Consider the following 109,814-nt stretch of genomic DNA (forward strand, 5'->3'; position numbering starts at 1 on the left):
GTCATATTTGCCGGTGACCCAAGTGAAGGCGTCTTCGGAAGCGGCCTGGATCGCGGCCTGATAATGCTTCGGCAGGCTATTCCACTTCTCGAGATTCATGACGTTGTGGCCCTGGCCGGTGCCTTCCCACCAGCCGGGGTAATAATAGAACTTCGCGACCTTCACGAAGCCGAGCTTCTCGTCGTCATAGGGGCCGACCCATTCAGCAGCGTCGATAGTGCCCTTCTCCAGCGCCGGATAGATGTCTCCGCCCGCGATCTGCTGTGGCACGCCGCCGACCTTGGCGATGATCGTGCCGGCAAAGCCGCCGACGCGGAATTTGAGGCCCTGAAGGTCTGCCGTGGACTTGATCTCCTTGCGGAACCAGCCGCCCATCTGCGCGCCTGTCGAGCCGGTCGGGACGCTGGTGCAGCCATATTCCTTGAGCAGATCGTTGAGCAGATCCTGTCCGCCGCCCCATTGCAGCCAGGAGATGTGCTGGCGCGTGTTGAGGCCGAACGGCAGCGACGTGCCGAACGTGAAGGCCGGGTTCTTGCCCCAATAGTAATAGAGCGCGGTGTTGCCCATCTCGACCGTGCCGTTCGACACGGCATCGAGCACCTGCAGGCCGGGCACGATTTCACCGGCCGCGAACGGCTGGATCTGGAATCTGTTGTCGGTGATCTCGGCCACGCGCCTGCAGAAAAATTCGCAGCCGCCATAGAGCGTATCGAGCGCCTTCGGCCAACTCGCCGCGAGGCGCCATTTCACTTCCGGCATCGATTGCGCAACCGCGGGCGCAGCAATGGCGCTCGCGGCGAGCGAGATGCCGCCTGCCTTCAAGAACTCACGACGTTTCATTGCGTTTCCCCTCTGCTGGTGTCGATACCTCGACGAGGGACAACGATCTTGAGTGTCGTTTTGGGCTTCGTCGGTGACCGACGCTGGATTGTGGTGATTGGGTTCGCAGGCCTTCAACAGGCTCTTGTTATCGGAATTCCGAAATTTCCGGTTCCGTCAGCGAGCATGACCGTTCGCCCATCGATAATCAAGCGCAATGCTCTATCGCAGTTGCGAAGCGCGCGCTCAATTGTCAGGCACGCACGCGCTCGGCGTCTGCCTTCGTCCCGCCGAACGCCGCTTCCATCGCCTTGCGCGTCTTGATCGTCTCGTTATTCGCGTCGATCTCGATATCGCTCCAGCGCACCACCGCGCCATGCGCGATATTGTTCTTCAGCTTCACGCGATGGGCGAGCCCGATCGGCAATGCGCCGGCGGCAAAGCTTGCGTGTGCCGGCATCAGCTTGCCCCACACGGTGTAGCCGCCTTCGCCATCGAGCTCTTCGCCTGCACGCAGATCGCGCTTGGCGACTGCGGCGACATCGCCGCGAAAGCCGTGCGGCTGGCCGGTTGGCTCATTGCGTAATGCTGCCGACAGGACCGAGATGTTCAGCTCCAGTCCGATCAGATGATAGGGCTTGTACATCGCCGCATAGCGGCCGGAGGCGTCCGTCTTCAGCCCGTATTGCTTGAAGCAATCGGCGGCATAGTCGTTCGGGGCCTCCAGCACGACATAGACGCCCCAGCGCAGGTCGCGGAAGACCGGACGGCCGTCGCGCTCGATCGACGACACCACTTCCACCACACCCGACTTCTCCAGCACGCCGCCTTTCTCGCGCGGCCGCAAGATATGCGGGAGATCGTCGACGCCGCAGGGCGGAAACAAGAGGCCATCGGAGGGCACGTCGAGGCCGGTTGCGTTGGCAATCGCCGCCATCTCGATCGCGGACTTGGTGCCGTCGAGGAAGGAGTTGAACATCTGCGGATTCATGCCGGCGGATTGCGCCTCGCCGGCGGTGAGGCCGTAGTGGCTCCAAACGCCTTCGGGCGTCACGTCGTGATAAACAGGCAGATACTTCGTGCCCTTGCCGGCGGCAACGACACGAAAACCGGTGCCGCGTGCCCAATCGACCATTTCCGCCGTCAGTGCCGGCTGGTCGCCGTAAGCGAGCGAATAGACCACGCCGGCCTTGCGGGCCTCCTCCGCGAGCAGCGGGCCCGCCAGCACGTCGGCCTCGACGTTGACCATGACGATGTGCTTGCCGGCCGCGATCGCCGCGCGCGCGTGTCTGATGCCGACCGCCGGATTGCCGGTTGCCTCCACCACCACATCCATCGCGCCGCCGGCAATCGCCCGCGCGCCGTCATCGGTGAACGTCGTGGCTTTGATCCGATCCTCGCCCCAGCCGACGGTGCGGCACGCCTCGCGTGCGCGGTCGCGGTCGAGATCGATGATGATGGGCACCTCCAATCCCGGCGTGTGCGGCACCTGCGACAGGAACATCGAGCCGAATTTTCCGGCGCCGATCAGCGCCACGCGAACCGGCTTGCCGGCGGCGGCCCGGGCTTTGAGGAGGTGGTGGAGGTTCATGGCGGGATATCCGAGAGCTGGAATGTCGCGAGGCGCGAGGCTTTCGCCAAGCCGTCATGGCCGGGCTTGACCCGGCCATCCACGTCTTGCTTCCGCGATCGTTGCACTTCGTGGATGCCCGGGACAAGCCCGGGCATGACGAGACCTGAGAAAGTGGCGGCGTTACTCCGCCGCTTGCCGCGGCGCACGCGCCAGCCGGACCAGCGCGTCGTCGGCGACCGTCTGGATCGGCGTGAAATCGCGATGGGCGATGTATTCCGGCCGCGTCGGCGTGCGGATGTAGTTCGAGACCGCGTTCAGTGTCAGGTACACGATCTTGCGCGGATAGGGTGTGATGTTGCCGCTCGATCCATGCACCAGATTGCCGTGGAACATCAGCATGCCGCCGGCCTTGCCGGTCGGCGCGACGATGCCGCCATCCTTCACCAGGCGCGTCACGGTCTCCTCGTCCAGCGTCCACAGCGGATAGGAGGTGGTCTCGAGGTCATGAGCGGCCTTGAGGTCGCCGGCATGGTGGCTCTTCGGCACCAGCATCAAGGGGCCATTGATCGGCATCACCTCGTCGAGGAAGATCGCGATATTCATCGCGCGCGGCTCCAGCATGCCGTCGTCGCGCTTCCAGGTGCCGTAATCCTGGTGCCACTGCCAGACATCGCCGGTGAAGGCCGCCTTCGCGTTGATCTTGAACTGATGCATGTAGACCTTCTCGCCGAAGATCTGCTCGATCGGCTCGATCATGCGCGGATGTGCGCCGAGGGCGCCGAAGGCCTCGTTGTAGAGATGCGCGGCAAAGGCGGTGCGCGGCGCACCGCTCTTCTCGCGCCACACCTCGGGGCGGTTGGCGTCGTAGATACTCACCGCCTCGCGGGCGAGGAAATCCACCTCTTCCTGGCTGAACAATTCGGGCAGGAACAGCCAGCCCTCGCGGTTGAAGAATTCGATCTGCTCTGGCGTCAGTTTCATGGTGTGTCCTCCTTTTGGTTTATCGTTGATCTCTCAGTCGCCATGGCCCGGCTTGACCCGGCCATCCACGCCGTTCTCTCTGCGTCCAAGACGTGGATGCCCGGGTCAAGCCCGGGCATGACGGAGCGTCATGCAGCGATGGTCGCTACCCTCAATCTCTCCTCCGTCATCCGTCCTGCTGTCTGCGCATGCGCTGACGCCGCGGCCTCGGCCGCCGTGCCATTGCCGGCGAAGATATGCGCGGCGATCTGCTCATGCTCGGCCCAGGCGCTTTCGCGATAATCGAGCTCGGCGAGCACGGTCGCCATCGAGCGGCGCATATGCGCCCATTGCGGCGCGATCATCTCCTCGATCGCAGGATTGCCTGACAGCAGATAGATCGCGCTGTGGAAGTCGACATCGCGCGCGATCAGTTCGGCGAGGGGCGTCTTCGCATCGATCGCGCGTCCGGCCGTCAGCGCCGCGTTCAGCCGCTCGCGGCCGGAGGCATCGGTCCTGCTGCGCCCGGCGGCAAGCTGTGCCGCCAGCGCGTCGATCGCGCCGCGGACTTCGTAGAGCTGGCGGATGCGCTGCGGATCAAGCTGGGTCACCTCGAAGCCGCGGCGACCGCTTTCGGCGACCAATCCCTGGCGGTGCAGCAGATGCAGCGCGTGCGACACCGGCTGGCGCGACACGCCAAGCTTCTCGGCAAGCTCGTTCTGGGTGATCCGCTGCCCCGGCGGCAGCGTACGGTCGATGATCGCCTCCAGGATCCGTGCATAGACCTGGTCGATCAGATTGGGTAGCGGCTCGAGCGGGAGCATGCCGGGGTTTCCTTCGGAATACGGAATTCCGTATTCGAAAAGCTAGCCCCGGCTTCAGGTGCCGTCAAGGCGGAACCAGGCTGCCCTTTGCCCTAGTCGCGTGGAAGCATCTCGATGTCGAACGTCGCGATCCGCTCCGCGTCGGCAATAGCCTCGAATGCCGCGATCCTGTCGCCGGCAATGGTGAACTGCAGCACGATCCGCAGTTGCTCGTCGAGAATGACCGCCAGCGCCGGGGTGCCATCGACCAGCGCCGGCTTTGCGGCCTGCGCCCGTCCCTTGAAGGTTTCGGCAACCGCCGGCGCGCCGCGGATTTCCGCCAGCGATCCCAATCGCTGCGCCGCCGCATCGGCGCGGAACACGACATCGGGATCGAGCACTGCGAGCAGGCCCTCGAAATCGCCGTCGCGCGAGGCCGCGAGGAATGCCTCGACGATGCGGCGCTGCCGCAGCGCATCGCTATCGGCCGCCTCGCGGGAGCCCTGCACGCGGCGCCGGGCACGGCTTGCAAGCTGGCGCGCCGCCGCCGGCGTGCGACCGACGATCGGTGCGATCTCCTCGAAGGGAACGGCGAACATGTCGTGCAGCACGAAAGCCAGCCGTTCGGCCGGTGCGAGCGCATCCAGCACCACCAGCAGCGCCGCGCCAACGGAATCGGCCATCTCGGCCTCACGCTCGTGCGTATCGTGCGCGGCCGGCTCGGGCACGTGCGGGCCCATCGGGTCCTCGCGGCGCGCCTTGCGCGTGCGCAGCATGTCGAGGCAGACGCGGGCGATCACCGTGGTCAGCCAGCCTCCCAGATTTTCGACCGTGGAGGCGTCGGTGCGGCTGAGCCGCAGCCAGGTTTCCTGCACGGCGTCGTCGATCTCGCCCGTCGAGCCCAGCGTGCGGTAGGCCACGGCACGCAGATGGGCCCGATTGGTCTCGAATTGGGCGGCCAGAAAATTTTTCTCGTCCATCGGTCACACTCTCCATCTCGCGTCCGTCATGGCCATGACGAAGCAAATCCGGCCGGTGTGACAGCAAATCGGCCGGACCGCGTCAAAGCCAACGATATGGAGAACCAACGATGCAAGCCCGCATGAACCACCCGGTGATGGTCATTCCCGAGGCCATGAAGACAATGCAGGCGCTCAGCAACCTGCCGCACGGCAATCTGTCCGAGAAACTGATCGAACTCGTGCAGTTGCGCGCCAGCCAGATCAACGGCTGCAGCGTCTGCGTCGACATGCATCCGAAACTCGCGAAGAGGGCAGGGGAAACCGACGAGCGCCTGTTCTGCGTCGCCGCCTGGCGCGACGCCCCCTATTTCACCGACGCCGAGCGCGCCGCGCTTGCGCTGACGGAATCACTGACCCGGCTTAGCGACCGCGAGGAGGGGGTGCCGGATGCGATCTGGCGTGAGGCCGACAAACATTTTAACGAAAAGGAGTTGGCGTCCCTGATCCTTGCGATCGCCGTCATCAACGTCTGGAATCGCCTCAACGTTGCCGTCCGCCAGCCGGTCGGTTCGTGGAAGGTGTGATAGCAAAACGCTTGCCCCCTCCTGCCTTTGGGAGGCGGTCGCGACACTGTGGCCGGTGAGGAGCCTCCTCACCCGCCGCCTTGCCTTTTCCTGAATTCATTATTGAGCACTTAAGGTCCGCGCAGAAAAAGCCCGCCGGTCCCCGCGGCGCTGAAAACGACACGCAATCCTGCCTCTGGAACTGTGCTAAGTTCCCGGCCGCTGATCAGTTGGCCAAGTCTCGATCGGCCCCGCTTCCCATTCTCGTGTCGTCCTGTTCCTACTTCGAAGATCCGCGTGTCACACCAGAGCGCCCTTTGATGCTGCAACCGACAATCAGAAACCGAATCCTTGGCATCGCCATGGGCCTCATCGTGCTGATGGCCATCATCTCGGTGTTGTCGACGGTGATGGCAAGGAGGATCGCCCACCAGCTCGATGAGCTGACGACGAAATATGTTGAGGCTTACGGTCATCTGGCGCGGATGAACGTCCGTTCGCTGGAGCAGGCATTGGCGCTCCGCAGGATGGTGATCGCAGGCATGCGATCGCCACCGGACCAGGCTGCCGTGGCCGAGCAGCAGAAAGTTTACGAGGCGAAGGGTCTGCAAGTCGATCAGGAAGCGAAGACCGCGCGTGGCCTCATCAACGCGATCATCGCGGATCTTTCCACCGAATCCGACAACGCGAGGCTGGGCCGGATCGACGATCGAATTGAGACGCTGAATAACGACCTCCGCCGCTATCTGGGTGAGGAGCACAAACGGCTGCTGCCGCTGCTCGAAGCCGGCAATCTTGCCGAAGTCAATGCCAGTCTTGCTCGCACCGAAGCCCTGCGCAATGAACTCAACCAGAGAGTGGACGAGGTCCGCGGGGAGATGCTGGCGCAGGTGCGCGCGGACGCCTCGGCGACGATGAGAGATCAGCAAAGCTCGATCTTGATCTCGGTCATTCTGACAGCACTCGCCGCGATACTGGGCCTGCTGTTTTCGTTTTTCGTAAGCACCGGCATCACGCGGCCTGTCAGGCGCTTGCTGGAGGGCACCCGCGCCGTCGAAGCCGGCCGGCTCGATGGCTCGATCGACGTCACCACGCGAGACGAGATCGGCCAACTGACAACGGCGTTCAACAAGATGGTGGAGCAATTGCGCCACAAGGAGCGGATGCGTGAGACCTTCGGAAGATACATCGATCCGCGAGTCGTGGAAGGGCTGATTGAGAGACAATCATTGACCGCGACCGACGGTCAGCGCCGTATCATGACCGTGCTGTTCTGCGACATGAAGGGCTTTACCAGCCTCAGCGAAGGAATGACACCGCAGGGATTGGTCAAGGTGATGAATCACTACCTCTCGACCATGTCCGGCCCGATCCGCAGCCATCACGGCATCATCGACAAATATATCGGTGATGCGATCATGGCCTATTGGGGCCCGCCATTCAACGAGGATGCCGAACAGGCGCGGCTTGCCTGCCTTGCCGCCGTCGACATGGCCGATCGCGGTACGGCATTGCGGACGGAATTGCCCGAGCTGCTCGGTGTGCGGTCGGTACCGAGCGAGTGCGACGTTCGCATCGGCGTTGCGACCGGCGAGGTGCTGGTGGGAAGCATCGGCTCGGAGTTCATGATGAGCTACACCGTCATGGGCGACGCGGTAAACCTTGCCTCGCGCCTGGAGGGCGTGAACAAGATATACGGCAGCCATGCCCTGGTTTCCGAAGCGACGGTGAAAGCGGCCGCCGATGCGATCGAGTTTCGCGAGGTCGATCGGCTGGTCGTCGTTGGCCAGACGCGGCCGGTCACGGTGTTCGAGATCATCGGGCGCAAGGGCGAGCTCAGCCCGGCACAATCGGCATTGTTGAAGCGATACTCCGAGGGACTGGCCGCTTATCGCGCCCAACGTTGGGACGAGGCGCTTACGGCCTTCAAGGAGGCACTTGAAGCGGTTCCCGCCGACGGACCATCCATGACCTTTGTCAACCGCATCGAAGGCTTCAAGACAAATCCGCCCGCCGATGCCTGGGATGGCTCGTGGTATCTCGATCACAAGTGATGCGGCTCTCTCCACCCGTCATTGCGAGCGCAGCGAAGCAATCCATGCCTCAGTGACCCGAGAAATGGATTGCTTCGCTGCGCTCGCAATGACGTGGCTTTGGCTGACGTGACGGACCGTTACTCAGCCAGAAAATCCAGCACGATCTCGCAGTAGCGTTGCGGGGCCTGCTCGAACATCGGATGCGTCGTGCCCGGGATGATCTCGGTGCGCGAATCCTTCACATGGGCCGCCAGCGTGTGCAGCACCTTCGGCAGTGCGCCTCTGGTGTTGGCGCCGCCGATGAACAGTGTCGGTGTCCTGATCGCTTCGGCGTCCGCCTTCGAGAACGGCGGCCGCTTGTCGCGCGTCTGGCCGATCAGCGTCGTTGCGTTGTCGCGCAACGGCTCTTTCACCGCCGCCGGCAGCCGCTTCCAGGCGCCGGGGCCTTCCAGCGCGTCGATGAAGATCTGCAGCCCGCCATCGATGTCGCCCTTGGCGATGATTTCGGCGGAGGCGGCGATCCGCCCCGCCAGCGGGGAGGGGCCCGGCTTGAAGTCGGGATCGAGCGTCTCATCCAGCTCGCCGCCGGGCTCGGCCAGGATCAATTTGCGCAGCAGATCAGGCCGCCGCTGCGCGACGCGGAAGGAGACGTGTCCGCCGCGCGAGTGGCCCATCAGGCCGACCGGTTTCGGTTCGATCTGCTCGATGAAGGCGATGACGTCTTCGACGTGCTGGGCGATCGAATAGGTGTCGCCGACGCCATTCCAGCGGTCGGGGAAGAAGTGCCGGAGGCTGACCGCGATCACGCGGTGCTTGCGCGACAGAAGTCCCAGCGTCGCCGACCAGATGCGGAAATCGCAGAGCGAGCCGTGCACGCACACCAATGGCGGCCCTTCGCCCACCTCGAGATAGGCCATGTCGTATCCGTTGACGCGAAGGGTTTGCATGGGGATGCTCGCAAGTTCCCGCAGGATTCGGGTGGATAGCAACATTCTCCAAGCCTAGATTCCATTGCAAGGACAAAGCTCGAAATCTCGAGCCTGAGATATGGAGCAAGCCATGACCGGCCAGCATTTTGCGATCTTTGACACCGTGATCGGCGCCTGCGGCGTAATGTGGGGCGAACACGGTATCACCGGCGTGCAATTGCCGATGGAGACCGAGGAAAACACCCGCAAACGCATCCGGCAGCGGGGCGGCGAGGTGACGGAAGCCGCACCGCCAGTGGAAGTGAGACGCGCGATCGAAGCCATGATCGAACTGCTCGAGGGCAAACCGAACGATCTTGCCGAGGTCGTGCTCGACCTCGACGACGTGCCGGCATTCAACCACCGCGTCTATGACATCGCGCGCAGGATCCCGCCGGGCAAGACCATGACCTATGGCGAGATCGCCAAGCAGCTTGGCGGCGTCGAGCTGTCGCGCGACGTCGGCCAGGCGCTCGGCCGCAACCCGTGCCCGATCGTCGTGCCCTGCCATCGCGTGCTCGCAGCCGGCAACAAGCCCGGCGGCTTCTCGGCGAATGGCGGCGTGGTGACGAAGCTGAAGATGCTCGAGATCGAGGGCGCGATCGTCAACCACACGCCCAGCTTGTTCGATTGAGCTCTGACGGTGCCGCGGGCTCGAACACCTCTTCCATCGGGAGAGGCCGGATAGCGTCAGCGATCCGGGTGAGGGGTTCAGGTCTCTCGATAGAGCGTAACCCCTCACCCGGCGCTACGCGCCGACCTCTCCCTTTGGGAGAGGTGAGGAGAACGCGGCCGAGCCGCAGCTCCCCTCCGACAGCTACACCGCCTCGCACGTGAACCCGTCGCCGCTCCGCTTGATCTTGCCGACCGAGGGCGAGGGGAAATGCGCGGTGCAGCAGAGCGTATCGGTATCGCAATAGCGCTCCAGGAAACTGCGCCGCGTCCGCGCCGCCTGCGCCTGGTCGACATCGAATTTCGCCGACAGTTCCGGATAATGCGTCTGCAGCGGCGAGTGCATGAGATCGCCGGAGAACACGGCGTCGTCCTTGCCGCGCCCAAGAGTGAAGGCGACATGGCCCGGTGTGTGCCCGGGCGTCGGCAAAATGCGTGCGTGGTCGCCGATGGCGAAATCATTCGTCACGATCGCCTCGCGCTTTGACTCCACGATCGGCAGCACGCTGTCGACGAAGGGTGGCACCTCGCTCTTTTCGTTCTGCGCGGTCCAGTAGTCGAACTCGCCCTTGGCAAAGACGTAGCGCGCTTTTGGAAACGTAGGCACCCAGCGGCCGTTTTCCAGTCGCGTGTTCCAGCCGACATGGTCGACATGCAGATGCGTGCACATCACATAGTCGATGTCTTCGACCGAGCACCCGGCCGCGGCGAGGCCGCGCATATAGGTGTCGTCGGTCTTCATGTTCCATTTCGGCCGCTGCGGGCGCGGCTTGTCGTTGCCGATACAGCTATCGATCAGGATGGTATGATGCGGCGTCTTCACGACATAGGACTGGAAGCACAAGAGCAGCACGTCGCTATCGTCGAGCGCCTTGGCCTCGCGCATCCAGGCCCGGTTCTCGGCCAGCATGTCCGGCGTCAGGCCGGGCAGCATGTCCAGCGCCGGCAGGAATGCCGTCTCCTGCTCGATGATGCGGTGGATGGTGAGGTCGCCGATCGAGAAGATGAGGCTCATGGCAGACTCCGCTTCAGGCTGGCGGCGGCACCGAGATCTTGACTGATGGCCGTTCCAGCATCTTCTGGTTGAACGTATCAAGCTTCGGATAGGCCTTGCGCCAGCCGCAGTCGGAGAAGCGGAGGTCGGCATAGCCGAGCACGCAAACCAGTCCGATCTGCGCGACGTTGAACGGCCCGGAAAGCACATCCTCCCGCTGCTCGAACCGCGCCATGCCGGCCCAGGCCCGGTTCCAGTGATCGTCGTACCAGGCCTGCCACTGCAAGCCCTGCGGCCGCACCATCTTCTCGTACCGGCACAACAGCATGGAATCGAGCATGCCCTGCAGCAGCGAGTGGTCGGTTTTCGCCTTCCAACGCGCCGGTCCGGAGGCCGGAATCAATTTGCCGCCGCCGGCGAGATCGTCGAGATATTCGACGATGACGTAGGAATCGAGGATGACGTCGCCGTCATCGAGGATCAGGACCGGCAGTTTCTTCAGCGGGTTGATGTCGCGCGTGTAGGCATCGTTTGCGGTGCCTGGCGCGACCGTGGCGGGCACCAGTTCGATCTTGTCGATCAGCCCGGTCTCGATCGCAGCAATGCGCACTTTGCGGGCAAATGGCGAGGCGGGCGAGAAGGTAAGCTTCATCTGGGTGAATTCCCTCGGGAGTTCTGTTTCGCCGTCATGCCCGGGCTTGTCCCGGGCATCCACGTCCTCGAAGCGACAAGCGTGGATGGCCGGGACAAGCCCGGCCATGACGAGCTAGCGCCCACCGGTGAAGCGCCGCATTACGCCGCGACAATCTCCTGGCGCTGCTCGCCCAGGCTCTCGATGCCCAGCGTCACGACGTCGCCGACGTTGAGGTACTGCGGCGGCTTCATGCCGGTGCCGACGCCGGGCGGGGTGCCGGTCGTGACGATGTCGCCGGGCAGCAGCGTCATGAACTGCGAGACGTAGGAGATGCACTTGGCCATCGAGAAGATCATGGTCGAGGTCGAACCGGTCTGGCGGCGTTGGCCGTTGACGTCGAGCCACATCGAGAGGCTCTGCACGTTCGGAACCTCGTCCTTGGTGACGAGCCAGGGGCCGAGCGGGCCGAAGGTGTCGTGCGACTTGCCCTTTGTCCACTGTCCCAGACGCTCGATCTGGAAATTGCGCTCCGACACGTCATTGCAGACGCAATAGCCGGCGACATGGTTGAGCGCGTCGGCCTCGGAGACATATTTGGCGCGGGTGCCGATGATGGCGGCGATCTCCACTTCCCAATCCAGCTTGGTCGAGCCGCGCGGCTTCTCCACGGCGTCGTTCGGGCCGGAGAGGGCGGTGTTGGCTTTCAGGAAGAAGATCGGCTCGGACGGAATGGGATTGCCGGTTTCCTTGGCATGGTCGGTGTAGTTCAGCCCGATGGCGACGAATTTCGAGATTCCGGTGACCGGCGCGCCGAAGCGTGGGTTGCCGGGAACAGCAGGCAGCTTGGACGGATCGAGCGCGGCCAGCTTGGCCAGGGATTCCGGCGAATAAGCCTCGCCGGTGAGGTCCTTCAGATGCGCCGACAGGTCGCGCAACTGGCCGGATTTGTCGATCAGGCCGGGCTTTTCCTCACCCTTCGCGCCGTAACGAACAAGCTTCATTTTTGATCACTCCCTACAGGGGTTTTTGGACTTTGCGGACTTAGGACGCTTCATGGAGCAGCACGGCGCGAAATTCAACTGCCGAAAGCGCGGGGTGGGGTGGGCAAACGCAGGTAGTGTGGGCGCTAGATCCGTTCCAGCGCCATGAACTTGAAGGCCTCCCCCTCGCGCTTGATGTGACCGGCGGTGAAATGGCCGCCGATCACCAGCGTCGGCGTATCGGCAAAGCGGGAGAACAATTCGCGGCGCGTCGCCGCCGATTGCTTGTGGTCCGAATCCGCCGTTGAGGACCAGTCCGGATGGGCCATCTGGCAGGGATGGTGGGCGACGTCGCCGGTGAGCAGCGCTTCCTCGCCGTCGGAGCGGATGTGGATGCTCATATGGCCCGGGCTGTGGCCAGGCGTCGGGATCAGCGTGATCTCCTCCGTCAGGCGGTGGTCGGAGGGCACGAGGTCGGCCCTGTCGGCATCCGCGATCGGCTTCACGGAATCGGTGAATACCGCGATTTGGTCAGGCGATTTGCCGTGGTCCCGCCAATGCTCGAATTCGGTCCGGCCGAACACGTAGCGGGCCTTGGGAAAGGTCGGCACCCATTGGCCGTCAACGAGCTTGGTGTTCCAGCCGACATGGTCGACATGCAGGTGCGTGCACAGCACGGTGTCGATGCTATCGGGGGGAAAGCCCGCCGCGGTCAACGTCTCCAGGAAGGGATGCTTGCGGTTGTTCCAGCTCGGCACGTTGCGACCCTGCTTGTCGTTGCCGAGCCCGGTGTCGACGATGATCCGCCGTGTCGGCGTCTCCACCAGCAGCGAATGGATCGACATTTTCAGCCGGCCTTCGTCGGTGGCGAAATGCGGAATGAGCCAGGGCAGCTTCTGGACTTCCTCGTTGGTCGCGAGCGGCAGGATGAAACGGGTATGCCCGACCGTCTCCAATTCGACGACCTTGGTGATCTTGACCCTGCCTACTTTCCACTCCATCGGCGGCTTCCTTATTGAAACGCTTGTTATCGCGAAGATGCTGGTTTCCGCTTGCTCGCGCAATGGATCATCTCGGATGATCCGGCGTTATCGGATCGCGAGAACAGGAGCGCGCAATGGCCGAACTGTCGATATCGACCGATAAAGTCGGTTTTTTGATCGAGAAAGCGCGGGAATTCGACGTCAAGGAAGCGGCATCCGACCCGGATTCCGGCTCGAATGCTGCCGACGACGAGATGATCGATGTGCTGGAAGATGATGGCCAGGATCCGGTCGAGCTGGAAATCAGAGGCTTCATCCGCGCACTTTCCGAAGACGAGCAGATTGATCTCGTCGCCCTGATGCGGCTTGGGCGCGGCGATCGTCCGATCGAGGAATGGGACGAGCTGCGGCGAGAGGCCGCCGATCAATATAACGGCCGCACCGCGCGCTATCTGCTCGGCGAACCCATGCTGGGCGACCTGTTGGCGGAGGGGCTCGAGGCGTTCGATCGTCCTTGGGCCGACGAGCGCACTTCGGCGGACTCATCCAGCGAGAGTGAGCGGTCGGTCAACGAGCGCAATCAACGATAACGGTGCCGAGCTTGTCGCCTTTCTCAACCGCCAGATGAGCCTGCGCCGTTTCCGACAACGCAAACTGGCCGGCGATGTTGTGCAGGCGCGGTCCGGCCGCGAGCCATTTCGTGATGTCGGCCTGCGCCGCGGCGAGCAAGGGCAGTGGTAACGCAAACAGCACCAGCGCGCGCAAGGCGATGCATTTCTCCATCAATTCGCGCATCGGCACGACGGGGTTGCGATTGCCGTTGGTGGCGTAGACGGCGATCGTGGAATTGACCGCCATCAGCTTCAGCGTACCAGCGAGATTGCCGCCGAAATCGACATCGACCACGCGATCGACGCCGCGTTGATGGGTGAATGCCATGGCCTTCGCAACGACGTCTTCCTCCTTGTAGTTGATCACGAGATCGGCGCCCGCGCGGCGCGCCTGCTCGGCCTTGTGCGGTGAGCTGACGGTTGCGATCACCTCGGCGCCGCCCCATTTCGCCAATTGCACGGCATAGTGGCCAACTGCGCCGGCGCCGCCGGTAACCAGCACGGTTTTGCCCACGATCGGCCCGTCCGCGAACAGGCAGCACCACGCGGTCATGCCGGGGATGCCGAGGGTGGCGCCTTCCGCGAAGGTGAGGTTGTCCGGCAGCGGCGTCACGAGGTGCTCGGCGAGCGTGATATATTCCGCGGCGGTGCCAAAGGCGCGACCGTTGCGCTGGCCGTTGAACAGCCAGACCCGGTCACCGACATTGAACCGCTTCACGCCGTCGCCGACCTGATCGATGATCCCCGCACCATCGCTGTTCGGGATCACGCGCGGATATTCCATCGCTCGATAATTGCCGCCGCGGCGGCCGACATCAGCGGGATTAACGCCGGAAGCTTCCAGGCGGATGCGCACTTCGCCCGCACCCGCCGCCGGCGTCGGTACTTCGCCGAAAGTCAGGACCTCCGCCGCCGGGCCCGTCCGCTCGTACCAGACCGCTCTCACAGCGTGCCCATCCTCACAGCGTGCCCGGGAAGGCGCCGCCGTCGAGCAGGATGTTCTGGCCGGTGATGAAGCCGGCCTTGGCGCCGCACAGGAACGCACAGGCGTAGCCGAACTCTTCGGGATCGCCGAAGCGACCGGCGGGATTGAGTTTGGCGCGCTCGGTCAGCACTTGCTGGGGCGTGATGCCGCGCTTCTCGGCTTCCGGTTTCGCAGTGCCGAGCAGGCGATCGGTCTCGAACGGCCCCGGCAGCAGCGCATTGATGGTAACGTTGTTGATGACGGTCTTGCGCGAGAGGCCCGCGACGAAGCCGGTGAGGCCGGCGCGCGCACCGTTGGAAAGTCCCAAAATCTCGATCGGCGCCTTCACCGCGGCGGAGGTGATGTTGACGATGCGCCCGAATTTCCGTGCCATCATGCCGTCGACGGTGGCCTTGATCAGCTCGATCGGGGTCAGCATGTTGGCGTCGATCGCCTTGATCCAGTCGTCGCGGGTCCAGTTGCGGAAATCGCCGGGCGGCGGACCGCCGGCATTGTTGATCAGGATGTCCGGCTCCGGGCAGGCCTTCAGCACGGCCTCGCGGCCCGCGGGCGTCGTGATGTCACCGACGATCTCGGTGACGGTGACGTCGGGATGCGCTTTGCGGATCTCGTCGGCGGTCTTCTTCAGCGCGTCCGCGCCGCGCGCCGTCAAGGTGACATGGACCCCCTCATTGGCAAGCGCGATGGCGCAGGCGCGGCCCAGACCCTTGCTTGAGGCGCAAACGATGGCACGGCGGCCTTTGATCCCAAGATCCACTGTTTCACTCCCGTGATGTCAGGCGGTTTCTAAAATGTTCGATGCTGGCCACTTTAGCCAACGCCGCGCGGCCTGATAAGTCCCGCGGCGTTGCATGGGCCGAAATCGTAGGTATCAATGCGCGCATATCAGGTTCTAGGAAACGTACCCATGTCCGATCTGTTCGATGTAAGCCAGGAAACCATCTTGATCACCGGCGCGAGCCAGGGGCTGGGCCGGCAATTCGCCCGCGTCCTTTCCGCGCATGGCGCCGCCGTCGTCCTGGCGGCGCGGCAGACCGGCAAGCTGAAGAGCCTGGAGGAGGAGATCAGGGGCAAGGGCGGCCGCGCGAGCGCGGTGCAGATGGACGTCACCGACATCGCCAGCATCGGCAAAGCGCTGGACGCAGCGGAAGCCGCCTTCGGCCCGGTCAGCGTGCTCATCAACAATGCCGGCATCGCCATCGAGAAATTGTCGACCGAGCAGACCGAGGCGGATTGGGACGCCGTGATCAACGCCAATCTCAAGGGCGCCTATTTCCTGGCGACCGAACTGGCGCGGCGCATGATCGCGCGCAAGCAGGGGGGCAACATCGTCAACATCGCTTCCGTGCTCGGCCTTAGCGTGATGAAATTCCTCTCGCCCTACACGGTCTCGAAGGCCGGCATCATCCAGGCCACCAAGGTGATGGCGCTGGAGCTCGCCGGCAACAACATCCGCGTCAACGCGCTGGCGCCCGGCTATATCGACACCGAGATGAACCACGATTTCTGGGCGACGCCCGCCGGCGAGAAGCTGACAAAGCGGATTCCGCAGCGCCGGGTCGGGGCCGAATCCGACCTCGACGGCGCGATCCTGCTGCTGGCCTCAAAAGCCTCACGCTACATGACCGGCACTGTGGTGACGGTCGACGGCGGGTTCTTGCTGAACTGAGCCATCATCCGTAGCCCGGGTGAAGCGCAGCGTAACCCGGGAATCTTCGCGGACAGGCTCCGGGTTTCGCTGCGCTTCACCTGGCCGCCCCCTGTTTCTCTTGGTCCAAGGCTCTGTCCAAGGCTCTGTCCAAGGCTCCACTTTTGCGACCTTTCCGGCAAGGGAGGTTCCAAACGTCCGATTCGCGCACGAATCCCGTCAATCTGGCCGTCACAAAACCTCAAAAAACCTGTGCCTAAGGGCTTTCCAAAGCGGATCAGCATTGATACATACGCCTCGCGCCCGGTTGCCCTCGGCCCCGGGTCGCCTTCTCAGGAAGTTTTCGAACGGATCGAGCGGCGCCCTTCCAAGCGTTGTCCGCCTCACGTTCGGCCTCTCTCCATGCAAGGCGGAAATCCGGTTTAACGCGGGGTGGAGCAGCCCGGTAGCTCGTCAGGCTCATAACCTGAAGGTCATAGGTTCAAATCCTATCCCCGCAACCAACTCAAATTGCGAAACCCCAGCCCCCGTGGCTGGGGTCTTCGTTTTGAGGGCAATTGCCAGGATTCCCGCCAGATCGCCTCGGACCTCGATCTTCAGTTCCTTGCCCCCGGGCGTGAGGACGATCTCCTTCACGAGAGGACGCAGGACCTCCCCGGCTTTGAGCCGGGTTGCCTCCGTATCAGCCTGCAGCGCCTCATGCAGCGCCCTGACTTGTTCTCGATAGAAAGTTGCCATCTCGGGGTGTAGCAGCGGTGGGGGCTCATCCGCGTCGGACAATACCTGTTCGAGCTCGGCCTTACGGCTCTCAAGCTGAACCATCTTTGAATTGATCCTATCGGCAGCACCACCTTTGAGGATCAAGTCCAGCAGGGTATCGAGTTCGCGATCTACCGTTTGATCTCGGGCCGAGCAGCCTCGATCGATGCCGAGCCCTCCATCCGTGCCTGACGCTTGCCAGTTTCGGGGTCTTTGACGAATCGTTGTCGATTCCAAACGATCCGGCCGACATACATTTCGTTGTTCAAAATTCCATTGCCGCGCTTGGTGTTACCGTTGATAGTGCTGAAACCCCAATCGCCACCGCCGGGCGCCGCAACGCCATCCTTATTTAGCTCCATAGCGATGCGTTTCGCTGACTTGCCTACGACATAGTCGCGAAGATCCGGCGCACTACCGCTGCCGAAGGTCAATTTTGCTCAGGCGATCGCGCCCCCGTCCGCGGTCAGGATGGCGCCCGTGATCACGCTTGCCGCAGGACTGGCAAGAAACACCACAGCGTTCGCGACTTCGCGCGGCTCGGCGAACCGCCCCAAAGACGTCAGGGCTCGCTGGAAGTCGGCAGCCGCGCCGTCCGCCGGGTTTGAATCGGTATCGGTCGAGCCGGGTTGCACGAGGTTCACGGTGATCCCGTTTGGCCCTAGTTCGCGCGAAAGCCCGCGGGTGAAGGAGGTAAGGGCCGCCTTGGACATCGCATAGACCGTCACGCCCGGGAACGGGACTCGCTCCCCAAGGCCCGAACCGATCGAGATAATGCGTCCGCCTTTGGCGAGATGCGGAATTGCTGCCTTCGCAAACAGCACTGGCGCTCGCACATTGACATCCATCACGGCCTGGTATTCGCTCACACTAAGGTCGGCAATCGTTCCGTTGTGACCGATGGCGGCGCTGTTGACGAGAATATCGAGCCCTCCCAATGCTGAGACGGCTTCACTCACGGAGCGCGCGATAGCTTCCGGGTCGGCGCTATCGGCCTGGATCGCGATTGCGCGGCGCCGCATGCTCTTGATGGACTTAGCCACCGCTTCAGCTTTCTCGGCCGCATGCTGATAGGTAAACGCGACGTCAGCGCCGGTCTCCGCCAGCGTCAGCGCGATTGCGGCCCCGATGCCTCGCGAGCCGCCAGTGACCAATGCACGTTTCCCGCTCAGATCGATCATGTTTGCCCTGTCTATCATCGCTGTTTCAAGCACTCAGGTCGTTCGTATAACGAAAGGCGTTCGACAGCCTTATCCGCGAACTTAGTATTCGAGGTCTCCCTCTATCAGTGTCGATAAATGCGAAGCTGTGTTGCCACGGTAGGAACGCCGAAGAAAGCGAATGTTTCGCCGGTGCAAGATCTGGGAATTGTACGGCGCCGGCAGAGGGCCCCGGGTAAAGCTCGCCTGAATGGCCCGCCTCCAATAGCGAGGAGGGCCATTTCCATGTGGGATCGTTCATTCGCTGGTTGCAACCCGAGCTCAGCTGGAAAACCGATGCCAGGTCGACTGAGGAGAGCGTCAGGAAGCTTTTGCTCGGGCCCTTTCGCGCGCGGCCCGGCGGCGGTGCAGACGTTGCATTCGGCCGGCTCTTCTGGCAGCGAGCGGCGGCGCTGAGGCGGGCGCCGCGTAATCCTGTCCGTGTAGACAGCTAGACGCATAGGCGTCGGCGCATAAATGGGCTCTAGCTTCGCCCGAAGTCTCAGGTGATGTCTCTCACCCCGTGGGAGATGAGCGAATTTGGAATCGCACAGTCGCTTTGCCGGACGATTTCGAATGACCGCTCTTGGCGAAAGCAAACTTGTTGGGGTTCCACTTTCCGCGACACAGCTAGTCACTTTGCGACGCTACAGGAGTACCTGCCGCAATGTTACGTCCGTAGTCGTAGCAAAGTGGAGTATTGTGTGCGCCAGAGCCTCGTCATCAATAGTAGTGTCGCGGCCGAAGCGTCTGTACCACGGGTTCTTGTCGAAGACGCCGTACAGCGCTTGTTGAGGGTCAGCCGGGTGCTTAACCAATGACGTCTGACTCGTCGCCGATCAGGATCGGCTACTGCCTATCGCTCACCGGACCGCTGTCGGGGAACAGTAAGTCCGCGCAGCTCGCGCATGATATCTGGCGTGATGACGTAAATGGTCGTGGCGGCCTTCTTGGACGCCCGGTGGAGTTAGTCCGCTACGATGATGAAGGGGACGCGTCTCGCGTGGCGTCGCTATACGCGCGCCTCATGGACGAGGATGGGGTGGATCTCGTCATTGGGGGGTACGGAACAAACACTAACCTTGCCGCCATGCCCGAGATCATCTCACGCCAGCGTTACTTCGTTGGGCTTATGGCGCTCGGCGCTAACAACGAACTGAACTACGAAAACTACTTCGCTATGATTCCGACGGGGCCGGACCCCAATGTCGCGCTCACAGAGGGCTTCTTCGAAACCGCCGCTCGGCAAACCCCTCGGCCGACGACTGTGGCACTGCTCTCGGCTGACGCTGTATTTTCCCGGAACCCGATTCTTGGTGCCAAAGCCAATGCGGCGAAATACGGGTTTGAGGTCGTTCACGAGGCAACCTATCCGCTCGCAGCCAGCAATTTCGCGCCGCTTCTCGACGACGTGGCACAAAGCGGACCTGATCTTCTGTTCCTGTGCTCGTACCTCCAGGATACGATCGATCTCGTTCAAGCCCTCGAAAGGCACCCCTTCCGGCCAAAAATGGTCGGCGCAAGCATGATCGGCCCGCAGAATGCTGATGTTAAGAGCAAGCTCGGGCCGCTGCTCAACGGGATAGTGAACTATGAATATTGGGTCCCGGCACCCTCCTTGGCCTTTGAGGGCGTTAGTGCGGTGTTGGAGACCTACAGGCCGCGCGCCGCAGGATCAGGTGTGGATCCACTCGGGCACTATATGGCGCCATTGGCCTACTCGCAGATGCAGGTCGTGGGCCTGGCTATTGAGGGCACGGGAAGTCTGGACGACGCCGCGCTCTCTGAGTTCACGCGACGTGCGGTGTTCTCGACAGTTATGGGCAACATCACCTTCGGGGCGCGCGGCGAGTGGACGCATCCTCGCGTGTTGCAGGTGCAGTTCCAGGGCGTCGTTGGCAATAGTGTCGACCAGTTCAGAGACGGCTCACGGCAAGTCGTCGTGGCTCCGCAGGAGATGGCGTCGGGAGTGTTGATCTATCCGTTCGCGAACGCTCGAGCGACCTAGATCGCGCATATCACTTACCCACCTCGGCTCAGTGCTCCACTCGGACAGGTGCAGTGCCGACAACGTCCGGAGCTTTTCCGAAACACTCGATCAGCATTTCGGTGAGGATTCTTATCTTGCGAGCGGGATGCTGGCCTGGTGGCCGGACGACAAATACACCCGCCGGACGTATCGGGTGCCGGGTCATGACCGGAACAAGCGTGCCAGAGGCCAGATGCTCATGGATCAGGCCCTCGGGGAGATAAGCGATGCCGAGTCCTGCTATGGCGGCAGTGACCAGCGCTGTGCCGTTATCGGCCTTGAAGCGCCCCTGCGGTCGCACCGTGACGATTTGTTTACCATCCATGAACTGCCAGGTTTCAGTGCCCTGCATGACAGCCTGATGCGTGAGGAGTTCATCCGGTGTCTCAGGCGATCCGTGCGCTTTGATATACTCCGGACTCGCAACTAACTTCCCATAGATCGGTCCGACGCGCCTTGCGATCAGGTTAGAGTCCGGAAGGTGGCCAAGCCGTACCGCACAATCATAACCCTCTGCGATGAGATCTACGAAGCGATCAGTGTAGCAGGTGTGGATGCCAAGCTGAGGGTAACGTCGCGCCATTTCGGCGAACACCGGAGCAAGATGTGTCGGGCCAAAGGTAAGTGGTGCAGCAATCCGCAAGCGGCCGCGAAGATCACCTGCGGGTAGGATCGTTTCCTTGGCAACATCGATCTCGGCGCAGACTCTGGCGGCGTGATCTCGGAATGTGGAACCCGCCTCTGTGAGTACGGCGCCGCGAGTGGTTCGTGCGAGCAGCTGGACGCCGAGCTCTGCTTCAAGCCGAGCGAGCTGCCGACTAACGATCGACTTGGAGACCCCGAGCCGACGCGCAGCATGTGATACTCCGCCGGCGTCAGCGACCTCTACGAATGTTCGCAGTTCTTCGATGTCCAATTCTAGCGTTCCTGTTTTTGCGACACAGTGTGGCAAGGGCGAGCGCTACCGTATCGCAAATGGGAATGGCACTGTCCACGCAGACGTCGTCGCAGTCGGCGGATGTCTCCCACAAATCAGCCTCATCTAACGGCAGTAGAGGATATTCATGACCTTTCGCAACGGCCTTGCGTCGCTTCTTCGTCCCGAGGACTCGGTACTCGTTCTGATCGACCATCAGCCCTACCAGCTCGCCAACCTGAACAGCCACGACCCTCAGGCGGTCGTGAACAACACGACGGCGCTTGCGAAAGCCGCAAAGGTCTTCGGTGTTCCCACGATCCTGACCAGTGTGATCGCCGGTCGGGGCGGCGTCATCTTCCCGCAGGTCACCGATGTGTTCCCGGGCCAGGAGGTGATCGACCGGACGTTCATCAACACCTGGGAAGATAAGAAGGTGGTGGATGCGGTCAAGGCGACGGGTCGCAAGCAGCTGATTATCGCCGGCTTGTGGACCGAGATCTGCGTCGCAATGCCTGCGATCCAGGCCGCCGGTGAAGGCTGGGACGTCACGGTGATTACCGACGCGTCGGGCGGCACCTCGGTGGAGGCTCACGAGGTTGCCATCCAGCGCATGATCGCAGCCGGCATCAACATGATGACCTGGCTGGCGCTCGCTGCTGAATGGCAGCGCGACTGGGCACGTGCGAAGACTGCTGCCGGGCTGACGGAGGTCATCATCCAGCACGTCGGTGGCAGTGGCATCGCCTATCTGTGGGAGCAGCAGCTGCTCAACACTCCGGTCCCGCGCGCCGCGGGCTGATTTGAACTGGGTGACGAGAAGCAAGCGCGATGCGTAGCAAAAGAGTTGAATGCTTGTCGATTCTCGTCACCCGCCTTGGACGGGCCGCTAAGCGAAAGCGCGCGGGCCATCGACTGCACCCGCGCCGTGAAGGCGGCTGGTCGGCGCCGACACGGCGGCAGTTCGAAGAAATGGCCGGTCCGGAGGGTGCGTTCCTGATTGGTGATCCGGGGACGGTCGCAGCCGAGATGCTCCACGCCAGCGAGGCGCTCGGCGGCGTTTCGCGCGTCACATTCCAGATGAGCACCGCTTCGCTCGGAACCGCTGCGATGAAGCGCTCGATCGAGCTCCTAGGCACCGAAGTCGCGCCGATTGTTCGGGCGGCTGGCGCAAATCCGTGAGGAGTGTTCCGTCTCTGGAAGGAAACACGTGATGATATCCACATCTCCACGATCCGGCCGTTCCGTTGTAATCACCAGTGCCGGCACCGGCCTTGGCCGCGACATTGCGCTCGGACTCGCCGCCAAGGGCTACATCGTCTTCGGCACGGCGATGTCCGCCGCGGAGGTTCAGGATCTCAGGGACGCTTCCGGCGGACGTGTCAGCCTGACCGTCTGCGACGTCACAAAGGCGATGGGCGTGGAGGCTTGGGCCTCCGGTGTGACCGAAGCACTTGGCGCGGCCGGGCTCAACCTCCTGATCAACAATGCCGACATCCTCACTCACGGTCCGATCGAGATCCTTCTGCCCGACGCCATCCGGCAGGAATTCGAAGTCAACGTGTTCGGCGCCCTTTTAGTGATCAACGCGTTCTTGCCGGCCTTACGGAATGCGCGCGGACGGATCGTGCAGGTCAGCACATGGATGGCGAGCTTGCCATTGCCGTTCAGCGGACCGTCGGGTGCGTCGCATGCGGCGATGGAGGTGTTCTCGGCTGTCTACCGCGCCGAACTGAAGCCTTTCGGCATCGAGGTCGTGGTCGTGTCCACCGGCAACATGAAGACCGGTGGTCCAGCGAAGACGGCGGCCCTGGCGCGGATCACAAACGGAATGACGTCAGGTCAGCGCAAACTCTACGGCAAGTCGTTCGGCACCTTCGCGGACTGGTTCGACAGCATGCAGGCGACCGGAATCGAGTCGGCTGTAGCCGCAGCGCGCGTGATCGATATCGCCGAGCAACATCCTGCGCCGAGCCGCGCGGTGGTCGGTGCCGACGCCGAGCAGATGCTGAGAGCGGCCCACGAAAAGCCCGACGCCGAGCTGGATGCACTCCGCCTGAATATTATCGGCCTGAGCTGATTTCCATCTTAATCACAAGAAAGGAAAACGATCAAAAATGGCGATGCTGGCGATGCGGGATGGCACCCGGATCTTCTACAAGGACTGGGGTCCGAGAAAGGCCCAGCCGATCATGTTCCATCACGGCTGGCCATTGAGCGCAGACGATTGGGACATTCAGATGCTGTTCTTCCTCAGCAAGGGCTATCGCGTCATTGCGCATGACCGACGCGGGCACGGTCGCTCCGACCAGACCGATACGGGGAATGAGATGGACACCTACGCGGCCGACGTCGCGGCGTTGGTCTCGGAGCTCGACCTGAAAGACGCGATCCACGTCGGACACTCGACCGGCGGCGGGGAGGTGATCCGCTATGTCGCCCGCAGCGAGCCTGGCCGCGTGTCGAAGGCGGTGTTGATCGGTTCGGTGCCGCCGATCATGCTCGCAACACCGCGATATCCTGGCGGCCTGCCGATGGAGGTGTTCGACGGATTTCGCGAGGCGCTCGCTCGCAACCGTGCGCAATTTTTCCTCGATGTTCCTGCCGGGCCATTCTACGGCTTCAACCGTGAGGGCGCCGACGTAAGCGAAGGGCTGATCCGCAACTGGTGGCGGCAGGGGATGATGGGCGGCGCCAAGGCCCACTACGACTGCATCGCCGCCTTCTCGGAGACGGACTTCACCGAGGACCTTCAGGCCGTCTCCCTGCCGGTCCTGCTGATGCATGGCGAGGACGACCAGGTAGTGCCGATCGACGCTTCGGCGCGCAAGGCGATCGACCTGCTGACGAACGGCACGCTGAAGACCTATCCAGGCCTGTCACACGGCCTGTTCGCCACGCATCCCCATCTCATCAACGCCGATCTGCTGGCGTTCATCGAGGACCGGGCCGGGGCATGAGCGCAGTTAGGGACACCCCGCCGAACATCGTTTCGAACTAGCGATCGATGGCAGCCGCGAGATCGCGGCTGCCTACTATCGCAACGAAAGCGATCGGCTCATCCTCACCCACACTGAAGTTCCGCAGCGATTCTCCGGGCAAGGGATTGCTTCGCGGCTCGCACGCGGCGTCTTCGATGCGATCCGTGCGAGCGAACGCAAGGCAGTCCTGCACTGCCCCTTCATGGCCGCCTATTATGCACGCCGTCCCGAATATTCCGACATCGTCGACGGCACGGGCCGATCAGCAGAGACAACATGATAGAGATGGTCATCGAGCAGCGGCGCCGGAATCTCGGCGGCAGCTTCGACGTCGGCCGCGTGCTGCCGCTCGCGAGGCGGCGCATGGTCGGTCCTTTCATCTTCTTTGACCATATCGGGCCGATCGATCTTGCGCCTGGCATTGATCGTAGTCGAGTGCGCGTTCGCGGATCCGCCCTCGCGCTGCTCATATGATTTCGGCGATTGCGATCGATACCGCCAAGGGGCGGCTGCTGGACGAAGGTCCGGATTATAGATCCGACGATGACGAATTCGAAGAAGCCAAGCATGTGTTTATGAGCGTCCAAGGCATCGTGCGGCAGCCGATCCATGGTCCGAGAGGCGAGACCCCGCGGCGCAGCGCTGGGAGCGTCTCAAGATTTCTGTTCGGAAATGGTAAACCGTTAGATCTGCTCGATAACGCCCCCCGCGGGGCCACGCGTTGGGCGATGTGTCAACGGCTCTGGAACAGGTCGTAAGTGCAGCTTGTTCGTCCCCGACATGGCGTCGCCTTGCACCTGTTCCGACAAGCGCTCGACGTCACGCTGACGAATATCGTCAGCGGCCTCCGTGACATCGACTTCCGCAAAGCCCAGTTCCCGCAGACCCTGCGCTCCCATCGAATACGCCGACTCCACCGTCTCGCGGATTTGATAATCGACACCGGCCCGAAGTAGGTCCACGGAGTGCACGCGGTCGTAACTTCTTGCAAGGACCTTCGCTTGCGGGAACGAGTGTTGCGCCAGCTCGACGATCTGCATGGTCTCCTTCGGCGCGCCGATGCAAATCATGATTGCGTCGGCCTCACCTGCGCCGGACGTGCGTAGCGTGTCGAGCCTGGTGCCGTCACCGAAGAATACCTTGAACCCGTATCGATCGGCATCGCGAATGCGGTCGGGATCGCGATCAATCACTGAAAGCTCGACGCCTTTCGACAACAACACCTGGGAAGCAATTTGACCGAAGCGCCCGAAACCAATGAGAAGCACGCGGCCTTTCAGGTCTCGGGCCGCTTCGACGTCCTCCATCGATATCTTACCGCGCAGCAAACCATCGACCACAAGGATCAGCAGCGGGGTCAAAGCCATGGACAGGATGACGACCGTGCCGAATAACGCGTTTTCGCGGGCATTGATCACGCCCCCGGATGCAGCAGCCGTATAGAGCACGAAGGCAAACTCGCCGCCTTGCAGGAACATCGAGGTCCGGTGAATGGCGTGTGTGTTATCCGTTCCGAACAGGCGTGCGACGGCATACACCACGATACCCTTGGCGATGATAAAGGCGGGCAGCAAGCATAGCAGAAGCCGCCATTCTGCTGCGACGGTGGACAGGTCGAGCGACATGCCGACCGCCATGAAGAACAAGCCCATCAGCAGGCCGCGAAACGGCTCAACGTCGCTCTCGATCTGGTGGCGGTAGCTTGAATTCGAAAGCATCACCCCGGCGAGAAAGGTCCCCATCGCCATGGAGAGCCCGACGGCGTCCATTAGCAACGCCGCGCCGCAAACAACGAGCAATGCCCCCGACGTCATCACTTCGCGGGCCCGCGCTTTTGCCAAGAGCGCAAAGAACGGATTGAGCGTCCAGCGCGACACCGCCAACAGCAGGAGCAAGGCGGCAAGCGCGAGCGCGATATCGGTCCATTTTTGTGCGCCGTGCGTTACTGGCGATAGAAACGCGACGACCGCCAGAAGCGGTACGATCATCAAATCTTCAAAAAGCAGGATCGCGACAGACTTCTGGCCCTGAGCGCCCGACAATTCGCCGCGCTCCTGCAACAGGGACATGATTACGGCGGTCGAAGAAAGAACGAAGCCAGCTGCAGCAATAAAGGCAGCAGGACCCGGAAGACCGAAGATCAGCCGGCCCGTCAGCGTGAGCGCTGCAACCGCCGCGAAGACCTGAACCAATCCCAGACCGAATATCTGGCCGCGCATCGCCCATAGCTTCTGCGGCCGCAACTCCAGTCCGATCACGAACAGGAACATGACCACCCCCAGTTCTGAGAAATGCAAGATGGCGTTGGGATCGCTGAATACGCTCATCGCAGACGGGCCGACTAGGAGCCCAGCGGCGAAATAGCCAAGAACCGAACTAAGCCCGAGCCGCCGGAATAGCGGGACCGCAACAACAGCCGCGCCCATAAGGACGACGGCAGGTCCGATCGTCGCGCCGAGATTTGCGTCAGCCATGAGGTCGCTCATACCGTAAGTTTGGAGGGTGCTTTTAGCGAGGTACCGGGTATCGGGCCGTCAGGAAGCGGAATGAATTCTTTATCGTCCGCATCCGGAAGCTTCATCTTTCCGGCTTTCCAGTCCTCCGCCGCTTGCACCAGCCGCTCGCGCGACGAGGATACAAAGTTCCAGTAGAGAAGCCGCTCGCCAACCGGTTCGCCGCCGAGAACCATGAGTGTGGATTGTTTCAACGCCTTGACGCGCGAAGCAGTCGGATCGAGTACGAGCATTTTTCCCGCCTCGTATTGGACGCCATCCATTTCCACCGCGCCTGTCGCTATATAGAACGCACGCTCTTTGTGACCGTTCGGAATTTCTGCGGTTGCACCGGGCTCCATCGCAAGATGCGCGTAGAACAACGGCGAATGCGTCTGTGCAGAAGCCGTCAGGCCGTATGCGCTGCCAGCAATGAGCTGGCCGACAACTCCTTTGTCATCCCATTGAGGCAGGGCGCTTCCAGAATAGTGGTTGAAGGATGGAGCAACTTCTTCCATCCCTGTTGGCAACGCCACCCAGGCCTGTATGCCGTGAAGCCGGTCACCATGTGCCCGCGCATGCTCGAAGCGTTCGCTATGCGTGATGCCTTGGCCAGCAACCATCCAGTTTACCTCTTGGGGGCGGATCGCTTGCTCATAGCCAAGGCTGTCCCGGTGCATAATCTCGCCGGAAAACAAATAAGTCACCGTCGAAAGACCGATATGCGGATGAGCCCGCACGTCTGTGCTGCGATCAATACCCGCCGGAATATCCATTGGGCCAATGTGATCGAAGAAGATGAAGGGGCCGACCATGCGTCGTTTTGCAAAGGGCAGAACGCGGCCGACTTCAAAGCTGCCACCGAGGTTGCGACGCCGCTCTTCAATAATCAATTCCATCATCTTGTTTCTCCTGATCGGGTTGCGCCGAATACGATGTCCGAATACTCGGAATGGCGTTCGCAGTAGGCGGTCATGGATGGCCAATCGAGGACGACCTCGCGACCGCTCGCACCGAAGTCGCCGCGTGCTAAACGAGAGCCGATGCCTCGTCCCTCGAACTGCTGCGGGACAATCGTGTGCGTGAGGACGATTTTATCTCCTGTAAAGCTGCAATACGCTGCCGCTATCCCGCTCTCATCGATGGGTAGCTCAAAGCGATGCTTGGCGTCTCGCGGACCCCAGTCCTTGTAGAAAATGCTGGTGCCATCTCTCGTGGTGAACGTTGACATTCTTCCTCTCGTTGTGAGCTTTCCGGAAGCGCATTCGGCCGCATTACGCTGGCCCCGGCATGCGCCGCAGTATCCCGGGAGCCGCGCGAACGATCGGCGCTACTTCAGTACCGAGGAGCTCGATCGACCGTTTCATCGCGGACGTCTCAAGAGCTGCAGTGCTCATCTGGAACGTGATGCGCGAAAGCCCACCAAGCACCTCGCTTGCGTGAAGCATCTTCGCGGCAACCGTCGCCGGACTGCCGACCAGGAAGGCTCCTTCAGAACCCGCCATGTAGTCGAATTGCTGACGTGTCGGCGGCGACCAGCCACGCTCGCGGCCGATCTTCCCCGTAAGATGCGCCCAGCCCGGGAAAAAGGAATCGGCAGCAGCGGCGTCGGAGTCGCCGACGAAGCCCATGGCATGAATGCCGACCGGCAGTTTTTCGGGAGCATGCCCGGCCCTGGCACCGGCTTCGCGATACAAATCGACGAGCGAACGAAAGCGTTCGAACGTGCCGCCGATAATCGCGATCATGAGCGGAAGTCCGAGCTTACCTGCACGAACGAACGATTCCGGCGTTCCTCCGACGCCGACCCAGATCGGCAGCCGCGCTTGATGCGGTCGCGGATAGATTCCCTGAAGATCCAGCGCAGGTCGGAAACGGCCTTGCCATTTCACATGGGTCGCCTCTCGAAGCTTGAGCAGCAGATCGAGCTTCTCGGCAAATAGATCATCGTAGTCCCGCGCAGCCAGACCGAACAGCGGGTACGCCTCGGCGAATGACCCTCGACCGACGACGATTTCGGCGCGGCCCTTGGCGATGAGATCAAGGGTCGCGAACTCCTGAAACACACGCACGGGATCGGCAGCGCTGATGACAGTGACAGCGCTTGTCAGTCGAATTTTCGACGTTCTCGCCGCTGCTGCCGCCAGAATGATCGTAGGAGCAGAATCGAGAAATTCCGCGCGGTGGTGCTCTCCGATCCCGAACACGTCCAGCCCGCCCCGGTCGGCAACTTCGACCTCTTCGATGAGATTGGCCATTCGCTCAATTGCCGACGGAAGTTTTCCGTTCTTTGGGTCAGGGAGAATGGCTGCAAAACTGTCTATTCCGATTTCCATCAATAGCCTTTCGTTTCATTGGTTGATGCAGGTACGTTTGCGGATGAGCGAGGCGGGTGCTTTATGGTCAGAACCTGTAGGTCGCCATGACGGCAAGCATCTTTATGGTCTGCGCCGGTCCGGTTTCCCGAATGAACGACCCCGCCTGGAACGCGCTCAGGGATGCTGTCAGATTGAGTTCCGGCGTTGCCTGCCAGGCGACGGCAAGTTCGAGCTGTGTGCCGATGAAACGCGCTGTGCTGTCCTTGCCGCTTCGCACGACATTGCCTGCAATGCCGTAAACGCCGTCAGCCAGGCTCTGCCGCCAGTAAGCGGCTCCCGTGAGCGTCACTGCAACATCCTTATAGGGCTCAATCGTTACGCTGGGCCGCGCACGAATCAGATTCCGGGGTCCGATTGGAGATAACGCGCCGAAGTACTTGCCGCGTGGGAAGAGAGGATTGAACGTCCCAAGTTGCTGATCACGCGGGTTGTCATCACCCGATATGACTTCAGCCGTAAAGCTCGCATCTGGCTTCATGGGAGCGTCCAGGAAACGGTAGCCGACCTCGCCGCCGACTCCCCAGCCGGTCCGGCGGTAACCTGCGAATTGACCACCCTGAAGTGCGCCTTCGATATTCCAGTGCCAGGAGCCGGTATCTCCAAAAACCCTGCTTCCAAAGGTGTGAACGACCTCTTTGCCGGTGCCTTGGTCATAGACCGCAGCGTTGTCACGCAAACCCAGATAAAAGGCATCGACGCCATTCGCATGCGTCGCGTTCAGCCATTGGGTCGCATAGACGCCCCAAACGGCTTTCTGCCGCGAACTGCGATCGTCGAAATCGTCCGGCCTGTTGTCGACAGGGCGATAATACAGAGCGGTGACCTGGCGGAATTGACCCGTTAGCGTCGCGTCTGCGCCCTCAAAAGCCTGAGGAATATTGACGCCATAACGCGTGTCGATAAAGCGGCCTGCGCCCAGCGATACCAGTTTACGTCCCGCCGACAAACTCAGCGAGGTACGATCCGCGACATCCAGCCGGATCTCACCAAACGCCTGAAGCATATCGGTGCCAGTCGTATCGACGGGCCGCGTTGGACGGTCGACGCCTGAGATTGCAGAAACGATGGGTTGCGCAAAAAATCGGACACTGTCCGCGTGAAGGTCGACATACGGCATGAAACGATGCCAGATGTAACTATCGTTCGGCGCCGATCCCCAGTTTACATTGGCATAGCCCTCGTAGCGAGAGCGGGCTTCCATGCCCGTCACGAGATACGTAGATCGGTCATCACCAAGCGGAATGTACTTGAATGGCTCTGTCCAGTAACCCGTGCGCGACGCGGGATTCGCGAGATATGTCCAATTCTCGTTATAACGCTCGTTGGTCAATGTCGGTGCGCGCTCGACATCGGTCCTAACCTGCGCCTGCGCAACAAGCGGCATAGCGGCGAGTGCCATCGCGAACGCGACGCTCTGCCTTACTGTCCGCAATCGCGCTCGCCTGGCGCGATGACCGGGGCGGCTGCAGACGCTTTTGAAGATGAGAGTTAGTCTTGTCGGAATGACGAAGTCCAATACACATAGAGCGATTACGTAGTGCATTCTGCCCGCACCTCGTCACCCCGCTGAAGTTAAGCCGGGGACGGCACAGGCGTATTCAGAAGCTGCTGCTCCCACTCAAACGCAATGCCGGTGCCGCCGAGGTGCGAGATCAATGCGAGGCAGACTTCGGTCCGCAGGCCTGCGACGACCAGTTGCTTGCGGCCGGTCGCCTTGACCAGATCGACCACCCTCTTGTGCTCGCAAGCGTTCCCCAGGTGCGGTCGATCACTTCCTGATCCGGGAACACGTCAGTGATTTGCTTGAAGAGAACGCCGCCACGAGCCGCCAGCACACTGGTGAGGATCGTCGGAACATTGAAGGCTTTTGCAAGCTTCGCCAGAGCGGTGAAATTGTTCACCGCCGCCTGAGAGTCACGGCTATTCACGTTCGTAAGCTGGAAAGGCTTATGATCGATCAGAACGAGAGCCGAGTCCTCGGGACGAAGAAGTGAAGAAAGGCCGTTGCGGAATTTCATGAAAACCTTATGCGCTTAAGTTTTGAATGCGGATTCCCGCCCCGTGCGACGACACCGGTGTGGAGTTTGCCAGTATCGCTAACGGTCCGGTAGGATCGTTGTTTGTCACACTGTGTCGCGAAATTAGGAACGCAGTTATGCGTGGCCTTGGGGTTGTCTTGAGACATACCGTGTCGCGAAATCAGAAACGGACTATTGTAGCGGAAATGAAGACTTACGTGCGTTTATTGAGGTTGCCGACGGGAAGGGATAACGCCAATTGCGCACCGGCTTTGGCGTTTCCAAATCTATTGTCAGCAGGCGCCTCGCTCGACTGGAAGAAGAGCTTGGCGTCCATCAAAGCCCTTTGACCTTTCGCAGCGGCAACGGCATTCGCTCGGGTCGGATCTTCCCGCGCGTCCGGATCAATGCCTTGCCGCTTTCTCGGAGGATATTTGGCTGCCGACTACCGACAATTCTGCTATCACGCGATCGCCTGACGTTCCTGAAGCCGGCGCTCGGTTGGCGCATTCGACTATGCGCTATCGTCTAGTGCAAGTTCACCGGCTCGTTCCCGATTCTGCGACACAGTGTATCGCTGCGACTAACTACCGTCGAATAAACGTCAATGGTACTAGCCGTTTAGGCATCGTCATAAGGGCGTGTGTCGTCCAACCAGCCAACTTTGACAACGGCATGCAAGGACTTGGATCGCGCTTTCTAGCGCATGGGAACGGGGCTGGTGCGCACGGAGCACGTTGACGTGCTGGCTGATCGCGGTGAATTGCGAGTTGGCAAACGGTAGATGTCGATGCTCGCCATCCTGCCTCCTGCGATGAGGAACGTGCCATGACGGCTACCCTCTAGCGAGGCCGATCGACCTTAAAATTGCCGACGAGGGTAAAATGATAAAAAAAATATTCATCGCGTTTGTGACGATTGCTTCGTTCTCCGCGGCTCAGGCACAAACGACGCAGGAACAGCCTGGCGCTGATCTAATCGTTATCAACGCAAAGATCTTCACCGGCAATCCTGGGCAGCCCGAAGCTACGGCTTTGGCCGTCAAAAAAGGCCGCATCTATTCCGTCGGCTCTGATGTGGACATTCTTGGTCTGAAGAATTCCACGACCAAGGTGATTGATGCGCGCAGCCGAAGGCTCATCCCCGGCATAATCGATGCTCATACGCACGTACTCAACGACATGGCTTATAACTACAATGTACGGTGGGATGGCGTACCGACGCTGCGTGAGGCGTTGACGATGCTAAGCGAGCAGGCCGAACGCACGCCGGAGGGTCAATGTGTCAAAGTAATCGGAGGCTGGTCCCCATACCAATTCGAGGAGAACCGCTTTCCCACTTTGGACGAACTGCGCAAGGCCGTGCCCAATCGCCCGTTGATCGTGCAATATGCCTATAACCGCGCTTTCTTGAACACGCGGGCGATGGAGGCACTTGGCATGGGCACCGATCGGTTCCCAAAGGTGCCGGACACAGAATTCGAAAAGGACAGCCGCGGCAACCCCACCGGTGTGGTCTTCGGCTACACTTGGTTGTTTCTCACCCTCGAGACCATGGTGCCGCAGCCCAAGTTCGACGAAGAAGTGAGTTCGTTGATCTATATCATTCGCGGTCTGAACCGGTTCGGCGTGACCTCGATCATCGATAACGGCGGCAGGTGGGCATACCCGACAGCCCAGGCAAGGGTAGACATGCTTGCACGGGACAACCGTCTTAACGTGCGCATGCCCTTTGTGGATTTGCAACTCGGCGACGGCGGGCCGGTAAACATGGTGGATCTGCAACTCGAAGCAATCACGAAAACAGCGCCGATAAGCACCGGGCAAAACCTGCACCCCACCCTGGCACATGGCCATGAATATCGAGGGGCTGGAGAAGTTCTGAACGGGGAAGTGCACGATCACGAAAACTTCGATCGTCCGGCGGTCATCATCGAGCCGGAGAAGATGCGGCGCTTCGTCGAGCAGGACGTGATGAAGCTGGTCCGGCGACGCATCCCGTTCCGCATGCACATCAGCTACAATGAGAACATCTCCCCCTTTCTCGACGCTCTGGAGAAAATAAACGAAGAGATTCCGTTCGATGGTCTGCGATGGAGCCTTGAACATGCTGAGACCATTAGCCCCGAGAACATCGAGCGGGTGAAAAAGCTGGGTGGCGGCATTGCCTTGGATCACAAGATGGCGCTGCACGGCGATGCTTTCATCAAAACCCATGGTCGCGAGAAGGCTTTGCAGACCCCGCGTCTGCGCAAGCTCGTGGACAGTGGCATTCCGCTGGCCATGAGCACCGACGCGTTCCGTGCAGCCACGTTCAACCCTTGGGTCGGGATTAGCTGGATGGTATCCGGAAAGTCTGTGTCCGGATCCGAAGTCCTTGCCAAGGACAACCGCCTCTCCCGCGCCGAGGCGCTTAAATTGTTCACCAGCGGCCCGGCGTGGTTCATGAATACAGAATCCGAAATGGGCTTAATAGCGCCGGGCAATCTCGCGGATTTCGTTATTCTCGACAGGGATTACTTTTCCGTACCGGAGGATCAGATCAAGTCCGTCTCTTCTGTTCTGACTATCATGGACGGCAAGGTTGTGTTTGGTGCACAGGACTACAGCACTCTATCTCCAAAACTTCCTGCGATTCTTCCGAATTGGTCACCCGTTAAATACTTCGGTAGCTATTACGGGGACAAATGAATCCCGCGGGACTTCATCAGGCTGCGTGGCACTTCGGCCGAGATCAACTAGCATCTGCCGGTGCCCCGCAAGCTCGAAAGAGCGGAGATCATAGCGACTAAGGAGCGGCATCAGGCTTGGACGGCGTCACTGCATACCGGCGGTTTTATGTGCCGGTTGATTGACCGTGAAGACGACGTCGCCGATCTGAAGGGTCGGCACCCGTGTTTTTTCGATGTAAGGCGGCATCGCGCTTTGGTTTTCGAGACGAGGGATGTGAGCTTGGTCTGGTTCAGACGTCGCTTGGTTATAGTGTGAGTGCGCCACGTGTTCTGAGCCCGATCGCTAATCGACCTCGACCGGCCGATCGGGATTCAAAGGGTAAAAGAAAACGAGAGCCATAACGAATTTGATTTCATCGATAGGATCTAAAATCTTTCCTCGTATTTGTGACTGCGCCGGCGAACGCGCAGTCGGCTCCGTTCTCCGGCTTCGCGGGCTCGTGGTCCGGAAATGGGAGTATTTCCATGTCCGATGGTTCGAAGGAGCGGCTGCGCTGCCGTGCGACGTACCGTGTATCTCTCGACGGAGCGACACTACGGCAGACGCTTCGTTGCGCGAGCGACAGCTACAAGTTCGAGCTGAGCAGCGATGTAATCAGCGAGGGGGGGGCGGCGCCTGTCCGGCTCTTGGAGTGAGGCATCTCGTGGCATCAGCGGAAGCCTGCAAGGCAGTGCTCAAGGAAGCCGAATGACTGCAACCGTCGATGCGCCCGGGTTCAATGCTAACTTAGCGCTCACGACATCCGGAAACAGGCAGTCAATATCGATAACCTCCCAAGGCGACATCAGGAACGTTTCGGTTTCGATGACAAAGGGCTGATGCCGCTCGGAAAGAACTGCGTTCAGGGTCGAAAGACATCATTGACCGGAAAGACCTGCACTGTGAACCGCGCTACAACCGATGTCCCTGTCTGCTGAGCGTGTCGTCGGATGCGCGGCGTCTCCGAAGGTGCATGTGTTCCTCCTTGCTTTCGAGAATTCTTTTCGGCACTGCTGAAGTAATACACGGCTTAGAATGTTGACAGCCGGCCTTGGAAGCGACGACGCGTTTGAGTGGAATCATCGTGTCGCATTTCAGGTATTTAGAGCATGAACTTGCTGAGGAAATCGGCTTCCTCTTATGGCTGTATTGAACCTATTCGTTTTATAAGCCACATACCATCGGCTCGGGTCGAAGGGTCGGAAACGCCGCGTTGCCCCGAGCGGGACAGGCCCAGCGTCGTGCGAATTCGCACGCGCGAAGCTGGCCGTGCCGCCGTGGATTGAAGTGACGTTGCCATATTCGGAACGCAGCGTTCCTAAACGGCAGACTATCGGCCAGGATGCGACCTCGTTAGCTTATTTCAACTCTACGAGTGTTTGCCTTGGCTGCTGCTCATGTACGCACTTCGGACTCCGACAATAGAGTCGAATCGATTTAACGATCGTCCCCGTTCAGGCGCTCGGGCTACTGCCGTGGTGTGGTGACCGTTGCGTTTGGCCGACTTCGGTTCGGCGCAAACCTGCGACGGTAACGGGTTAGACTTTATTGGTGGCTTAGCTGACGCGCTGACGAACCGCGGGCATCACGACTATATGGGGGGAGCGGAATCGATGAGGTTCCGACGACGGTCGGCTCGCTATAACATGACAGCTTTGATCGTAATTTGCGCCATCACGCTTGGTGGCTGCGCGCGTCGGCCCGGGCCGTGGGTGCTCGAGCCCGTTCCGAGCGTCGGCGCTGCGAAACTTGTGAAAGTCTTTGTCGCGAGCACTCGTGCTGCGCAGCCTGAAGCGCCGGTACCTCTCGCCGAAGGTGGCGCTGCAACGCCGGCGTACTTCCGCTATGTGATCTCCATCCCTCCCACTCATAGGCCGACCGAGATTGAGTGGCCAACACACGCTCCTGACCCAGCTAGGCATTTTTCAGTCGTTTCGGCAGAGCGTCTCGATGAAGAGAGGTTCCTGGTCGAAATCGGGCAGGCTGCTGCTCGCGGTGATTCACTTGGCCGCGACGTCGGCATCTTCGTTCACGGTTACAACAATAGTTTTCAAGAGTCGCTGTTTCGGACGGCTCAGCTCGTTGCTGACTCGGATGCGGGTCGGTCCGCGGTTCTATTCTCCTGGCCGTCAAGGGCAGAACTCACCGGCTATATCGCCGACAAGGATGCGGTGACCCTCTCGCGTGACGCGCTCGCCCATCTTGTCACGCGGCTTGCGGCCGAGCGCGGGGTGAGGGGTGTCAAGCTCGTCGCGCATAGCATGGGGTCTTGGCTAACCATGGAAGTCGTTCGGCAAATTCGCATCGCGTCGGACGTTCGAACTATCGAGAAGCTCAACGATGTAACGCTCGCGGCGCCGGACATTGACACCGAGGTGTTCCTTCAGCAATTACGCGTCATTGGCCGCCTGCGCTCGCCCATCACAGTGCTTGTTTCCAAAGAAGACCAGGCTCTGTCGTTTTCCAGGTTTCTTGCGGGAGGGCAACTCCGGGCTGGGGCGGCGGACATCGACGACCCCCGCGTCATCTCAGGGGCAAGGACCGCGAATGTCCGCGTCGTCGATATATCCGGCCTTGCCACGTCGGCGGGAGCCGGCCATGACGGCTTCACGGCGTACTCTGCGATCTACGGCCGGCTTCAAACAAGCCGTGACGGGCTGATCGCTTCGGAGGTAGGTGCAGGGGTGTACGCCCTCGACGTATCCGACAGGCTAAGGCCTTTGGACGCCCGGCTCGAGCATAGAGCCGCGGTCCCGTAGCGCTTCGAGCATGCACAGTCCGGAAACTTTGTCGGCGAAGCGGAAGCAGCGATCGTGGATCTTTAGTTCTTTAAGGCGCCGCGAGCGTGAACCCCGGCGCCATCCTGACCGCCGACGGTGGCGCAATCGCCTGGGACGCACTCAGCCCGTCCCTCCAAGGCTCGGCCTAACAGGGTCGGGCCTTAATACGGCGTCTCGCCGTCATAAACACCTTCTGCAATGTGACCGAACGCCATGCAGCGTTGGGTCCACAGTCGTCAGGGGATTAGAAGGACGCGGCCGAGGATCTTGTTGTCCTCGGCATGACGGTGAGCGGCGGCAGCCTGAGCTAATGGAAATCGCTTATCGATCGGCACGGTGAGCCTGCCTTGCGAGAGGTCAGCAAGCATCGTGTCGACAGTTCGACGTACTTCTGGACGTGACAGCACGGTTCCCATAAACACGCCAAGGATCGATTGATTGCGCTGCAGTGCTTGCCAGAGGTCAACCGTCAATGACCCCCCGCCCGCATTTCCTACGGACACCAGACTTCCTTCATCGCGGAGCGCTGCGAGAGAAGTCGCCAAGGTGGCGCCGACCGGATCGACCACCAGGTCGACGCCGCGATTGTTGGTGAGATCACGAACCACATCGGCGACGGATTCGCGGTTGTGGTCGATGACACTCGAGGCGCCGAGCTCGATCAGCCCCCTGGCACGATTCTCGCCGCTTGCGACGGCAATCACAGTCGCTCCGGCTTGATGGGCAAGCTGCACCGCTGCGATCCCGACGCCCCCTGCTGCACCTTGAACCAAGACAGTGCTTCCGCTTGAAAGCCGTCCTCGTGCAAACAGGCAATGGTGGGCCGTCCCAAAGCCAATCGGGATTGCTGCGGCTTCCGCAATGTCTGCGCGTGCAGGTAAAATCCAGGTCTGTTGCGCCGACACCGCGCGGAGTTGCGCGTGAGAACCACTCAGCCCCCAGGATGTGACCCGATCGCCAATCTTGCGATTCGTGACTTCGTTGCCGATCGCTACCACGGTCCCGGCTGCGGCATAACCGACAATGTATGCAGGATGCGCCGGCAGGGAACTGCGACGGTTGATCACGTCGCCGCCCTCAAGGGAAATAGCTTCCACGTGAATCAGGATGTCTCCAGAGCCAATCTCTGGATCCGGGGCGTCGGAATAACGAAGAACTTCTGGCGGCCCATTTTGATCATACACTGCAGCTTTCATCGCTACTCCTTCTGCTTGAGGCGGATCGGGACAATTGCTGCTGATTCGGAGCCTGATGGGCCGTGCAGCGCCTATACCACAACAACTGCCACCGCACATTTTGCTACGCTAGTGTTGTCGGGCGCCCGTCTGTGTCGCAGAAGGTGGAACGCAACTGACTTTCGTGTATTGCCGGGAGGCATATCCATCTCCGATGACTCTCGTTCACGCTCAGCGCTGATCCGCCAGTAATGCTCGTGCTGACCGTGCTTCGTGAGCCGCGCCGCTTCAACGCGATCAAGCGCCGCTGGACGGCATTACCCAGCGCGTACTGACCCAGACGCTGCGGAAACTCGAGCGCAACGGTATGGTGAAACGCACGGTTATCGACGGTCCTGGCCTCGGCGTCGAGTGTGCACTCACCCCACTCGGCCGCTCGCTCCAGAGACCGTTCGCGCACCATTGGACGGTCGATCACATGGATGACAAAGTTGACCAACAACGGATGTATGATCTGATGAAGTGAGGCCTAAAATACATATGAGTTTTATAGAACTCTTTAATTGTTTGACATTGGTTCGGAACGCCCGCCTATTGGCCAACCACGCGGAATTGGTTTCTGCGCGCGTGATTTTATCTCACGTTCCGGCGTTTGGCTCGCATGCACATGCTCCACAGCATCTTCTTATCGACAGCTGGCGCCTCGCCTTTCAGCTCGTCTGTCTGTGTCCCTCCGCGCACCGACCGAAAATATACGTCTGACCGCGCCCGCTTTGGTTGCGCGGCAATCGTGGCAGCGCTACAGGCGCACTGTTGCGCCGCCGGTTACGTCCGGGGCCACCACATCGGAAGACTGATCGAGAACCACTCGGACTTTTTGGTTCACTGGTTGGCGCTGAACGGCATCGGCGCATCGATCATGCCGATCAATCCCGCGTACCGCGCCTCGAGCACATGATCCGCTGCGCCGACATAAACATATCGGCTGCGGAAGTCGAAAGCGTCGACAACCTGGCTCTTTCGGCAGTTGCGGCCAAGCCGTATTTAGTTTCTGCGCGAGCGCATTGGCCTACGGCAAACTGCCGGCGTGGATCGCCTATATCGATGCGCCGCCGATGACACTAACACAAGATCCAGAAGCACGCGCTCCGAGCAGCCAGGATCCGGCCTCATGGCCGAAAATTTTCGATTTGCGCTCCACAACAAAAAAAAGCCAAACAGGCCTGAACGACACCTGGGAGGAAACCATGAAGAACATCCTGAACTTATTTACCCTCGTCTGCGTCGCAACGCTGATCACGACATCGGCGCATGCACAAATATCGGACGACAGCGTCAAGATCGGCGTGCTGACTGATCTGAGTGGCGTTTACGCCGATGCCGCCGGTCCGTTGTCGGTAGAAGCCGTTCGGATGGCGATCGCGGATTTCGGCGACAAGGTCGCCGGCAAGCCGATCGTCATGGTGGATGCCGACCACCAGAACAAGGCGGACGTCGGTGCTGCCATCGCGCGGCGCTGGTACGAAAATGAAAAGGTTGACGTCATCGTCGACCTCGTCAACTCGGCCGTGGCCTTTGCCGTGCTGGAACTAGCCAAGCAGAAAAACAAGGCTATTTTGGTTGCTTCCGCAGGTTCGTCGGATCTTACCGGCAAAGCCTGTTCGCCAAATTCGGTACAATGGATCTATAACACCTACGCACTCGCCAATAGCACGGCGCGGGCGCTCGTCATGGAGGGCGCCAAGAGTTGGTATTTCTTGACCGTCGATTACGCTTTCGGACATGCGTTGCGCAATGATGCGGCCAGGACGGTGGAAAGACTCGGCGGCGCTATCGCCGGTGAAGTTCGCTATCCCCTCAACAGTATGGACTTCTCGTCCTATATCCTGCAGGCGCAAAACTCCAAGGCCGACGTCGTCGCGTTCGCCAACACTGGCGGCGACCTCGCAAACTCGATCCGGCAGGCTCAGGAATTCGGACTCACCAAAGGCAAGCAGCGCCTGGCGGTGTTCTTGATGCAGAGCAGCGATATCCACGCTATTGGATTGCAGGCAGCGCAAGGGCTGCTGGTGACAACCGGCTTCTATTGGGATCTCGACGACCAAACGCGGGCCTTCGCCAAGAAGTTCATGGACAAGACCAGCAAGCGACCGAATATGGTTCATGCCGGGCTTTACTCAGCGGTGACCAATTATCTCAAGGCCATCGAAAAGTCCGGCACTGACGACGGCCCGAAGGTGATCGCGCAATTGAAGTCGATGCCTATCGAGGATTTCTTCGCCCGCAACGCGTCGCTGCGCGAAGACGGCCAGTTGATCCATGACATGTATCTGGTGCAGGCCAAGTCGCCCGCCGAATCGAAGGGGGCATGGGACTACGAAAAGCTGGTTCAGGTGATCCCCGGCAAAGATGCTTTTGTGACGCCGGAAGAAAGCGCCTGCCCGCTGTTCAAGAAGTAACGCACTTGCGCGTGAGATAGCCCAGATGACAGATATGAACGACGCCACGCCGTATATCTGGACGCCGCCTTCGGAACTGGCGGCGGCAAGCAATTTGACGGCGTTTCTGCGTGCCACCGGACAAAGCGATTATGACGAACTCGCGTTACGAGCCGAAGCCGATCCCGCATGGCTGATGCAGGAAGTCTTCAAGTTCTGCGATGTGAGATTTTACCGCAACTACGACCAGATGCTGGATGTTTCCAGCGGTCAGGCGTGGGCGCGCTGGTGCGTCGGCGGCACCACCAATATCGTGCTAAATTGCCTCGACAAGCATCGCGACACCGCGGTGTGGGACCAGACTTTCCTCGTCTGGGAAGGCGAAGACAAGCGTGAACGCCGCTCGCTGAGCTACCGTGAATTCGACCGCGAAGTCGGGCGGTTGGCGCAGGGGCTCCACGATATCGGAATCGGACGCGGCGACGTGGTCGCAATCTACATGCCGAACCTGCCGGAGACGTTCGTCGCGTTCTTTGCCATCCTGAAACTCGGCGCGATCGTCATGCCGCTGTTCTCCGGGTTCGGCCATGCGCCGATTCAAACCCGCTTGAATCATGGAGAAGCAAAGGCCGTCATCACCGCTGACGGCACATGGCGGCGCGGCGCTCCGGGGCCGCTCAAATCTGTGCTCGACATCGCCCTGGAGGCCTCGCCGACCGTAAAAAACGTGATCGTCGCGCGTCGCAGCAGTCTTGCGATCGACACGCCAATGCGGAAGGACCGGGACCTCTGGTGGGATGATGCCGTCGCCGGCAAGGGCGCCATGATTGAAACTGCCGAGATGCAGGCGGAAGACCCGGCGATCCTGCTCTACACCTCAGGTACGTCAGGCGAACCGAAGGGATGCGTTTGGAACCATATCGGGTTCATCGGCTCGATGGTGACCCGCGATATGATCATCTGCAGCGACTTCAAATCGACGGATCGGTTTTTCTTTTTCAGCGATATAGGCTGGATGGTCGGCTCGATGTGCGCCTGCGTCCCGAGTTTCGCCGGTGGCAGCTTGCTGGTAGTCGAAGGTACTCCGGACTATCCGGATGCGGGACGGTTCTGGCGATTGATCGCCGAGCATCGGGTGACCTACCTTGGTGTGTCGCCGACGATCGTGCGCAGTTTGATGCGTTACGGGCTCGAAGTCGAATCCTACGATCTTTCCAGCCTGCGGATGACGGCCTCCGGCGGCGAAGCGTGGACCACAGCGCCTTGGCTGTGGTTCTTCGAGCACGTTTGCAAGAAGAAGATCCCGATCATCAACATGTCAGGCGGCACCGAAGTCGGTGGCTGCATCTTCACGGGAACACCCAATCACCCGATGAACCCGGGCTCTTTCGCGCGACCCGCGCTAGGCGTGGGCGCCGACATCGTCGATTTGACGGGGCGGCGCGTTCCCGATGGGACGGTCGGCGAACTGGTTCTGCGGCATTCCTCGATTGGACTGACCAAGAGCCTGTGGAAGGCCGATGCGCGCTATATCGAAAGCTACTGGAGCACACTGCCCGGATTGTGGGTTCACGGCGATTTCGCGATGCGTGGCCGGGACGGACTCTACTACATTCTCGGCCGCTCCGACGACACCATCAAGGTCGCCGGCAAGCGCACCGGGCCGTCGGAACTCGAAGGCATTCTGATCGCGACCGGCAAGCTTGCGGAAGCCGCCGTGTTCGGCATTCCGCATCCGGTCAAGGGCTCGGCCATCGTGTGTGCCTGCGTGCCGATGCTGGGCGTCGTGGGCGATCGCAGCCTCGAAAACCAACTGTCGTCGGCCATCGTCGCAGAAATGGGCGCATCTTATCGCCCCGAAATGATTCTGTTCGTCGATGATCTGCCACGCACCCGCAATTTGAAGATCATGCGCCGCGTGTTGCGTGCCGTGTTCGAGGACAAGGATCCCGGCGACCTCTCAGCGTTGGCTAATCCCGAGGCTGTCGACCGGCTGCGCGAAAAATTGGCCGCCATGTGAACCGCCGCGGACTGTTTCGAACAGATGTTGGGATTGGGATTTGATCGCATACTGCAAGCGTTCAGTCACACGCCATATCAAGCGGCGCAAACGACAAGAAATCGCCTTTGGGAATCGACCAAGGGTGACTGGCGAACTCGCGGTCTTCCTCTATTGAAGATTGGGCGGCATCGCCTTCCGAAATCGACCTCAATAGGAACCGTTGGCCATGAAGAACAATCGCAATCGTCAGGTCATTCTGAAATCCCGGCCGGCCGATATTCCGCAGGCCGACGATTTCGAGATCATCGAGACTGACGTTCCCGATCTGCTCGACGGACAGATCCTGATACAAAACGTTTTTCTTTCAGTCGAACCCGCTATGCGCGGCTGGGTCAGTAACGTCGCCAATTATTCGGAGCCCGTGCGCATCGGCGAAGTGATGCGCTCATTCGCCGCCGGCGAAGTACTACAGTCAGGACATCCCGACTTCAAGCCGGGCGACAAGGTGATGGGCATGTTCGGGTGGCAGGAATTCGCGGTCGTCGGACCTGCCGCTGTCACGCGAAAGATCCGGGAAGACGACCTGCCGCTTTCGCTCTCGCTCGGCGTCACCGGTCTCAACGGGATAACCGCCTATTTCGGGCTGCTGGACATCGGCCAGCCGCGCCCTGGCGATACGGTAGTGGTGTCGACCGCGGCCGGAGCGGTGGGGTCGGCGGTTGGCCAAATCGCGAAGCTTTCGGGTTGCCAAACGGTCGGCATCGCCGGCGGACCGGCGAAGGTCGCCCAGTGCCGTGAGCTGTTCGGCTATGACGAGGCGTACGATTACAAGAGCGACGATCTGGACTCCGCGCTCGGCAAGGCTTGCCCACGCGGGATCGATCTCTATTTCGACAATACCGGTGGCGTCATCAGCGACATCGTACTTGGGCGTCTTGCCGTCGGCGCGCGCGTGGTGATTTGCGGAACTGCTTCGTTCTCGACTTGGGATCCTTGGCCAAACGGTCCGCGCGCCGAGCGTCACTTGCTGGTCAAGCGCGCACGCATGCAGGGTTTCGTTATCTTCGACTACGCACCTCGGTACGAAGAGGCCGTTTCTCGTCTAGCACAATGGGTTCGCGATGGACGGTTGCGCTATTCCGAAGACATACAGAACGGCATCGAACACGCGCCGGGAGCGATCGCCGGACTCTACCGAGGCGAGAATACCGGCAAGCGGCTCATCAAGATCCGCTGAAGACGGTTGCGGAAAATCCTCACGGCCTCCGATAGAGCTCTCCCGAGTTGGCCCGGGCTACTTCAGGAGTCGCTGGACCCGAGCTGTCGAAATTCGCAGCGGCGCACAACGCTTTGCCGTCCGCTGTGAGAACGACGGCACGACCATTGTCATCGGCATCCAGCCGCTCCAGAGCGTCGGCGATCTGCTGGATCAACGATAAGTCGAAGAAATTCAGCGGCGGCCGGCGAACTTCGATGAGCGCGACGTGTTCTGCGAGGGAGTCAATATGGTATCTCTTGCAGCGGCCATGAGCGGCTCCTCAGAATTTTGATGTCAGCGTAGCCCGAGCCCGCGCGCGATGATTCCGCGCAGAACCTCAGTGGTGCCGCCCTGAATCGTGAGCTTGGGGGCAATCTTGAGGTTGAAGGCGAGGCACTCATCAAGGGTAGCGAGGTTGCTGGCTTCGGGATCGAGGAAGGCGGCGAGATCGCGTACCGTGTGTGGCAACCGCTGCTCCCAAATCGTTCCCATGTCCTTGACGATGGCTGCTTCGACCACCGGCTCCCTACCGGCTTCGAGCATTCCGGCGACAGAGACCGACATACGCCGCAGCGTGTGGAGTTGCGCCACCAGTCGCCCCAGACCTTCCGCCGCGCGGATATCAGGATCCGGTCCGAGCGAGCGAACCAGTTCGGTCAGAACCGCGTAGGTTTCGAGAAAGCGTTCAGGCCCGCTGCGCTCGTAGGCGAGTTCGCTGGTTGCCTGCTTCCAGGCGCCGTCGATCTCACCAAGCAGGTTGCCATCAGGAACGAACGCATTCTGAAACACCACTTCGTTGAACTCGCGCTGCCCAGACATCTGGCGAATGACGTTGCAGGTGATGCCTGGCGTTTTCATATCCACCAGGAACGACGTCAGGCCATGCCGCCTGTTTTCCTTGGTGGGTGCCGAGGTCCGGAATAGGCCGATCATGTAGTCGGACACGTTGGCGTTGCTGGTCCAGATCTTGGTGCCGTTGATCAGCCAGCCGCCATCGGTCTTGGTGGCCTTGGATTTGGCGGCAAACAGGTCCGATCCCGAACCGGGCTCGCTCATGCCGATACAGAAGCTGGCCTCGCCGCGGATGATCCGGGGCAGGATGGACTGCTTGATTTGCTCCGATGCGTAGCGGATCAGCGTCGGGCCGCTCTGCCGGTCAGCGACGAAGAACGGACGAACCGGCGCGTTGGCTACGCACATCTCTTCGGTCACCACGTAGCGCTCAAGAAAGCTGCGCTCCTGACCGCCGTATCTCTTCGGCCAGGTCATCCCGATCCAGCCGCGCTGGCCGACGCGGCGGCTAAACGCCTTGGCGCCTTCTCCTTCGGCGCTTCCCGATCTCAGGGGATCAAAGGTCCCGGCCGAAACCTCGTCTGCAAGGAATGCGCGGACTTCGCGACGCAACTCCTGGCAATGCTCCGGCAGCCGGATGGGATCGAATCGTAATGCTGTTGTCATGGTCTTGGCGCCTAAATCCGGTCAACGCGATGCGATCAGCGGCCACAGTTCATCGGCGCCGCGCCTGCCGATCCACCAGCCGAGTTCGGAGGACCAGTAGCTCTCGCTTCCAAAATCATCCCGCCACGCCAGAGCGCGCAATGTCAGGCGATGCAGTACATGCTCGGCCGTGAAGCCGATGGCGCCGTGCACCTGATGCGCGATCGACGCGCCCTTGTCGGCGGCCTCGCCGCAGCGAATCTTTGCCGATGCCACCTCAAGCAAGATGCCGTCCGTATCGCGCGGATGCGCGCTCATCGCATCGGCCGCAGAAGTCGCCGCAGTGACCGCGGCGGCGACCTCGCCACCTAGTCGCGCGAGATTATGCTGCACCGCTTGATATTTCGAGATGGTTCGCTCGAAGGCAACGCGTTCCGTCGAATAACGCACGGACAACTCCAGCATCCCCTCCAGCGCCCCGCTGATCTGTTGGCTGCGCACGGCGCTGCCCATCAAGAAAAGGGAGGTCGGGTCGAACCCGTTTGGCGCAGTCGCAATAGCGACCGGCAGCACGCCAGCAACAGAAACAGTATCCGCCGCGTCGCCTGCAAGGTTCTCGAAGCGATCAATGCGGCACAGCGAGGCATCCACCAAAGCGATCCTGACTCCTGCAGCGCTCTTGGCGAGAACGGCAAAATGAGCGGCATCGCGCGCGAACGGGATGCGCCTCGCCTGTCCGGTCAATCGTCCCTCGGCGTCCAGTCCGATCAGTTCACGCGGGCCGCCGGGCAACACCGTCATCATTCCCTCCGGCGCGACGATTCCGCCCTGCGACAACAGCCACCCCGCAAGCATGGTCTCCGCCAGCGGCACCGCAAGAGCTGACCTTCCGGCTGCGCGCAGCACGGCAAAGCCGTCGATCAGGCTCGCGCCTGAACCGCCGTGCTGCTCTAATACCCACGCCAACGGCAGACCGGCCTCGGCAAGTGCGCGCCACAACGGCGCCTTCCACGCATCGCCCTGAGCGTGCGCAACTTCTTGCAGATCCGCCAGGTCGGCGAAGATCCGCTCGGCGGTGGAAACGACGATATTGTCTTCATCTGACATGGAGGCTCCTGACTTGGACGGAACGTAACTCGAGCGGAACAACGGCCTATTCGGTTTGGGCATTCCGATCGTCCGCTCGATTCTAGGCTTGCGATCTCCTCTGGCGACAGCTTGAGCATGCCGGCAAGATCGATCGAGAAATCCACCGAAAGCAGAATGGCGAATACCTTTGCACACCCGCGAAAATCGCCGATTGCGACACAATCAATCGCTCAAGTGAAACTTGATCGCATCACGCATCACGGCCGCAAATGCCTTCTCTTGCGAGACAAGCGCGTCGGTCAGGCCAGCAACGCAAATGGCGAGAGGCTCGCTGGATTCAGCTACTCGCGGGAGAGCCATGGCCACCACGCCGGCGCCTGGCGTCACCAGACTAAGCGACAATGCATGGCCCTGCTTTCGCACCTTGCCGAGCTCGACCAGCAACGCCTTGATATCGACCTGCTTCTCGGGATGCATTTCATAGGAGTTGAGCAGCTTGACCAGACGGCGGACCTCCTTGTTGGAATACCTAGACAGCAGCGCATAGCCCAATCCGGACTTTGCCAGCGGGCGAAGCGTTCCGGAGCGCACATGCAAGCGCATGGGAACCTTGGACTGGATGACGTGGATGTATTGCGCGGCCAGACCGTTGCGCAGGCCGACCATGACGGTCTCCCCGGTCTTTGCCGACAAATCCTCCATCAGGTTGATCAAGCGCCCACGGCGGAACAGAACGGGGCTGAGCCAGTGGCCCAGCATCGAGATCCGCGCCGTCGGGACGTAGGTTCGGCGGCCGGCGTCATAATGCAGATAGCCAAGCGCGGTCATCGTCCGCATCAGAGCGGACGTGCTCGACTGCGGAAAATGCAACGCGGCAGCCACGTCAATAACCGATGCGGCGGACTGATGCTCCTCGAAAAACTCAAGAACCTCGAACACGCGCTTCGCTGACTTGACCGTGCTGTCGATCTTCTGATCTGGCGGCACTAGACTCTGCGTAACCTTGGGAATGTCGCGACGCAATTCAGGTGTCAAACCGCGCGTGGGCGCCCGTGTGACAGGCTCATTCCTTTTCACGATCGCCATCTCCGTTACTTGCCCTGCTGTCAAACCCGACTCTTGAGCCACCAGCTACCATACTGGTCGGGCCGGCCGGCCCACTCGGGATCGCAACCCAGTTGAAAGCGCCGCTCGCGCCGGCCAGCGACCTTCTCGGCCAAGCGCAATCATGGTCGCCTTTCCGTCTCGCGGTGTGGATTCGACGTATTCGGGTTCACGAATGAGGCCTACGGCAATCGATGGACTTTCCTCCTCGCACAGGATGCGTGCGGCGCTGGCCACATTGAAGCCCGACGCTCGCCAGACCATAGAGCGGCCCCGCAGCAGCTTCATGTCGCCGGACGAGCAATCGATCCGATCGATGCCGATTTTCTCAAGCTCGATTGCGAACGCTAAGGAGTCCTGGATCCGCCAGCCAATATCGACGCCATCGACCGACGATATCCGCACCAGCGCTGGGAGATGATATGGCCAAGACATTCCACACGATACGCGTTCGCAAATAATGGCGTCAAATTAGAAAAGCGTTCTCAAGAAACTCATATGCAGTTTGAGGCGACATTTTGGGTGAATACCCATTGACGCCGTCAGAAATCCGCAGCATCGGTGCGTTCCCTGACGTGATGAGACGCTCAGCGTTAGCGGTGGTTGTTCAAAGCAAACGGAGAGAGCCAGATGAACGACGAGACGTTGGCGGCCGGCCTCGAGAATCGATACGCCAAGTACGCGCGGCTTCAGTTCGACTGGCCGCAGCCGCGCGTCCTACGGGTTACCATGTCGAACGGAAAGATGAACTCCGCCGATGAGAAAATGCACGGCGAGCTCGGCATGATCTGGCGGGATATCGACAGCGATCCGGGCGTCTCGGCCGTTATCCTGACCGGTGCGGGCAAGGCCTTCTCAGCAGGCGGCGATTTCGCGATGATGGAGCGCATCATCGACGATCATGACACGCGGATCCGTAACTGGAAGGAAGCCCGAGACATCGTCTACAACGTCATCAACTGCTCCAAGCCCATCGTGAGTGCAATCAGGGGGCCGGCGGTCGGTGCCGGCCTCGCTTGCGGCTTGCTGGCAGACGTCTCCATCGCCACCAAGACGGCGCGCATCATTGACGGGCATACGAAGCTAGGCTTGGCAGCGGGTGATCATGCGGCGATTGTGTGGCCGCTGTTGTGCGGAATGGCGAAGGCAAAATACTATCTGTTGCTGTGCGATCAGCTTTTGGGCGAAGAGGCGGAGCGCATCGGTGTCGTATCGATGTGCTGCGAGGACGACGAACTGGACGCAAAAGCGATCGAAGTCGCCGGCCGTCTTGCTGCAGGACCGCCGAGTGCCATTCGCTGGACGAAATACGCGCTCAACAATTGGCTCCGGCAGGCCGGGCCGACATTCGATGCTTCGTTGGCGCTTGAATTCATGGGATTTACAGGACCGGAAGTGAAGGAAGGCCTTGCGGCTCTCGTGGAAAAGAGACCGCCGGCATTTCAACCGGACTGTCCGCTCTAAGAAGACAAGGACTATCGCGTTCTGTCGCTCCTCCTGAGCCTATGCCCATTTCATGAAATGCACTGGCGTCATCAAGAACGACGTCGGCGCGGTGGTCGAGCTGCGCTGCACCTAGGATTGCGCGAGCCGCGGCGGCAACGTGCCGGGCGGACGCAAGGTCAAGGCCACGATGCATTGGCTGCCGGCGGCCCAGTCGCGCCTGGCCGAAATCCGCGTTTACAATCGGTGTTCGCCAAGCCGAGCCCCGAGCCGGCAATTTTGCCGCCGACATCAATCCGCAGTCGATGGAAGTGCTGTCCGACGCGGATCGAGGCCAGCGTGGTCGAAAGCAATTCGAACGAGGTGATGAAGTTCGAGCGGAAGGGCTATTTCGTGCGCAACAGGCAATCGACATCGCAAAAGCTGGTGTTCAACCGTACTGTCGGCCTACGCGACACCTTTGCCAAGGAATACGCCAGGGGCTGAAGCCCGTTCAAAACGATTGGATATTCGATGCCACATGCTGCCGACGACATCGCATCCGACATCATCGCGAAATGGGCGGCGGCTTTCAGCAGACTGGACGCCGACGCGCTTTCCTCGCTTTATTCGAAGCACGCGCTGTTCTTCGGCTCGAACCCGAAACTGTATCGCGGGAGAGACGGTGTTGCGGCCTACTTCCAGGGATTGCCGCGGTGGCGGACATCTACCGTTCAATTCAGCGACGTCGTCTTCGAACAGGTCGGCCCCGATCTGGTCAATGTCGCCGGCACGGCGTCATTTGACGTTGATCAAGGTGCGATAAAACTGTCGCTCAAGATCACCTGGGTGATCGCCCGCGAGGACGGCGACTGGAAAATCGTCAGCCATCACGTCTCGTCGAAGGCGCCCTTGATTTAACAAGTGCAGGGCCATCATGGAGGGAGCGCTTGACAGAAATGGTGCGCTTGCACGTGAATCGCGCGATATCCCAATTGCTCTTGCCCCCGTGGAGTCGCCCGCCGAAGAGCAGGTGAGGCGAAGCCAAGTCCACCCCGGCCCGTCATCGCCGGACTCGGCAGTAGGAAAGGCGACAGGCTTCGCCGAAGGCGCAGAGGCGACAACGACGTCACCGGTAGCCGGGGCGGCCGCGCTGCGCGTATCGGGCGGCCGAGCGCCGAAGCGGCGCATCAGAAGCGCCTCCACGTCAACCTGGCGCGGCGTTCGATAGAGCCCGCTGGCCACGATCGACCATTTGCTTGGTCATCGACGCTCTTCGAATCTCTGCCGAGCCAAGCCGGCCCGACCAGGTTGGCGAGGCCAATGACGGGTTTGGGTCCCGCACTCGCCTCCCCAGAACGCGACTCGTGGGCGACGCGGAATTTGCGATGGAAACGCAGCGCCTGTGTCAGGTGGACGCAGGAGCGATCTCGCAAGCGTAGGAACATCGTTGGAAAGAGGAGGTTACGGACCACCAAGTCACGAGAAGCATCTTCAGCCAACAGTCGCGCCGCAAGCGCCGGGGCGCTCATTTCCGGCGATGGCTTTGGGCAGGACGTCGCACTGCTCGTCCAAATCCGAATGCGGTTTTTGGCTTTTCACGACCTGTTCCAGCTCAAGCGCCGCGATAGCAAGCTCATCACCTAAATGCTTAAACAGCTCGCGTTGACGTGGATTGGTCGCCGACATGCCGAGGTCGGCACAGTGCTTCGCATCAGCTCGAAGTTGGTGCCACTTTCCGGTGAGGTCCTTCATGGCTCATGTCCTCGGTTTGGCGTCGTTCTTGGCGATTGAGCGCAATGGCGCACTGCAGAGCCTTCGCCCAGCGGCCGTTTCCGATACCTTTTTTCGAAGAGCAAGCAGCTGAGCCCTTTCCTGTTCCAGCCTATCCACCACGATAATCACGATTTGAAAGTCCTCTTTAGAACCGCCTTCGATCGAAAAACCCATGCACGCCTCCACTCGGGAAAAAGTAGCATCACCTCATCCGAGCAGCGAGTCCACTTACCTGTGTTAAGCCGAAGCGAGATTTATTCTCCTTTCGGACATAGACAGTCTTTCTGAGCAAAATCCGATGAGTCGGTTCCCTCGGCTTGAATGCCCGCAAATCGAGCCGGCGAGATTGATAGATCGTCGTACCAGCGACGCGGCGGACCGCTACCGCCATCCAGTCCCGCAACAGTCCCTTGTCCTCTTTGGAAAACGCCCCCGGCGTCTAAGATAGTCGAGCCTGTCATCGGGATGGCAACGCTCAAAATCCTCTCGGATCAGCGACTCCACGTAAATCCGTTCCTCCTCATTGATTTGGGAAGACCGGAATAGAAACCGGTCGGCATCGCTGACCTCCGATATTCGATTTCGGCTTAATTTGCTGTTTCAATTATCCTTCCGTGCTGCGGATGGTATTTCTGATCCGTGTCCGCTGGTGGGGCCGAACGGGCGGCGAGCGTCGACAGCCGTCCGTCGGACGCGGCGTGCTCTCGGAGCATCTTTTGGTAGAGCCTCACGTAATCCGTTGACATACGGGCGGCGGAGAAGCGCTCCTCGAAGCGCGCACGGATCGCCTTGCGATCGAGGGCCAGCAGGCCCGGAATGGCGCGCACCGCCTCCTCCACGTCAGACACGATCCGGCCGGTCAGTCCGTCCTCGACGATTTCAGGGACCGACCCATGGCGGAAGGCAAGCACCGGGGTACCACATGCCATGGCCTCGATCATCACCAGACCGAACGGTTCGGGCCAGTCGATCGGGAACAGCAATGCGGCAGCCTGGCCGAGAAAGTCGTTCTTTGTGTTTTCGTTGATCTCGCCGACAAATTCCACTCCGCCTCCTTGCAGCATCGGTGCGATAACGTCGCGGAAATAGCTGTCGTCTGCTTTATCAACCTTTGCCGCGATTTTGAGGGGAAGGCCGGCCGATCGAGCAATCGCGATAGCACGGTCCGGCCGTTTCTCCGGTGAGATGCGTCCAAGAAATGCGAGATAGCCGCCTTTCGGTTCGAAATTAGGCGTCAGTAGATCGAGCGGCAGGCCATGATGAACTGTCGCGACAAAGTTTGCGTTTGGCACCGGTATGCGCTGCGCATTTGAAATCGATACCAGCGGCATGTCCGCGAACCGCCGATAAAAAGGCATATGGTCGGCGAGGTCCTGCCTGCCGTGAAGGGTGGTTAGCGTACGAGCACGCTCCGGGCGAAACTGCGGAAAGTGCAGGTAGTCGATATGGAAGTGGAGGAGGTCGAAGTCGTCAGCGCGCTCTCGCACCTTGTCGAGCATGATCATGTGGTGGGGTAGTGCGTCGCGGACGCCCGGCTCGAGGCGTAAGGCGCGCGGCGTGCAGGGTACAAGTTCGGCAGAGGTGATGGAATCTTCGCTGGCGAACAGTGTCACCTGGTGTCCCTGCCGAACCAACTCCTCCGTCAGGTATGAGACGACCCGCTCCGTTCCTCCATAGAGCCGCGGCGGCACGCTCTCGTACAGCGGGGCAATCTGAGCAATCCTCATTTTTCAGTCCGTCCTTCGTTACTCTGAGCCGGCGTTGGCTGAGGCCCTCATGTGTTCACGAGCTTGGCCGCACATCGCCAGAGGTGCAGCGGCCGCGGATCTCTACTGAGACTCCGATGATTCAGTGACATTGCTTTGACTTCTGAGTTGAGCAAGCTCCTCCGCCAGTCTGTGCTCGACCAACCGCCGCTCGTTTTCCGTCAAATGCGTCGCGAGCAATCGGCGATACCGCCGCACATTGGCCGCACTGCTCCACCGTGACTTCGCCGAGATAGCGATGCGGGGCTGGCGATTTCTCGCTGCTTGCTGCGCTTGTGCGGTGAATCTTACCGCAGCGGCGCCGCCCCTTTTTTCCTCTTCGTCGAGCTGCCGCAACGCTGCGAGGATATCCTCAAGATGCATGGGAGCAGCAAGCCCCGGGATCTTGCGAAGGGCTGGGCAGGAATCGACGGTGTACAGGTCCGAAGCCCAGGAGGAGAGAATGACCCGTTTCTCAGGAGGCGACAGCACCTCATCATTCAGGACATCGGCTGGCGAACTATAGTGAGATACGGGATGAAATGGGGCATCTACACTGCCCGTCAAACGATCAGGCCTGCTCATGTCTTGCTCTCCTCTTGCTCCTTTCTGCAGGTTGGTGGCGGACGGCGGCGCGGGCGCCGCCGTCCTGGGCACGTCAGTTGCTGGTGTTGATGGCGATCCGTTTGACGCCCTGGCTGGCTTGCTCGGTTTTCGGCAGGCTCACCGTGAGGACGCCATTGCGGAAGTTGGCTTCGGCCTTGTCTTCCTGGACGCCATCGAGCGGGATACGACGCTCAAACGAGCCATAGTAGCGTTCGCTGTAGCGGCCGCCATTGTCGTGTTCGGCCTTTTTCTCGCCGCGGATCGACAGGACGCCGTTTGCGATTTCGACTTGGACGTCCTTTTCGCTCAGTCCCGGAAGCTCGGCGGAAATCGTCACGGCCTTGTCGGTTTCGCTGAGCTCGATGCGTGGCCAGCCAAACTGGCCTTCGATCAGCGGGGACCCGGGCCGGCCGACGCTGCCAAACCCGCGGAAGACGTCGTCGAAAAGTCGATTCATCTCACGGTGAAACGTCAGAAACGGATCGTAAGCCTCGCCCGTCGTGAGCTGCTGGTTCTTGTTCCACGGAATTAGATCGCGCATTGTCATGTTGGACTCCTCTCTGTCAAATACGCCGGGTGGCGCGGATGCCGCACCATGCGCACCAATGTCGTTGAACACGGACGGCGTCAGGCCGCCTGCTTGTGGGTGATCTGCTCGGTGCCGCCGATCGGAATGCGGCGGGGCTTCATCGTCTCGGGCAGCTCGCGGACGAGCTCGATCCGCAGCAGTCCGTTGTCGAACGCTGCCGTCTTCACCTGCACATAATCGGCAAGATTGAACTGCCGCTTGAAACCCTTGGCCGGGATGCCGCGATAGAGGTAATCGCGTTTCGCCTCGTCGGCCTTGCGGCCCTCGACGGTCAGCACGTTCTGCTCGGCCGTGATCGCGATCTCGTCCGGGCTGAAACCGGCGAGCGCAAGCGTGATCTGATAGTGATCTTCGCCCAGCCGTTCGATGTTGTAGGGTGGATAGTGTTCCTCGACGGTCCGTTGCGTCTCGTCGAGCAGATCGAAGATGCGATCGAATCCGACGGTCGACCGCCACAGGGGAGTGAAATCGAAGTTCCTCATAGCCAAGTCCTCCTAAGAGCAAGATGGATACGAAGGAGCGCAGGACACCGGTCCGGCGCCCAGTTCAGTCCGCCGGACCCGATCTGGCATCCGGCGCCGCAGCCTTGCGGCAAAATAAAACTACGAAAAACAACTATGGTTTCAAGGGCGCCTCCCGAAATTTTTGCTGCTCACAGCTTGGGCGGCCAGATGCTCCAGCTCGGCTTCGGCCTCGCTGGCGAGACGCATCAAGCGGCGGCGCTCCTCAGCGGATAGGCCGCTTCCCTTCAGCAAGCTATGGCAATGCGCGATCACCCGCCGGTCGCTCTCGATCAGGAACGCGCGCACGGCGTCGGGCAGGTGTGAATCGGAGCGCTCGGAAATCTGCTGACGGTGTGCCAATTCGAACATGGTTGCCCTCAGTAGCAGCAGGCGCGACCCATGCAGCGCGGATCGCGCCACGTGCGGACTCAGCTCACTCTCGGCAAGCTGCGCTCATGTTCGGATGGAAGTTGAAAGGAGCCTGGCTGAATATTGTCCGGCAACAGCAGGATATCGGTCTTGAAAAGCGGGGACCGCGGTTTCCAGCTCATCCAGCGGACCGACTCCAGATAGGAAATGGCTGGCAGCGGCAGAAGGTGGCCCGCGCTGTCGAGCGCCAACCTTGGCGTACTATCCATCCCCCAGGCGCTAACGGGCACGAGCATCATCGCCATGGCAAAAGCGGCTGCGACGGTTCTGCGGACGCCGCGTCCTGATGTCTTGGGCCAAGCCGAGCTGGATGCGTAGTTTCGGGTCATCTCATCCTCCTGTCGTTGGAAAACTGATCCATGCGATCGTGAGAAGGCTGAGGGCGAACATGAGCCAATGCATTGCCGTCGCCCCAACCTTGCGCGATCGATCCTGAATGCGAGTGCTCATCTGAGGCTCCCTGGCGCTTGTGAGCTTCCTTTCTCGTCGCGGTTGGCGGAGAGCCCGGCCGTTTCCGGCCGGGCGCGTGCTTGATTAGAAATCCGTCGGCGGCGTTGCCGCGGCCGGTTCGGACTTCTTGGGCTTATCGGCGACCAGTGCTTCCGTGGTGATCAGCAGAGCCGCGACGGAGGCCGCGTCCTGTAAGGCGGTGCGAACGACCTTGGCGGGATCGATCACGCCGGCCTTCACCATGTCCTGGTACTCGCCAGTGGCCGCGTTGAATCCCCAATTGTAGTCGGAGTTCTCGAGCAGCTTGCCGACGACGAGCGAGCCGTCCTCGCCGGCGTTCTGGACGATCTGCCGCGCCGGCACCTGGATGGCGCGGCGCACGATATCGACGCCGGCCTTCTGGTCGGCATTGGCGGTCTTTAAGCCATCGAGCGCTTTCAGCGCACGCAGCAGCGCCACGCCGCCGCCCGGCAGAATGCCTTCCTCGACCGCAGCGCGAGTCGCATGCATGGCATCGTCGACCCGGTCCTTCTTCTCCTTGACCTCGACTTCGGTCGCACCACCAACACGGATTACGGCGACGCCGCCGGCGAGCTTGGCCAGCCGCTCCTGCAGCTTCTCGCGATCGTAATCGGAGGTGGTCTCCTCGATCTGCGACTTGATCTGGGTGACACGAGCTTCGATGTCCTTCTTGGGCCCGGCGCCGTCGACCACGGTCGTATTCTCCTTGTCGATCACGACCTTCTTGGCGCGCCCGAGCATCTTCAGCGTGACATTCTCGAGCTTGATGCCGAGATCTTCCGAAATCACGGTGCCGCCGGTGAGGATTGCAATATCCTCCAGCATGGCCTTGCGGCGATCGCCGAAGCCTGGCGCCTTCACCGCCGCGACCTTGAGGCCGCCGCGCAGTCGATTGACCACGAGCGCGGCAAGCGCTTCGCCCTCGACATCCTCGGCCACGATCAGCAGCGGCTTGCCAGACTGCACCACCGCTTCGAGCAGCGGCAGCATGGTCTGTAGACCGGACAGCTTCTTCTCATGGATCAGAATGTAGGGATCCTCGAGTTCGACCCGCATCTTTTCGGTGTTGGTGACGAAGTAGGGCGAGACAAAGCCGCGGTCGAACTGCATGCCCTCGACCACCTCCAGCTCGGTGTGGAGGCTCTTGGCTTCCTCGACGGTGATGACGCCCTCATTGCCGACCTTCTGCATCGCATCGGCAAGGAAGCGGCCGATCTCCGTATCGCCATTGGCCGAAATGGTGCCGATCTGGGCAATCTCCTCGTTGGAGGTGACCTTCTTGGCGTGGGACTTGAGGTCATTGACAATGGCGTCGACCGCAAGATCGATGCCGCGCTTGAGGTCCATCGGGTTCATGCCAGCGGCAACGGATTTCGCGCCTTCCTTGACGATGGCCTGGGCCAGCACGGTCGCAGTCGTGGTGCCGTCGCCGGCGAGGTCGTTGGTCTTGGAGGCGACTTCGCGCACCATCTGTGCGCCCATGTTCTCGAACTTGTCTTCCAGTTCGATTTCCTTGGCGACGGTGACGCCGTCCTTGGTGATGCGCGGTGCGCCGAAGGATTTCTCGATCACGACGTTGCGTCCCTTGGGACCGAGGGTGACCTTCACGGCGTTGGCCAGCGTGTCCACGCCCCGCAGCATCCGCTCGCGGGCTTCCGTGGAGAATTTCACGTCCTTGGCAGCCATTTGCCTGCTCCTTTCTCCTAATGACTGTCAGCTCTTGCAATTTGCTCAGGCGGCCTTCTTGAGCGAGCCGGTCTTGTCGACCACGCCCAGAAGATCGCTCTCCTTCATGATCAGGTAGTCCTCGCCGTCGATCTTCACCTCTGTGCCGGACCACTTGCCGAACAGCACGCGGTCTCCCGGCCTGACGTCGATCGGGGTCAACTGGCCCTGCTCATTCCTCGCGCCAGGCCCCGCGGCGACGATCTCGCCCTCCTGCGGCTTTTCCTTCGCGGTGTCGGGAATGATGATGCCGCCAGCGGTCTTCTCTTCGGCATCGATGCGGCGCACGAGCACGCGGTCGTGCAATGGACGGAAATGCATGCACATCCTCCTTGTCAGGTCAGCGATGTCATAAAGCCGGGTCCGGGACCGGCCCCGGGCGGAAAACGACCTAGGAAGCGGAAAAAAGTCCGTCAAGGGTCCCTAAATAAATTTTTGTCACTCCGGGCGGCCGAGTGCCAGGCCGCCTCTTGAACGGCCATTTTCACTCAACCAGCTAACCGACGCGGCGGCCGCTAGAGGCCGAAAGACAGATTCTGGGGGAGATTTCATGCGAGTTTTGCGTTTGCTCGGATGGCTGGGCGTCATCTCCGGGTTGTGGTGGGCGCTGTCGGCAGCGCCGGCCACCGCCCAGATTCCGGACCTCAATACAGGCCGCGTGCCGACGCTTGCGCCGCTCGTGCGGGAAGTGACGCCGGCGGTCGTCAACATTTCGGTACAGGGGCGGGTGCGCGAGGACAATCCGCTTTACCAGGATCCGCTGTTCCGCGAGTTCTTCAACGTCCCGAAGCAACTGGAGAAGGAAGTCAGCGCGACCGGTTCGCGCGTGATCGTCGACGCCCAGCGCGGTTATGTGCTGACGGCGAACCATGTCGTCGCCAATGCCACCGCAGTGCAGATCAGGACCAAGGACGGCCGCAAGTTCGCCGGTCGGGTTGTGGGCCGCGATCCGCCCACCGATATCGCACTGCTGCAGATCAGGGAGCCTGCCGGGCTCAAGGCTATTGCACTCGGCGACAGCGACGCGCTTCAGGTCGGTGACTTCGTGATCGCGGTCGGCAATCCGTTCGGCCTCGGCCAGACCGTCACCTCGGGCCTCGTCAGCGCGCTCGGGCGCACCGGGCTCGGCAAGCACGGCTATGAGGATTTCATCCAGACCGATGCGGCAATCAATCCCGGCAATTCTGGAGGCGGGCTGATCAACTTGCGAGGTCAGCTGGTCGGCATCAATACGGCGATTATCTCGCCGGGCGGCGGCAATGTTGGCATTGGCTTTGCGGTGCCGATCAACATGGCGCGCGAGGTAATGAACCAGCTTGCGGCGACCGGACGAGTCGAGCGCGGGCGCATCGGCATTGCGCTGGAGGACATGGAAGCGCCGGCCACGGGCGCGACGCAGGGCGCCCGCATCAAGGAAGTCAGTCCCGGCTCTCCGGCGGAGCGCGCGGGGCTGCGCCGCGGCGACGTCGTCCTCAAGGCCAACGACATTCCCGTCCGCAGCGCGACGCAGATGCGCAACCTGATCGGGCTGACGCCGGTCGGCCGGCAGGTGCGGCTGACGATCGAGCGCGACCGCATGACCGAAAGTGCCACGGTGGAGGTTGTTCCGCTGAGCGCTCAAAGGGCGCGGGTGCGAGGGCCCGGGTGAGCGATGTCCGCTTGTGGCCATAGCTGAAGACTGCATTATGGATTGTTACGTCGGCTCGCCGCGGTAGACCGGACTTCGCTGAACGCGGCTCCATCGCGAGAACGCCGCCGCACTTGACCGCGTCATTCGACAGACCAAGCCAACTATCTCAGCCCCCATCAGGGTTCTCCAGACTTGCCCCCGCCCCGACACTTTCCTCGGGCGACAGCACCACGAATTCATCCCGCTGCCTGATCAGGTGATGGTAGAGTCAGGACATCACTGGCAGTGAGCGATACGGGCGCTGGTGGCTGAGAGACGGTTGCGCTCCCGCCTGCACAGGACGGGAGCGAGCTATGTCAGACCTTCTTCAATCAGAAGTTCGCGCGATGCAGCTTCGTCACTTGGAGGAAGCCGAGGGGCACGTTGCCGAGGCCGAACGACACATTGCTGAGCAAGAGCAACGGATTGTAAACCTCGCCCGCCTCGGCCACGATCTAGCGAAAGCTAAGATACTTCTGGAGAACTTTAATGCATGTCAGGTGCTGCACATCCAGCACCGTGATCGAATTCGCACAGAGCTAGAGCGGTAGGTCACCCGAATCGGCTGCCTCCGAGGTCGCCTTGTGGCCTATAGTTGAAACCCGGATGGAAGATCGCTGCGTCAGCTCACGGGGGGAGGCCGGACACCGCTCAGCGTGGCATTCAATGACCCATCGTGACCGGAAGCTGACATTTGCATTGGCAAGGGCCCTTTGACCGACGTTGAAGCATGTCGGGCTCGGGTCGGGATTTGCAACAACCGAAATCCAGACTAGCAACGATCGATAAAAGCGTTGAACAATAGCCGCTGCGGAACGTTCGAGGGTTTTGCCAGTCCAGGCGGCATGGTCAGTTCGTCATGCGGCCGTTGCGTTTCCGGCGGATTGCTGCCCTTCTTGCTCCAGCCAATCGCAAAACGCCGCTGTCTGTGAGCCACTTTCGGTGCCCGCGGGCAAGTAGGCGAAGTAGCTCCTCGCCGGAAGGCTGACATCGGGAAACGGCGCGATCAGGCGGCCGGCCGCGACGTCGTCGCCGATCAGGGCGGTCGGTCCCATCGCCACGCCCAAACCATCGATCGCCGCCTGAATGGTCAGAAAGAAATGATCGAGTGTCAGCGTCGCCGCCGGGGTGACGCGAGGCTGTCCGGCTTGCACCAGCCAATCGTGCCATAGCCGCGGCATCGACGTGACGTTCAGCAACGTGTGCTGCGCGAGATCGGAAACGTCCTCCAGCGGCAGCTTCGCGACGAGTGCGGGGCTGCAGACCGGCAATCGGCGCTCCGAAAGAAACAGCCGGGACGTAAAGCCGTGAAACGAATCCGGGCCGCCGCGGATGACCACGTCGAACGTGTCGGCAAGCGCGTCGATCGGGTCGTTTGACGTGGTGAGGCGGACCTCGATGTCGGGTCGTTCGTTGCGAAAACGGCTCAGCCGGGGAAGAAGCCAGCGCATGCTGAACGTCGCCAGCGCGTTGACGCGCAGCACGGCGGCCGGCACTTCGCCGCGTGTCGCGTGATGGCGCCGGACAGCGGACGAAATGAGGTCGAGCGCCGGGCCGATCTCCTCGAGCAGCGCTGTGCCGGCGGGTGTGAGCGTGACCCGCCGCGTTGATCGCCAGAACAGCGCGGGCGCTCCTAGCCGATCCTCAAGGAGGCGCACCTGCTGACTGATTGCGCCATGTGTCACGCCCAATTCGGTCGCCGCTTCCTTGAAGCTGCCAAGGCGAGCTGCCGCCTCGAAAGCGCGGACGGCGTTGAGCGGTGGCAAAGTCCTGCGCTGGACGGGAATACTCATTGGATAGAAATCCTAACTCATAGCTCGATTATTACTGATTTGTGACGGTCGCCTCAATAGTCCAGATTGGATTTGTCGCGAAAATCAGCGCATCGGCGGGTCCGAAAGGGATCGCGGTGTAGATTTTCTATCATTGCAAGAGTTCTCCTTCAACCCGGAAGCGGAGAAATCGACATGAACGACGCAGCGATGGCGGCTGCGAGCCGTCCGCGCGAAACCGCATCAAGTTCGTCGGCCCCGGCGAAATCGCGCAGCCTGCTGGCCGCGTGCCTCACCCACGCGCTTCATGACGGCTATACCGACGGTCTCTATGCCTTCCTGCCGGTCTGGCAGGCGCAGTTCGGCCTGTCCTATGCGGCGCTCGCCGTCGTGCGCGCACTGTATTTCGGGACGATGGGAGGCATGCAGATCCCGGCCGACCGCGTTCTTCGCGGCTTGTCGCCGCGCGCGGCGCTAATCCTGTCCACCGTCGCTGCGGCGGGGGGCTTGCTGATCATGGCGCTGCCGTTCGGCTTCGCGGGTCTTTGCGTCGGCCTCGTCGTAGCCGGCATCGGATCGAGCATCCAGCACCCACGTGGTTCGATGCTCGTCACCGACAGTTATGGCGCGGCGGCGCGACGGCCGCTCGGCATCTACAACTTTTCCGGCGATCTCGGAAAAGCCGCGTTGCCGGCGCTCATCGCGGTGCTGCTGCCGATCTTCGCCTGGCAATCGGTGCTGGGCTTGATGGCGATGCTTGGAGCCGTCCTGGTGGTCGCGCTGGTGTCGCTGGCACCGGCGGCCTCCGTGACGAGGAATGTCACGGGAGAGGCGACGTCCGGCCGCGGCCGCCGCGGCTTTGGCATCCTCACGACGATCGGCGCGCTCGATACGGCGACCCGCATGGGATATCTGCTGTTTCTGCCCTTCCTCATCCATGGACAGGGCGGGGGCTTGCCGGCCGTTGGAGTCGCGCTTGCCCTGCTGTTCATCGGTGGCGCCTTCGGCAAGGCGACATTCGGCTGGCTCGGCGAGCGGCTGGGCGTTGTCGGTAGCGTCATGGTGAGCGAGGCCGTAACAGCCCTGCTCATCGTGGCGACGCTGTTCACGCCACTGACGCCAACGCTCATCCTGCTGCCGTTGCTCGGCATCGTGCTGAACGGCACCTCGTCGGTGCTCTATGGCACCGTGCCGGAGCTTTCCGACGGCGATACGGGGCGGGCTTTCGCGGTCTTCTATACGAGCGTCATCGGCGCAGGAGGTCTCGCGCCGATCCTCTACGGCGCGGTTGCCGATCACAGCAGTCGGATGATTGGCGTGCTGGCCTCGGCGGCGACGGCCGCCCTGGTCGTCCCACTCGTGCTGGCCCTGCGGCCCCACCTGCGCAGCTCCGCCGCAGGACCGCGCGAGAAGTTCGTTTGATGCCGATGCCGGACGGGCGGCGGAACGACCAATGCCGCCGCGCCGTGCGTATCGGCCGGTCACAGTCCTGGATCATCATCCCATCACCACATGGAGGTTCGCTCAATGGATACCATCTCGCAGGCGCCGCTTATTCTGATAACGGGTGGAAGTCGTGGCGTCGGCGCGGCAACGGCGCGGCTTGCTGCCGCACAGGGCTACGATGTCGCGATCAGCTTCGTCTCCAACGAAGCTGCCGCCCTTGCAGTGGCGGCTGATGTGGAAGCCGCGGGGCGGCGGGCGTTGCCCGTGCGCGCGGATAGTGCGGATCCGGAGCAGGTGGCGCAGCTCTTCGCGGCGATCGACCGGGAGTTCGGCCGGATCGATGTACTGGTGAACAACGCTGCTGTCCTTGCGCGGCAGTCCCGGCTTGAGGACCTTGGTTTCGAGCGGATGCAGCGGATCTTCGCCGTCAACGCGATTGGTCCCATTCTCTGCGCACAGCAGGCTGCCAGGCGGATGTCCTATCGTTACAACGGGCGGGGCGGCTCCGTGATCAACGTCTCGTCCGCGTCGGCCCGGCTCGGCAGTCCGGGCGAATATGTCGACTACGCCGCATCGAAGGGTGCGCTGGAGACATTCACGACCGGTTTCGCCAAAGAGGTCGCGCGCGACGGAATTCGCGTCAACTGCATTCGCCCCGGACACATCTACACCGAAATGCATGCGAGCGGCGGAGAGCCGGGGCGAGTAGATCGCGTCAAGGACTCGATCCCGATGGGACGAGGCGGGCAGCCTGAAGAGGTGGCGCGCGCGATCCTGTGGCTAGCCGGCGCGGAGGCCTCGTTCGTCACCGGCACGTTCCTCGATGTCACTGGCGGCAAGTGAGCAACAGGATTTGGCGCCGGGATCTTTCCTCGACACACCATCAAGTCGCAAAACCATGCGACTTGGAAGTCGCGCCTTTCGAGACGACTTGCTCGCGCATGCAGCAGACATGAACAATGAATTGCCGCCCTGGGGAAGATCCATGTCAGCTTCTGGCCCATCGCGACATCCTGCGTTGCCCCACGAACTTGGTCGCTATCGGGACAAAGCGGACGTAGAGGGCTTTGTCTTTCAACGGGGATTGACTGACCGTCTCTCCGCCACTTCGAGTTTCGCTCTATCCCTTCCGTCCGACCGATCAGCCCCTCTAGCCGTTGCCTCCAACTAATAATTTGAGATGGTTGCAGGTCCCCGCAACCAAAGTTGGTAGCAAGCCCCAGCGATCTTACCCGATCGCTGGGGATTTCTTTTGATGACCTGAATGGCGCCAACGGCCGGGCTGGCAGGTTCAAGGGCGCTCCGGCTAGCGTTCGTGGCTCCACGGGAACAGCGACGCCGGGAAATCTGCTGCGTAGCGATGACCTATCGGCGTGCGAGGCTCCTCCTGTGGGGGATTCGGGTCGGGCTCGACCACCTTCCGATAAAGATGCCAGGTGGCATGACCGAGCACCGGCAGCACGACAGCGAGGCCGACGAAGAACGGCAGCGAACCGATCACCAGCAGCGCCGCCACGATCAGCCCCCATGCGGCCATCACAAATGGGTTCTCTTTCACGGCCCGCAGCGACGTCCGGATGGCGTCTATCGCGGTGGCATGTCTGTCCAGCATCAACGGAAACGATACGACGCTGACGCACAGGGACACGACGGCGAACAGGAAGCCGACGCCGCAGCCGATAATGATGAGCGACCAGCCTTCCGGCGTTGTCAGCACGCGCGTTGCGAAATCAGGGATGCTGGCGGCCGCGGCGTGGCCGAACGTGGCAACGTAGATAGCGTCCGCGGTGGCGATCCAGACCCCGAACAAAACGAGCAGGAGCACGCCGAGGCCGAGAATGGCGCCGAAGGACGGTGCGCTCAGCACGTGCATCGCATGCCATGCCGCGGGTTCCTCGCCGCGTTCGCGGCGGCGGCTGAGTTCGTAGAGGCCGAGCGCGGCAAAAGGGCCGATCAACGCAAAACCGGCCGCCAGTGGAAACAGCAGCGGCAGCACCGAATAGCCAAGGACCAGCCTGAACAGCACAAGACCGAGAACAGGATAAATTCCGCACAGGACGACAGCGTGAGTTGGTATCGCTTGGAAGTCTTCCCAGCCCAGGCGCAGCGCGTCGCGCAAGTCCGAAAGGCTGATCCTGCGAACGGCATAGGCGGTGGAGACGCCGAAGAATTGCAGGTGAGGTCTTGCAAAATACTGAGTGGCCATGGCTCCGGTCTCCTTGCTCGTGATCGCAAGGGGGAACGGCGCGGCCTTCAACTCGCGCACATTCGCCTCATGCGCCGAAATCGCGATCGAGCCCGGCGAGCCAGATTCAGCGAGAAGGAGCTTTGCCGGGCGACACCTGTCGCAATGGTGTAGGAGCTTAAGGAGATGAGAGCAAGATGGCGCTCACGGTTGGGTGAATTGTGCGGTTGCACAATCTCTCTTGTTGCGTCGCATTATCAGGCGACGGTTGCCGTCCGACAATTGACGGTTTGCGCGCCGCCGCTGACGCGGGGCGCGGCATACTCCACTATTGACGCCCGGCTCGACGCGTACCATCCTTCATCCAACGCCCCCAGCTCCGATGAGACTTGCGGTCGTGGCGTGCAATCCGCGTCGCGACCAGTGGAATGGGCGAGGCAAGAGGCACGACGACAGCGGATGTAAAGTCCGCCATCGCGACAGACGTGAGCTCCGCCCTCCGGTTCGTATCCGCAGCCTTTTAGCGGCAAGGATGCATGAGGGATGGCTGTAGCAATTATTCTGCTTTTGGTCGCAATCGCCTCGGTGGTGTTCCACCTCTTCAGCCCGTGGTGGTGGACGCCGCTTGCCTCGAATTGGGGCTACATCGACGACACCATCACCCTGACATTCTGGATCACCGGCGCGGTCTTCGTCGCGGTCGTCGCGTTCATGGCCTACTGCGTCTTCCGCTTCCGCCACAAGGAGGGAAGGCGGGCGGACTACAATCCTGAAAACAAGCGGCTCGAATGGTGGCTCAGCGTCGGGACAGCAATCGGCGTCGCGGCGATGTTGGCACCCGGACTGGTCGTCTGGCACCAGTTCGTGACCGTCCCGGCCGGTGCGACCGAAGTCGAGGTCATGGGACAGCAGTGGCAATGGAGCTACCGGCTTCCTGGAAAAGACGGCCGGCTGGGGACCACTGACGCCCGCCTTATCAGTGCCGACAATCCCATGGGCTTGAATCCCGACGATCCGAACGGAAAAGACGACATCGTTGTTCAAAACGACGATCTGCACCTGGCGATCGGCAAGCCTGTGAAGGTGCTGCTCCGCTCAATTGACGTCCTGCATGATTTCTATGTGCCCGAGTTCCGGGCCAAGATGGACATGATACCGGGCTCGGTGACCTATTACTGGTTCATGCCCACGCGCACCGGAACGTTCGAGGTCCTCTGTGCAGAGCTCTGCGGCGCCGCGCACGCGCAAATGCGCAGCAAGGTCGTCGTCGAGGAAGAGAAAGAATATCACGCGTGGCTGGAGAAACAGCGGACATTCGCTGAGCTGTCGGGCCAGCGCAACGTCGCGAAGGCGGCGTACAAGGCAGGCAGCGAATGAGCATACCGCCGAGGAGGCGCCATCCATCGTAAGGCGAACTCCTCGCTGAACGGAAGGCCAAGGAGGGAATTCCGATGGTCGATGTCCCGTATGACACAATCGCAGGCGTTCCGCCCGCTGAGGTTGGTGAGGTCGAACTCTATCATCCGAAGAGCTGGTGGACGAGGTACGTTTTTTCGCAGGATGCCAAGGTCATCGCCGTCCAGTATTCGATCACGGCGATGGCGATCGGAATGGTCGCGCTCGTGCTGTCGTGGCTGATGCGACTGCAACTGGGATTTCCCGGCACGTTCTCCTTCATCGATGCCAACCAATATCTCCAGTTCATCACCATGCACGGCATGATCATGGTGATCTACCTGCTCACCGCATTGTTCCTCGGGGGCTTCGGCAACTACCTCATCCCGCTCATGGTCGGTGCCCGGGACATGGTGTTCCCCTATGTGAACATGCTGAGCTATTGGGTCTACCTGCTCGCGGTTCTGGTGCTGGTCTCGACCTTCTTCGTGCCTGGCGGGCCCACCGGCGCCGGCTGGACGCTCTATCCACCGCAGGCGATTCTCTCCGGCACTCCCGGGCAGGACTGGGGCATCATTCTCATGCTGGCCTCTCTGATCCTGTTCATTATCGGCTTCACCATGGGCGGCCTCAACTATGTGGTGACGGTGCTGCAAGCGCGCACGCGCGGCATGACGTTGATGCGGATGCCCTTGACGGTGTGGGGCATATTCACCGCCACCGTCATGGCGCTGCTGGCCTTCCCGGCGCTGTTCGTCGCCTCGGTGATGCTGCTGCTTGACCGGCTCCTCGGCACCAGCTTCTTCATGCCGACCCTCGTCGAGATGGGCGAGCTGACGAAATATGGCGGCGGCAGCCCAATCCTGTTCCAGCACCTGTTCTGGTTCTTCGGTCATCCCGAAGTCTATATCGTCGCCTTGCCGGCCTTCGGCATTATTTCCGATCTGATCAGCACCCACGCGCGGAAGAACATCTTCGGCTATCGCATGATGGTCTGGGCCATCGTGGCAATCGGCGCTCTCAGCTTCGTCGTATGGGCGCACCACATGTATGTGAGCGGCATGAATCCGTATTTCGGGTTCTTCTTTGCCACCACGACGCTCATCATCGCCATCCCGACCGCGATCAAGGTTTACAACTGGGTGCTGACCCTCTGGCGCGGCGATATTCATCTCACCATCCCGATGCTGTTCGCGCTGGCGTTCATCATCACGTTCGTAAATGGCGGGCTGACCGGCCTGTTTCTCGGCAACGTGGTCGTGGACGTTCCGCTGTCGGACACGATGTTTGTTGTCGCCCACTTCCACATGGTGATGGGCATTGCACCGATCATGGCCGTGTTCGGCGGGATCTATCATTGGTATCCGAAAGTCACGGGACGAATGCTCAATGAGGCGCTCGGACGATTCCACTTCTGGGTCACGTTCCTCGGGGCTTACGCGGTTTTCTTCCCGATGCACTACCTCGGCCTCTTGGGCGTGCCGCGCCGCTATCACGATATCGGCGAAACCGCCTTCATCCCGGCCTCTGCCCATGACCTCAATGCGTTCATGAGCGTGGCAGCCCTGATTGTCGGCTTTGCCCAGCTTGTCTTCATATTCAATCTGATCTGGAGCCTGTTCAAAGGGAAAGAGGCGGGCGGCAATCCCTGGGGAGCCGCGTCGCTGGAATGGCAGACACCAGAGACCCCGCCGGGGCACGGCAACTGGGGCAAGGAGCTCCCGATCGTCTATCGCTGGGCCTACGACTACAGCGTACCTGGCGCCGCCAGGGACTTCGTGCCGCAAAATGAACCGCCAGCCAAACTATCGCCGCAGGGGGCCCATCCGTGAGCGCCATTATCCTGTTCATGGCTGGAATAGCGGCAATTGCGGGATGGTGGCTCTCGCAGCAACGGCTGACAGCAAAACCCTGGCTGGAGGAAGGAGTGATCTTCGATCTTCGCGAGGAGAGCGGATCGTCGTCGCAGGCGGCGAAGATCGGATTGGGGGTGTTTCTCGCGGTGGTCGGCTCGCTGTTCGCGCTGTTCATCAGCGCTTACTCCATGCGCATGAACATGGTGGACTGGCGGACGCTGCCGGTGCCGGCGCTGCTGTGGTTCAACACGGGCGTGCTGGTATTGAGCAGCGTCGCGCTGCAATGGGCGTACATGGCCGCGCGCCGCGGCGACATGGACAGTGTCGGCGTCGGCCTCTGCACTGGCGGAGCATGCGCCGTTACATTCCTGGTTGGGCAGCTTCTGGCGTGGCGACAGTTGAATGCCGCCGGGTATTTCGTCGCGTCCAACCCAGCGAATTCTTTTTTCTATCTGATCACCGCGGTGCATGGGCTGCATCTGATGGGCGGTCTCGTGGCGCTCGGCAGAACGATCGCCAAAGTGTGGCGTGGCGCTGAGGTCGCAAAGGTGCGCGCGAGCGTGGAGCTCTGCGCTATCTATTGGCATTTCCTGCTGCTGGTCTGGCTGGTCTTGCTCGGTCTGCTGACGGGCTGGACAGATAATTTCGTCGACATCTGTCGCCAGTTGCTCAGTTAGGGAGGGCAGGGATCGATGGCAGAGACTGCGCTGACAAACATCGGAGCATCGCCCGTGCGGCTGGCGGGGTGGCGAGGGATCGTTGCCGACTGGTCCTCGGATCAGCGGGCATTCAAGAACGTCTCCTGGGGGAAGGCCATGATGTGGATCTTCCTCCTGAGCGACACCTTCATCTTCAGTTGCTTCCTGCTGTCGTACATGACGGCGCGAATGTCCACGACAGTGCCGTGGCCGAACCCCAGCGAAGTCTTTGCCCTCAATATCGGCGGCCAGCACATCCCGCTCATCCTGATCGCGATCATGACCTTCATCCTGATCAGCAGCAGCGGCACGATGGCGATGGCGGTCAATTTCGGTTACCGCCGCGATCGCGTCAGAACCGCAGCCTTGATGCTGGTCACCGCTGCATTCGGCGCCACGTTCGTCGGAATGCAAGCCTTCGAGTGGACCAAGCTGATCATCGAGGGCGTCCGGCCCTGGGGCAACCCGTGGGGCGCGGCGCAGTTCGGCGCCAGCTTCTTCATGATCACCGGCTTCCACGGCACCCACGTGACCATCGGTGTGATTTTCCTGATCGCCATCGCACGAAAGGTCTTGCGGGGAGACTTCGATGTCGAAAGGCGCGGCTTTTTCACAAGCCGCAAAGGGTACTACGAGATCGTCGAAATCACCGGCCTGTACTGGCACTTCGTCGATCTTGTGTGGGTGTTCATCTTTGCCCTTTTCTATCTTTGGTGAGGTTGGCGCATGACAGAAGCCGCGATACATGTGGAAGGCCAACAACCTTCGCTGCACGTTCACGCCCATGAGGCCCATGCGCCGGGAGCCGCCCAAGCAAAGGGCCAGCAGCACCCGATCAAGCTCTATCTCGTGGTCTGGGGATGGCTGTTCGTCCTTAGCACCTGCTCCTTTCTCGTCGACTATTTCGGCCTCCACGGCCATCTCAGATGGTCGCTGATCCTGCTGTTCATGGTTTTGAAGGCCGGTCTGATCGTCGCCGTCTTCATGCACATGGCCTGGGAACGGTTGGCCTTGGTCTATGCCATCCTGCTACCGCCGGGGCTGGTGCTGGTATTCGTGGCGATCATGGTGTTCGAGTCCGACTACACGCATCTGCTCCGGGTCATATTTTTCACGCCAATGGCGTAGCTCCCATCGCTTCGCAGCGAAGGAGAACGGCAATGGCCAAGGACAGCGTAGCGGCACACGAGTGGAGATTTCGGGATGCAGTTTACCGTCGGGTTTAAGCTAAGGGGGAAAACAGACCATGTCGTCCTGGATGGAGAAGACGCGCTCGTCGCCGCGCTGAAGGTGAAAGCAGAGCTCCCGGAAGCCGTCATCATGTACGTGCGCCCACAAAACCGGCGTGGCGACACACGTCATCCGTCACGTGCGCTCGCCGAAGATGTTCTTCGATGAGAGCCCGGGGGATCCGTACCTCACGCCGCATCCTCGACGACAGGGCGGAACGCGTTGAGTAGATCGCCGTCGAGCTTGTTTCCCATATCCTGCATTATCCTGAAGGCGTTCGTTGGCGGCAGCGATTGGCGGTAAGGTCGATCTTCGACCAGTGCGGAAAAAATATCGGCAATTGTGATAACGCGTACGAGATCTGCAATCTGCCCGGTGCGAAGCCGGTCGGGATAACCCGATCCATCGAGCAACTCGTGGTGATGAAGCACGCAATCGAGGATCTCAGCCGGAAAGCCGCCCTGTTGCGTGAGCAGGTCATATCCGTACCGGGGATGTTGTCTTATCTGCTCCATCTCATGGTCGGTCAATTTTCCCGGCTTGTCGAGAATATCAATTGGAATGAACGATTTTCCGACGTCGTGCAGCAGCGCGGCGTGCGCGATGCGTTGTTGGTCTTTGGGACGCATCTTCAGCTTCTGTGCGAACGCAACGGCGAAACCGGTCACGAGCAGGCTGTGCCTGTAGGTGCCGCCATGATGCCTCCGCACCGTTTCCATCCAGGGACCAATTCCCCAGACGTCGAGCGCCTCCAGGATCAGCGGGGTGTTGGCTTCGAGAGTTTCGAATGGAAATGAGCTCTCGTTGTGCGGCGCCTCGATTGTCTGCGCCAGCGCGCGATGAGCAGCAAAAACGCCCCGCAATACGATTTTGTTGCGCGATGGTGCTTCTGACTTGGCGCGCGCGTCATGCATTGGAGCAAATATCCGCAGTACTTCATCGGCATCGAATGGATAGTGGATGTAGTTGCGTACGCCGAATGTCCTTGCGCGACGTATGCTTTCGGCAAGCGCGAGTTCTCCAATGCTCTTGTCGATAACGAGGAGGCTGGGCACCGAACGTGCCAGAATAGCCTGACGAGTGGGACGAAGCGCTCGGACCACCTGCGTTGACGAAAGATCAACGTCAAGAACGACGCAAGAAGCGAAATCATCGATAACAAGAGGGTCAATCGCCGGCGGCAGCAAATGAACGTCGCAGGTTTGACTGAGTATGGATGCCAGCGGTCTTGTCCGTTCCGGCGTCTCGGTTATGAGGGCGATATGAAGTTGTCGGACTGTCGTGGCGGCCTCGATCATGCGATTCACTTTCCTGGCGGTCTCGCCTGTTCGTAAATTATCGCGGCTGTCTTTTGGTGCGCTGGTACCTGCGCGGGCGACGGGGAGGCAACGGAGCCTGCAATGTTGCGAACATCCACCTCATTCCTCCTGCTGCCGCCATCGTTCGTTTGATGGCTTGTCGGCTTGAGATGAACAGAGAGAGTCGCGTCCCTGTCCAAGCTGCATCCGCGCGCTTGTGATCGTGATGTTGCCAACATTTCCCGGGATGTCGGCGGACATAAGCAGGAGCGCTGTTCACGTCATCTGCCACGTATCTCATGCGTATGCAGCGTTGCTGAATGAGGTGTTACCGACGCACGGGCGATTCGCCTTTTGGCCATATCTCGCGCGAATTGGATAGCCACCGTTAAAATTGACGCCTCGTGGCACCGCGTTGCTTAACCGGAGAATTTCGATTAATCGCGAAACAATTACGGTATGGCCTGCTCGGAATTATGAGTTCGTTTTTGCGTGTTGCGTCCCAAGACAAGCGTGGGGTTGGTTTCGATAAGTACCTTGACTGTCTCTCGATATTCCTGCCGGACGTTTCGGCGGAGCCGGAGAAGGCCGGGCGACAATTTTCGTGGCGAGCCAACTTCGCTGCGGTCAACGGCCTGACCTGCTGGCGAGTGCAGGGTAGCCACGGCTACGAAATAACACTCAACGAGTCAGCGGAGACCTTGCATGTCTCGCAGCCTGTCATTGGCGCTGTTGCCGCAATTGGCAGGTACGGTGCCTGCCGAGCGCTTCCAGGATCTCTGTTTACACATCTGACGGACGCGCCAAGCCGAATCTCGACCAAGGGAGCTCATGCAACGAGAGGGCTCCGGTTCGAACGCCCGGAATTGATGCGGGCGCTTTCCACATTCGATGAAAAGCTCTCTGTTCAGGATCTTACGCCTCTGATGCTCCATCATCTGACGGAGACGACGACGCAATCACTTTATCACTCCGCGCAAGCGGTCGTGTCCGCCGTTCTTGATGAGGATCTTCAGGGGCGCTCCCCCATCGCAATGGCGCTGCTGAGCGAATCCTTGCTCCTGCTGGTGCTTGAGAGACTGACATCAGGCAAATTGCGGGAACCGTCTGAATCAACCATGCGCCACCTTCGGCGGGCGGTGGACTACATGCATTCCAACATTCATCGGCCCTTTACCATGAGCGACGCTGCAGCCGCAGCGGGTATCAGCGTACGGACGTTGCAGACCGCTTTCCAAGCGCACTACGGTGCAACGCCGGTTACCTACTTGCGTCGCATCAGGCTGGAAGCCGCACATCTGGAGCTTACATCCTCGGACAACATTCTGCCTGTCTCCGAAGTCGCCCTGAAATGGGGCTTCACGCATATGGGGCGCTTTGCTGAGATATATCGCAAGACCTACGGTCTTCTTCCATCCCAGCTTGCCGGACTGCGCAGGCGGAATGGTTGATCTGTGCCGGCCGTGATCTCCGCCCGCATCGCGCCGGCGGCTCTGCCGTTTCGATTTCAGCGCAAGAACCGGAGTTCGGCTTCCTTTGGTCAAGCGTAAGCCTCGTTCAGATCACCACCCGACGTCAGTGATCATCACGAGACACAAGGAGCCATTCCAATGAGCAAGGAAGAGGATAACAAGGCCGTTGTCGGCCGCTGGTTCACGGAGTTCTGGGGCAAGGACGTCAATCTTGCTGTTATCGACGAGATCGCCGCGCCCGACATGCTGCTCAAATATTCGCTGCATGAGCCTCGCCGCGGCCGCGCCGAGATCAAGGCGTTCATGATCGATTTCCGTGCTGCATTCCCCGATCTCAATTTCTGGGGCACTGCGGACCTGATCGCCGAAGGCGATTACGTCGTCGGCCAATGGGAAGGTGGCGGCACCCATAAGGGGCCGGCCTTCAACGATTTCCTGGTCGGCGGCCTGCCGGCCGCAACGGGCCGCAAGATGCATTTCACCGGCACCACGGTGCTGAAGGTGATCGACGGCAAGATCGTCGAGGAAATCGGTCTCGACGACGGCGTGACCGCGCTCACCCAGCTTGGGCTGCTGAAGGCGGCCTAGGCGGCCCACGCCCGGCCATCAAATAAGGTCCGCACGCACGTGCGGGCCTTGTTGCTTCAAGCCATCCCCGGAACTCGTCAAGCCTGTGTTCCCGCGGATCCCGTTGCCGGCATGAGCAATCGAATTCGAAAGCAAGGATCGGAGTGCGTCGGCGGGGAATTGGCGGCATCATCGATCCAACACCATATGAGAAAGAAGATGACTGCGACGCCCGCCAGGACCCCGAAGTCAACGCCCACGTCGGTGGGGGATGATCCGCGATGGGCACGCATTGTCGCGCGTGACAAGACGGCCGACGGCCATCTCTGGTACTCGGTCGCAACGACAGGCGTCTATTGCCGGCCGTCCTGCCCTTCGCGCGTTCCCAATCCCAGGAACGTGCAGCTCCACGACAGTCTGGAAAGCGCCAGGGCGACAGGTTTCCGGCCTTGCCAACGTTGCAATCCGGAAGGCCTTTCGACCGAAGCCGAGAACGCGGCCCTGGTGGCGAAGGTGTGCCGGATCATCGAGGAGAGCGAGGAAGAACCTTCGCTGGAGCAATTGGCCGCGGCGATCGGCCGGAGTCCGAGCTATTTCCATCGCGTGTTCAAGGCCACGATCGGGCTGACGCCGAAGGAATACGCCGCCGGCCATCGTGCCGGGAAGGTTCGCCGGGGATTGGCCTCGGGCAACTCCGTCACCGAGGCGATCTACGACGCTGGCTTCAATTCGAGCGGACGCTTCTACGAGAAGTCGACGGACATGCTCGGCATGACGCCATCGCAGTATCGCGCCGGGGGCACCAACGAGGAGATCAAGTTCGCTGTCGGGCAGACATCTCTCGGCGCGATCCTCGTTGCCTCGAGCACGAAGGGCGTGGCTGCGATCCTCCTGGGCGACGATCCGGACGAACTCGTCCGCAATCTCCAGGATCGTTTTCCGAACGCACATCTCATTGGCGGTGATCACGACTATGAAGGGCTGGTTGCCCGGGTCGTCGGCTTTGTCGAAGCGCCGGCGATCGGCCTGAACCTTCCCCTCGACGTCCGCGGCACCGCCTTCCAGCAACGCGTGTGGCGCGCTCTGCAGGAGATTCCCGTCGGCGAAGCGGTTTCCTATGCCGAAATCGCACAGCGTATCGGCTCCCCCAAGGCGGTGCGCGCGGTGGCCGGCGCTTGCGCGGCGAACAAGCTTGCCATCGCCATTCCCTGCCATCGCGTCGTTCGGAAAGATGGCTCGCTCTCCGGCTACGCCTGGGGCATCGAACGCAAGCGGGCTTTGCTCGACCGGGAATGCTCGGAAGGTACGTGAACATCGCCGCCGCCTTGACCTTCAGACGCACGTTCCGGCCGGTGTCTGCGAGTTTGAAAGCAATATTCGGAGTGTCCCGGTCGCGGTATCGTGCACTTACTCGATCATTGAGGTGGTCGATGCGTGCCTATTGACGTCGCTGGTGATCGCCGACGCCGATCGACTGGCGGAAGGAACGCTTCAGACGATGTTTCCTCGGAGTGCATTGGACGCAAGAATAAAGCGCGAGAATCGCCGCCGCACCAGGACAATGCCCGATGCGATCGCAGCCCTTGTTCACGCCGATCCGGCGAAGGCTCGCGTGACGGCCTATTTCCGCCGGCTCGTCGCCGACGGCCATGCAGAATGGCAGATGCTCGAGAACGGAGATATCCGGCTCCGCTTTCGCACCGGCGAGACCTATCTTCTCGCGAAGACGACGATCATCCGCATCGCGTGAGCCGACGGAGCATTTTCGATCATAAGCGCAGATACTGATCAGGAAGGAACGATCTCATGACAGTCCGTTCGTCCACCATCACCCGTGCCCCCGCGGTTGCGTCCGCAGACGCACGGGTGTCCGCTTACGACTGGCAGGTGCTCGCAGGTGAGCTCGACAACTACGGCTGCGCCGTCTTGCCCAAGCTGCTTTCACCTGAGGAATGCCGCACCATCGCAAACCTCTATCCCGACGAGAGCCATTTCCGAAGTCATATCCACATGGCGCGGCACGGCTTCGGCAAGGGCGAGTATCGCTACTTCAAATACCCGCTGCCCGACCTCATCGGCTCCTTGCGAACCGTGCTCTACCCGCGCCTTGCAGGCGTTGCCAACGAATGGAACGCCCGGATGGGACTAAGCGAGCGCTATCCAGCCGACCACGCCTCGTTCCTCAAGCAATGCCACGACGCCGGCCAGACGCGCCCGACGCCGCTTCTGCTGCAATACGTCCCTGGTGATTTCAACTGCCTCCATCAGGATCTCTACGGCGATCTCGCATTCCCGATCCAGGTCGCGATTCTGCTCTCGCAACCCGGCGCGGACTTCGCCGGTGGCGAGTTCGTTCTGACCGAGCAGCGGCCGCGCATGCAAAGTCGCGTCGAAGTCGTGCCGCTCCGGCAGGGCGACGCAGTGGCCTTCGCGGTCCATAACCGGCCGGTGCAGGGATCGAAGGGCAATTATCGCGTGAACCTTCGTCACGGCGTGAGTCGCGTGCGTTCCGGCATGCGGCACACCGTCGGGATTATTTTTCACGACGCGACCTAGCGGCGCGGCAGACGCGATCTTGTTGCTGTCGTTTTTCGATTTGAAAGCAAGGACCGGATCGGCCAACGCTATCGCTGTCTTCTATCGTCTCGCCAGAAAGAAATTCGCAGGAGCGCAAGATGCGCGAAGTCATTCGCTTTGCATGGGGGAACAGTTCCCTCGGCGATTTCATGGTGGCGATGTCGGGCAAGGGGCTCGTCGCCCTCGAATTCAGCACGAATCATTCCGGGGTGGAGGACGCATTGCGCCTCCGCTTCCCGGAGGCCGACATCATTGGAAGCGAGCAGGAATTGACCGATGTGCTGGAGAAGGTGCAACACGTGATCGAAGCGCCGGGTTTCGATCCCGCGATTCCGCTCGACTTGCGCGGGACGCCGTATGAAATCGAAGTCTGGTCGATGCTGCGTGCAATTCCCGTCGGCGAAACGACCAACTACGGCGCCCTGGCGGCCAAACTTGGTACCCGCGACGCGCGCGAGGTGACCGAGGCGATTGCCTGCAATCCTGTTGCAGTCCTCGTGCCGTGCCACCGCGTCGTCAAGAAGGACGGCTCGATCTCCGGCTATCGCTGGGGCGTCCAGCGCAAGCGCGAACTATTGGCACGCGAACGGCGTTCCGGCGCATCCTGAACTCTATGAAGGGCTCTGGCGCGTCAGGCCGCGTCGTTGGCGCGTTTCCACACCGGAAACGGATCGGGCAGGCCGGCCCAGGCCTGCGTATCCATCCCCTGCTTTCCTTTCACAAGGCACGCGTCGAGCCGTGCACGGATCGCGGCTTCATCCATAGCGGTGCCGATGAAGACGAGTTCTTGCCGGCGATCTCCATAGAGATCGTTCCAGCTCTTCTTCAATATTCGCTGCCACTCGGGATCCCGTGGCCACCGTTCGCGCGGTATCGCCGCCCACCAGAATCCCAAGGCCTCGGTCTTGGTGATGGCGCCGGCCTGGCTCATCTCACCGACCCACTGCGGACGCGTGGCAATCCAGAAATGCCCCTTGGCGCGAATGACGCCTGGCCAGGCGTCATGAAGGAAGTGATGAAATTTCGTCGGCTCAAACGGCCGCCGCGCACGATAGACGAAGCTCTTGATGCCGTATTCTTCGCTCTCCGGCACATGGTCGGCAAAGCCGTATAATTCCTTGAACCACAGCGGATGCTGTTGCGCCTTCTGAAAATCGAAGCGGCCGGTATCGAGGATCTGGTCGAATGGGACCTTGCTGTGATTGGCTTCCAGGATCTCGGCTTCAGGATTGAGCGCCCGGATGATCTTGCGTGCAGCATCGCGCTGCACGGGTGTTGCGTCATCCACCTTGTTCAGCACGACGACATCGGCAAATTCGATCTGCTCGACAAGCAAATCGACCAGCGTGCGCCGGTCGTTGTCGAGGGCCTCGCCGCGCTCGCTAAGGAAATCGGTGGAGGAATAGTCCCTCAACAGGTTCACGGCATCGACGACCGTGACCATCGTGTCGAGCCGCGCGACATCGGACAGGCTCTCGCCGTGCTCGGTCCGGAAATCAAATGTGGCCGCAATCGGCAGCGGTTCGGAGATGCCGGTCGATTCGATCAGCAGGTAATCGAACTTTCCGCCTTCAGCCAGCGCGCGCACTTCCCTCAGCAGGTCGTCGCGCAGGGTGCAGCAGATGCACCCGTTGGTCATCTCAACCAGTTTCTCGTTCGTCCGGGAAAGATTCGCACCGCCATCGCGGACGAGGTCCGCATCGATGTTCACCTCGCTCATGTCGTTCACAATCACGGCCACCTTCAGGCCGTGCCGGTTGTTGAGCACGTGGTTCAGCAAAGTTGTCTTTCCAGCCCCGAGGAAGCCGGACAAGACGGTGACGGGCAGTTTTTGCATGGAGATCGAACAGCCTTTGCAACTCGAGGAATTTTCGCCCGGCAGAGGGCATTGGGGCATCCATATGTAATGTTATAACATTACATAGTCCGAGCTGTTTTCGATTGTCAAGCAGCACCGACGGTAACATGTGCAGTGTTGGCGCAATGCGAGCCGGTTGAAGCGGCCAGATCATCAACTGACGTCAAGTGACCCAACAACCTGACCAAGAGGGCACGCCTGACCGCCGTGGCTTGAGCTCCCGGAATGATCAAACATCAGGGAATGTAGGAACGAAGCAAATTCGATCGCGTTGCGCTCCGCATCTGCGTAGGTCCTGCATCGGCACTTCTGGTGCGTGCTCCGAACCGGAGGTCGCTCATGTCGAAATACCCGAAAATTGCGGCCGCACTGACCGTAGCGAGCTTGATTGCAGTCGCTGCATTGGCCGATCCTCTGCCCCCAGACGCGACCTACAGGCCGCTTCCGACGCAGCCGCTTGATGTGGTGAAGGCGCTAGATGAGGCGCAGAAATCGCAGGTCATGCAGCGCCAGCAGGCCCTGTTGGAGCAGCGCTACGACCTCTCGAACCGGCCGATCGCGAATGTGATGATGTCGGGCGGCCGAAAGCCCGTGCAGGACGGAGTGCGCATCAGGCTGCCGGCAGGAGTAACCTGGGACAGTCTGTCGGCGATGAGTCCGGACGAGATAAGGCAGCGTGGATTATTGCCGGCTGCTTTCATGCCGCTGCCGCATGTCAAGCAGGCGACCGGCGGCCAGGTTTTCCCGAACCAGCAAATCGACGAAATCAACCGGCAGGAATCGCGGAACATCAGGCGCTTCGATGTTGATTTCGATCTCCCCGCCCAATTCACGCCGGAGTTTCCGCCGCCGATCTTTCTGACCAGCCATCCGGAACTGGGTGATGTCTCACACGGCCAGCTCCTGACGATAAAGAACTACTATCAACTGATGATCGGCATCATCACGCCCGTGCAGATGGAGGGAATGCGCCTGTTGCTGACGCCGTTCCCGCAGGAAGAGTTCAACCAGACAGAAGATCGCAAGAGCGCAGACCAAAGCCTTGGCGTCACCTGCCTCGACTGTCATGCGAATTTCCACACTAACGCGGCCTTCCACCAGACGCCTGACGTGCGCCCTCAGGCGGCCCGCTTCCGCCTCGATACGGTCAGCCTTCGCGGCATGTTCAACCAGCAAATTCATGGTTCGAAACGGTCGCTGCGCTCGATCGAGGACTTCACGCAGTTCGAGCAGCGGACGGCCTATTTCAACGGCGATCACGTCAGCGCGCAGCGGAAAGGCGTGCACCTGCCCGATCGATTCGATCAGGTCCCGATGATGGCGCAGATGCAGAACATCATCGATTTCCCGCCTGCGCCAAAGCTCGATCCACTGAACCGGCTCGATCCCAGCAAGGCGACACAGCAGGAACTCGAGGGAGAAAGGGTATTTCTGGGCAAGGGACAATGCGCACAGTGCCACGTGCCGCAGACGTCATTCCTTGACAACAATATGCACGACCTGAAGCTCGAGCGCTTCTACAATGTCGGTCAGACCGTCAATGGTCTCGTCGCATTGGCTGATGGACCAATCAAGACCTTCACCCTGCGCGGCATCAAGGACTCACCGCCCTATATGCACGACGGGCGCTTGCTAACGCTCGCCGACACCGTCGAGTTCTTCAATCTGGTGCTCGGCTTGAAGCTGACGCAGGAGGAGAAGGATTCGCTGGTGGCGTACATGCTGACGCTGTGATGCCAGTCGGGTGCCGGCAGTTATCCCAGCGAGTCGCAAAAGGAGATTGAGTGATGCGTCTTCTAACGCTCTTAGCGATCGCGATTGCATTTCTTTCTCCGGCGGCTTTCGGCCAGTCGACCAATCCCGTGAGCCCCGCGCCGGGTAACCCCGGCGGCATGCCGCCGGGAACGAGACAATCTGCTCCGGGTGTGCCGGCGCCGCGCCAAGCCAATCAAGCGGATCGCGCCTTCATCAATGCCGCAGCAACCGGAGGATTGGCCGAAGTGGATCTTGGCAGATTCGCGGCGCAGCAAGGGGCGAGCCGCGCCGTGACGGAATTTGCACAACGCATGGTTCGCGATCACAGTGCTGCCAATGATCGGCTTTCAGCACTCGCAAAAGCGAACGGGATTGCAGCGCCCGACAAACTCGACGAAGAACACAAAGCCATGCGTGCGAAGTTGGAGCAGCTCAGCGGTCCTCAATTCGATCGCGCCTACATCGAAGGACAAATCATCGACCATCAGAAGACTGCTCAGCTTCTGGAGTACGAGATCGGTTCAGGGGAGAACGCTGAACTGAAGGATCTTGCGTCAGACCTTCTGCCAACCGTCCTGAGTCATTTGCGGATGTCGCAGGCGATTGCCTCGGAAATGGCGCAGCAGGCGGCAGCAGAGACACCACGAACGGAAAGACCCAGCGAGCGGCGCTAGCAATACTGCGATCGGCGGTCCCCTGAGAGGTTTCGATCGCGCGCAAAGGCAAGCAATTGCGCGTCGTCGGGCGAGGTGCGCGCTTTCGCCGCAATGGCGACGGTGCCATGTGGGGCTATGTTGAGTGCATTATGACATACGTTGTCGACATCGATCCGCGCATCGCGCGCTTCTGTCTGCACGCCGGCCGCCTGCACGCAGGCACTTAGCCGGACGGCCGATCGAGCCGTCCGGGTTCTGTTCTCATCGATATCTCGAGTTCGTGGCTTCCGTGCAGGAGCCCGATTTACTTTTGAACAGAAGGAACGTGCCGTGCCGCCTCCGTCAGAGACCGTCCACACCGCATCCGATGACCGCCGCCTCGAGCGCACGCGCGAAAGTGTGAAGCGAGCCGAGTCGAATGTCGTGCCGCTGTTCCGTGCGCCTGTGGTCCGGAAAAAAGATGGCGCGATCGACGACGACCCAGGGCCAACGGCCGCCTGAACAAAGGTGACAACAATGAGTAAGAATACCGAACCCAATCTGCCGCCGATCCGGGTGACAACGGAGGAGAAGCAGCGGCTGAGCGGACTTGCCAACTCAAGCATGGAGCTTTTTCCGCGCGTGGCCTATTTCCTTGCGCGCGAGATGGAGCGAGCGAGTATCGCGCCTGACGATGCCGATTTGCGAAACGTCGTCCGCATGGGCTCGCAGGTCGACTATCGTGACGACAGCACCGGTGCGGCGAGGGAGGTGGTGCTGGTCTATCCGCACGAAGCCGACATCTCGCGCAAGCGCATTTCGGTGCTGACTCCGGTCGGTGCCGCGCTGATCGGCCTATCAGTCGGCCAGACCATCGAATTTCAAACGCCGGATCGCCGAACGCGAGCGCTGACTGTGTTGCGGGTTTCGCATTGAGCAGGAGCTTTGCGCCCATGCGCGACCGTGTGTTTGAGCAAGCCGGGCTGATCGTGATCTGCATCACCATCGGGCTGATCGGGCTCGTCGTCGGTCTGAGCTACCTCGCGCGCTTGTTCATGTGAGTCCGGTGGCCGCTTGAGCTTGGTGGCCGGGTTCGATCCTTGCAGCGGACGCGCTATAATTGCGCATCGCTTAAGGCGAGGCACTTGTCATGACACAGTGGTACTTCGTCTGGATCGAAGGTCCGCGTGGGCCCGTGCCGCAAAAGTGGTCTACGGAGGGACTTTGGGGGCAGGTCACCCGTCAGGATGTGATCGTGCGCTTTACGTTGACGGAACGCGAAGCCGCGCTTTCGCTCGACGAATTGGCGAGGTTGCATCCTGTTCCCGAGGAATGAACCTTGGGGAACCCATGAATTTAATGCGAGCGCGGGGTTGAATAGGCGGGCTCGGACCCAATGTCCCGCACTTCACGTTCGTTGAAACGCGGTCGAAACGGATCGTATTTGGCGAAGAGCCGGCGACAGGATGGCAATTCGAAGAAAATCATCCAGCGGCGGCACAAGTGAAGCTCCAGTGCGTCGTCGTGTTGGCGGGATGGCTGTCCCGCGAATGCAGGCGGCCGCGTCCGGCTTAGGCCGTTGCGCGGTGCAACCCTCCAATCCAGAGGAGCGAGGAACATGAGACTGAACTCATCGCAGGTCGAGCGGGCCTTGAGCCAATTCGATGCTCACTGCCTTCCCGACGATCATCCGGCGGTCGCCCAGTTAAACCGCTTGTTCGGTGATCACACCTACTTCCTTGACACCAACGGGCTCAACGTACTCGAGCCGAGCGAGTCCACGGAGACGGACACACAGATCGGCAAGATCGTGAACCTCGCCCATTGGAGCGACGACACCCTGACGAATTTGATGCCGCACGAGCCTGAACCGACCGGCGTCATCGTCAGTCTTGGCTCCAAGCACTGATCGTTCCTGATTGACCATCGTGAAAGCCCGCCTCTGGCGGGCTTTTATTTTGCAGCACTCATCACGGTGCTTTGGGTTCAGGCGGATAGACGCAGCGGAAGCCGATATAGGCGAGATAGAACCGCCGCATTGCATGCTATCTTGGGCCTCCAAATGGAGTGACCCTCATGCCAACCTGGACTTGCGAACAATGCGGCGCGCAGTTTTCCGACAGCGCCAATCCGCCGCCGTCTTGCCGGATCTGCGAGGACGAGCGGCAGTTCGTGAACTGGAACGGACAGGTCTGGCTCAGCCGCGAGGAACTGGCCAAACGCCATCATGTCGTCTGGCGCGACGATCTTGGGCTCGTTGGCATCGCGGTCGAGCCGCGCTTGGCGATCGGCCAGCGTGCGTTGCTGGTCCCCGATGGCGAAGCTCTTGTGATGTGGGACTGCATCCCGCTCGCGACGCGCGAGGCGATCGACTACGTCAGGTCGCGCGGCGGACTGAAGGCGATCGCGATATCGCATCCGCATTATTATGGGGCGCTGGCCGACTGGAGCGAAGCGTTCGGCAACGCGCCGGTCTATCTGCATGGGGACGATGCGCAATGGATCACGCGGCCGCATCCGTCGATCGTGCCGTGGCGGGGGGAGGAACTCGCGATATCGGACGGTCTTCGGCTGGTCCGCGCCGGCGGGCATTTCACCGGCGCCACCGTGCTGCATTGGCGCACGGGGACGGACGGCAGCGGCGCGCTCCTGGCCGGCGATGTCGCGCAGGTGGCGATGGATCGCCGTCACGTCAGCTTCATGTACTCCTATCCGAACTACACGCCGCTGAATGCTGTCGCCGTGCGCCGTATCGCTGAGGCGATCGCGCCACTTGCGTTCGATCGCATTTATGGCGCCTGGTGGGGACGTAACATTGAGCACGATGCGAAGGCGGCGTTCGATGTGTCGGTCGCGCGCTATCTTGCGGCGATCACTGGGTGAGGCGTGAAAGGGAGGGCTCTCGCCTGGGAAATTGATAGCGATCTATTTGGCTGGAGGCAGCTCCTGGAATGGATCGATGACGGTGACGTCCATAGGCACAAAATGGCGAACATTCCGGGTTAGGAGCGTCAGTTTGTGCCAATGAGCTGTTGCGGCAATCGCGACATCTGCAAAGCCTGGAGCATGCCCACGGCTGCGTGCAAGATCAGTCAGCTGGCCAGCGATCTCTGCCGTCGGCGTATCAAACGGGAGCACCCGATCACCATAGAGATGCAGCACGGTTCGCAACCAATCCGAGAGCCCGGAGGCCTTCCGCTTGGCACCCTCGCGCTTGGCCTTGGCGATGCCATCGGCGATCTCGGCCACAGTGACGGCCGACAGAAACAAAGCAAGCGAATGAGAATCCATCCAGGCAACAAGCTGCTGCGGCGTCACCGCCGACGTGGGTGCCACAGCCGAAATGATATTGGTATCGACCAGATAGCGCGTCACAGGCCGGCGTCGCGGGAGGGCGCCTGGTTACGCTCGGGCAAGTCACCGGCTTCGATCGGCGCGGACATCAAGAGACGGCCGAAGGAGGGTACGCGCGACAGCCGTTCCCAATCCTCAAAGCCGAGGATGACCGCCTCCGGTCGCCCGTGGCGGGTAATGATGGACGGCTTGCCCCGCGTGGCCTGATCGACGACGGCGGACAATTTCGCCTTTGCGTCTTTCAGCTGAATCTTGCGCATGTTGCCTCGTGTGACTACAGTGGTCATATTTATAGTAGGTTCAACGACATAGCGCAATGCCGCGGTCGGATCATCCCGCTGCCGTCGCGGCAAATCTTGCGGGCGGAGATCGCTGCGCTATATCTGGAGTTTGCTACCCCCTATTGGTTTCACCTGAGCCCAGCAATGACTGCCACCACGACCTCCCCCGAATCCCAGCCGTTCCAGGCCGAGGTTGCCGAGCTCCTGCACCTGATGGTGCATTCGGTCTATTCGGAAACCGATATCTTCCTGCGCGAATTGATCTCCAACGCCTCCGATGCCTGCGACAAGCTGCGTTATGAGGCGATTGCCGCGCCGAACCTGATCGCCGATGGTGGGCCGCCGAAAATCTGGATCAGGCCGGACAAGAAGGCCGATACGTTGTCCGTGATCGACAGCGGCATCGGCATGGACCGGCAGGAGCTGATCGATAATCTCGGCACCATCGCGCGCTCCGGCACCAAGTCGTTCCTGGCGCGGCTCACCGAGGCCAAGGACGGCGGCAATTTGATCGGCCAGTTCGGCGTCGGCTTCTATGCCGCCTTCATGGTCGCCGACAGGATCGTCGTGATCAGCCGCCGCGCCGGGAGCGATGAGGTCTGGACCTGGACCTCGTCGGGCGGCAGCGGCTTCGAGATCGCGCCCGCCAGCGAGGAGGATGCCAAGCGCGTCACCCGCGGCACCGAGATCGTGCTGCATTTGAAGAAGGACGCCGCGAAATATCTCGAGACCTATGAGATCGAGCGCATCGTCCGCGCCTATTCTGATAACATCCAGTTCCCGATCGAGCTGGTGCCGGAGGAAGGCGAGCCAAGCCAGATCAATTCCGCGAGCGCGCTGTGGCAGCGGTCGAAATCGGAGCTGTCGGCGGAGGATTACAAGGAAGCCTACAAATCGATCGCCGGCGCCTTCGACGAGCCGGCGATGACGCTGCATTATCGTGCCGAGGGCCGGCAGTCCTATGCCGTGCTGCTGTTTGCGCCGTCGACAAAGCCGTTCGACCTGTTCGAGCCGGCGCGCAAGGGCAGGGTGAAGCTCTATGTCCGCCGCGTCTTCATCGCCGACGATGCCGATCTTCTGCCCGCGTATCTGCGCTTCATTCGCGGCGTGATCGACAGCGAGGATCTGCCGCTCAACATTTCCCGCGAGATGCTGCAGAACAACCCGCAACTCGCGCAAATCCGCAATGCCGTGACCGGCCGCGTCATCGGCGAACTCGAGCGATTGGCGGATAAGGAGCAGGACGCGTTCGCCAAGATCTGGGACGCGTTCGGCCCGGTCCTCAAGGAGGGCCTGTGGGAGGATTACGAGCGGCGCGAGAAGCTGCTCGGCCTGGCGCGCTTCACGACCACCGCGGGCGAGAACCGTTCGCTCAAGCAATATGTCGAGGCTATCAGGCCGAACCAGACCGACATCTACTACCTCACGGGCGAGAGCATCGAGCGGTTGAAGTCGAACCCGAAGCTGGAGGCCGCGCAAGCACGCGGCGTCGAGGTGCTCCTGCTCACCGATCCCGTGGATGCGTTCTGGACCTCGGCGCCGATCGATTTCGGCGGCAAGCCGCTGAAGTCGCTGAGCCAGGGCGACGTCGATTTCAGCCTGATCCCGTTCGTCGACGACAAGGCGGACGAGAAGAAGGACGAGCCGGCGGCAGATGAAGCCACGACGATCGCCGCGATCAAGGAAGCGCTCGGCGAGCGCGTCGCCGACGTCCGCGCCTCGCAGCGATTGACCTCGAGCGCTTCGTGCCTGGTCGGCGGCGGCCGCGACCGCATGCTGGAGCGACTGCTCGCGCAGCAGAACCGCGGTGCGGTGACCAAGCCGATCCTCGAGGTCAATCTGCGCCATCCGTTGGTCGCCGCGATCACGCGCGAAAAGGACGCGGCGAGAGATTTGTCGCTGCTTCTGCTCGAGCAGGCGCAGATTCTCGAAGGCGAACTGCCGGAGGACCCGGCCGCCTTTGCCGGCCGTCTCAACCAGCTCGTGCTGCGCGGATTGGCGAAAGCGTAACGCGCGCTGTTGCTCCGTCATGCCCGGGCTCGTCCCGGGCATCCACGTCTTCCTTTCTGAGAGGCGGCGCTCACGTGGATGGCCGGGACAAGCCCGGCCATGACGGTGTGCGGTTCTACGCAACCGATCCCAAGACCGGCCGTATCTGCTAGACAGGCGCCGAAAGCGGAGCGGTCCATGGTGGCGGCAGGCGGCAGCGAGATCTTCTACGGCGGCATTCCGGTGTTCCGCGGCTTTAGCCGCCTGATGGAGCCGTCGCTGTATTCGCCTTTGCCTGATGATTGGACCATCGGCGTCGCCGACATCGTGGAATCGACCAAGGCGATTGCCGCAAAGCGCTACAAGGCCGTCAACATGGCGGGCGCGGCCGTCATCGCCGCCGTCACCAATGCACTCAGTGGCCGCGAATTCCCCTTCGTGTTCGGCGGCGATGGCGCGAGCTTTGCGGTCGCGCCCGCCGATGTCGACGCCGCGCGCGAGGCGCTGGCGGCGACCGCGACCCGGGTGAGGGACGATCTCGACCTCATCATGCGCGTGGCGCTGGTGCCGATCGAAGCAGTCCGTGCGCAAGGACTTGATGTGCGCGTCGCGCGCTTCGGACCGTCGACCAATCTTTCCTACGCGATGTTCTCCGGTGGCGGGCTTGGCTTCGCGGAAGCCGCGATGAAGCGGGGTGAATTTGCTGTCGCGCCGGCGCCGCCGGGCACTCAGCCCGATCTCAGCGGGCTCTCCTGCCGCTTCGAGGAGATCCCTTCCGCCCGCGGTGTCATCCTGTCCGTGCTGGTGGTGCCGGCGAAGGGCGGCGATCCCCCCGCGTTCCGCAAGGTGATTGAGGACATCATCGCTCTCGCCGAGCAGAGCCCGGATGCTGGCCGTCCGGTGCCGTCGGGCGGGCCGGCGCTGCGCTGGCCGCCGCAGGGCCTCGACTTCGAGGCGCGCACCAAGCGCGGCGGTCCGCTCTTCGCGCGGCGCGTGCTGGTGTTCGTCAGCACGTTGTGGGTCTACACCGTCATCCGCTTCGAGCTCAAAATCGGCAAGTTCGCGGCGAAGGACTATATGCAGCAGGTGGTCGACAATTCCGACTTCCGCAAATATGACGACGGATTGCGGATGATCCTCGACTGCAGCGAGGAGTTGGCGCAGGCGCTCGCCGAACGTCTCGCGCAGGCCGCGGCCAACGGCGTCGTGCGTTACGGCCTGCACCGGCAGGATGCTGCGATGATGACCTGCTTCACGCCGTCGGCGATGCGCAGCAACCACGTGCACTTCATCGACGGCGCCCGCGGCGGCTACGCCTCCGCCGCGTCAGCCATGAAGGCGATGCAGATCTGAAGAGTTAGCGCCCGACCCGCGTCCAGCTTTCGCCGCCGCAGAGCGCGCCGACGCAGCCTTCGACCCGTAGCGTATCGGGGCCGGCGAGCGAAATGCTGCTCGCATAGGTGCCGCCGTCGTCGGCGTTGTAGATCTGACCGGTCCACTTGCCGCCGGCCGGCCGCATGCCCGAAAACAGCGGCAGCCCGATGATCGGACGGGTGGTGAGCGACGGATTCGGATTCTTGTTGTCGACCTGCGGCTTGCCGGTTGCGGGATCGATCGGCTCGCGCAGGGAGACGATCACGCCGCAAATCCCGCCGCCGCATTTGCTGACCTTGACGCGGGCGTCGCCCGCCTGCGTCTGCCAGACGCCGGATGGATCGGCCGCGTTTTGCGCGCGCGCCGTCGGTGCGGCCAGTAATACCGCCAGCACCGCTGCGATGAGAGCTGATCTGCAAGCCATGATTCGTTCCCCAAAAGGCACGCCTGCATAGCAACAAATCGGCTTTGTGCAATCTCACTTCCGCGCGTCGGCGCGCGATCATTTGCCCCAGTGATGCGCATCTGTCACTGCGTCTCGCCCTGAAGATTGTGTGAAGATGATGCCCCGCATCTTACGGACGGCGCAGGCCAGGCTAACCTATGCAGAGATCACCACGGCAGGCCGCATAGGTCGATGGTCCCCGTATCAGGCGCGCGCTTGATGTCGAACACGAACGGTGTCATCGCCTCGAAGCGGATGCGTCCGCCCGGCTGCTCGCAATAGACCTCGCCGGTGAAGGGCCGCCAGCCGCGCGCCTGGTAGAACGCGAAATTGTGCGGCTCACAGAACAGCAGCATGAAGCGCGCCGCTTCATTGGCACGCACGGTCTCGACCGCGGCATTGAGCGCGATCGAGGCATAGCCGCGGCGCCGGCAGTCCTCGCGGGTCGCAACCCCGCCGATGCCGCCAATATGGATCTGGTGTCCGTTCCAGGTGATGGTGCGGAAATGGATGCCGACGTGGCAGCCGACGCCGCCCTCGGGCGCTTCGAGCAAGACGCGCAGGTCGGCACCGGCCCACTTGATATGGCCCCACGGCAATTTCGCGACCACCTCGCGCGGCCAGACCGCCCGAAACAGCGGCTCGACCGTCTTCCAGGAAGCATCGCCGTTGAGGACTTCGATCTCGATGCTCACTTGAGCGGGTCCTTGCATTCCATTGGCGCGATCTTACTCGCACAAACGGGAAAACGCACCTCCGCCCGCGCGCTGCCGCTCGGAGTTGATCTTAAGCATTTCATTCCCAACACTATTTTGCAGTTGGTTCGTTGCGCTGACGTTCTGCGAATCGCCTGCACGGCCTGCATGCCTGCGCCGAAAATGCGGTGTTTAAGTGTGATGGAACCTTCTATAAGAGGTCTCCGTTAGTGTCGTCTCCCCTCATGTTGGACATCACACCATGACTTTCACGCTACCCGACCTCCCCTACGCCCACGATGCCCTCGCGCCCTACATGTCGAAGGAAACGCTGGAGTACCATCACGACAAGCATCACCAAGCTTACGTGACCAACGGCAACAACGCGATCAAAGGGACTGAATTCGAGGGCAAATCCCTCGAGGAGATCGTGAAGGGCTCGTACAACAAGAACGCGGCCGTCTTCAACAATGCCGGCCAGCACTACAACCACATTCACTTCTGGAAGTGGATGAAGCCGAATGGCGGCGGCAGCAAGCTGCCGGGCCGTCTCGAGAAGAAGATCAACGAGGACCTCGGCGGCTTCGAGAAGTTCAAGGCCGATTTCGCCGCCGCCGGCGTCGGCCAGTTCGGCTCCGGCTGGGCTTGGCTGCAGGTCAAGGGCGGCAAGCTCGAAATCTCCAAGACGCCGAACGGCGAGAACCCGCTGGTCCATGGCGCGGTCCCGATCCTGGGCGTCGACGTCTGGGAGCACTCCTACTACATCGACTATCGCAATCGCCGTCCGGACTATCTGAAGGCGTTCGTCGACAACCTCGTCAACTGGGACTACGTCGACGAGCTGTTCGGCAAGGTGTGACGGTTTAGGCCGTCGTTCCGGATGCGACTTTCCCGACCCTCCCCCGAAAGGGGAGGGTCTGTTCGCATGTAGCGAAGCGCAATGCGAACCGGGGAGGGATCATCTCTCCACGCGGGCACCGTCTCAAGGGAGAGACTGTGGGTGCGCACATCGTTCAAGGAGAGGTGATAGTCCCTCTCGACGGCACACCAGCGGGGCAGTGGTGGGAACGGCAGCAAGCTATTTTCTGGTCTTCTTCGGCGGCGGCCTCGGCGCAATGCTGCGCCATTTCATCAATCTCGCCTGCGCGCGCAGCCTCGGCACCGATTTTCCCTACGGCACCTTCATCATCAACATCACCGGTTCGACCGTGATGGGCCTGATCGCGGGTTATCTCGCCTTCAAGGGCGAGGCATCGCAGGCCTGGCGGCTGTTCCTGATGACCGGCATCCTCGGCGGCTACACCACCTTCTCCGCCTTTTCGCTAGACGCCGCGCTGCTCTACGAACGCGGCGAACTCGGGCTCGCGGCATTCTACGTGCTCGGCTCGGTCGTGCTGTCGATCGCCGGCTTGTTCGCCGGCCTCGCCATCGTCCGCCACCTCACATGATCTCTCCGTCATTCCGGGGCGCGCGAAGCGCGAACCCGGAATCCACGGGCCACATGCACAGGCTGTGAAATGGATTCCGGGCTCGATGCGGAGCCTGTCATCGGGCCGCGCTTCGCGCGGACCCGTTGGCATCGCCCCGGAATGACAAATGGAGAGGGCGCCGCAACCGCGCATGGCCATAGCCTGCGCGCGCATGGATACGCGGCCAGCTTCCATTTGCGTCGCCTTTGTGACGGGACTAAGCAGGATGGACATTCTCACCCCGCCCTGGCCCCATTGCCTTGTCAGATGCACCGCTAAAGGATCCGCCGCCGGCCGATGACGCCGCGGAGGCCGAGTCGCCTCCCGGCCGTGTGCGCAAGCCGATCGGCTGGTCGATGATCTCAATCCTTGTGCTCGTCCTCATCTGCGCCGGCCTGGTCTATCGGCGCGACGGCGCTGACGGCGTGATCGAGATCCTCACCCACGACCTCTCGCTGTTCGGCGGGATCCTGCCGCGCGTGCTCGCGGGCTGCCTGCTCGGCGCGTTCATCGCGGAAATTCTGCCGCACGAAAAAGTCTCGCGCTCGCTCGGGCCGAAGTCGGGATTGAAAGGCCTGCTGATCGGCACCGCCTTCGGCGCGATCCTGCCGGGCGGTCCGTTCACCGCCTATCCGGTGGCGGCGGCGCTGCTCACCGTCGGCGCCGATTTCGGCGCGACGATCGCGATGGTGGTGAGCTGGACCCTGATCGGTTACGGCCGCGCGGTGGCCTGGGAACTGCCGATCATGGGCACCGAGTTCACGCTGTGGCGGATCGTGATCTCGCTGCCGCTGCCGGTGCTCGCCGGCGCCTTCGGCCGCTTCGTCTATGCCCGCATCTATCCGAACGGCGAGCCGGAATGAGCGCGGCGCTCCTGATCGACATCCTGCTGTGGGGTTCGGTCGCCGGCGTCGGCTTCATCGCCTGGCGGCGCGGACGCACCGTGCTGGTGTCGTCGTTGCGCGAAGGCTCGCTCGAATTCGCCAATATCATGCCGCGGATCGCGATCGGCGTGGTCGGGTCGGGCTATATCGCCGCCGTGATCCCGCAGGAGATCATCACCGGCTGGCTCGGGCCCGACAGCGGCTGGCTCGGCGTCGCGACTGCCGTCATCGCGGGCGCAGCGACGCCGGGCGGGCCGGTGGTCGGTTTTTCCATCGGCGCGGTGGCGCTGAAGGCCGGCGGCGGGCCACCCCAGGTGATCGCCTATGTCGTCGCCTGGGCGCTGTTCGCCTTCCAAAGGGTGATCCTGTGGGAGATACCGTTCATGCCGGCCCGCTTCGTCTGGTTCCGCGCCGCAGTCTCGGTGCCGTTTCCCTTCCTGGCCGCCGCCATCGCGATGGCGATCGGCAAACCGTGAACCATCGATCAGGTGGACTCGCGTAATGTTATAATGTAACGTTCCCGCGAAATGGCTCACGCACATCCCCATACCCACGACCACGTCCATGGACACGGCCACGACCATGTCGTCCACAGCCATGGTCCGGCAACGCCGCATCCGGCGCAGGCGGCGACTTGGTCGATCCTGCGCATGACGGTCGTCGCACGCCTTGCCGCGGCGCTCGCGGTCTGTGCCGGCCTGTGGGCCTTCGTGCTGCTGGCGATGAGGTGAGCGATGCCCGCGCAAGTGCAATTCCGCAACGTCACGCTCGGCTATGACCGCCACCCGGCGGTGCATCATCTGAACGGCGACGTCGCCTCCGGCGCGCTGCTCGCAATGATCGGCCCGAACGGCGCCGGCAAGTCGACGCTCTTGCGAGGCATCACCGGCATCCTGAAGCCGCTCTCCGGTGCGATCGACCTCGGCGGCCTCGACCACAGGGACATCGCCTATCTGCCGCAGTCGGCCGAGATCGACCGCAGTTTCCCGATCTCGGTGTTTGACTTTGTCGGCACCGGCCTGTGGCGCGGCATCGGCCTGTTCGGCGGCATCGGCAAGGACGCGCGTGAGAAGATCCTCGCCGCAATCGCCGCGGTCGGGCTCAACGGGTTCGAGAACCGTCCGATCGGCACGCTCTCCGGCGGCCAGATGCAGCGCATGCTGTTCGCACGGGTGCTGCTACAGAATGCGCGATTGATCGTGCTCGACGAACCCTTCAACGCCATCGACGCCAAGACCACCGCCGACCTGCTGGCATTGGTCAAGCGTTGGCACAGCGAGGGACGCACGGTGCTGGCGGCATTGCACGACCTCGACATGGTGCGCGCCAATTTCCCGGAAACGCTGCTGCTCGGGCGCGGGCCGGTGGCGTGGGGGCCGACCGCCGAAGTGCTGACGCCTGATAATCTCACGGTGGCGATGCGGATGTGCGAAGCCTTCGACGACCGCGCCGCCGCCTGTGCCGTGGACACCTCGCGCGCCGCCTGAAGCCATGCTCACTGACGCGCTGATCGCGCCCTTCACCGAGTTCGAGTTCATGCGCCGCGCGCTTGCCGCCGTGGTTGCGCTCTCGCTCGGCGCCGCGCCGATCGGCGTGTTCCTGATGCTGCGGCGGATGAGCCTGGTCGGCGATGCCATGGCCCATGCGATCCTGCCGGGGGCGGCGATCGGCTTCCTGCTCTCCGGGCTCAATCTGTTCGCGATGACGGTTGGCGGCCTGGCCGCGGGATTTACGGTGGCGCTGCTCGCCGGCCTCGTCGCCCGCAACACGGAGCTGAAGGAGGACGCCTCGCTCGCCACCTTCTACCTGGTCTCGCTGGCGCTCGGCGTCACCATTGTTTCGATCAAGGGCACCAATATCGACCTCCTGCATGTGCTGTTCGGCGACATTCTCGCGATGGACAACCAGACTCTGCTGGTCATCACCTTCAACGCCACCATCACGCTGCTCGTGCTCGCGGTGATCTACCGCCCGCTGGTGATCGAATGCGTCGATCCGGTGTTCCTGCGCACGGTCAGCCGCGCCGGCGCGCCGGCGCATCTGGCGTTCCTGGCGCTGGTCGTGGTCAACCTCGTCAACGGCTTTCATGCGCTCGGCACGCTGCTCGGCGTCGGGCTGATGATCCTCCCCGCAGGCATCGCCCGGTTCTGGTCGCGCGACATCACCGGCATGATCTGCATCGCGGTCGCAAGCGCGATCCTTTCGGGCTATGCCGGGCTGGTGTTGTCGTTCCAGACGCGGATTCCCTCGGGCCCCGCGATCATTCTGGTCGCGGCTGGGCTCTATCTGGTCTCGCTCCTGTTCGGCAATGTCGGCGGACTGGTCCGCCAGATGTTCCCCGGCCGGCATCTGGAGGCCTAGCGGCGATGCGACGGTGGTTCTGGCTTGCGCTGCTCGCGCTCGTCACGCTTGTAGGTCCGGCGCGCGCGCAGGAGCGCCTCAACGTGGTCGCGAGCTTCTCGATCCTCGCCGACTTGGTCCGCAACGTTGGAGGCGACAAGGTCAATGTCGCGGCGCTGGTTGGCCCCGAGGGCGATGCTCACGTGTACCGGCCGACGCCGGCGGACGCCAGAAAGGTCGCGGAAGCGAAGCTGCTCTTCATCAACGGGCTCGGGATGGAGGGCTGGCTGCCGCGGCTGGTGCAATCCGCCGGCGGCAAAGCGACCATCATCACCGTGACGGACGGCATTGCGCCGCTCAAGCTCGGCTCGGCGCCCGATCCTCATGCCTGGCAGTCCGTTGCCAATGCAAAGATCTATGTCGCCAATATCCGCGACGCGCTTGTGGCCGCTGCGCCTGCGAACGCCGCCGCCTTCCGCACCAATGCGGAAAGCTATCTGGCAGAGCTCGACGCGCTGGACAGAGAAGCGCGGCAGGCGGTCGCCACCATCCCGGAGGCGCGCCGCAAGGTGATCTCGACCCACCGCGCCTTCGGCTATTTTGCGGCCGCCTACGGTATCGAGTTCATTGCCCCCGTAGGGGTCTCGACCGAATCCGAGCCCAGCGCCCGCGATATCGCAGGGATCATCACCCAGATCAAAAAGGCGAAAATTCCGGCGATTTTTCTCGAAAATGTCAGCGATCCCCGCCTGATCCAGCGGATCGCTGAGGAGACCGGGGCCAGGATCGGCGGGACCCTCTATTCGGACAGTCTCACTGCCGAAAAGGGCGAGGCCCCCACTTACATTGCGATGGTAAGGCACAATATAAAGGCCTTGACCAGCGCGCTTGGCCACTAGGGCAGGGGCCCTCCCTGCCGGCCCGGGCAGCGCGATCTTTAGTTCCGCCCCCGGAGTCGCCATGCCAGAACCTTCTTCGCAAAAGATCCCTGTGACCGTGCTGACGGGCTATCTCGGCGCCGGCAAGACCACGCTGCTCAACCGCATCCTGTCCGAGAACCACGGCAAGAAATACGCGGTCATCGTCAACGAATTCGGCGAGATCGGCATCGACAACGACCTGATCATCGGGGCCGACGAGGAAGTGTTCGAGATGAACAACGGTTGCATCTGCTGCACCGTTCGCGGCGACCTCGTCCGCATCATGGACGGCCTGATGAAGCGCAAAGGCAAGTTCGACGCCATCATCGTCGAGACCACGGGCCTCGCCGACCCGGCGCCGGTGGCGCAGACCTTCTTCGTCGACGAGGACGTGCAGAAGAACGCCCGGCTCGATGCCGTCGTCACCGTGGCCGATGCCAAATGGCTCAGCGACCGGCTGAAGGATGCGCCCGAGGCCAAGAACCAGATCGCGTTCGCCGACGTCATCGTGCTGAACAAGACCGACCTCGTCTCAAAGCCCGAGCTCGCCGAGGTCGAGGCCCGCATCCGCGGTATCAACCCTTACGCCAAGCTGCATCGGACCGAGCGCTGCAAGGTGGAACTGGCCGACGTGCTGGAGCGGGGCGCCTTCGATCTCGACCGTATCCTCGACATCGAACCGGATTTCCTGGAAGCCGACGATCACGATCATGACCATGATCATCACCACCATGGCCACGACCATCATCACCACCATGATCATGGCCACGGCATGAAGCACTACCACGACGAGGAGATGCAATCGCTGTCGCTGCGCACCGAAAAGGCGCTCGACCCCACGAAATTCATGCCGTGGCTGCAGAACCTGGTGGCGACCGAGGGCCAGAAGATCCTGCGCTCCAAGGGCATCCTCGCCTTCGCCGGCGACGACGACCGTTACGTGTTCCAGGGCGTCCACATGATGCTGGAAGGCGACCATCAGCGGAAGTGGAAGGAGGACGAGCCGCGCGAGAGCCGGCTGGTCTTCATCGGCCGCGAATTGCCGGAGCAGGCGATCCGCGACGGCTTTGAGCGCTGCATCGTCTCGTGATGAGCGAGTTCGACCCGGGCGAGGTGCCCTCCATCGCTTCGATGACCGATCAGGTACGGCCAGTGCCGCTCGGCATGGCCGTCACATCAGTGCATTTCCTTGGCGACACCGCCCACTTCATCGGCGCCGAGGAGAATGTCGCCGTCGTCGGCGGGGAGTGCGAAGTCTCGCAGACGCCGGTGCATGGCGGCGCGATCCTCTGCTCTGTCTCGGATGGCGAGCGGATCGTCATGGGCGGTGACGATGGCAAGCTGGTCGCGCTCAATGCCAAAGGCGAGGTCTCGACCTTGGCGACCGACCCGAAGCGGCGCTGGATCGATGCCGTGGCGCTGCATTCCGATGGCGCGGTGGCGTGGTCGGTGGGCAAGACCGCGTTCGTGCGTCCGGCCAAGGGCGAGGAAAAATCCTTCGATGCGCCGTCCACCGTCGGCGGTCTTGCCTTTGCGCCAAAGGGCCTCCGGCTCGCAATCGCCCATTATGGCGGCGCGACGCTGTGGTTTCCCAACATGGCGGCCAAGCCGGAATTCCTGGAATGGGCGGGCTCGCATCACGCCGTCACCTTCAGCCCTGACAACAAATTCCTGGTCACCGCGATGCATGAGCCGGCGCTGCATGGCTGGCGGCTCGCCGACAACAGGCACATGCGCATGAGCGGCTATCCCGGCCGGGTGCGGTCGATGTCGTGGAGCGCCGGCGGCAAGGGGCTTGCGACCTCAGGGGCCGACACCGTCATCATCTGGCCCTTCAACAGCAAGGATGGCCCGATGGGCAAGCAGCCGGCGATGCTGGCGCCGTTGCAGGCGCGCGTCGCGGTCGTCGCCTGCCATCCGAAGGACGACATCCTGGCGGCCGGCTATAGCGACGGCACCGTGCTGATGGTGCGTATGGAGGACGGGGCCGAGATACTGCTCCGTCGCAACAAGGGCGTGCCAGTCTCCGCACTGGCCTGGAACGCCAAAGGTACGCTATTGGCATTCGCGGACGAAGACGGCGACGGGGGGCTGCTGGCGTTTTAGAGCATGATCCGGAAAAGTGGAAACCGGTTTTCCCTCGCGACAAACGCGAAGCGTTTGCGCGGAGATCATGCTCAAACAAGAAAGAGATGAGATCATGATCCGATTCCGTCTAATCGGATCATGATCTCATCGTCTTGTCGTGTCCAAGCCGTATTGAGGGGCTATGCGGTTTCTGACGACCTTCCAACTCGCTGATTTCTTCGACACGCTGATAAGCCTGACCACAGCCTTTGTGCTGGGCACGCTGATCGGCGCCGAGCGGCAATATCGCCAGCGCACCGCGGGCCTGCGCACCAATGTGCTGGTCGCGGTCGGAGCGGCTGCGTTCGTCGATCTTGCGATGCGACTGTCGGGCGCGGACGGCGCCGTGCGGGTGATCGCCTATGTCGTGTCGGGCATTGGCTTTCTCGGCGCCGGTGTCATCATGAAGCAGGGCATGGATGTGCGCGGGCTCAACACGGCGGCGACCTTGTGGACATCAGCCGCGGTCGGCTCTTGCGCCGGCGCCGACATGGAGGCGCAGGCCGCAGCGCTCACCTTCTTCATCCTCGCCGGCAACACGCTGCTGCGGCCGCTGGTGAATGCCATCAACCGCATCCCGCTCGACGAGCAGGCATCGGAGGCGACCTACTATTTCAAGCTCGCGGTCTCCAGCGACGCCTTGCCGGCCATGCGCGACCAATTGGTCGAGAAGCTCGAGGCCGCCAGCTACCCGGTTGCTGATATCGATCTCCAGGAGATCGGTGACGATCTGCTGGAGATCGTGGCGACGCTGGTCAGCACGTCAGTCAATCCCAATGAGCTCAATGCCGTCGCGGTGGACCTGCAGCGTCAGGCCGGCGTCCGCCACGCCACCTGGGAAGTCAACACAGCCGATTAGGGCGTCGAACTGCGCCTGGCTGCGGGGTTGTGTCAGGTGCCTGCACGCTTGGGGCGCGGCGCGATCCACACCCAACCGGCGAGGCCGGCAAGTGCGGCGCAGCTTGCGGGCACCAGCATGATCGTGCTCAGCGCCCGCTCGAATGCGGCTATTGCCCCTGCATGAGCGTCCGCCTGTCCGGACATCACGGCATTCAGGGCCTCGTTGGCTTGCGCGGGCGTTGCTCCGGCAAGATCATGCAAGAAGTTTGCAAAGAACACCACCCCGAGTGCCGCAACCGCGAGCAGGCCGCCAACGCGAGCGACCGCGTTGTTGATGCCCGAAGCAATCCCGGCGTGGGCTTCGCCGGCGGTTGCCATCACAGTCGACGTCAGCGGTGGAACCGTGATCGACATCCCCACGCCCAGCAGGACCATCGACGGAAATACGCTAATCCAGTAAGGCTGCCTGAGATCGACAAAGGCAAGTATCGTAAATCCGCAGGCTGCGACGATGGGCCCGACAGTGAGCAACAGCCGCGGCCCCCAACGGTCAGCAATGGTCCCGGCGAATGACGCCCCGAATCCCATGATCAGGGCAAAAGGCAGCAACGCCGCGCCGGCCTGGGTCGCCGAGTAGCCGCCGACGCGGATCAGGCCGAACGGCAGATAATAGAGCGCACCTCCGAGCGCGAAGTAGAGCAACAGCGTCAACGCATTCGTTGCTGAAAAATCGCGAGATTGATAGAGCGACAACGGCATCATCGCCCGCTCATGGAGACGGGCTTCAATCACGACGAACGAAGCCAGGAAAGCGGCTCCCACTCCCAGGGCAACCAGCACTGTCTTGTCGCGAAATCCCGACGCCGGAATGGCGCTGAGGGACCATGTCATCGCAGCAAGGCCAATCGCGACTGAGGCGGCGCCGCTCCAGTCGAGTTGCTTCGCCCGGGGATCGCTGCTTTCGCAGCCGAAGCGAAGCGCAAGTCCGGCCGCGGCAATGGCGAGCGGGACATTGAGGAGAAAGATCGCCCGCCACGATACCTGGTCGACCAGCCAGCCGCCCAACATCGGACCGGCCGCCATCATCAGTGCACCTGCGCCCGCCCATATCCCGATTGCCCGGATCCGTTCATCCTTGCCGAAGGTCGCTCCTAACATCGCCAGACTGGCCGGCGTTAACAGCGCGGCGCCAAGACCTTGAACCGCACGGCTGACGATAAGCACCATGATATTCGGTGAGAGCCCGCAGACGATGGAGGCGGCGGTGAAGACCGCGATGCCGATAACAAAAATCCGGCGTCGGCCGTAGAGATCGGCCGCCGAACCTCCGATCAGCACGAGCGCACCAAGCAGCAGCAGGTAGGCGTTGACGATCCACTGTGTCGCAGCCGCATCTGCATTCAGCGCCTGTTGGATTGCGGGTAACGCGATGTTCACGACAGAACCGTCGAGGAGAGCCATGCTGGACCCAATGACGGCTGCGGCCAGCGTCAGCCACTTGCGTCTCTGTGACAGGGCAGCGTCAAAAGCCGGTGTCGCCTCGATGACCCCGGCGTCGCACGGCGGCTGTGTGAATCCAATCATTGGATGCCCGAGTAAGGACATTGGTCCTGGGTTAGGCTGCACCTGTCAGTCGCTGAGGACAAGCGCGATGGGCTCGGGGCGGTAGCAGCGATTGCGTACCACCGGGTCACCCGGCGCAAAAAAAGGAGGGAGCGGCTGGTTGCTCGGCCGCTCTTTTGCCGTGAACACAATCCCCGTCAGGCGGCTCGCTTCATACGCCGGAGACTTGCGCCGTATGGACCTACGGAGCGAGGCGGTCGCTACCTACGAAAAACGTTTCGAGAGTCAGAAAGCGAACCGAAGTCTCGGCGCTCGTCGAGCATAGTCCGGTAGATGGGGGCACGGCGCGACAACTCCGTTCCGGTCCGACATCTGGGAAATCCTTCCCGGCTCGTTCGTGGCACGCTCGCTTCGAGAGAGCCGGGATTGCGTATCGAACTGCCGCTGGTTCCAGTCTCGCTTGAAAGGATTACAACCCGTGAATGATGCATACTCGAATGAAATGAATGCCAATCCGACTGCCGGTGCTGACACGAAACGCGGATTCGACATGCCGCTGTTCGCGATACCGGGAGTGTATCAGAACATCGCCGAGCAAAGCATGCTGCGGGCGAAGGAAAATTGCGAAAAGATGAAGGCCGCTTCTGGCGAGATCGCCGACATCCTCAAGGAAGCCTGCTCGACCAACGCGAAAGGCGCCGCCGACTACGTGGCCAAGTTGATCGAGATCTCGGGCGCGAACACCAGCTCCGCTCTTGAATTTCTCACACATCTGATGGGGACGAAGTCGCTGCCGGAGATCATCCAGCTATCGGCCACGCATGGCCGCAAGAATTTTGAGGTCACCTCTGCTCAGAACAAGGAACTGTGGGAGCTTACTCAGGAAGTGGCGAAGGAGACTGCCGAGCCTATCAGGAAGAGTCTTGCCAGGGTGCTGCGGACGGGTCCCTAGATCGAACGTCTGTTAAGCGCCACGGAGAATCGGCTGGACGAAAAGCGCCTCCCGCGAGAAGAGGCGAAGTCCAGCCGATGGCCCGCGGAATGCTGCTGATGCAGCAACTCGGGACATTGAGGGAGGACCAAGATGGGTATCGTCATGATCAAATGCCCGCAGACGGGACGCGCGATGCCTACGGGCATGAAAGCCGATCGCGAGAAGTTTCGATGCAGTACGGTGTTCTTCGCGCGCACCTATTGCTCGATCTGCCAGACCAACCATGAATGGTTTGCCAAGGAAGCGTGGGTCTACGAGACGGACGAAAGAGTGAGGAGCGTGTGCTAAGGCTGGCCACTAGCTAACCGTTCTTCAACGGTGCCTTGCACGGTGAGCGGCCGCTCCGTGGGCGTGTGCGCGGTGCTGCGCTCCGTTCTCGGCGGTCGGTAGCGGGGTGTGCGCGCGCGGCCTTTCATGCACTGGCCAGGAGTGACCGCGCGGCGTCATCCCGTTTGTCGAAACGATACGCTCGATCCTGCTGCGCATGATCTGGTAGCAGTCGCATGCCGCTGCTTCGAGCCGCGGCCTGTCGATTTCGATCGAGCTTCGCCGATTGGACCTGATCGCTCCCGACGCGCGGAGCTTGGATACGACATGGGTCACCGTCGTTCGTCGCACGCCCAGCAACTCCGAAAGCGTCTCCTGCGTAAGCGGCAGCATGTCGCTTTCGGTCCGGTCGTGGATGTGCAGCAGCCAATGGGCCAACCGGGCTTCGACTGAGTGCAGCGCATTGCAAGCCGCAACATGCTGGAGCTGCACTATCAGGGCCCTGTTGAGCCTATTGACGGCGGCCTTGAGGGCGTGGCTGTGCTCGAGCGCCGCATGGAAGCGTGCCGGAGAGAGCTGCAAAGCAGTTCCGGCGATCCGAACCACCATCGTCATCGGCGAGCGGGCCGGCCCGAGCGCCGTGAGGATGTTTACCGCGCCCTCTTTGCCGACGATCGCGGTGGTGACCGTTTGTCCGTTCGGCATGTCCATAACGTGCGCGACCAGCCCGCTGGAAGGGAAATAGATCTGTTCAATCAGATCGCCCGATCGCGCCAGGACGGCGTCGCGTTTGAGCGACACGTTCCGGAAATGTGGCGCAAGCAAATCCAAGTCCGCTTGCGGCAGCGCGGCCAGCAGTCGATTTTCAATCCTGGTCTCATGCTCCATCGCGGGAAAGCTCCTTCCCAGAGACGGAGGCGAGGTGCACTTAGTGCCATGCGCACTAACCCACCACGCCGGACCACTAAAAACGGCCGCGCGGGAGAAAGTTCCAATGGGAGCCGCAGCGCTAGGTGGCGGGGTGCGCCACGCCATCTGGAAAGTCAACACAGCCGATGGGGGCCTCGGTCGTCAGCGCTTCTCCGGCGCGACCTTGTAGCCGACGATGCGTGTGTTCCAGACGCAGGGAGTGGCATCATTGGCCCACTGCTGGGTCGCCCACAATGTCTTGCGGTCCACCGGGTCGAGCGCGGTCAGGATGCCGACCGAATTCCCCATCGGGCTCACGTTCCTCTCATTCGGGCAGGTGTAGGGATGCGTGCCCGCGACGATCGTCGTCGGGCCGGTGAACGTGTTGGCCGGATCGTCGTGGCGGCGGGTCCAGAGCAGGACCGACAGGTTTGCGCGCGCGCTTGAGGACGTGCCGACGATGCCCAGGTTCCCCGCATCGTCCACGCCAATCGTGCCAAACTCCAGGTGATTGTCAGGGCTGGCAATCTTTGCCGTCTGGCTGACCACGCAGGCGGCCGGCTGCGAGCAATCGAGGTCCACCCAGATCAGCAAATTGTTGGCATCAGCGCCCTGTGCCCCGCAGGAGTCAGTGCATGGCCCGGACCCGAGGACGCCATACAGGTGCGAGCCGTGCTGGACGACATTCATCAGGCGGTGGCTGGTTGCGGCGCGAAGGGTGACGTCGCTGTCGGCCTGCGGGATCGACATGGTCTGGCCGCAGCACGGCGTGTTGTAGAGCCACTTGTTCTCCTTCGAGCCGATATCGGTCTTGATCACCTGCTGGGCGCCGCCGGCATTGTAGGTGCCGGTGGCGCCATTCCACCTGAAGGTGTTCACGATCCAGTGAAACGAGAAATTGGTCGAGCGCTGGCAGGAGTATTGCGCCGCGTGGTCGCAGCTCTTGTTGGCAAAGAACGCCGGAGCCGATGGTGCCTTCGATCGATCGTGGTCAACCGCAGGGACGATGTCGAGCGGCAGGTTGTGGCCACGGTTGATATGGGCTGGCGCTGTGCCTTGCGCGATCGCCTTGATCTCATCCGGCGGTACTGCAAAGCAGTCGTAGGACACGCCCGGCACCGTGCTCGGATTGTCGTCGCCAGCGTGGCCTCCGCAGATGTACACACCGTTCTTGTCGTAGCCCAGCTTGATGCCGGGATTGCGGTCGAGGCAGGGGCCGCCCTGCAGGCAGGACAGGTAGGTGCCGCCCCACGAATCCGTCGCGTCGGCGCTGGCGCTCACAAGCGTGCAGTCGTTGGCGCAGGTCACGGTGATGATCCAGCGCTCGATGAACTCGTTGTAGACGATATGCGGCTCGAACGGTCCGCCGCCTTTCGCCGGGTTCGGGTCGAGCCCGGCGCTGCGGATCAGTGCGGCCAGCGGCGTGGATTTCAACAGCTTGCCCGTAGTGTCATACACGTTGATGTTCTGCCAGGTGACCTGCACGATCTGCTTGCCGCTCGCGGCAACGTCCATCTCCGCCCGATCACAATGGATCGGCCCCCCGTTCGATTTGCACACCGCCTGACCTGGTCCGCGGTCGCCCTCGAACGAGTTGACGGTCTGCGCGCTCGCGGCTCCCCAATGAGACAGCATGGGCAAGACGATCAGCAGAGCACCAACGGCAAGCTGCTTTCCGTAGACATGATTTGGTTCAGCCATCGCTAGAAGTTGAAAGTTGTCGAGACCAGATAGGTTCTGGGCGCACCGAGATAGACGTATCTGTTGGTGTTCGCGCCCTGCCAGTAGTTCTTGTCGAACAGGTTCTCGACCTGGAAGCGCACCACCACCGGCTTGTTGTTCCACGGCGCCGTAAAGGTGTAGCGCGCACCCGCGTCGTAGCGTGCCCAGTCCGAGACCAGCAGCGTATTGGCCTGATCGGCGAAGAAGCTGCCGGTATAGATCGCGCGTCCCGTCAGCGTCAGGCCGTGCAGGAACGGCACGTCCCACTCACCGCCGAGATTGAGCTGTGTGTCGGGCACGCTGAAAGTCCGGTAGCCGTCAAACTGCCCGCGCTCGGTCTTGTCCTGACGCGCATCGATGAACATCACGCCGCCCAGCAGCCGCACGCCTGGCGTGACCTCACCGAAGACATTCAGCTCGACGCCGCGGTTGCGGCTCTCGCCGGATTGCGTCAGCGTGTTGGTGACGAAATCGACGAGCTGCAGCGGCCGGTTGATGTCGAAGGCGCTGACGGTCGTCGTTATCCGGCCCCAATCGACCTTGGCGCCGACTTCATATTGCCGGGTCCGATAGGGTGGCAGGACCTGGCCGGCATTGGCATACTGAGCGCCGACCACGGTGCCGGCCTCGAGCCCTTCGATGTAGTTGGCATAGATGGAGACGTTCTCCAGCGGCTTGATCACCACCGCATAGGCCGGCGTCGTCGCCGAAGTGTCATAGCCGGACGTCTGCAGCCCGGTCGTTGCACTGAACGAGCGGCTCTCGACATATTGCTGGCGCACGCCCGCGGTGAACTGGACGCGACCGTTTGCCACCGACATGATGTCGGCAATGCCGAAGCTCGACAGATGCGTATCCGAGATTTTCGGCGGTGCTCCCACCGAGATCAGCGGCGTCGGGCTCGGACGCGGGCTATAGAGATTGGACGTGAAGGCCGTGCCCGTCGTGTTGATGATGCCGACGTCACCTTCGGATCCCGTCGCGTTGAAATTGATCGCGTGATGGATTGGCCCGGTATCCACCGAGGCACGGAAGCCCGCCTGCACCGCCGCCTGGTCGCGGGTCTGGCTGTTCAGTCGTGGCGAACCGTCGAAATTGCCGTTGAGGTTGGTGACCCTGATATCCGAATAAAGATACTTGGTCTCGCCCTTCACCACGCCGGCCTGGGCATAGGCCGTCAGGTTCTCGGTGATGTCGACCTCACCCTGCACGAGGCCGAATTTGCCTTCGCCGTTCCAATAGCCCCAGCTTGGCATGAAGCTCGCGCGTGCATCCGGCGGCACCGGCACGCCGGTCAGCGTCGGACCTAACACCACGAAGCGCGTCATGGCGTCGACGTTGTTCTTCTCGTAACCGACATCCGCGGATAGGCGGACGCGCTCGCCGCGGTAGTCGAGGCCTAGCGCTGCGGTCCCGAGCTCCTGGCTCTGGTTGGCGAGTTCGGTATCGCCGTTGCGATAGCTGCCGTTGAACCGGACGCCGAATTCGCTCGCTTCGCCGAACCGGCGACCGACGTCGAAATGCGTGCCGAACTGCGAGCGCGAGGCATAGGTGTTGGTGAGCTGCGCGATCGGATCATCGCCAGCGCGCTTGGTAACGAGATTGATGCTGCCGCCGACGCCGCCGTCCGGCGGCATGCCGCTCAGCAGCGCGCCCGGCCCCTTCAGCACCTCGACGCGTTCGATCGCGGCCAGCGACGAGAACGAGAAAGCCGATGCGATGCCGTACAGTCCGTTGATGCCGTAGGCCGAACTCGGCACATTGAAGCCGCGGATCGACACAAAGTCGAAGCCGTAGGCGCGCGGCACGTTGGAACGGATCGACGGATCGTTGGCGAGCACGTCATCGAGCTTTCGCGCCTGCTGATCCTGGATTGTCTGCGCGGTGTAGCTGGTCTGGTTGAACGGCGTGTCCATCACGTTGCGATTGCCGAGCATGCCGACCTGGCTGCCCGAAGCCACCTGCCCGCCCGCATAAGATGGCGGCAGGCTGCCGATTATGCCGGTCGGCGGTGTCGTCCGCGCACGAGGCTCGACAGGGCGCGGAGCCGCCGCACGCGGCGCAGTTGCGGCATTTTGGCGCGGTGCGACACGACGCGCCGCGCGCGGCGTTGGCGCATGCACCTGCACGGCCGGCAGCTCGTGCGACGTCTGCGCAACGGCTGTGTCTCCGCCATCAATCAGCAACGCAAGTGCGCTCGCTGCAGCCAGAAGGGTTTTCTTGTGAAGTGTAGTCCCGCACGTCATCAGATCAGTCGCCCCAAAAATCCCCAGCCGACTTCTGTCGGCTACCGGGATCGCGACCTACAGGAGGTCGTGGTGCGGTCACAATGCGGCGGGCTTAGATTCCATCTAGCTTTTCACGCAGATTGAGAAGCGAAAGGCTGCACACAACTCCGCGCACGGCGCGATGTGACCACAGCGATTGCGTCTGACCTTCGACTTTCGTTCGTTCTTTGGAAGCTGCCGTCATCCACGAGAATTCAACTAAACAATCGCGCTTCGATACCTGCAGGCGCGCGTCTCACTTGGCTACGGCTGTGCTTCCATGCCACCAACGAAGCAGGCATGTACGATGTGGATTTGAACGGAAGAAGCGACTTCCCGCGGTCAGCCTAGCACCTTCTTCTGCAGATAGCTGAAGGCAACGAAGACCAGCACGGCGCCAAGGATCCGGAGCAGATAGAGCATGCCCTGAGGCCACCCATTATAGCGCACATCTTGGTGGTTCTTGTCCAAGTGGATGCCCGGGATCACTGAATCCAGAGCTAACAGGAAAGGACTCTTCGGTTGGTACGAGCCTGCAGCCAGACGAGTGGAGGCGTGCCAGAAGATCCCCCAGCCAAGCAGCACGAATCCGGCGATCCACAAGAAACCCACTTCCGGATGGAAGCCGTAATCGGCGACAAGCCATGTGAAAGTGAGGCCAACAAAATCCAGCGATACCAAGTCCGCCCAGTGCCAGTCTTGGTTGTTCTTGGCAATCAGGATCTTGTCTGAGTTATGGGTTTCGCCGCGTTGCGCGTATGACTTGGCGATCAGCGTATACGGTTCCAGGTCGGGACGACCGTGAGTGCGGATTTCGGCCTATGCATCCATGGCGCGGATGACCGGCATCGGGTCCGGACCGAAATAGGCATTGGCGAAGATGAACTGGTCGAGCTTGATCTGCTGAGGCGATGCCCCCGTAGGGCTGGTCTGAATGGTGAAGACCCCGTGGTCCACGGACTCGGTGATGCTCAGCTCTGGTCTATCGGTGTCCCTGGAGCGGTTCCAGTCAGGCTGAAGGATGAACAGGTCGCCAACTTTCACGCGCTTCAAGTCGATCGCGTCGTAGGACCCTTCCAGGATCGATATCCGGTCGTCGATCCGGGCCGTATGAATCGTCAGTGCTCCATCCGGCTTCTCTACATCCAATGGCGGCGGATCGGGAACCGCATGGCCCGGTCCGACCTTCTTCGCGGTAACCGATACCTTGTTCAGCAGGAAATGCTTGGCCGCCACCAATTGCATCTTGATGCTTGCCAAGTGGGAGTTCTCCAACCTGAGATCGCCATCAATGGTCGTATTCTGGATTGCGAGCCTCTCGACATATGCGTTTCGTATGTCCAGCGATTTCAGCGCCGCGGTGTCGATAACAAGTCGGTCGGTACTGAACCCAAACAACCTGAGCGGTACGTTCCAGGTGTGACGCCTCAATTCAGGGTCGCCGAAAATCATTGCCAGAAATTTGCCGCTCAGCGTTCGCGATTCGTCGGTGGCCAGCTTCTCGGGGTTCTTATTGTTCTCCGTTCGAAGAGCTTCAAGCTTCTGCCGGTACACCGCATCGCGCTTGGGTGAATTTTTCTCCTGTCTGTCCGCGTAGTCGTTCGCTTCCTTCTCGTCGAAATCGACGTTGAGATGCCGGCAGATTTGTTGCCATGCCCATACCTCAGGTTCCGACCAGGCGTCGGAAGCCATCCTCTCGCACTTTTTTGCGTCGACAATGAAGACAGCGGTTGCTGCCAGGTCTTCCGATGGCGTGCCGTTAGGCTGATCGGCGGGTTTGAAGGTTGCCTGGGCAGCGCACGTGGCAGAGGCCGAGATCAGGCAGATGCTGCAGCAGGCCACAAAAGCAACAAGCGATCCCCGCTTACGCCAACGCTGTATCCATTCCAAACAAGCTGTGCTTTGCATGGCCGTGCCCTCCGGCATCGGATGGATCATCGTCAATTTAGCAGGAAACTCCCACGAGCAATGTGAGCAGCTTCACACCGTTCGCGGGTGTTCAGTGCGGACTGGGGTACCCGACCATGCTCCCATTGAGTAGAGGGTTTACGTTTTTTCCTAAAGCCGTCGCCGCTATCGTTGATCGGTCATGGCCTCTGAGACAGAATTGGCCAACCGCAATTTGCGTGAATCGCTGCAAATCAGAAACTTATGACCAAGCCCGCGAGCAACGCCCCTATCGCCGAAATCTTCCATGCCTACTGGAAATCCGACTGGCGGGCGCTGTCGCTGGTGGCGGCGGTCGTCTTCCTGTCGAGCGCCAGCGGCATCGCTGCGCCGTACCTGTTCTCGCGCCTTGTGGACCGGCTGACCAAAGAGACTGTTGTCTCGGACCTTCTGTGGGCGTTCCTGCTCTACGCCGCGCTGGTGGGCGTTGCCTCGGCGCTGCAGCGCGCGGTGCAACACCTGTCGGTGATGACGGCCGAAAACCTCGGCTTCATCGTGAGCACGCGGTTCTTCGAACGCATTTTGAGGAAAAGATCCGACTTCTTCGTCGAGCATAACCCGGCCGAGATCCAGACTGCCGGCGCCCAGGGGCGTGGCGCGCTGACGACGATCATGCACATCGCGCTGATCGTGTTCATTCCGGGCGCAACGCAGATCGCGCTCACGCTCGTCACCCTCTTGAGCATCGAGGTTGTGGCGATCGTCGCCGCCTACGGCGCCGCCGTGATCGGGATGACATTCGTCTCGACGCGTCGATCGCAGACCCTTCTCGACGCTGCCGTCTCGGCTGCGCAGGAAAATGCTCGATTCGTCGGCAACGCGATGAACGCGATGGAGACGTTGCGTCATCTCGGCAGTCATGCGTGGATGAGCCGCCGCTTCACCGAGAAGGCTCGCGCGGTAAAGGATGGCTGGCGGGCTTACACATTCCGTCGCGCCGGCTCGTCGGCCCTGCTGGGCCTGGGTCTCTCGATCCAATTCGCCGTCAATTTCCTGCTGTTGCTGCCCCGCCATCAGGCCGGAGCGATGACGGTCGGCGATATCGTGCTGTTCAACGCCCTGTTGCTCCAGCTCAACCTGCCGTTCGAGATGATCGCCCAGACGATGGACGTTTTCGCGCGTTCCCGAGCGCAACTCATTCCGCTCGCGGACATGTGGCGGGCTCCGGAAGTGAATGAATCGCCGCATGCAGAGACCTTTGTCCCCCGAGAGGGACGCATCACCTTCGACGATATCAGGTACGATTACGGCAATGGTCGTGGGGTCGATGGCATCAGCTTCACGGCAAGCCGCGGCTCCATCACGTTTATCGTAGGCGAGACCGGCTCTGGAAAGTCGACCATCTTCAAGCTCGCGCTGAAATCCATCGAGCCTCATTCAGGTCGCATTCTGGTCGACGACATCGACCTCCTGCGCATCGCGCGCGCCGACTGGTACCGCGCCATAGCGGTCGTGCCCCAGGACGTCGCGCTGCTGAACGAAAGCCTTGCAGACAACATCATTCTAGGTCGCCCTCGCGATGAGGCCCGGCTTCGCGACGTCTCAGAAAAAGCGGCTATCCTGTCTTTCATCGATGCGCTCCCGGAGGGCTTCGAGACCAAGGTCGGCGAACGTGGCCTGAAGCTGTCGGGCGGGGAGCGCCAGCGCATCGCGATCGCCCGCGCTTTGTATGGCAATCCGAGCGTTCTTTTCCTCGACGAGGCGAGCTCTGCGCTCGATGACGCGACCGAGCGGGACATCATGAACCACGTTCGTACCCTGGTTCGCTATGTCACGGTGCTGGCCATCACGCACCGAAGATCCGTCCTTGGCGACGCGGACAATGTCGTGGATCTCAGCGATCCCCGGCCCTTGTGATCAGTTGGTTGCGTAGGTCGGTCGATCGACAGCATGCAATAGCGTCCGCGAACAGCGGCAGCATTGCAGGTTTCGACCTGAAGCGGGCCGTTTGATCCCGATCAATGAGGAGCGAGTGCATTTGGACCTATTCCAACATTGGTCGTGGTTGGGAGCTCGATACTATGCGCAAGTTCTTATCTGTCGCTGTTGCGATGCTGGCCTCTTCACAAGCTGTCGCTGATGACGATCTCATGAAGGCTGCCAAGCAGCTCTTCACACCAATCCCTTCGGTGCTCCCCGCTGTCAAAAACAACGCCGTCACGCGCGACAAGATCGAGCTCGGCAAGATGCTGTTCTTTGATCCGCGCCTGTCGGCAAGCGAGATCATCAGTTGTAACACCTGCCATAACGTTGGCACCGGCGGCGTCGACGCCGGTCCGACCTCCGTCGGTCACGGCTGGCAAAAGGGTCCGCGCCGGGCGCCAACGGTCTATAACGCGGTGTTCAATGTGGCGCAGTTCTGGGACGGACGCGCGGCAGACCTCAAGGCGCAGGCGAAGGGTCCTGTGCAGGCGAGCGTCGAAATGAACGCGACACCGGATCACGTGATCAGGACGCTGACGTCCATGCCCGACTATGTCGCGATGTTCAGGAAGGCGTTCCCCAACGAAGCATCCCCAGTTACCTTCGACAACTTTGCCAAGGCGATCGAGGCGTTTGAGGCGACTCTGATTACGCCGGCCGCGGCCTTCGATCAGTACCTTGAAGGGGATGCCAACGCCCTCGGCGCGCAGCAGAAGGCGGGATTGAAGCTGTTCATGGACAAGGGGTGCTCGTCCTGTCACAACGGCATCAACATCGGCGGCCAGGACTACTTCCCGTTCGGCGTGATCGAAAAGCCGGGTTCGGACGTGTTGCCCAGCGGCGACAAAGGCCGGTTCGCGGTCACCAAGACGGCGAGTGACGAGTACGTGTTTCGCGCCGCGCCTCTCCGCAACGTCGCCCTGCGAGCACCGTACTTTCACTCGGGCCAGGTCTGGAGCTTGAAGCAAGCCGTCGGCGTGATGGGCGAAGTTCAGCTTGGTGCCAAGCTAACTGACAAGGAAGAGAACGATATCGTGGCGTTCCTGAATTCGCTGACCGGGCAATTGCCAAGGATCGAATATCCCATATTGCCCACGCGCACGGATGCAACACCGCCGCCGTCGCTCGGAAAATAGGCCGTTCTTTTCCGGGTCCGGTGGCTCGGGCCACCCGCGCCCCAGGTCGGTACAGTTCCCGTTGCCCCGTGCGCGGAACCAGGTCTCGCTGGAATCGTTGAACCCGCAGACAATGACGCGGGTAGAACGAGATGGCGACCGACAGGCAGCGCAGCTACCGGAAGGATATTCTGATCGCATCCGCCCTGTTTGTGGGCGGACTTGTGATTTCCGTCGCTTCGCTGGTGGAGATCGCAGCGCGTCAATCCGAGGAGGTGGCGCAGGCGACGCCGCCAGTGCAGTCTTCCCCGCCCGAGCCGCAGACGAAGCCAGCCGAATCAAAGCCAGGAGGCGAGCGGCCGACCACGCCGGCGCCCGAGCCCGCACGTCCCGACCCTGACGCGCAGAAGATCGGCGCGCAACCCGCGCTGCCACCGGCGCCTGCGGAAAAGACCGCTCCGCCGGTCCAGAAAAAGTGATGTCCTCTCATTCCCCCGGATCGGCCTGAACGGATCCTGCCGAATTTACGGTCTCGCCTGCGTCGCTCTGTCGCCGCATAATCGCGGTCTGCCAACGACACGCCAACAACCTTTGGGGCCAGCAGATGAAGATCGACGATGTCAGGCGAAGTGCCTATTCGATGCCGCTCACCAGCCCCGCGTTTCCGCCGGGGCCCTATCGCTTCTTCAACCGAGAATATTTCGTCATCACCTACAGGACCGATCCCGAAGCGCTCGCCGCCGTGGTGCCCGAGCCGCTCGAGGTCGCCGAGCCCGTGGTGAAATACGAATTCATCCGGATGCCCGACTCCACCGGCTTTGGCGACTACACCGAGACCGGCCAAGTGATCCCGGTTCGCTTCAAAGGGGAGGAGGGGGCTTACACCCACGCGATGTATCTGGACGACGAAGGGCCGATCGCCGGCGGGCGCGAGCTCTGGGGATTTCCGAAGAAGCTCGCGAGGCCAAAGATCGAGGTCGAGAGCGACGTGCTGGTCGGCACGCTGCACTACGGCTCGGTGCTCTGCGCTTCCGCCACGATGGGCTACAAGCACCGTCCGGTCGATCATGACGCCGTGCTGAGTGGCATGAACGCGCCGAACTTCATCCTGAAGATCATCCCGCATGTCGACGGCAGCCCGCGCATCTGCGAGCTCGTGCGCTTCCATCTCGAAGAGATCACGCTGAAGGAAGCCTGGACCGGCCCTGCCGCTCTCGGCCTGTTCCCGCACGCGCTCTGCGACGTCGCGCGGCTTCCGGTCCGCGAGGTCGTCTCCGCCCTGCATTTCAAGGCGGACCTGACGCTCGGGCTCGGCACGGTGGCGTTCGATTATATGGCAACATGACCGGAGACCGCGCCAGACCCTCGCGGCTTCGTCATGGCCGGGCTTGACCCGGCCATCCATGTCTTGGCCAACCGAGGCGAAGCGTGCATGCGCGGCGCGAGGCCGCGCATGACCTCGTTGGCCGCAGCGCCGGCCCGGCATGCGTCACGGATCACCGATCAGGTGGCGCTATCCACGGGCGACTGCGCTGTCGCTTTAGGCGTGATGAGATCAGGTCGAGTTGGCGCCACGCTGGAAGTGCCTCACCTCTCCCCATCGGGGAGAGGTCGGATCGGTCCTAACCGGCTACATAGGTAACAGAATAGACCGGCGACATGGGTAACAGGTCAACTGATCGGCAAGGAGGAGCTTGCCGATGGGTTGGATGGAGACCTGTGCTGTGGATGAACGGATGCGGTTTGTGGTGGC

108 protein-coding genes, 1 tRNA gene and 5 pseudogenes (1 of these 114 running past the window's edge) are annotated in these 109,814 nt (G+C 61.5%); 64 read left to right on the top strand and 50 right to left on the bottom strand.

The window, feature by feature from the left end:
• The 5 genes from AC5ZG1_RS28000 to AC5ZG1_RS28020 all read right to left on the bottom strand — a co-directional run.
• Nucleotides 1–840: the 5' portion of a TRAP transporter substrate-binding protein gene (locus AC5ZG1_RS28000; protein ID WP_496134684.1), read on the bottom strand. It extends 249 nt beyond the left edge of the window; only the first 840 of its 1,089 coding nucleotides appear in the window; it begins with the start codon at nt 838–840; its stop codon lies beyond the left edge, outside the window.
• Nucleotides 841–1,072: 232 nt separating this feature from the next.
• Nucleotides 1,073–2,410, bottom strand: a complete 1,338-nt coding sequence (locus AC5ZG1_RS28005) for an NAD(P)H-dependent oxidoreductase (RefSeq protein ID WP_130227575.1) — start codon at nt 2,408–2,410, stop codon at nt 1,073–1,075.
• A gap of 162 nt (nt 2,411–2,572) precedes the next feature.
• Nucleotides 2,573–3,373, bottom strand: coding sequence for a phytanoyl-CoA dioxygenase family protein (locus AC5ZG1_RS28010; protein ID WP_456645972.1), 801 nt, complete (start codon nt 3,371–3,373; stop codon nt 2,573–2,575).
• A 128-nt stretch (nt 3,374–3,501) separates the two neighbouring features.
• A complete protein-coding gene (locus AC5ZG1_RS28015; RefSeq protein WP_456645973.1) occupies nt 3,502–4,176 on the bottom strand; it encodes a GntR family transcriptional regulator in 675 nt (224 codons plus the stop codon).
• Between the two features lie 92 nt (nt 4,177–4,268).
• Nucleotides 4,269–5,135 carry a sigma-70 family RNA polymerase sigma factor gene (locus AC5ZG1_RS28020; protein WP_496134685.1) on the bottom strand — a complete coding sequence of 289 codons (867 nt, stop codon included), beginning with the start codon at nt 5,133–5,135 and terminating at the stop codon, nt 4,269–4,271.
• Between the two features lie 110 nt (nt 5,136–5,245).
• Between AC5ZG1_RS28020 and AC5ZG1_RS28025 the strand changes: the two genes are divergently transcribed.
• Together AC5ZG1_RS28025 and AC5ZG1_RS28030 are read left to right on the top strand one after the other, a co-directional pair.
• Nucleotides 5,246–5,701 carry a carboxymuconolactone decarboxylase family protein gene (locus tag AC5ZG1_RS28025; RefSeq protein WP_496134686.1) on the top strand — a complete coding sequence of 152 codons (456 nt, stop codon included), beginning with the start codon at nt 5,246–5,248 and terminating at the stop codon, nt 5,699–5,701.
• A 299-nt stretch (nt 5,702–6,000) separates the two neighbouring features.
• A complete protein-coding gene (locus tag AC5ZG1_RS28030; protein ID WP_496134687.1) occupies nt 6,001–7,734 on the top strand; it encodes an adenylate/guanylate cyclase domain-containing protein in 1,734 nt (577 codons plus the stop codon).
• Between the two features lie 119 nt (nt 7,735–7,853).
• Here the strand turns inward: AC5ZG1_RS28030 and AC5ZG1_RS28035 are convergent, their stop codons facing one another.
• Nucleotides 7,854–8,663 carry an alpha/beta fold hydrolase gene (locus AC5ZG1_RS28035; RefSeq protein WP_496134688.1) on the bottom strand — a complete coding sequence of 270 codons (810 nt, stop codon included), beginning with the start codon at nt 8,661–8,663 and terminating at the stop codon, nt 7,854–7,856.
• 112 nt (nt 8,664–8,775) lie between these two features.
• Between AC5ZG1_RS28035 and AC5ZG1_RS28040 the strand changes: the two genes are divergently transcribed.
• On the top strand, nt 8,776–9,318 hold the full coding sequence (locus AC5ZG1_RS28040; protein ID WP_496134689.1) for a methylated-DNA--[protein]-cysteine S-methyltransferase: 543 nt from the start codon (nt 8,776–8,778) through the stop codon (nt 9,316–9,318).
• A 183-nt stretch (nt 9,319–9,501) separates the two neighbouring features.
• On the opposite strand, the gene AC5ZG1_RS28045 is transcribed toward AC5ZG1_RS28040, so the two are convergent.
• The 4 genes from AC5ZG1_RS28045 to AC5ZG1_RS28060 form a co-directional block, all read right to left on the bottom strand.
• The gene (locus AC5ZG1_RS28045; protein ID WP_496134690.1) at nt 9,502–10,371 is read right to left on the bottom strand and encodes an MBL fold metallo-hydrolase; all 870 of its coding nucleotides are present in this window, start codon (nt 10,369–10,371) and stop codon (nt 9,502–9,504) included.
• Nucleotides 10,372–10,384: 13 nt separating this feature from the next.
• Nucleotides 10,385–11,002 carry a glutathione S-transferase family protein gene (locus AC5ZG1_RS28050; RefSeq protein WP_028163059.1) on the bottom strand — a complete coding sequence of 206 codons (618 nt, stop codon included), beginning with the start codon at nt 11,000–11,002 and terminating at the stop codon, nt 10,385–10,387.
• Between the two features lie 140 nt (nt 11,003–11,142).
• Nucleotides 11,143–11,985, bottom strand: coding sequence for a fumarylacetoacetate hydrolase family protein (locus tag AC5ZG1_RS28055; RefSeq protein ID WP_496134691.1), 843 nt, complete (start codon nt 11,983–11,985; stop codon nt 11,143–11,145).
• 125 nt (nt 11,986–12,110) lie between these two features.
• Entirely contained in the window at nt 12,111–12,965 is an 855-nt protein-coding gene (locus AC5ZG1_RS28060; protein WP_496134692.1) for an MBL fold metallo-hydrolase, read from the bottom strand.
• 116 nt (nt 12,966–13,081) lie between these two features.
• On the opposite strand from AC5ZG1_RS28060, the gene AC5ZG1_RS28065 reads away from it, so the two are divergent.
• Nucleotides 13,082–13,537 (top strand): DUF3775 domain-containing protein, encoded by a 456-nt coding sequence (locus AC5ZG1_RS28065; protein ID WP_496134693.1) that lies wholly within the window; start codon nt 13,082–13,084, stop codon nt 13,535–13,537.
• Here the strand turns inward: AC5ZG1_RS28065 and AC5ZG1_RS28070 are convergent.
• Both AC5ZG1_RS28070 and AC5ZG1_RS28075 read right to left on the bottom strand, forming a co-directional pair.
• Nucleotides 13,515–14,504 carry an NADPH:quinone reductase gene (locus AC5ZG1_RS28070; protein WP_496134694.1) on the bottom strand — a complete coding sequence of 330 codons (990 nt, stop codon included), beginning with the start codon at nt 14,502–14,504 and terminating at the stop codon, nt 13,515–13,517. The genes AC5ZG1_RS28065 and AC5ZG1_RS28070 overlap by 23 nt on opposite strands.
• A gap of 13 nt (nt 14,505–14,517) precedes the next feature.
• The gene (locus AC5ZG1_RS28075) at nt 14,518–15,300 is read right to left on the bottom strand and encodes an SDR family oxidoreductase (protein WP_028163054.1); all 783 of its coding nucleotides are present in this window, start codon (nt 15,298–15,300) and stop codon (nt 14,518–14,520) included.
• A gap of 150 nt (nt 15,301–15,450) precedes the next feature.
• Here AC5ZG1_RS28075 and AC5ZG1_RS28080 point away from each other — a divergent pair, with 150 nt between their 5' ends.
• Together AC5ZG1_RS28080 and AC5ZG1_RS28085 are read left to right on the top strand one after the other, a co-directional pair.
• Nucleotides 15,451–16,212, top strand: coding sequence for an SDR family NAD(P)-dependent oxidoreductase (locus AC5ZG1_RS28080; RefSeq protein ID WP_496134695.1), 762 nt, complete (start codon nt 15,451–15,453; stop codon nt 16,210–16,212).
• A 405-nt stretch (nt 16,213–16,617) separates the two neighbouring features.
• A tRNA-Met gene (locus tag AC5ZG1_RS28085) sits at nt 16,618–16,694 on the top strand.
• Nucleotides 16,695–17,081: 387 nt separating this feature from the next.
• Here AC5ZG1_RS28085 and AC5ZG1_RS28090 read toward each other — a convergent pair.
• Both AC5ZG1_RS28090 and AC5ZG1_RS28095 read right to left on the bottom strand, forming a co-directional pair.
• A complete protein-coding gene (locus AC5ZG1_RS28090) occupies nt 17,082–17,384 on the bottom strand; it encodes a recombinase family protein (protein WP_496134696.1) in 303 nt (100 codons plus the stop codon).
• Between the two features lie 6 nt (nt 17,385–17,390).
• Nucleotides 17,391–18,131 (bottom strand): SDR family NAD(P)-dependent oxidoreductase, encoded by a 741-nt coding sequence (locus AC5ZG1_RS28095; RefSeq protein WP_496134758.1) that lies wholly within the window; start codon nt 18,129–18,131, stop codon nt 17,391–17,393.
• Between the two features lie 835 nt (nt 18,132–18,966).
• Here AC5ZG1_RS28095 and AC5ZG1_RS28100 point away from each other — a divergent pair.
• Nucleotides 18,967–20,157, top strand: a complete 1,191-nt coding sequence (locus AC5ZG1_RS28100; protein WP_496134697.1) for an amino acid ABC transporter substrate-binding protein — start codon at nt 18,967–18,969, stop codon at nt 20,155–20,157.
• A gap of 28 nt (nt 20,158–20,185) precedes the next feature.
• Here the strand turns inward: AC5ZG1_RS28100 and AC5ZG1_RS28105 are convergent, their stop codons facing one another.
• Nucleotides 20,186–21,094: a LysR family transcriptional regulator gene (locus tag AC5ZG1_RS28105; protein WP_496134698.1), complete on the bottom strand. Its 909-nt coding sequence runs from the start codon at nt 21,092–21,094 to the stop codon at nt 20,186–20,188.
• A 148-nt stretch (nt 21,095–21,242) separates the two neighbouring features.
• Between AC5ZG1_RS28105 and AC5ZG1_RS28110 the strand changes: the two genes are divergently transcribed.
• The 6 genes and pseudogenes from AC5ZG1_RS28110 to AC5ZG1_RS28135 all read left to right on the top strand — a co-directional run bounded on the left by AC5ZG1_RS28110 (nt 21,243) and on the right by AC5ZG1_RS28135 (nt 24,549).
• The gene (locus tag AC5ZG1_RS28110) at nt 21,243–21,896 is read left to right on the top strand and encodes a hydrolase (RefSeq protein WP_456645986.1); all 654 of its coding nucleotides are present in this window, start codon (nt 21,243–21,245) and stop codon (nt 21,894–21,896) included.
• 125 nt (nt 21,897–22,021) lie between these two features.
• Nucleotides 22,022–22,276: pseudogene (locus AC5ZG1_RS28115) on the top strand (LLM class flavin-dependent oxidoreductase); the annotation flags it as partial.
• A 31-nt stretch (nt 22,277–22,307) separates the two neighbouring features.
• Nucleotides 22,308–23,174, top strand: a complete 867-nt coding sequence (locus AC5ZG1_RS28120; RefSeq protein ID WP_496134699.1) for an SDR family NAD(P)-dependent oxidoreductase — start codon at nt 22,308–22,310, stop codon at nt 23,172–23,174.
• Nucleotides 23,175–23,211: 37 nt separating this feature from the next.
• Nucleotides 23,212–24,054, top strand: a complete 843-nt coding sequence (locus tag AC5ZG1_RS28125; protein WP_496134700.1) for an alpha/beta fold hydrolase — start codon at nt 23,212–23,214, stop codon at nt 24,052–24,054.
• Between the two features lie 40 nt (nt 24,055–24,094).
• Nucleotides 24,095–24,355: pseudogene (locus AC5ZG1_RS28130) on the top strand (GNAT family N-acetyltransferase); the annotation flags it as partial.
• A 5-nt stretch (nt 24,356–24,360) separates the two neighbouring features.
• Nucleotides 24,361–24,549 (top strand): hypothetical protein, encoded by a 189-nt coding sequence (locus AC5ZG1_RS28135; protein WP_456645991.1) that lies wholly within the window; start codon nt 24,361–24,363, stop codon nt 24,547–24,549.
• A 209-nt stretch (nt 24,550–24,758) separates the two neighbouring features.
• Here the strand turns inward: AC5ZG1_RS28135 and AC5ZG1_RS28140 are convergent, their stop codons facing one another.
• The 6 genes and pseudogenes from AC5ZG1_RS28140 to AC5ZG1_RS28165 form a co-directional block, all read right to left on the bottom strand.
• Nucleotides 24,759–26,549 (bottom strand): monovalent cation:proton antiporter-2 (CPA2) family protein, encoded by a 1,791-nt coding sequence (locus AC5ZG1_RS28140; protein ID WP_496134701.1) that lies wholly within the window; start codon nt 26,547–26,549, stop codon nt 24,759–24,761.
• 8 nt (nt 26,550–26,557) lie between these two features.
• Nucleotides 26,558–27,469: a pirin family protein gene (locus AC5ZG1_RS28145; RefSeq protein WP_496134702.1), complete on the bottom strand. Its 912-nt coding sequence runs from the start codon at nt 27,467–27,469 to the stop codon at nt 26,558–26,560.
• Complete coding sequence (locus AC5ZG1_RS28150) at nt 27,466–27,798, bottom strand: GNAT family N-acetyltransferase (protein WP_496134703.1); 333 nt, start codon at nt 27,796–27,798, stop codon at nt 27,466–27,468. Before AC5ZG1_RS28150 ends, AC5ZG1_RS28145 begins: the two co-directional genes overlap by 4 nt.
• Before the next feature lie 43 nt (nt 27,799–27,841).
• The gene (locus AC5ZG1_RS28155; RefSeq protein ID WP_496134704.1) at nt 27,842–28,903 is read right to left on the bottom strand and encodes an LLM class flavin-dependent oxidoreductase; all 1,062 of its coding nucleotides are present in this window, start codon (nt 28,901–28,903) and stop codon (nt 27,842–27,844) included.
• Nucleotides 28,904–28,970: 67 nt separating this feature from the next.
• Nucleotides 28,971–30,344, bottom strand: coding sequence for an alginate export family protein (locus AC5ZG1_RS28160; RefSeq protein WP_496134705.1), 1,374 nt, complete (start codon nt 30,342–30,344; stop codon nt 28,971–28,973).
• Nucleotides 30,345–30,517: 173 nt separating this feature from the next.
• A pseudogene (locus AC5ZG1_RS28165) lies at nt 30,518–30,963 on the bottom strand (isochorismatase family protein).
• A gap of 884 nt (nt 30,964–31,847) precedes the next feature.
• Between AC5ZG1_RS28165 and AC5ZG1_RS28170 the strand changes: the two are divergent.
• The 3 genes and pseudogenes from AC5ZG1_RS28170 to AC5ZG1_RS28180 all read left to right on the top strand — a co-directional run bounded on the left by AC5ZG1_RS28170 (nt 31,848) and on the right by AC5ZG1_RS28180 (nt 36,433).
• Entirely contained in the window at nt 31,848–33,653 is a 1,806-nt protein-coding gene (locus AC5ZG1_RS28170; RefSeq protein ID WP_496134706.1) for an amidohydrolase, read from the top strand.
• Between the two features lie 428 nt (nt 33,654–34,081).
• Nucleotides 34,082–34,514 (top strand): annotated as a pseudogene (locus AC5ZG1_RS28175) (hypothetical protein).
• An 872-nt stretch (nt 34,515–35,386) separates the two neighbouring features.
• On the top strand, nt 35,387–36,433 hold the full coding sequence (locus AC5ZG1_RS28180) for an alpha/beta hydrolase (protein ID WP_496134707.1): 1,047 nt from the start codon (nt 35,387–35,389) through the stop codon (nt 36,431–36,433).
• Nucleotides 36,434–36,690: 257 nt separating this feature from the next.
• Here AC5ZG1_RS28180 and AC5ZG1_RS28185 read toward each other — a convergent pair whose 3' ends face one another.
• Complete coding sequence (locus AC5ZG1_RS28185; protein ID WP_496134708.1) at nt 36,691–37,650, bottom strand: quinone oxidoreductase family protein; 960 nt, start codon at nt 37,648–37,650, stop codon at nt 36,691–36,693.
• Between the two features lie 346 nt (nt 37,651–37,996).
• Between AC5ZG1_RS28185 and AC5ZG1_RS28190 the strand changes: the two genes are divergently transcribed.
• From AC5ZG1_RS28190 to AC5ZG1_RS28205, 4 genes are all read left to right on the top strand, one after another.
• On the top strand, nt 37,997–38,155 hold the full coding sequence (locus AC5ZG1_RS28190; RefSeq protein WP_496134709.1) for a hypothetical protein: 159 nt from the start codon (nt 37,997–37,999) through the stop codon (nt 38,153–38,155).
• 721 nt (nt 38,156–38,876) lie between these two features.
• The gene (locus AC5ZG1_RS28195; RefSeq protein WP_496134759.1) at nt 38,877–40,088 is read left to right on the top strand and encodes an ABC transporter substrate-binding protein; all 1,212 of its coding nucleotides are present in this window, start codon (nt 38,877–38,879) and stop codon (nt 40,086–40,088) included.
• Between the two features lie 25 nt (nt 40,089–40,113).
• Nucleotides 40,114–42,087 carry an AMP-binding protein gene (locus tag AC5ZG1_RS28200; RefSeq protein WP_496134710.1) on the top strand — a complete coding sequence of 658 codons (1,974 nt, stop codon included), beginning with the start codon at nt 40,114–40,116 and terminating at the stop codon, nt 42,085–42,087.
• A 208-nt stretch (nt 42,088–42,295) separates the two neighbouring features.
• A complete protein-coding gene (locus AC5ZG1_RS28205; RefSeq protein ID WP_496134711.1) occupies nt 42,296–43,306 on the top strand; it encodes an NADP-dependent oxidoreductase in 1,011 nt (336 codons plus the stop codon).
• 19 nt (nt 43,307–43,325) lie between these two features.
• Here the strand turns inward: AC5ZG1_RS28205 and AC5ZG1_RS28210 are convergent, their stop codons facing one another.
• The 4 genes from AC5ZG1_RS28210 to AC5ZG1_RS28225 form a co-directional block, all read right to left on the bottom strand.
• Nucleotides 43,326–43,502: a hypothetical protein gene (locus AC5ZG1_RS28210; RefSeq protein WP_496134712.1), complete on the bottom strand. Its 177-nt coding sequence runs from the start codon at nt 43,500–43,502 to the stop codon at nt 43,326–43,328.
• A 119-nt stretch (nt 43,503–43,621) separates the two neighbouring features.
• On the bottom strand, nt 43,622–44,785 hold the full coding sequence (locus AC5ZG1_RS28215; RefSeq protein WP_130225432.1) for an acyl-CoA dehydrogenase family protein: 1,164 nt from the start codon (nt 44,783–44,785) through the stop codon (nt 43,622–43,624).
• Between the two features lie 21 nt (nt 44,786–44,806).
• On the bottom strand, nt 44,807–45,871 hold the full coding sequence (locus AC5ZG1_RS28220) for an acyl-CoA dehydrogenase family protein (protein WP_496134713.1): 1,065 nt from the start codon (nt 45,869–45,871) through the stop codon (nt 44,807–44,809).
• Nucleotides 45,872–46,075: 204 nt separating this feature from the next.
• Complete coding sequence (locus tag AC5ZG1_RS28225) at nt 46,076–46,939, bottom strand: IclR family transcriptional regulator (protein WP_496134714.1); 864 nt, start codon at nt 46,937–46,939, stop codon at nt 46,076–46,078.
• 648 nt (nt 46,940–47,587) lie between these two features.
• On the opposite strand from AC5ZG1_RS28225, the gene AC5ZG1_RS28230 reads away from it, so the two are divergent.
• The 3 genes and pseudogenes from AC5ZG1_RS28230 to AC5ZG1_RS28240 all read left to right on the top strand — a co-directional run bounded on the left by AC5ZG1_RS28230 (nt 47,588) and on the right by AC5ZG1_RS28240 (nt 49,300).
• Entirely contained in the window at nt 47,588–48,421 is an 834-nt protein-coding gene (locus AC5ZG1_RS28230; protein ID WP_496134715.1) for an enoyl-CoA hydratase/isomerase family protein, read from the top strand.
• A 40-nt stretch (nt 48,422–48,461) separates the two neighbouring features.
• Nucleotides 48,462–48,886: pseudogene (locus AC5ZG1_RS28235) on the top strand (glutamine--tRNA ligase); the annotation flags it as partial.
• Between the two features lie 27 nt (nt 48,887–48,913).
• Entirely contained in the window at nt 48,914–49,300 is a 387-nt protein-coding gene (locus AC5ZG1_RS28240; RefSeq protein ID WP_496134716.1) for a YybH family protein, read from the top strand.
• 573 nt (nt 49,301–49,873) lie between these two features.
• Here the strand turns inward: AC5ZG1_RS28240 and AC5ZG1_RS28245 are convergent.
• The 10 genes from AC5ZG1_RS28245 to groES form a co-directional block, all read right to left on the bottom strand.
• Nucleotides 49,874–50,134, bottom strand: coding sequence for a hypothetical protein (locus AC5ZG1_RS28245; protein WP_496134717.1), 261 nt, complete (start codon nt 50,132–50,134; stop codon nt 49,874–49,876).
• A 3-nt stretch (nt 50,135–50,137) separates the two neighbouring features.
• Nucleotides 50,138–50,329 (bottom strand): hypothetical protein, encoded by a 192-nt coding sequence (locus tag AC5ZG1_RS28250; RefSeq protein WP_496134718.1) that lies wholly within the window; start codon nt 50,327–50,329, stop codon nt 50,138–50,140.
• 413 nt (nt 50,330–50,742) lie between these two features.
• A complete protein-coding gene (locus tag AC5ZG1_RS28255) occupies nt 50,743–51,882 on the bottom strand; it encodes a glycosyltransferase family 4 protein (protein ID WP_496134719.1) in 1,140 nt (379 codons plus the stop codon).
• 102 nt (nt 51,883–51,984) lie between these two features.
• Complete coding sequence (locus tag AC5ZG1_RS28260) at nt 51,985–52,485, bottom strand: hypothetical protein (RefSeq protein ID WP_456646011.1); 501 nt, start codon at nt 52,483–52,485, stop codon at nt 51,985–51,987.
• A gap of 73 nt (nt 52,486–52,558) precedes the next feature.
• Nucleotides 52,559–53,053 carry an Hsp20/alpha crystallin family protein gene (locus AC5ZG1_RS28265; RefSeq protein WP_028163049.1) on the bottom strand — a complete coding sequence of 165 codons (495 nt, stop codon included), beginning with the start codon at nt 53,051–53,053 and terminating at the stop codon, nt 52,559–52,561.
• Nucleotides 53,054–53,133: 80 nt separating this feature from the next.
• On the bottom strand, nt 53,134–53,577 hold the full coding sequence (locus AC5ZG1_RS28270) for an Hsp20 family protein (RefSeq protein WP_496134720.1): 444 nt from the start codon (nt 53,575–53,577) through the stop codon (nt 53,134–53,136).
• A 141-nt stretch (nt 53,578–53,718) separates the two neighbouring features.
• Entirely contained in the window at nt 53,719–53,967 is a 249-nt protein-coding gene (locus AC5ZG1_RS28275; RefSeq protein ID WP_496134721.1) for a hypothetical protein, read from the bottom strand.
• Between the two features lie 59 nt (nt 53,968–54,026).
• A complete protein-coding gene (locus AC5ZG1_RS28280) occupies nt 54,027–54,356 on the bottom strand; it encodes a hypothetical protein (protein WP_456646015.1) in 330 nt (109 codons plus the stop codon).
• A 205-nt stretch (nt 54,357–54,561) separates the two neighbouring features.
• Nucleotides 54,562–56,184: a chaperonin GroEL gene (gene groL, locus AC5ZG1_RS28285; protein WP_456646016.1), complete on the bottom strand. Its 1,623-nt coding sequence runs from the start codon at nt 56,182–56,184 to the stop codon at nt 54,562–54,564.
• 45 nt (nt 56,185–56,229) lie between these two features.
• Entirely contained in the window at nt 56,230–56,544 is a 315-nt protein-coding gene (groES, locus tag AC5ZG1_RS28290; RefSeq protein WP_456646017.1) for a co-chaperone GroES, read from the bottom strand.
• A 229-nt stretch (nt 56,545–56,773) separates the two neighbouring features.
• Between groES and AC5ZG1_RS28295 the strand changes: the two genes are divergently transcribed.
• Nucleotides 56,774–57,871, top strand: coding sequence for a trypsin-like peptidase domain-containing protein (locus AC5ZG1_RS28295; RefSeq protein WP_496134722.1), 1,098 nt, complete (start codon nt 56,774–56,776; stop codon nt 57,869–57,871).
• A 335-nt stretch (nt 57,872–58,206) separates the two neighbouring features.
• A complete protein-coding gene (locus tag AC5ZG1_RS28300) occupies nt 58,207–58,443 on the top strand; it encodes a hypothetical protein (RefSeq protein ID WP_496134723.1) in 237 nt (78 codons plus the stop codon).
• 306 nt (nt 58,444–58,749) lie between these two features.
• Here the strand turns inward: AC5ZG1_RS28300 and AC5ZG1_RS28305 are convergent, their stop codons facing one another.
• A complete protein-coding gene (locus AC5ZG1_RS28305) occupies nt 58,750–59,685 on the bottom strand; it encodes a LysR substrate-binding domain-containing protein (RefSeq protein WP_496134724.1) in 936 nt (311 codons plus the stop codon).
• Nucleotides 59,686–59,859: 174 nt separating this feature from the next.
• Between AC5ZG1_RS28305 and AC5ZG1_RS28310 the strand changes: the two genes are divergently transcribed.
• Entirely contained in the window at nt 59,860–61,086 is a 1,227-nt protein-coding gene (locus tag AC5ZG1_RS28310) for an MFS transporter (RefSeq protein WP_496134725.1), read from the top strand.
• 105 nt (nt 61,087–61,191) lie between these two features.
• Nucleotides 61,192–61,953: an SDR family oxidoreductase gene (locus AC5ZG1_RS28315; RefSeq protein WP_496134726.1), complete on the top strand. Its 762-nt coding sequence runs from the start codon at nt 61,192–61,194 to the stop codon at nt 61,951–61,953.
• Nucleotides 61,954–62,416: 463 nt separating this feature from the next.
• Here the strand turns inward: AC5ZG1_RS28315 and AC5ZG1_RS28320 are convergent, their stop codons facing one another.
• On the bottom strand, nt 62,417–63,316 hold the full coding sequence (locus tag AC5ZG1_RS28320) for a DUF2189 domain-containing protein (protein ID WP_028163040.1): 900 nt from the start codon (nt 63,314–63,316) through the stop codon (nt 62,417–62,419).
• A 522-nt stretch (nt 63,317–63,838) separates the two neighbouring features.
• On the opposite strand from AC5ZG1_RS28320, the gene AC5ZG1_RS28325 reads away from it, so the two are divergent.
• The 6 genes from AC5ZG1_RS28325 (at nt 63,839) to AC5ZG1_RS28350 (ending at nt 68,642) form a co-directional block, all read left to right on the top strand.
• The gene (locus AC5ZG1_RS28325; protein WP_456643303.1) at nt 63,839–64,672 is read left to right on the top strand and encodes a cytochrome c oxidase subunit II; all 834 of its coding nucleotides are present in this window, start codon (nt 63,839–63,841) and stop codon (nt 64,670–64,672) included.
• Nucleotides 64,673–64,746: 74 nt separating this feature from the next.
• The gene (gene ctaD / locus AC5ZG1_RS28330) at nt 64,747–66,522 is read left to right on the top strand and encodes a cytochrome c oxidase subunit I (protein ID WP_456643302.1); all 1,776 of its coding nucleotides are present in this window, start codon (nt 64,747–64,749) and stop codon (nt 66,520–66,522) included.
• The gene (locus AC5ZG1_RS28335) at nt 66,519–67,223 is read left to right on the top strand and encodes a cytochrome c oxidase subunit 3 (protein ID WP_456643301.1); all 705 of its coding nucleotides are present in this window, start codon (nt 66,519–66,521) and stop codon (nt 67,221–67,223) included. Before ctaD ends, AC5ZG1_RS28335 begins: the two co-directional genes overlap by 4 nt.
• 15 nt (nt 67,224–67,238) lie before the next feature.
• On the top strand, nt 67,239–67,961 hold the full coding sequence (locus tag AC5ZG1_RS28340; RefSeq protein WP_496134727.1) for a heme-copper oxidase subunit III family protein: 723 nt from the start codon (nt 67,239–67,241) through the stop codon (nt 67,959–67,961).
• A 9-nt stretch (nt 67,962–67,970) separates the two neighbouring features.
• Complete coding sequence (locus tag AC5ZG1_RS28345; protein WP_165435175.1) at nt 67,971–68,372, top strand: cytochrome C oxidase subunit IV family protein; 402 nt, start codon at nt 67,971–67,973, stop codon at nt 68,370–68,372.
• Nucleotides 68,373–68,447: 75 nt separating this feature from the next.
• Nucleotides 68,448–68,642 carry a hypothetical protein gene (locus tag AC5ZG1_RS28350; protein WP_130225413.1) on the top strand — a complete coding sequence of 65 codons (195 nt, stop codon included), beginning with the start codon at nt 68,448–68,450 and terminating at the stop codon, nt 68,640–68,642.
• A gap of 20 nt (nt 68,643–68,662) precedes the next feature.
• Here AC5ZG1_RS28350 and AC5ZG1_RS28355 read toward each other — a convergent pair whose 3' ends face one another.
• Nucleotides 68,663–69,772 (bottom strand): HD-GYP domain-containing protein, encoded by a 1,110-nt coding sequence (locus AC5ZG1_RS28355; RefSeq protein WP_496134728.1) that lies wholly within the window; start codon nt 69,770–69,772, stop codon nt 68,663–68,665.
• Nucleotides 69,773–70,641: 869 nt separating this feature from the next.
• On the opposite strand from AC5ZG1_RS28355, the gene AC5ZG1_RS28360 reads away from it, so the two are divergent.
• From AC5ZG1_RS28360 to AC5ZG1_RS28385, 6 genes are all read left to right on the top strand, one after another.
• Nucleotides 70,642–71,223 carry a helix-turn-helix domain-containing protein gene (locus tag AC5ZG1_RS28360; protein ID WP_496134729.1) on the top strand — a complete coding sequence of 194 codons (582 nt, stop codon included), beginning with the start codon at nt 70,642–70,644 and terminating at the stop codon, nt 71,221–71,223.
• Between the two features lie 159 nt (nt 71,224–71,382).
• Nucleotides 71,383–71,832: an ester cyclase gene (locus AC5ZG1_RS28365; RefSeq protein WP_496134730.1), complete on the top strand. Its 450-nt coding sequence runs from the start codon at nt 71,383–71,385 to the stop codon at nt 71,830–71,832.
• 198 nt (nt 71,833–72,030) lie between these two features.
• Nucleotides 72,031–73,122, top strand: coding sequence for a bifunctional DNA-binding transcriptional regulator/O6-methylguanine-DNA methyltransferase Ada (ada, locus tag AC5ZG1_RS28370; RefSeq protein ID WP_496134731.1), 1,092 nt, complete (start codon nt 72,031–72,033; stop codon nt 73,120–73,122).
• Between the two features lie 205 nt (nt 73,123–73,327).
• A complete protein-coding gene (locus AC5ZG1_RS28375) occupies nt 73,328–73,561 on the top strand; it encodes a hypothetical protein (RefSeq protein ID WP_496134732.1) in 234 nt (77 codons plus the stop codon).
• Nucleotides 73,562–73,617: 56 nt separating this feature from the next.
• A complete protein-coding gene (locus tag AC5ZG1_RS28380; RefSeq protein WP_496134733.1) occupies nt 73,618–74,367 on the top strand; it encodes a 2OG-Fe(II) oxygenase in 750 nt (249 codons plus the stop codon).
• 119 nt (nt 74,368–74,486) lie between these two features.
• Complete coding sequence (locus AC5ZG1_RS28385) at nt 74,487–74,996, top strand: methylated-DNA--[protein]-cysteine S-methyltransferase (protein ID WP_496134734.1); 510 nt, start codon at nt 74,487–74,489, stop codon at nt 74,994–74,996.
• A gap of 23 nt (nt 74,997–75,019) precedes the next feature.
• On the opposite strand, the gene zigA is transcribed toward AC5ZG1_RS28385, so the two are convergent.
• Nucleotides 75,020–76,225: a zinc metallochaperone GTPase ZigA gene (gene zigA / locus AC5ZG1_RS28390; protein WP_130225407.1), complete on the bottom strand. Its 1,206-nt coding sequence runs from the start codon at nt 76,223–76,225 to the stop codon at nt 75,020–75,022.
• 360 nt (nt 76,226–76,585) lie between these two features.
• Here zigA and AC5ZG1_RS28395 point away from each other — a divergent pair, with 360 nt between their 5' ends.
• From AC5ZG1_RS28395 to AC5ZG1_RS28420, 6 genes are all read left to right on the top strand, one after another.
• Nucleotides 76,586–77,980, top strand: a complete 1,395-nt coding sequence (locus AC5ZG1_RS28395; protein ID WP_496134735.1) for a cytochrome B6 — start codon at nt 76,586–76,588, stop codon at nt 77,978–77,980.
• 53 nt (nt 77,981–78,033) lie between these two features.
• Entirely contained in the window at nt 78,034–78,675 is a 642-nt protein-coding gene (locus tag AC5ZG1_RS28400) for a DUF4142 domain-containing protein (protein ID WP_496134736.1), read from the top strand.
• 498 nt (nt 78,676–79,173) lie between these two features.
• Nucleotides 79,174–79,572, top strand: a complete 399-nt coding sequence (rnk, locus tag AC5ZG1_RS28405; RefSeq protein WP_028163028.1) for a nucleoside diphosphate kinase regulator — start codon at nt 79,174–79,176, stop codon at nt 79,570–79,572.
• A gap of 214 nt (nt 79,573–79,786) precedes the next feature.
• On the top strand, nt 79,787–79,972 hold the full coding sequence (locus AC5ZG1_RS28410) for a hypothetical protein (RefSeq protein WP_130225404.1): 186 nt from the start codon (nt 79,787–79,789) through the stop codon (nt 79,970–79,972).
• A 282-nt stretch (nt 79,973–80,254) separates the two neighbouring features.
• Nucleotides 80,255–80,545 (top strand): hypothetical protein, encoded by a 291-nt coding sequence (locus AC5ZG1_RS28415; protein ID WP_130225403.1) that lies wholly within the window; start codon nt 80,255–80,257, stop codon nt 80,543–80,545.
• Nucleotides 80,546–80,712: 167 nt separating this feature from the next.
• A complete protein-coding gene (locus AC5ZG1_RS28420) occupies nt 80,713–81,519 on the top strand; it encodes an MBL fold metallo-hydrolase (RefSeq protein WP_496134737.1) in 807 nt (268 codons plus the stop codon).
• Nucleotides 81,520–81,561: 42 nt separating this feature from the next.
• Here AC5ZG1_RS28420 and AC5ZG1_RS28425 read toward each other — a convergent pair whose 3' ends face one another.
• Both AC5ZG1_RS28425 and AC5ZG1_RS28430 read right to left on the bottom strand, forming a co-directional pair.
• On the bottom strand, nt 81,562–82,011 hold the full coding sequence (locus AC5ZG1_RS28425) for a type II toxin-antitoxin system VapC family toxin (protein ID WP_496134738.1): 450 nt from the start codon (nt 82,009–82,011) through the stop codon (nt 81,562–81,564).
• Nucleotides 82,008–82,250, bottom strand: a complete 243-nt coding sequence (locus AC5ZG1_RS28430) for a type II toxin-antitoxin system Phd/YefM family antitoxin (protein ID WP_496134739.1) — start codon at nt 82,248–82,250, stop codon at nt 82,008–82,010. The genes AC5ZG1_RS28425 and AC5ZG1_RS28430 overlap by 4 nt, the downstream gene beginning before the upstream one ends.
• 165 nt (nt 82,251–82,415) lie before the next feature.
• On the opposite strand from AC5ZG1_RS28430, the gene htpG reads away from it, so the two are divergent.
• Together htpG and AC5ZG1_RS28440 are read left to right on the top strand one after the other, a co-directional pair.
• Nucleotides 82,416–84,281 (top strand): molecular chaperone HtpG, encoded by a 1,866-nt coding sequence (gene htpG, locus AC5ZG1_RS28435; RefSeq protein WP_496134740.1) that lies wholly within the window; start codon nt 82,416–82,418, stop codon nt 84,279–84,281.
• A 177-nt stretch (nt 84,282–84,458) separates the two neighbouring features.
• Nucleotides 84,459–85,613: a DUF3095 domain-containing protein gene (locus AC5ZG1_RS28440; RefSeq protein WP_496134741.1), complete on the top strand. Its 1,155-nt coding sequence runs from the start codon at nt 84,459–84,461 to the stop codon at nt 85,611–85,613.
• A 4-nt stretch (nt 85,614–85,617) separates the two neighbouring features.
• Here AC5ZG1_RS28440 and AC5ZG1_RS28445 read toward each other — a convergent pair whose 3' ends face one another.
• Both AC5ZG1_RS28445 and AC5ZG1_RS28450 read right to left on the bottom strand, forming a co-directional pair.
• Entirely contained in the window at nt 85,618–86,058 is a 441-nt protein-coding gene (locus tag AC5ZG1_RS28445) for a DUF2147 domain-containing protein (protein WP_028163020.1), read from the bottom strand.
• A gap of 188 nt (nt 86,059–86,246) precedes the next feature.
• Nucleotides 86,247–86,774: a GNAT family N-acetyltransferase gene (locus AC5ZG1_RS28450; protein WP_496134742.1), complete on the bottom strand. Its 528-nt coding sequence runs from the start codon at nt 86,772–86,774 to the stop codon at nt 86,247–86,249.
• A 262-nt stretch (nt 86,775–87,036) separates the two neighbouring features.
• On the opposite strand from AC5ZG1_RS28450, the gene AC5ZG1_RS28455 reads away from it, so the two are divergent.
• The 11 genes from AC5ZG1_RS28455 (at nt 87,037) to AC5ZG1_RS28505 (ending at nt 95,373) form a co-directional block, all read left to right on the top strand.
• Entirely contained in the window at nt 87,037–87,633 is a 597-nt protein-coding gene (locus AC5ZG1_RS28455) for a superoxide dismutase (RefSeq protein WP_130225396.1), read from the top strand.
• A gap of 202 nt (nt 87,634–87,835) precedes the next feature.
• Nucleotides 87,836–88,222, top strand: a complete 387-nt coding sequence (gene crcB, locus AC5ZG1_RS28460; protein WP_028163017.1) for a fluoride efflux transporter CrcB — start codon at nt 87,836–87,838, stop codon at nt 88,220–88,222.
• Nucleotides 88,223–88,503: 281 nt separating this feature from the next.
• Nucleotides 88,504–89,106 (top strand): permease, encoded by a 603-nt coding sequence (locus tag AC5ZG1_RS28465; RefSeq protein ID WP_496134743.1) that lies wholly within the window; start codon nt 88,504–88,506, stop codon nt 89,104–89,106.
• Entirely contained in the window at nt 89,103–89,603 is a 501-nt protein-coding gene (locus AC5ZG1_RS28470) for a hypothetical protein (protein WP_208823980.1), read from the top strand. Before AC5ZG1_RS28465 ends, AC5ZG1_RS28470 begins: the two co-directional genes overlap by 4 nt.
• Before the next feature lie 51 nt (nt 89,604–89,654).
• Nucleotides 89,655–89,858 (top strand): hypothetical protein, encoded by a 204-nt coding sequence (locus AC5ZG1_RS28475; RefSeq protein WP_496134744.1) that lies wholly within the window; start codon nt 89,655–89,657, stop codon nt 89,856–89,858.
• A gap of 3 nt (nt 89,859–89,861) precedes the next feature.
• Nucleotides 89,862–90,614, top strand: a complete 753-nt coding sequence (locus AC5ZG1_RS28480) for a metal ABC transporter ATP-binding protein (protein ID WP_496134745.1) — start codon at nt 89,862–89,864, stop codon at nt 90,612–90,614.
• 4 nt (nt 90,615–90,618) lie between these two features.
• Nucleotides 90,619–91,488, top strand: coding sequence for a metal ABC transporter permease (locus tag AC5ZG1_RS28485; protein WP_130229405.1), 870 nt, complete (start codon nt 90,619–90,621; stop codon nt 91,486–91,488).
• A 5-nt stretch (nt 91,489–91,493) separates the two neighbouring features.
• Nucleotides 91,494–92,366, top strand: coding sequence for a metal ABC transporter substrate-binding protein (locus tag AC5ZG1_RS28490; RefSeq protein ID WP_496134746.1), 873 nt, complete (start codon nt 91,494–91,496; stop codon nt 92,364–92,366).
• Nucleotides 92,367–92,427: 61 nt separating this feature from the next.
• Entirely contained in the window at nt 92,428–93,477 is a 1,050-nt protein-coding gene (locus AC5ZG1_RS28495; RefSeq protein ID WP_496134747.1) for a CobW family GTP-binding protein, read from the top strand.
• Nucleotides 93,477–94,493, top strand: coding sequence for a WD40 repeat domain-containing protein (locus AC5ZG1_RS28500; protein ID WP_496134748.1), 1,017 nt, complete (start codon nt 93,477–93,479; stop codon nt 94,491–94,493). The genes AC5ZG1_RS28495 and AC5ZG1_RS28500 overlap by 1 nt, the downstream gene beginning before the upstream one ends.
• Before the next feature lie 163 nt (nt 94,494–94,656).
• Nucleotides 94,657–95,373: an MgtC/SapB family protein gene (locus tag AC5ZG1_RS28505; protein WP_130229408.1), complete on the top strand. Its 717-nt coding sequence runs from the start codon at nt 94,657–94,659 to the stop codon at nt 95,371–95,373.
• Between the two features lie 32 nt (nt 95,374–95,405).
• On the opposite strand, the gene AC5ZG1_RS28510 is transcribed toward AC5ZG1_RS28505, so the two are convergent.
• Nucleotides 95,406–96,959 (bottom strand): MFS transporter, encoded by a 1,554-nt coding sequence (locus AC5ZG1_RS28510; protein ID WP_496134749.1) that lies wholly within the window; start codon nt 96,957–96,959, stop codon nt 95,406–95,408.
• A gap of 508 nt (nt 96,960–97,467) precedes the next feature.
• On the opposite strand from AC5ZG1_RS28510, the gene AC5ZG1_RS28515 reads away from it, so the two are divergent.
• Complete coding sequence (locus AC5ZG1_RS28515) at nt 97,468–97,869, top strand: phasin (RefSeq protein WP_496134750.1); 402 nt, start codon at nt 97,468–97,470, stop codon at nt 97,867–97,869.
• A 132-nt stretch (nt 97,870–98,001) separates the two neighbouring features.
• Complete coding sequence (locus tag AC5ZG1_RS28520; protein WP_496134751.1) at nt 98,002–98,199, top strand: hypothetical protein; 198 nt, start codon at nt 98,002–98,004, stop codon at nt 98,197–98,199.
• Between the two features lie 24 nt (nt 98,200–98,223).
• On the opposite strand, the gene AC5ZG1_RS28525 is transcribed toward AC5ZG1_RS28520, so the two are convergent.
• The 5 genes from AC5ZG1_RS28525 to AC5ZG1_RS28545 form a co-directional block, all read right to left on the bottom strand.
• Nucleotides 98,224–99,066: a Crp/Fnr family transcriptional regulator gene (locus tag AC5ZG1_RS28525; protein ID WP_496134752.1), complete on the bottom strand. Its 843-nt coding sequence runs from the start codon at nt 99,064–99,066 to the stop codon at nt 98,224–98,226.
• Nucleotides 99,067–99,249: 183 nt separating this feature from the next.
• Nucleotides 99,250–100,788, bottom strand: coding sequence for a hypothetical protein (locus AC5ZG1_RS28530; protein WP_496134753.1), 1,539 nt, complete (start codon nt 100,786–100,788; stop codon nt 99,250–99,252).
• A gap of 2 nt (nt 100,789–100,790) precedes the next feature.
• The gene (locus tag AC5ZG1_RS28535; protein ID WP_496134754.1) at nt 100,791–103,055 is read right to left on the bottom strand and encodes a TonB-dependent receptor; all 2,265 of its coding nucleotides are present in this window, start codon (nt 103,053–103,055) and stop codon (nt 100,791–100,793) included.
• A 363-nt stretch (nt 103,056–103,418) separates the two neighbouring features.
• Entirely contained in the window at nt 103,419–103,757 is a 339-nt protein-coding gene (locus AC5ZG1_RS28540; RefSeq protein ID WP_456643272.1) for a hypothetical protein, read from the bottom strand.
• Between the two features lie 138 nt (nt 103,758–103,895).
• Nucleotides 103,896–105,020, bottom strand: a complete 1,125-nt coding sequence (locus AC5ZG1_RS28545; RefSeq protein ID WP_456643271.1) for a hypothetical protein — start codon at nt 105,018–105,020, stop codon at nt 103,896–103,898.
• A gap of 207 nt (nt 105,021–105,227) precedes the next feature.
• Here AC5ZG1_RS28545 and AC5ZG1_RS28550 point away from each other — a divergent pair, with 207 nt between their 5' ends.
• The 4 genes from AC5ZG1_RS28550 (at nt 105,228) to AC5ZG1_RS28565 (ending at nt 109,406) form a co-directional block, all read left to right on the top strand.
• Nucleotides 105,228–106,880: an ABC transporter ATP-binding protein gene (locus AC5ZG1_RS28550; RefSeq protein ID WP_496134755.1), complete on the top strand. Its 1,653-nt coding sequence runs from the start codon at nt 105,228–105,230 to the stop codon at nt 106,878–106,880.
• Between the two features lie 164 nt (nt 106,881–107,044).
• Entirely contained in the window at nt 107,045–108,082 is a 1,038-nt protein-coding gene (locus tag AC5ZG1_RS28555; protein ID WP_456643269.1) for a cytochrome-c peroxidase, read from the top strand.
• Nucleotides 108,083–108,213: 131 nt separating this feature from the next.
• Complete coding sequence (locus AC5ZG1_RS28560; RefSeq protein ID WP_496134756.1) at nt 108,214–108,540, top strand: hypothetical protein; 327 nt, start codon at nt 108,214–108,216, stop codon at nt 108,538–108,540.
• Between the two features lie 125 nt (nt 108,541–108,665).
• Nucleotides 108,666–109,406, top strand: a complete 741-nt coding sequence (locus tag AC5ZG1_RS28565) for an acetoacetate decarboxylase (RefSeq protein WP_496134757.1) — start codon at nt 108,666–108,668, stop codon at nt 109,404–109,406.
• The last annotated feature ends 408 nt before the right edge of the window (nt 109,407–109,814 follow it).

This window comes from Bradyrhizobium sp. Leo78 (assembly GCF_059512425.1).

Coding starts and splice junctions, on each gene's coding strand:
- AC5ZG1_RS28005 (WP_130227575.1), bottom strand. CDS start 2,410: ATGAACCTCCACCACCTCCTCAAAGCCCGGGCCGCCGCCGGCAAGCCG.
- AC5ZG1_RS28010 (WP_456645972.1), bottom strand. CDS start 3,373: ATGAAACTGACGCCAGAGCAGATCGAATTCTTCAACCGCGAGGGCTGG.
- AC5ZG1_RS28015 (WP_456645973.1), bottom strand. CDS start 4,176: ATGCTCCCGCTCGAGCCGCTACCCAATCTGATCGACCAGGTCTATGCA.
- AC5ZG1_RS28020 (WP_496134685.1), bottom strand. CDS start 5,135: ATGGACGAGAAAAATTTTCTGGCCGCCCAATTCGAGACCAATCGGGCC.
- AC5ZG1_RS28025 (WP_496134686.1), top strand. CDS start 5,246: ATGCAAGCCCGCATGAACCACCCGGTGATGGTCATTCCCGAGGCCATG.
- AC5ZG1_RS28030 (WP_496134687.1), top strand. CDS start 6,001: ATGCTGCAACCGACAATCAGAAACCGAATCCTTGGCATCGCCATGGGC.
- AC5ZG1_RS28035 (WP_496134688.1), bottom strand. CDS start 8,663: ATGCAAACCCTTCGCGTCAACGGATACGACATGGCCTATCTCGAGGTG.
- AC5ZG1_RS28040 (WP_496134689.1), top strand. CDS start 8,776: ATGACCGGCCAGCATTTTGCGATCTTTGACACCGTGATCGGCGCCTGC.
- AC5ZG1_RS28045 (WP_496134690.1), bottom strand. CDS start 10,371: ATGAGCCTCATCTTCTCGATCGGCGACCTCACCATCCACCGCATCATC.
- AC5ZG1_RS28050 (WP_028163059.1), bottom strand. CDS start 11,002: ATGAAGCTTACCTTCTCGCCCGCCTCGCCATTTGCCCGCAAAGTGCGC.
- AC5ZG1_RS28055 (WP_496134691.1), bottom strand. CDS start 11,985: ATGAAGCTTGTTCGTTACGGCGCGAAGGGTGAGGAAAAGCCCGGCCTG.
- AC5ZG1_RS28060 (WP_496134692.1), bottom strand. CDS start 12,965: ATGGAGTGGAAAGTAGGCAGGGTCAAGATCACCAAGGTCGTCGAATTG.
- AC5ZG1_RS28065 (WP_496134693.1), top strand. CDS start 13,082: ATGGCCGAACTGTCGATATCGACCGATAAAGTCGGTTTTTTGATCGAG.
- AC5ZG1_RS28080 (WP_496134695.1), top strand. CDS start 15,451: ATGTCCGATCTGTTCGATGTAAGCCAGGAAACCATCTTGATCACCGGC.
- AC5ZG1_RS28095 (WP_496134758.1), bottom strand. CDS start 18,131: ATGATCGATCTGAGCGGGAAACGTGCATTGGTCACTGGCGGCTCGCGA.
- AC5ZG1_RS28100 (WP_496134697.1), top strand. CDS start 18,967: ATGACGTCTGACTCGTCGCCGATCAGGATCGGCTACTGCCTATCGCTC.
- AC5ZG1_RS28110 (WP_456645986.1), top strand. CDS start 21,243: ATGACCTTTCGCAACGGCCTTGCGTCGCTTCTTCGTCCCGAGGACTCG.
- AC5ZG1_RS28120 (WP_496134699.1), top strand. CDS start 22,308: ATGATATCCACATCTCCACGATCCGGCCGTTCCGTTGTAATCACCAGT.
- AC5ZG1_RS28125 (WP_496134700.1), top strand. CDS start 23,212: ATGGCGATGCTGGCGATGCGGGATGGCACCCGGATCTTCTACAAGGAC.
- AC5ZG1_RS28135 (WP_456645991.1), top strand. CDS start 24,361: ATGGTCATCGAGCAGCGGCGCCGGAATCTCGGCGGCAGCTTCGACGTC.
- AC5ZG1_RS28140 (WP_496134701.1), bottom strand. CDS start 26,549: ATGGCTGACGCAAATCTCGGCGCGACGATCGGACCTGCCGTCGTCCTT.
- AC5ZG1_RS28145 (WP_496134702.1), bottom strand. CDS start 27,469: ATGATGGAATTGATTATTGAAGAGCGGCGTCGCAACCTCGGTGGCAGC.
- AC5ZG1_RS28150 (WP_496134703.1), bottom strand. CDS start 27,798: ATGTCAACGTTCACCACGAGAGATGGCACCAGCATTTTCTACAAGGAC.
- AC5ZG1_RS28155 (WP_496134704.1), bottom strand. CDS start 28,903: ATGGAAATCGGAATAGACAGTTTTGCAGCCATTCTCCCTGACCCAAAG.
- AC5ZG1_RS28160 (WP_496134705.1), bottom strand. CDS start 30,344: ATGGCACTCGCCGCTATGCCGCTTGTTGCGCAGGCGCAGGTTAGGACC.
- AC5ZG1_RS28170 (WP_496134706.1), top strand. CDS start 31,848: ATGATAAAAAAAATATTCATCGCGTTTGTGACGATTGCTTCGTTCTCC.
- AC5ZG1_RS28185 (WP_496134708.1), bottom strand. CDS start 37,650: ATGAAAGCTGCAGTGTATGATCAAAATGGGCCGCCAGAAGTTCTTCGT.
- AC5ZG1_RS28190 (WP_496134709.1), top strand. CDS start 37,997: ATGGTGAAACGCACGGTTATCGACGGTCCTGGCCTCGGCGTCGAGTGT.
- AC5ZG1_RS28195 (WP_496134759.1), top strand. CDS start 38,877: ATGAAGAACATCCTGAACTTATTTACCCTCGTCTGCGTCGCAACGCTG.
- AC5ZG1_RS28200 (WP_496134710.1), top strand. CDS start 40,114: ATGACAGATATGAACGACGCCACGCCGTATATCTGGACGCCGCCTTCG.
- AC5ZG1_RS28205 (WP_496134711.1), top strand. CDS start 42,296: ATGAAGAACAATCGCAATCGTCAGGTCATTCTGAAATCCCGGCCGGCC.
- AC5ZG1_RS28215 (WP_130225432.1), bottom strand. CDS start 44,785: ATGACAACAGCATTACGATTCGATCCCATCCGGCTGCCGGAGCATTGC.
- AC5ZG1_RS28220 (WP_496134713.1), bottom strand. CDS start 45,871: ATGTCAGATGAAGACAATATCGTCGTTTCCACCGCCGAGCGGATCTTC.
- AC5ZG1_RS28225 (WP_496134714.1), bottom strand. CDS start 46,939: ATGGCGATCGTGAAAAGGAATGAGCCTGTCACACGGGCGCCCACGCGC.
- AC5ZG1_RS28230 (WP_496134715.1), top strand. CDS start 47,588: ATGAACGACGAGACGTTGGCGGCCGGCCTCGAGAATCGATACGCCAAG.
- AC5ZG1_RS28240 (WP_496134716.1), top strand. CDS start 48,914: ATGCCACATGCTGCCGACGACATCGCATCCGACATCATCGCGAAATGG.
- AC5ZG1_RS28245 (WP_496134717.1), bottom strand. CDS start 50,134: ATGAAGGACCTCACCGGAAAGTGGCACCAACTTCGAGCTGATGCGAAG.
- AC5ZG1_RS28250 (WP_496134718.1), bottom strand. CDS start 50,329: ATGGGTTTTTCGATCGAAGGCGGTTCTAAAGAGGACTTTCAAATCGTG.
- AC5ZG1_RS28255 (WP_496134719.1), bottom strand. CDS start 51,882: ATGAGGATTGCTCAGATTGCCCCGCTGTACGAGAGCGTGCCGCCGCGG.
- AC5ZG1_RS28260 (WP_456646011.1), bottom strand. CDS start 52,485: ATGAGCAGGCCTGATCGTTTGACGGGCAGTGTAGATGCCCCATTTCAT.
- AC5ZG1_RS28265 (WP_028163049.1), bottom strand. CDS start 53,053: ATGACAATGCGCGATCTAATTCCGTGGAACAAGAACCAGCAGCTCACG.
- AC5ZG1_RS28270 (WP_496134720.1), bottom strand. CDS start 53,577: ATGAGGAACTTCGATTTCACTCCCCTGTGGCGGTCGACCGTCGGATTC.
- AC5ZG1_RS28275 (WP_496134721.1), bottom strand. CDS start 53,967: ATGTTCGAATTGGCACACCGTCAGCAGATTTCCGAGCGCTCCGATTCA.
- AC5ZG1_RS28280 (WP_456646015.1), bottom strand. CDS start 54,356: ATGACCCGAAACTACGCATCCAGCTCGGCTTGGCCCAAGACATCAGGA.
- groL (WP_456646016.1), bottom strand. CDS start 56,184: ATGGCTGCCAAGGACGTGAAATTCTCCACGGAAGCCCGCGAGCGGATG.
- groES (WP_456646017.1), bottom strand. CDS start 56,544: ATGCATTTCCGTCCATTGCACGACCGCGTGCTCGTGCGCCGCATCGAT.
- AC5ZG1_RS28295 (WP_496134722.1), top strand. CDS start 56,774: ATGCGAGTTTTGCGTTTGCTCGGATGGCTGGGCGTCATCTCCGGGTTG.
- AC5ZG1_RS28300 (WP_496134723.1), top strand. CDS start 58,207: ATGTCAGACCTTCTTCAATCAGAAGTTCGCGCGATGCAGCTTCGTCAC.
- AC5ZG1_RS28305 (WP_496134724.1), bottom strand. CDS start 59,685: ATGAGTATTCCCGTCCAGCGCAGGACTTTGCCACCGCTCAACGCCGTC.
- AC5ZG1_RS28310 (WP_496134725.1), top strand. CDS start 59,860: ATGAACGACGCAGCGATGGCGGCTGCGAGCCGTCCGCGCGAAACCGCA.
- AC5ZG1_RS28315 (WP_496134726.1), top strand. CDS start 61,192: ATGGATACCATCTCGCAGGCGCCGCTTATTCTGATAACGGGTGGAAGT.
- AC5ZG1_RS28320 (WP_028163040.1), bottom strand. CDS start 63,316: ATGGCCACTCAGTATTTTGCAAGACCTCACCTGCAATTCTTCGGCGTC.
- AC5ZG1_RS28325 (WP_456643303.1), top strand. CDS start 63,839: ATGGCTGTAGCAATTATTCTGCTTTTGGTCGCAATCGCCTCGGTGGTG.
- ctaD (WP_456643302.1), top strand. CDS start 64,747: ATGGTCGATGTCCCGTATGACACAATCGCAGGCGTTCCGCCCGCTGAG.
- AC5ZG1_RS28340 (WP_496134727.1), top strand. CDS start 67,239: ATGGCAGAGACTGCGCTGACAAACATCGGAGCATCGCCCGTGCGGCTG.
- AC5ZG1_RS28345 (WP_165435175.1), top strand. CDS start 67,971: ATGACAGAAGCCGCGATACATGTGGAAGGCCAACAACCTTCGCTGCAC.
- AC5ZG1_RS28350 (WP_130225413.1), top strand. CDS start 68,448: ATGCAGTTTACCGTCGGGTTTAAGCTAAGGGGGAAAACAGACCATGTC.
- AC5ZG1_RS28355 (WP_496134728.1), bottom strand. CDS start 69,772: ATGATCGAGGCCGCCACGACAGTCCGACAACTTCATATCGCCCTCATA.
- AC5ZG1_RS28360 (WP_496134729.1), top strand. CDS start 70,642: ATGCGGGCGCTTTCCACATTCGATGAAAAGCTCTCTGTTCAGGATCTT.
- AC5ZG1_RS28365 (WP_496134730.1), top strand. CDS start 71,383: ATGAGCAAGGAAGAGGATAACAAGGCCGTTGTCGGCCGCTGGTTCACG.
- ada (WP_496134731.1), top strand. CDS start 72,031: ATGACTGCGACGCCCGCCAGGACCCCGAAGTCAACGCCCACGTCGGTG.
- AC5ZG1_RS28380 (WP_496134733.1), top strand. CDS start 73,618: ATGACAGTCCGTTCGTCCACCATCACCCGTGCCCCCGCGGTTGCGTCC.
- AC5ZG1_RS28385 (WP_496134734.1), top strand. CDS start 74,487: ATGCGCGAAGTCATTCGCTTTGCATGGGGGAACAGTTCCCTCGGCGAT.
- zigA (WP_130225407.1), bottom strand. CDS start 76,225: ATGCAAAAACTGCCCGTCACCGTCTTGTCCGGCTTCCTCGGGGCTGGA.
- AC5ZG1_RS28395 (WP_496134735.1), top strand. CDS start 76,586: ATGTCGAAATACCCGAAAATTGCGGCCGCACTGACCGTAGCGAGCTTG.
- AC5ZG1_RS28400 (WP_496134736.1), top strand. CDS start 78,034: ATGCGTCTTCTAACGCTCTTAGCGATCGCGATTGCATTTCTTTCTCCG.
- rnk (WP_028163028.1), top strand. CDS start 79,174: ATGAGTAAGAATACCGAACCCAATCTGCCGCCGATCCGGGTGACAACG.
- AC5ZG1_RS28410 (WP_130225404.1), top strand. CDS start 79,787: ATGACACAGTGGTACTTCGTCTGGATCGAAGGTCCGCGTGGGCCCGTG.
- AC5ZG1_RS28415 (WP_130225403.1), top strand. CDS start 80,255: ATGAGACTGAACTCATCGCAGGTCGAGCGGGCCTTGAGCCAATTCGAT.
- AC5ZG1_RS28420 (WP_496134737.1), top strand. CDS start 80,713: ATGCCAACCTGGACTTGCGAACAATGCGGCGCGCAGTTTTCCGACAGC.
- AC5ZG1_RS28430 (WP_496134739.1), bottom strand. CDS start 82,250: ATGCGCAAGATTCAGCTGAAAGACGCAAAGGCGAAATTGTCCGCCGTC.
- htpG (WP_496134740.1), top strand. CDS start 82,416: ATGACTGCCACCACGACCTCCCCCGAATCCCAGCCGTTCCAGGCCGAG.
- AC5ZG1_RS28440 (WP_496134741.1), top strand. CDS start 84,459: ATGGTGGCGGCAGGCGGCAGCGAGATCTTCTACGGCGGCATTCCGGTG.
- AC5ZG1_RS28445 (WP_028163020.1), bottom strand. CDS start 86,058: ATGGCTTGCAGATCAGCTCTCATCGCAGCGGTGCTGGCGGTATTACTG.
- AC5ZG1_RS28455 (WP_130225396.1), top strand. CDS start 87,037: ATGACTTTCACGCTACCCGACCTCCCCTACGCCCACGATGCCCTCGCG.
- AC5ZG1_RS28470 (WP_208823980.1), top strand. CDS start 89,103: ATGAGCGCGGCGCTCCTGATCGACATCCTGCTGTGGGGTTCGGTCGCC.
- AC5ZG1_RS28475 (WP_496134744.1), top strand. CDS start 89,655: ATGGCTCACGCACATCCCCATACCCACGACCACGTCCATGGACACGGC.
- AC5ZG1_RS28480 (WP_496134745.1), top strand. CDS start 89,862: ATGCCCGCGCAAGTGCAATTCCGCAACGTCACGCTCGGCTATGACCGC.
- AC5ZG1_RS28485 (WP_130229405.1), top strand. CDS start 90,619: ATGCTCACTGACGCGCTGATCGCGCCCTTCACCGAGTTCGAGTTCATG.
- AC5ZG1_RS28490 (WP_496134746.1), top strand. CDS start 91,494: ATGCGACGGTGGTTCTGGCTTGCGCTGCTCGCGCTCGTCACGCTTGTA.
- AC5ZG1_RS28495 (WP_496134747.1), top strand. CDS start 92,428: ATGCCAGAACCTTCTTCGCAAAAGATCCCTGTGACCGTGCTGACGGGC.
- AC5ZG1_RS28500 (WP_496134748.1), top strand. CDS start 93,477: ATGAGCGAGTTCGACCCGGGCGAGGTGCCCTCCATCGCTTCGATGACC.
- AC5ZG1_RS28505 (WP_130229408.1), top strand. CDS start 94,657: ATGCGGTTTCTGACGACCTTCCAACTCGCTGATTTCTTCGACACGCTG.
- AC5ZG1_RS28510 (WP_496134749.1), bottom strand. CDS start 96,959: ATGTCCTTACTCGGGCATCCAATGATTGGATTCACACAGCCGCCGTGC.
- AC5ZG1_RS28515 (WP_496134750.1), top strand. CDS start 97,468: ATGCCGCTGTTCGCGATACCGGGAGTGTATCAGAACATCGCCGAGCAA.
- AC5ZG1_RS28520 (WP_496134751.1), top strand. CDS start 98,002: ATGGGTATCGTCATGATCAAATGCCCGCAGACGGGACGCGCGATGCCT.
- AC5ZG1_RS28525 (WP_496134752.1), bottom strand. CDS start 99,066: ATGGAGCATGAGACCAGGATTGAAAATCGACTGCTGGCCGCGCTGCCG.
- AC5ZG1_RS28530 (WP_496134753.1), bottom strand. CDS start 100,788: ATGGCTGAACCAAATCATGTCTACGGAAAGCAGCTTGCCGTTGGTGCT.
- AC5ZG1_RS28535 (WP_496134754.1), bottom strand. CDS start 103,055: ATGACGTGCGGGACTACACTTCACAAGAAAACCCTTCTGGCTGCAGCG.
- AC5ZG1_RS28550 (WP_496134755.1), top strand. CDS start 105,228: ATGACCAAGCCCGCGAGCAACGCCCCTATCGCCGAAATCTTCCATGCC.
- AC5ZG1_RS28555 (WP_456643269.1), top strand. CDS start 107,045: ATGCGCAAGTTCTTATCTGTCGCTGTTGCGATGCTGGCCTCTTCACAA.
- AC5ZG1_RS28560 (WP_496134756.1), top strand. CDS start 108,214: ATGGCGACCGACAGGCAGCGCAGCTACCGGAAGGATATTCTGATCGCA.
- AC5ZG1_RS28565 (WP_496134757.1), top strand. CDS start 108,666: ATGAAGATCGACGATGTCAGGCGAAGTGCCTATTCGATGCCGCTCACC.